At 70.7% G+C, this 115343-nt stretch carries 97 protein-coding genes, 2 tRNA genes, 1 other RNA gene and 2 pseudogenes (2 of these 102 only partly in view); 55 read left to right on the forward strand and 47 right to left on the reverse strand.

From position 1 onward, the window contains the following. Positions 1-943, reverse strand: the 5' portion of a protein-coding gene (locus tag IPI43_22710) for a M23 family metallopeptidase (protein ID MBK7776908.1). 287 nt of this gene lie to the left of the window's left edge; the window shows 943 of its 1230 coding nt (coding positions 1-943); the start codon lies at positions 941-943; its stop codon lies off the left edge, out of view. A 44-nt stretch (positions 944-987) separates the two neighbouring features. Then, positions 988-1221: a hypothetical protein gene (locus IPI43_22715; GenBank protein ID MBK7776909.1), complete on the reverse strand. Its 234-nt coding sequence runs from the start codon at positions 1219-1221 to the stop codon at positions 988-990. 110 nt (positions 1222-1331) lie between these two features. Between IPI43_22715 and IPI43_22720 the strand changes: the two genes are divergently transcribed. From IPI43_22720 to IPI43_22745, 6 genes and pseudogenes are all read left to right on the forward strand, one after another. Beyond that, positions 1332-1403 (forward strand) — tRNA-Val (locus IPI43_22720). Between the two features lie 227 nt (positions 1404-1630). Further along, a complete protein-coding gene (locus IPI43_22725) occupies positions 1631-3685 on the forward strand; it encodes a S1 RNA-binding domain-containing protein (GenBank protein MBK7776910.1) in 2055 nt (684 codons plus the stop codon). A gap of 58 nt (positions 3686-3743) precedes the next feature. Beyond that, a tRNA-Val gene (locus tag IPI43_22730) sits at positions 3744-3818 on the forward strand. Between the two features lie 93 nt (positions 3819-3911). After that, positions 3912-4976 carry a methylmalonyl Co-A mutase-associated GTPase MeaB gene (gene meaB / locus IPI43_22735; protein MBK7776911.1) on the forward strand — a complete coding sequence of 355 codons (1065 nt, stop codon included), beginning with the start codon at positions 3912-3914 and terminating at the stop codon, positions 4974-4976. Beyond that, positions 4973-6793: a hypothetical protein gene (locus IPI43_22740; GenBank protein ID MBK7776912.1), complete on the forward strand. Its 1821-nt coding sequence runs from the start codon at positions 4973-4975 to the stop codon at positions 6791-6793. The genes meaB and IPI43_22740 overlap by 4 nt, the downstream gene beginning before the upstream one ends. A gap of 75 nt (positions 6794-6868) precedes the next feature. Further along, a pseudogene (locus tag IPI43_22745) lies at positions 6869-7650 on the forward strand (enoyl-CoA hydratase/isomerase family protein). Between the two features lie 18 nt (positions 7651-7668). Here the strand turns inward: IPI43_22745 and IPI43_22750 are convergent. Together IPI43_22750 and xth are read right to left on the reverse strand one after the other, a co-directional pair. After that, entirely contained in the window at positions 7669-8490 is an 822-nt protein-coding gene (locus tag IPI43_22750) for a hypothetical protein (GenBank protein ID MBK7776913.1), read from the reverse strand. Between the two features lie 10 nt (positions 8491-8500). After that, positions 8501-9286 carry an exodeoxyribonuclease III gene (gene xth / locus IPI43_22755; GenBank protein ID MBK7776914.1) on the reverse strand — a complete coding sequence of 262 codons (786 nt, stop codon included), beginning with the start codon at positions 9284-9286 and terminating at the stop codon, positions 8501-8503. Between the two features lie 24 nt (positions 9287-9310). On the opposite strand from xth, the gene IPI43_22760 reads away from it, so the two are divergent. The 3 genes from IPI43_22760 to nhaA all read left to right on the forward strand — a co-directional run bounded on the left by IPI43_22760 (position 9311) and on the right by nhaA (position 11875). Continuing rightward, on the forward strand, positions 9311-9700 hold the full coding sequence (locus tag IPI43_22760; GenBank protein MBK7776915.1) for a hypothetical protein: 390 nt from the start codon (positions 9311-9313) through the stop codon (positions 9698-9700). A gap of 97 nt (positions 9701-9797) precedes the next feature. After that, complete coding sequence (locus tag IPI43_22765; protein MBK7776916.1) at positions 9798-10286, forward strand: hypothetical protein; 489 nt, start codon at positions 9798-9800, stop codon at positions 10284-10286. A gap of 167 nt (positions 10287-10453) precedes the next feature. Then, a complete protein-coding gene (nhaA, locus tag IPI43_22770; GenBank protein MBK7776917.1) occupies positions 10454-11875 on the forward strand; it encodes a Na+/H+ antiporter NhaA in 1422 nt (473 codons plus the stop codon). Between the two features lie 46 nt (positions 11876-11921). On the opposite strand, the gene IPI43_22775 is transcribed toward nhaA, so the two are convergent. Continuing rightward, positions 11922-14378: a hypothetical protein gene (locus tag IPI43_22775; protein MBK7776918.1), complete on the reverse strand. Its 2457-nt coding sequence runs from the start codon at positions 14376-14378 to the stop codon at positions 11922-11924. Between the two features lie 205 nt (positions 14379-14583). Between IPI43_22775 and IPI43_22780 the strand changes: the two genes are divergently transcribed. The 4 genes from IPI43_22780 to IPI43_22795 all read left to right on the forward strand — a co-directional run bounded on the left by IPI43_22780 (position 14584) and on the right by IPI43_22795 (position 20063). After that, complete coding sequence (locus tag IPI43_22780) at positions 14584-15519, forward strand: alpha/beta hydrolase (GenBank protein ID MBK7776919.1); 936 nt, start codon at positions 14584-14586, stop codon at positions 15517-15519. Between the two features lie 219 nt (positions 15520-15738). Next, a complete protein-coding gene (locus tag IPI43_22785) occupies positions 15739-16278 on the forward strand; it encodes a hypothetical protein (protein MBK7776920.1) in 540 nt (179 codons plus the stop codon). A gap of 69 nt (positions 16279-16347) precedes the next feature. Next, on the forward strand, positions 16348-19260 hold the full coding sequence (locus tag IPI43_22790) for a protein kinase (GenBank protein MBK7776921.1): 2913 nt from the start codon (positions 16348-16350) through the stop codon (positions 19258-19260). Positions 19261-19280: 20 nt separating this feature from the next. Then, a complete protein-coding gene (locus IPI43_22795; protein ID MBK7776922.1) occupies positions 19281-20063 on the forward strand; it encodes a hypothetical protein in 783 nt (260 codons plus the stop codon). A 56-nt stretch (positions 20064-20119) separates the two neighbouring features. Here the strand turns inward: IPI43_22795 and IPI43_22800 are convergent, their stop codons facing one another. The 3 genes from IPI43_22800 to IPI43_22810 form a co-directional block, all read right to left on the reverse strand. Continuing rightward, positions 20120-20734 carry a hypothetical protein gene (locus IPI43_22800; protein MBK7776923.1) on the reverse strand — a complete coding sequence of 205 codons (615 nt, stop codon included), beginning with the start codon at positions 20732-20734 and terminating at the stop codon, positions 20120-20122. Between the two features lie 70 nt (positions 20735-20804). Then, a complete protein-coding gene (locus IPI43_22805) occupies positions 20805-21338 on the reverse strand; it encodes a hypothetical protein (GenBank protein MBK7776924.1) in 534 nt (177 codons plus the stop codon). Between the two features lie 30 nt (positions 21339-21368). After that, positions 21369-22073, reverse strand: coding sequence for a hemolysin III family protein (locus IPI43_22810; protein ID MBK7776925.1), 705 nt, complete (start codon positions 22071-22073; stop codon positions 21369-21371). 94 nt (positions 22074-22167) lie between these two features. Here IPI43_22810 and IPI43_22815 point away from each other — a divergent pair, with 94 nt between their 5' ends. From IPI43_22815 to IPI43_22840, 6 genes are all read left to right on the forward strand, one after another. Next, positions 22168-23199 (forward strand): metallophosphoesterase, encoded by a 1032-nt coding sequence (locus tag IPI43_22815; protein ID MBK7776926.1) that lies wholly within the window; start codon positions 22168-22170, stop codon positions 23197-23199. A 69-nt stretch (positions 23200-23268) separates the two neighbouring features. Continuing rightward, a complete protein-coding gene (locus IPI43_22820; protein MBK7776927.1) occupies positions 23269-25311 on the forward strand; it encodes a hypothetical protein in 2043 nt (680 codons plus the stop codon). A gap of 83 nt (positions 25312-25394) precedes the next feature. Then, the gene (locus IPI43_22825; GenBank protein ID MBK7776928.1) at positions 25395-26216 is read left to right on the forward strand and encodes a helix-turn-helix domain-containing protein; all 822 of its coding nucleotides are present in this window, start codon (positions 25395-25397) and stop codon (positions 26214-26216) included. Between the two features lie 17 nt (positions 26217-26233). After that, positions 26234-27784, forward strand: a complete 1551-nt coding sequence (locus tag IPI43_22830) for an NAD(P)H-binding protein (protein MBK7776929.1) — start codon at positions 26234-26236, stop codon at positions 27782-27784. Between the two features lie 190 nt (positions 27785-27974). After that, positions 27975-28418 carry an SRPBCC family protein gene (locus IPI43_22835; protein MBK7776930.1) on the forward strand — a complete coding sequence of 148 codons (444 nt, stop codon included), beginning with the start codon at positions 27975-27977 and terminating at the stop codon, positions 28416-28418. Further along, the gene (locus tag IPI43_22840) at positions 28415-29401 is read left to right on the forward strand and encodes an SDR family NAD(P)-dependent oxidoreductase (protein ID MBK7776931.1); all 987 of its coding nucleotides are present in this window, start codon (positions 28415-28417) and stop codon (positions 29399-29401) included. Before IPI43_22835 ends, IPI43_22840 begins: the two co-directional genes overlap by 4 nt. Before the next feature lie 12 nt (positions 29402-29413). On the opposite strand, the gene IPI43_22845 is transcribed toward IPI43_22840, so the two are convergent. Together IPI43_22845 and IPI43_22850 are read right to left on the reverse strand one after the other, a co-directional pair. After that, positions 29414-30946, reverse strand: coding sequence for a GMC family oxidoreductase (locus IPI43_22845; protein MBK7776932.1), 1533 nt, complete (start codon positions 30944-30946; stop codon positions 29414-29416). Beyond that, complete coding sequence (locus IPI43_22850; protein MBK7776933.1) at positions 30943-31389, reverse strand: hypothetical protein; 447 nt, start codon at positions 31387-31389, stop codon at positions 30943-30945. The genes IPI43_22845 and IPI43_22850 overlap by 4 nt, the downstream gene beginning before the upstream one ends. Before the next feature lie 113 nt (positions 31390-31502). On the opposite strand from IPI43_22850, the gene IPI43_22855 reads away from it, so the two are divergent. Continuing rightward, on the forward strand, positions 31503-31745 hold the full coding sequence (locus IPI43_22855; GenBank protein MBK7776934.1) for a hypothetical protein: 243 nt from the start codon (positions 31503-31505) through the stop codon (positions 31743-31745). Between the two features lie 436 nt (positions 31746-32181). Next, positions 32182-34041, forward strand: a complete 1860-nt coding sequence (locus IPI43_22860; protein ID MBK7776935.1) for a hypothetical protein — start codon at positions 32182-32184, stop codon at positions 34039-34041. A 53-nt stretch (positions 34042-34094) separates the two neighbouring features. Here IPI43_22860 and IPI43_22865 read toward each other — a convergent pair whose 3' ends face one another. Next, a complete protein-coding gene (locus tag IPI43_22865; GenBank protein ID MBK7776936.1) occupies positions 34095-34931 on the reverse strand; it encodes an OmpA family protein in 837 nt (278 codons plus the stop codon). 75 nt (positions 34932-35006) lie between these two features. On the opposite strand from IPI43_22865, the gene IPI43_22870 reads away from it, so the two are divergent. Next, entirely contained in the window at positions 35007-35525 is a 519-nt protein-coding gene (locus IPI43_22870) for a hypothetical protein (protein MBK7776937.1), read from the forward strand. Positions 35526-35631: 106 nt separating this feature from the next. Further along, on the forward strand, positions 35632-36216 hold the full coding sequence (locus tag IPI43_22875; GenBank protein ID MBK7776938.1) for a hypothetical protein: 585 nt from the start codon (positions 35632-35634) through the stop codon (positions 36214-36216). Between the two features lie 14 nt (positions 36217-36230). Here the strand turns inward: IPI43_22875 and IPI43_22880 are convergent, their stop codons facing one another. Both IPI43_22880 and IPI43_22885 read right to left on the reverse strand, forming a co-directional pair. Next, complete coding sequence (locus IPI43_22880) at positions 36231-37658, reverse strand: wax ester/triacylglycerol synthase family O-acyltransferase (protein MBK7776939.1); 1428 nt, start codon at positions 37656-37658, stop codon at positions 36231-36233. A 15-nt stretch (positions 37659-37673) separates the two neighbouring features. Beyond that, positions 37674-38555, reverse strand: coding sequence for a tetratricopeptide repeat protein (locus tag IPI43_22885; protein ID MBK7776940.1), 882 nt, complete (start codon positions 38553-38555; stop codon positions 37674-37676). 137 nt (positions 38556-38692) lie between these two features. On the opposite strand from IPI43_22885, the gene IPI43_22890 reads away from it, so the two are divergent. From IPI43_22890 to IPI43_22900, 3 genes are read left to right on the forward strand one after another with little or no spacing between them, the layout of a single operon-like run. Then, complete coding sequence (locus tag IPI43_22890) at positions 38693-40516, forward strand: acyl-CoA dehydrogenase (protein ID MBK7776941.1); 1824 nt, start codon at positions 38693-38695, stop codon at positions 40514-40516. Then, positions 40513-41379: a hypothetical protein gene (locus IPI43_22895; protein ID MBK7776942.1), complete on the forward strand. Its 867-nt coding sequence runs from the start codon at positions 40513-40515 to the stop codon at positions 41377-41379. The genes IPI43_22890 and IPI43_22895 overlap by 4 nt, the downstream gene beginning before the upstream one ends. Positions 41380-41381: 2 nt before the next feature. Beyond that, complete coding sequence (locus tag IPI43_22900) at positions 41382-42080, forward strand: HAD hydrolase-like protein (protein MBK7776943.1); 699 nt, start codon at positions 41382-41384, stop codon at positions 42078-42080. Between the two features lie 19 nt (positions 42081-42099). On the opposite strand, the gene IPI43_22905 is transcribed toward IPI43_22900, so the two are convergent. Continuing rightward, positions 42100-43206, reverse strand: coding sequence for a metallophosphoesterase (locus IPI43_22905; protein MBK7776944.1), 1107 nt, complete (start codon positions 43204-43206; stop codon positions 42100-42102). A 50-nt stretch (positions 43207-43256) separates the two neighbouring features. Between IPI43_22905 and IPI43_22910 the strand changes: the two genes are divergently transcribed. The 5 genes from IPI43_22910 (at position 43257) to queG (ending at position 51520) form a co-directional block, all read left to right on the forward strand. Beyond that, positions 43257-45407, forward strand: coding sequence for an IPT/TIG domain-containing protein (locus IPI43_22910; protein ID MBK7776945.1), 2151 nt, complete (start codon positions 43257-43259; stop codon positions 45405-45407). Further along, positions 45404-47488 (forward strand): IgGFc-binding protein, encoded by a 2085-nt coding sequence (locus IPI43_22915; GenBank protein ID MBK7776946.1) that lies wholly within the window; start codon positions 45404-45406, stop codon positions 47486-47488. The genes IPI43_22910 and IPI43_22915 overlap by 4 nt, the downstream gene beginning before the upstream one ends. After that, positions 47488-48354: a hypothetical protein gene (locus IPI43_22920; GenBank protein ID MBK7776947.1), complete on the forward strand. Its 867-nt coding sequence runs from the start codon at positions 47488-47490 to the stop codon at positions 48352-48354. Before IPI43_22915 ends, IPI43_22920 begins: the two co-directional genes overlap by 1 nt. Before the next feature lie 110 nt (positions 48355-48464). Next, positions 48465-50411 (forward strand): TonB family protein, encoded by a 1947-nt coding sequence (locus tag IPI43_22925; GenBank protein MBK7776948.1) that lies wholly within the window; start codon positions 48465-48467, stop codon positions 50409-50411. Further along, complete coding sequence (queG, locus tag IPI43_22930) at positions 50408-51520, forward strand: tRNA epoxyqueuosine(34) reductase QueG (protein ID MBK7776949.1); 1113 nt, start codon at positions 50408-50410, stop codon at positions 51518-51520. The genes IPI43_22925 and queG overlap by 4 nt, the downstream gene beginning before the upstream one ends. Here queG and obgE read toward each other — a convergent pair. Both obgE and IPI43_22940 read right to left on the reverse strand, forming a co-directional pair. Beyond that, complete coding sequence (obgE, locus tag IPI43_22935; GenBank protein MBK7776950.1) at positions 51490-52593, reverse strand: GTPase ObgE; 1104 nt, start codon at positions 52591-52593, stop codon at positions 51490-51492. The genes queG and obgE overlap by 31 nt on opposite strands. A 52-nt stretch (positions 52594-52645) precedes the next feature. Continuing rightward, positions 52646-54952, reverse strand: a complete 2307-nt coding sequence (locus IPI43_22940; GenBank protein MBK7776951.1) for a heavy metal translocating P-type ATPase — start codon at positions 54950-54952, stop codon at positions 52646-52648. A 70-nt stretch (positions 54953-55022) separates the two neighbouring features. Here IPI43_22940 and IPI43_22945 point away from each other — a divergent pair, with 70 nt between their 5' ends. The 3 genes from IPI43_22945 (at position 55023) to IPI43_22955 (ending at position 57390) form a co-directional block, all read left to right on the forward strand. Then, positions 55023-55898 (forward strand): alpha/beta fold hydrolase, encoded by an 876-nt coding sequence (locus tag IPI43_22945; GenBank protein MBK7776952.1) that lies wholly within the window; start codon positions 55023-55025, stop codon positions 55896-55898. Positions 55899-55922: 24 nt separating this feature from the next. Beyond that, complete coding sequence (locus IPI43_22950) at positions 55923-56669, forward strand: NADAR family protein (GenBank protein ID MBK7776953.1); 747 nt, start codon at positions 55923-55925, stop codon at positions 56667-56669. A gap of 325 nt (positions 56670-56994) precedes the next feature. Beyond that, a complete protein-coding gene (locus tag IPI43_22955) occupies positions 56995-57390 on the forward strand; it encodes a hypothetical protein (protein MBK7776954.1) in 396 nt (131 codons plus the stop codon). Positions 57391-57450: 60 nt separating this feature from the next. Here the strand turns inward: IPI43_22955 and IPI43_22960 are convergent, their stop codons facing one another. After that, positions 57451-58314, reverse strand: a complete 864-nt coding sequence (locus tag IPI43_22960; GenBank protein ID MBK7776955.1) for a hypothetical protein — start codon at positions 58312-58314, stop codon at positions 57451-57453. A 215-nt stretch (positions 58315-58529) separates the two neighbouring features. Here IPI43_22960 and rpsB point away from each other — a divergent pair, with 215 nt between their 5' ends. After that, a complete protein-coding gene (gene rpsB / locus IPI43_22965; protein MBK7776956.1) occupies positions 58530-59402 on the forward strand; it encodes a 30S ribosomal protein S2 in 873 nt (290 codons plus the stop codon). Positions 59403-59443: 41 nt separating this feature from the next. After that, the gene (tsf, locus tag IPI43_22970) at positions 59444-60121 is read left to right on the forward strand and encodes a translation elongation factor Ts (GenBank protein ID MBK7776957.1); all 678 of its coding nucleotides are present in this window, start codon (positions 59444-59446) and stop codon (positions 60119-60121) included. 106 nt (positions 60122-60227) lie between these two features. On the opposite strand, the gene frr is transcribed toward tsf, so the two are convergent. The 3 genes from frr to IPI43_22985 are packed head-to-tail and all read right to left on the reverse strand — an operon-like array spanning position 60228 to position 64505. Then, complete coding sequence (gene frr, locus IPI43_22975) at positions 60228-60785, reverse strand: ribosome recycling factor (protein ID MBK7776958.1); 558 nt, start codon at positions 60783-60785, stop codon at positions 60228-60230. Between the two features lie 27 nt (positions 60786-60812). Beyond that, the gene (locus tag IPI43_22980) at positions 60813-61541 is read right to left on the reverse strand and encodes a UMP kinase (GenBank protein ID MBK7776959.1); all 729 of its coding nucleotides are present in this window, start codon (positions 61539-61541) and stop codon (positions 60813-60815) included. A 57-nt stretch (positions 61542-61598) separates the two neighbouring features. Further along, positions 61599-64505, reverse strand: a complete 2907-nt coding sequence (locus IPI43_22985) for a PD40 domain-containing protein (GenBank protein ID MBK7776960.1) — start codon at positions 64503-64505, stop codon at positions 61599-61601. A 150-nt stretch (positions 64506-64655) separates the two neighbouring features. Between IPI43_22985 and IPI43_22990 the strand changes: the two genes are divergently transcribed. After that, positions 64656-65594: a DUF4388 domain-containing protein gene (locus IPI43_22990; GenBank protein ID MBK7776961.1), complete on the forward strand. Its 939-nt coding sequence runs from the start codon at positions 64656-64658 to the stop codon at positions 65592-65594. A gap of 1592 nt (positions 65595-67186) precedes the next feature. Here IPI43_22990 and IPI43_22995 read toward each other — a convergent pair. Together IPI43_22995 and IPI43_23000 are read right to left on the reverse strand one after the other, a co-directional pair. Continuing rightward, a complete protein-coding gene (locus IPI43_22995; protein MBK7776962.1) occupies positions 67187-68257 on the reverse strand; it encodes a tetratricopeptide repeat protein in 1071 nt (356 codons plus the stop codon). Next, on the reverse strand, positions 68254-68733 hold the full coding sequence (locus IPI43_23000; protein ID MBK7776963.1) for a hypothetical protein: 480 nt from the start codon (positions 68731-68733) through the stop codon (positions 68254-68256). The genes IPI43_22995 and IPI43_23000 overlap by 4 nt, the downstream gene beginning before the upstream one ends. A gap of 91 nt (positions 68734-68824) precedes the next feature. On the opposite strand from IPI43_23000, the gene IPI43_23005 reads away from it, so the two are divergent. Continuing rightward, positions 68825-69472 (forward strand): metallophosphoesterase family protein, encoded by a 648-nt coding sequence (locus tag IPI43_23005; protein MBK7776964.1) that lies wholly within the window; start codon positions 68825-68827, stop codon positions 69470-69472. A 468-nt stretch (positions 69473-69940) separates the two neighbouring features. Continuing rightward, entirely contained in the window at positions 69941-70510 is a 570-nt protein-coding gene (locus IPI43_23010; protein MBK7776965.1) for a hypothetical protein, read from the forward strand. Positions 70511-70526: 16 nt separating this feature from the next. On the opposite strand, the gene IPI43_23015 is transcribed toward IPI43_23010, so the two are convergent. Further along, complete coding sequence (locus tag IPI43_23015; protein MBK7776966.1) at positions 70527-71438, reverse strand: alpha/beta hydrolase; 912 nt, start codon at positions 71436-71438, stop codon at positions 70527-70529. A gap of 75 nt (positions 71439-71513) precedes the next feature. Here IPI43_23015 and IPI43_23020 point away from each other — a divergent pair, with 75 nt between their 5' ends. Both IPI43_23020 and IPI43_23025 read left to right on the forward strand, forming a co-directional pair. After that, positions 71514-72458, forward strand: a complete 945-nt coding sequence (locus IPI43_23020; protein MBK7776967.1) for a universal stress protein — start codon at positions 71514-71516, stop codon at positions 72456-72458. A 49-nt stretch (positions 72459-72507) separates the two neighbouring features. Next, positions 72508-73866 carry a M20/M25/M40 family metallo-hydrolase gene (locus IPI43_23025; GenBank protein ID MBK7776968.1) on the forward strand — a complete coding sequence of 453 codons (1359 nt, stop codon included), beginning with the start codon at positions 72508-72510 and terminating at the stop codon, positions 73864-73866. 22 nt (positions 73867-73888) lie between these two features. Here IPI43_23025 and IPI43_23030 read toward each other — a convergent pair whose 3' ends face one another. After that, positions 73889-74362: a hypothetical protein gene (locus IPI43_23030; protein ID MBK7776969.1), complete on the reverse strand. Its 474-nt coding sequence runs from the start codon at positions 74360-74362 to the stop codon at positions 73889-73891. A 51-nt stretch (positions 74363-74413) separates the two neighbouring features. Next, a complete protein-coding gene (locus IPI43_23035; protein MBK7776970.1) occupies positions 74414-75889 on the reverse strand; it encodes a cytochrome P450 in 1476 nt (491 codons plus the stop codon). Positions 75890-75968: 79 nt separating this feature from the next. On the opposite strand from IPI43_23035, the gene IPI43_23040 reads away from it, so the two are divergent. After that, a complete protein-coding gene (locus tag IPI43_23040; GenBank protein MBK7776971.1) occupies positions 75969-76784 on the forward strand; it encodes a phosphatase PAP2 family protein in 816 nt (271 codons plus the stop codon). A gap of 36 nt (positions 76785-76820) precedes the next feature. Here the strand turns inward: IPI43_23040 and IPI43_23045 are convergent, their stop codons facing one another. Then, positions 76821-77276 (reverse strand): hypothetical protein, encoded by a 456-nt coding sequence (locus tag IPI43_23045; protein MBK7776972.1) that lies wholly within the window; start codon positions 77274-77276, stop codon positions 76821-76823. A 77-nt stretch (positions 77277-77353) separates the two neighbouring features. Beyond that, entirely contained in the window at positions 77354-77959 is a 606-nt protein-coding gene (locus tag IPI43_23050) for a TetR family transcriptional regulator (GenBank protein ID MBK7776973.1), read from the reverse strand. Positions 77960-77996: 37 nt separating this feature from the next. Between IPI43_23050 and IPI43_23055 the strand changes: the two genes are divergently transcribed. Beyond that, positions 77997-79550, forward strand: a complete 1554-nt coding sequence (locus IPI43_23055) for a 2OG-Fe(II) oxygenase (protein MBK7776974.1) — start codon at positions 77997-77999, stop codon at positions 79548-79550. On the opposite strand, the gene IPI43_23060 is transcribed toward IPI43_23055, so the two are convergent. The 12 genes and pseudogenes from IPI43_23060 to IPI43_23115 all read right to left on the reverse strand — a co-directional run bounded on the left by IPI43_23060 (position 79489) and on the right by IPI43_23115 (position 93696). Beyond that, entirely contained in the window at positions 79489-81432 is a 1944-nt protein-coding gene (locus tag IPI43_23060; protein ID MBK7776975.1) for a WG repeat-containing protein, read from the reverse strand. The two genes, IPI43_23055 and IPI43_23060, sit on opposite strands and share 62 nt — an antisense overlap. 31 nt (positions 81433-81463) lie before the next feature. Continuing rightward, positions 81464-81805, reverse strand: a complete 342-nt coding sequence (locus IPI43_23065; protein ID MBK7776976.1) for a type II toxin-antitoxin system RelE/ParE family toxin — start codon at positions 81803-81805, stop codon at positions 81464-81466. Then, positions 81805-82080, reverse strand: coding sequence for a type II toxin-antitoxin system Phd/YefM family antitoxin (locus IPI43_23070; GenBank protein MBK7776977.1), 276 nt, complete (start codon positions 82078-82080; stop codon positions 81805-81807). The genes IPI43_23065 and IPI43_23070 overlap by 1 nt, the downstream gene beginning before the upstream one ends. A gap of 67 nt (positions 82081-82147) precedes the next feature. After that, positions 82148-83947: an outer membrane protein transport protein gene (locus IPI43_23075; GenBank protein ID MBK7776978.1), complete on the reverse strand. Its 1800-nt coding sequence runs from the start codon at positions 83945-83947 to the stop codon at positions 82148-82150. Between the two features lie 16 nt (positions 83948-83963). Then, positions 83964-87014 (reverse strand): hypothetical protein, encoded by a 3051-nt coding sequence (locus IPI43_23080; GenBank protein ID MBK7776979.1) that lies wholly within the window; start codon positions 87012-87014, stop codon positions 83964-83966. A 93-nt stretch (positions 87015-87107) separates the two neighbouring features. After that, on the reverse strand, positions 87108-89168 hold the full coding sequence (locus tag IPI43_23085; GenBank protein ID MBK7776980.1) for a hypothetical protein: 2061 nt from the start codon (positions 89166-89168) through the stop codon (positions 87108-87110). Next, a complete protein-coding gene (locus IPI43_23090; protein MBK7776981.1) occupies positions 89131-89415 on the reverse strand; it encodes a hypothetical protein in 285 nt (94 codons plus the stop codon). The genes IPI43_23085 and IPI43_23090 overlap by 38 nt, the downstream gene beginning before the upstream one ends. Continuing rightward, positions 89415-89999 carry a tetratricopeptide repeat protein gene (locus IPI43_23095; protein ID MBK7776982.1) on the reverse strand — a complete coding sequence of 195 codons (585 nt, stop codon included), beginning with the start codon at positions 89997-89999 and terminating at the stop codon, positions 89415-89417. Before IPI43_23095 ends, IPI43_23090 begins: the two co-directional genes overlap by 1 nt. A 90-nt stretch (positions 90000-90089) precedes the next feature. Beyond that, the gene (locus IPI43_23100) at positions 90090-91088 is read right to left on the reverse strand and encodes an ABC transporter permease (GenBank protein ID MBK7776983.1); all 999 of its coding nucleotides are present in this window, start codon (positions 91086-91088) and stop codon (positions 90090-90092) included. Then, positions 91085-91855, reverse strand: coding sequence for an ABC transporter substrate-binding protein (locus tag IPI43_23105; GenBank protein MBK7776984.1), 771 nt, complete (start codon positions 91853-91855; stop codon positions 91085-91087). Before IPI43_23105 ends, IPI43_23100 begins: the two co-directional genes overlap by 4 nt. A 58-nt stretch (positions 91856-91913) precedes the next feature. Beyond that, positions 91914-92849, reverse strand: a pseudogene (locus IPI43_23110) (ABC transporter substrate-binding protein). Continuing rightward, complete coding sequence (locus IPI43_23115) at positions 92827-93696, reverse strand: ABC transporter permease (GenBank protein ID MBK7776985.1); 870 nt, start codon at positions 93694-93696, stop codon at positions 92827-92829. The pseudogene IPI43_23110 and the gene IPI43_23115 overlap by 23 nt, the downstream one beginning before the upstream one ends. Positions 93697-94028: 332 nt before the next feature. Here IPI43_23115 and IPI43_23120 point away from each other — a divergent pair, with 332 nt between their 5' ends. From IPI43_23120 to glpD, 4 genes are all read left to right on the forward strand, one after another. Further along, on the forward strand, positions 94029-94601 hold the full coding sequence (locus IPI43_23120; GenBank protein ID MBK7776986.1) for a MerR family transcriptional regulator: 573 nt from the start codon (positions 94029-94031) through the stop codon (positions 94599-94601). Positions 94602-94643: 42 nt separating this feature from the next. Continuing rightward, positions 94644-95264 carry a DNA-binding protein gene (locus tag IPI43_23125; GenBank protein ID MBK7776987.1) on the forward strand — a complete coding sequence of 207 codons (621 nt, stop codon included), beginning with the start codon at positions 94644-94646 and terminating at the stop codon, positions 95262-95264. A gap of 26 nt (positions 95265-95290) precedes the next feature. Next, positions 95291-96868, forward strand: a complete 1578-nt coding sequence (gene lnt, locus IPI43_23130; GenBank protein ID MBK7776988.1) for an apolipoprotein N-acyltransferase — start codon at positions 95291-95293, stop codon at positions 96866-96868. A 72-nt stretch (positions 96869-96940) separates the two neighbouring features. Next, positions 96941-98632 (forward strand): glycerol-3-phosphate dehydrogenase, encoded by a 1692-nt coding sequence (gene glpD / locus IPI43_23135; protein ID MBK7776989.1) that lies wholly within the window; start codon positions 96941-96943, stop codon positions 98630-98632. A 9-nt stretch (positions 98633-98641) separates the two neighbouring features. On the opposite strand, the gene IPI43_23140 is transcribed toward glpD, so the two are convergent. The 5 genes from IPI43_23140 to IPI43_23160 form a co-directional block, all read right to left on the reverse strand. Further along, entirely contained in the window at positions 98642-99370 is a 729-nt protein-coding gene (locus tag IPI43_23140) for a hypothetical protein (GenBank protein ID MBK7776990.1), read from the reverse strand. 593 nt (positions 99371-99963) lie between these two features. After that, positions 99964-101064: an ABC transporter permease gene (locus IPI43_23145; protein MBK7776991.1), complete on the reverse strand. Its 1101-nt coding sequence runs from the start codon at positions 101062-101064 to the stop codon at positions 99964-99966. After that, positions 101061-102053, reverse strand: a complete 993-nt coding sequence (locus IPI43_23150; protein MBK7776992.1) for an ABC transporter ATP-binding protein — start codon at positions 102051-102053, stop codon at positions 101061-101063. The genes IPI43_23145 and IPI43_23150 overlap by 4 nt, the downstream gene beginning before the upstream one ends. Continuing rightward, the gene (locus IPI43_23155) at positions 102050-103027 is read right to left on the reverse strand and encodes an HlyD family efflux transporter periplasmic adaptor subunit (GenBank protein MBK7776993.1); all 978 of its coding nucleotides are present in this window, start codon (positions 103025-103027) and stop codon (positions 102050-102052) included. The genes IPI43_23150 and IPI43_23155 overlap by 4 nt, the downstream gene beginning before the upstream one ends. After that, positions 103024-103671, reverse strand: coding sequence for a helix-turn-helix transcriptional regulator (locus IPI43_23160; protein MBK7776994.1), 648 nt, complete (start codon positions 103669-103671; stop codon positions 103024-103026). The genes IPI43_23155 and IPI43_23160 overlap by 4 nt, the downstream gene beginning before the upstream one ends. Before the next feature lie 103 nt (positions 103672-103774). Here IPI43_23160 and rnpB point away from each other — a divergent pair. Continuing rightward, positions 103775-104173: RNase P RNA component class A (gene rnpB, locus IPI43_23165), an RNA gene on the forward strand. Positions 104174-104222: 49 nt separating this feature from the next. Here the strand turns inward: rnpB and IPI43_23170 are convergent. The 3 genes from IPI43_23170 to IPI43_23180 form a co-directional block, all read right to left on the reverse strand. Then, entirely contained in the window at positions 104223-105431 is a 1209-nt protein-coding gene (locus IPI43_23170) for a hypothetical protein (protein ID MBK7776995.1), read from the reverse strand. 206 nt (positions 105432-105637) lie between these two features. Further along, on the reverse strand, positions 105638-107038 hold the full coding sequence (locus IPI43_23175) for a DUF1501 domain-containing protein (GenBank protein MBK7776996.1): 1401 nt from the start codon (positions 107036-107038) through the stop codon (positions 105638-105640). Positions 107039-107045: 7 nt separating this feature from the next. Next, complete coding sequence (locus IPI43_23180; protein ID MBK7776997.1) at positions 107046-108809, reverse strand: hypothetical protein; 1764 nt, start codon at positions 108807-108809, stop codon at positions 107046-107048. Positions 108810-109204: 395 nt separating this feature from the next. Here IPI43_23180 and IPI43_23185 point away from each other — a divergent pair, with 395 nt between their 5' ends. The 7 genes from IPI43_23185 to IPI43_23215 form a co-directional block, all read left to right on the forward strand. After that, positions 109205-109786, forward strand: coding sequence for a hypothetical protein (locus IPI43_23185; GenBank protein ID MBK7776998.1), 582 nt, complete (start codon positions 109205-109207; stop codon positions 109784-109786). A gap of 35 nt (positions 109787-109821) precedes the next feature. Beyond that, on the forward strand, positions 109822-110781 hold the full coding sequence (locus IPI43_23190; GenBank protein MBK7776999.1) for a hypothetical protein: 960 nt from the start codon (positions 109822-109824) through the stop codon (positions 110779-110781). 201 nt (positions 110782-110982) lie between these two features. Further along, on the forward strand, positions 110983-112407 hold the full coding sequence (locus IPI43_23195; GenBank protein ID MBK7777000.1) for a circularly permuted type 2 ATP-grasp protein: 1425 nt from the start codon (positions 110983-110985) through the stop codon (positions 112405-112407). 5 nt (positions 112408-112412) lie between these two features. Beyond that, positions 112413-113354 carry an alpha-E domain-containing protein gene (locus IPI43_23200; protein MBK7777001.1) on the forward strand — a complete coding sequence of 314 codons (942 nt, stop codon included), beginning with the start codon at positions 112413-112415 and terminating at the stop codon, positions 113352-113354. Between the two features lie 20 nt (positions 113355-113374). Next, entirely contained in the window at positions 113375-114178 is an 804-nt protein-coding gene (locus tag IPI43_23205; protein ID MBK7777002.1) for a transglutaminase family protein, read from the forward strand. Between the two features lie 26 nt (positions 114179-114204). Then, a complete protein-coding gene (locus IPI43_23210) occupies positions 114205-114975 on the forward strand; it encodes a proteasome-type protease (protein ID MBK7777003.1) in 771 nt (256 codons plus the stop codon). 3 nt (positions 114976-114978) lie between these two features. Continuing rightward, positions 114979-115343: the 5' portion of a YbjN domain-containing protein gene (locus IPI43_23215; protein ID MBK7777004.1), read on the forward strand. The gene runs 136 nt beyond the window's last position; only the first 365 of its 501 coding nucleotides appear in the window; its start codon is at positions 114979-114981; its stop codon lies beyond the right edge, outside the window.

Below are 115343 nucleotides of genomic sequence, written 5' to 3' on the forward strand. Positions count from 1 at the left end.
CGACGCCCACCGCGATGCCGCGCTGGATGCGGTGCATGTGCGCGTAGTGCGACTCGTAGCCGTTGGCGTGCCGGATGGAGACCAGGTTGCCGTTGGCGCCCTTGGGCCCCGCCCAGCTGATCTCACCGTCGGCGGCCGCCCACAGCGTGGTGCCCGTGGCCGCGGCGAAGTCCACCCCGTTGTGCGGCACGATGCGCCGCAAGATGGGGTGCATGCGCTGCGGGTTGAACAACGAGGAAATGCGCTCGTACTGGAGCGGCGTGCGCAGCCAGCCCCCGCGGAAGCCACGCCCGGCTTCGTCATACCAGTCGCCGCGCCCGTCGCGCCCCTCGTAGTAGAACGCGCGCAGCCGCCCCGCGCGGGCGCTCACGTACTCGATGGCCACGGGCGTGGCGTAGCGCAGGAACACTCCGTCGATGCGCTCCTCGTCCACGATGACCCGCAGCGCGTCACCCTCGCGAGCGCCGCTCGAGAAGTTCATCTTGCCGTCGAACACCTCGACGAACACGCCCACCAGCGACGCCGCGAGCCCGATGCGCGTGAGCGCCTCGCCGAGGCTCGTGCGCACCAGCCCGCCCACTTCGTGCCGGCGGCGCTCGATCTCGCGCTGCTGCAGCCGCCCGCTCCAGGTGCCGTCTTCGGCGCGGGTGGCCACCACGAATTCGATTGGGTTCTGGTGGTACTCGAAGCGCACCAGCTTCCCCTGACCGTCGCGCTCGAAGAACAGCCGGTCGTCGGCCCGGCAGCGCCGGAAGTCCAGCACCTCGCGCACGGCGTCCTCGATGGGCACGAAGTCGTCGGCCCCGAGCCCTGCCATCTCGAGCGCCTGGCGGAATGCCCGTGCGGTCCCGAAGCGGGCCTCGCTGCGCACCGTGGCGGCGGCGTGCAGCGGCGCGTCTCCGGTGGCCTGCGCGGTGGAAGGAGGGGCGTCCGGGACCACCACCTCGGCGGGGTCCGGCTCGGGGATGGTCCCATCCGGGTTCCAGTTCAGGCTCTCGGGCGGGATGTAGTGAGGCGCGGCCGCAGCGCTGGCGGGGGCGCGGCCTCGGGGGTGGGTGGCCGCAGCACCACGAACGCCACGATGCCCGCCACGACGGCCGTGATGGACACGCTCACGATCACGCGGCGCTTGCGCTCGGCGGCCTCGACGTCTGCGCGCAGCAGGGGCGTCGAGACGCTGGGGAGCGGTCGCAGCGGAGCGTCTTCGCGTTTCTCGGACATTGGCGTGCGCCTCACCTACCAGGCTCGCGCGGTGCGTGCAAAACGCCGCGCCGCGGAGGCGAACCGCGCTTGACACACCCGCACGCCAGGGCTAGATAGCGCGCTCCCTCAGGCACGTAGCTCAGTGGGAGAGCACTACCTTGACACGGTAGGGGTCGGCGGTTCAATCCCGCCCGTGCCTACAAGCAGACCCGGGCCCCCCCGCTGAGGACGCGCACTGCGAACTCCCGGGGGGGTTTCTCGTTCTCGGGTCTGTCGACATGCGCAATTGCGGTGACTTCATCCTAGGGCTAGAGTCCCGCCCACTTTTGACCCGGAGCCTCGTGCTCCACTTCCCCGTACGGAGCCTGGCTCCGCCCGACACGAGACCACCCGGTGCTGCACAGGCAGCCCGCTGAGAGGTTCCGCCATGAGCGACATCAACTCCAACGACTCCGCCCCGACCACCGATGCTGACGTGGTCCAGGACCCCAGCAGCGCCGCGCCTGCCCCGAGCCCCGAGCCGAGCTCGGTCGACGCGCCTGCGCCGCAGGAGGCCGCCGCCGGCAGCGACGACGCAGGTGAGCACGGCGACGCCGACGAGCACGGCGACGACGAGCACGGCGACGACGACCACGATGACGGGTCCGAGTCTGGTGAGGCCGCGGAGGGTGGCGAAGGAACCGAGGGCGGTGGGAAGCGCAAGCGCCGCCGTCGCAAGAAGAAGAAGCCCGAGGTGGACAACTCGCAGAAGTCGGCGCACGTGCCCTTCCTGCGCTACTTCGATGGCCGCGGGACCAAGACCCACGCGTTCGCCGCGGGCGAGGTCGTGGCCGGTCGCGTCGCCAAGCTGACCAACACCACCATCTTCGTGGACCTGTTCGGCAAGGGCCTCGCCGTGGTGGACGTGTACGAGCCGCGTGAGGTCCCCGCGCTGCCCGAGCCCGTGGTGGCCCCCGAGGCTTCCGCCGCGGCCGAGGCCGGCGAGGCTGCTGCCGCCGAAGGCACGGAGGGCGAGGCTCCCGTGGCGGCAGAGGCCAGCGAAGCGGGCGAGCACGCCGACGAGCATCACGAAGAGCACGAGCACGACGAGCACCACGACGAGCACGAGCACGACGAGCACGACGACGAGGACCACGAAGGTCACACCTCCGCTGGCTTCCTCGAGGCCATGGAGGCGGCTGGCCCGCCGCCCGAGCTCCCGGCCATGGGTGGCATCGTGCGCGGGCGCATCAGCTCCGTGTCCGAGAGCGGCCACATCGTCCTGGTGAACCGCATCATCGATCGCGGCGCCACCAAGGCGCGCATCGCGGCGGCGCGTGACGCCAAGCTGCGCGTGCGCGGCATGGTCTACGGCTTCAACCGCGGCGGCTTCGACGTGCTGGTGGACGGCGTGCGCGCGTTCTGCCCGGCGCGCGCCATGTCGCTCACCGAGATCACGGACCCCGAGTCGTACGTCGGCCAGAAGCTCGACTTCTCGCTGCCGCCCCTCAAGGGTGGCGGGCGCAGCATCATCGTGTCGCGCCGCGGCATCCTCGAGCGCGAGTCGCGCAAGGCGGCCCGCGAGCGCATGAAGCAGCTCAAGGTGGGCGAGCGCCTGCCGGGCACCGTGCTCCACGTGCGTGACTTCGGCGTGATCGTGGACCTGGGCGGCGGGCTCGACGGCCTGGTGCACCAGAGCGAGGTCAGCTGGGTGCGCGGCGCGCGCATGTCCGACTGCGTGAAGCCGGGCGACGAGGTGAAGGTGGAGGTGCTGCGCGTGCAGCCCGCCAGCCGCAAGGACCGCTACGGCAAGATCAGCCTGTCCATTCGGGCGGCGCTGCCGGACCCGTGGGACCAGGCCAAGGACATCCTCAAGGAGGGCCACTTCCAGTCGGCCCGCGTGGTCCGCACCACGGACTTCGGCGCCTTCGTGGAGCTGCGCCCCGGCATCGAGGGCCTGCTGCACATCACCGAGCTGGGCAAGGACCTCAAGCACGCCAACCAGGTCCTCAAGGAGGACGAGATCATCGACGTCATCGTCGAGCGCGTGGACAAGAAGGCGCGTCGCGTCGGCCTGTCGCGCCTCAGCGCCTCCGACAAGGCGGCCATGGAGTCGGGCGACTACGATCCGGCGCTGGTCCGCAACCTTCGCATGGGCAACCACGTGAAGGTGGTGGTGGAGCGCATCGAGCACCACGGCATGTTCGTGCAGGTCAAGGGCGTGGTCGGCAAGCGCGGCCGCGGCTACCTGAGCAACCGCGACATGCCCGAGCGCGTGGAGGGCACCGCCTACAAGAAGATGGCGGTGGGCATGGAGATCGAGGTCAAGATCACGGGCACCGACCGCGACGGGCAGCTGCGCTGCTCGGTGAAGCACCGCGAGTTCGACGACGAGCGGAAGGCCGTGCAGGAGTACCGCAAGGAGGCCGGGCGTCAGGGCCTCGGCACCTTCGCAGACCTGCTGCGCGCGAAGCTCGACGGGTCGGGCGGCGACAAGAGCTGAGAGGGCAACAATTGCTTGCGCCGGTCCGCCGGCGCGGCTATACACGCCACCTCACTCCGGGCGATTAACTCAGGGGTAGAGTGCCTTCTTCACACGGAGGAAGTCGCTGGTTCAAATCCAGCATCGCCCACCAAAACGCCGCTCTCGAGCGGCGTTTTTCTTTCCGTCACGGGGCCCTCCGGTGGGGCGTGCGCGTCCGGCCGACCAGTGTACACTCCCCGCTCCGATGCCCCCGACCCCCGTCGAGCGGCTCGCGAGCGTCGTCGAGGACGTCCGAGCTGGAAGAGAGCGCGCCATCGCGAGAGCGATGCGGGTCATCGACGAGCGTGGTCCACTGCACCGTGAGCTCCTGCGGGCGCTGCTGCCCTTCACGGGGCGGGCTCGGGTCATCGGCATCACCGGGACGCCGGGCGCCGGTAAGAGCACGCTGGTGGACCAGTTGGTGACCAGCGCGCGCGCCGCCGGGCAGCGCGTGGGGGTGGTGGCCGTGGACCCCACCAGCCCGTACACGGGTGGCGCCATCCTGGGGGACCGCATCCGCATGCAGCGGCACTTCCTGGACACGGGCGTGTTCATCCGCTCGCTGGCCACGCGCGGCCACATGGGTGGGCTCTCGCGCTCGGCGGCGGACGTCATCAGCGTGCTGGACGCGGCGGGCTACGACCTGATCATCGTGGAGACCGTGGGCGTGGGCCAGGACGAGCTCGAGATCGCCCAGCTGGCCGAGACCACGGTGGTGGTGGTCACGCCGGGCCTCGGCGACGACATCCAGGCCATCAAGGCGGGCATCCTCGAGATCGCGGACGTGTTCGCCGTGAACAAAGCGGACCGCGACGGTGCGGACAGCACCGTGGCGGACCTGCAGCAGATGATCGCGCTCGGCGGTGCCCTGGCGCACGCGGGCTCGCGCCCTGCGGGCCATGGCCACGGCCACGGCGGGGTGGGGGCCATCATGCGCCCCGAGACGGGCGGGCAGACCGCGCGGGGCTGGGAGCCGCTCATCATCAAGACCATCGCGTCGCGCGGCGCGGGCATTGCCGAGCTGCTGGACGCCTGCGCGGCCCACGCCGCCTCCCTGCGCGAGACGGGCGAGGGCGAGCGGCGTGCGCACAAGCGGCGTGAGCAGCGCTTTGCGGCGCTCCTGCGCGACCTGCTGTTCGAGGAGGTCACCACGCAGCACGCGGCGGCCTACCGCGAGGCCCTGCGAGCCACTGCCGCAGGGGAAGCCGATGCGTACACGGCCGCCATGGGGCTGCTGAGCGTGGCCCTGGCCCCCGGGGAGGCAGCATGACCGCAGGTCGCACGCAGCCCACGCCGGGCGTCCGTGAGTTCACCGCGCTGTCCGAGTCCGACGCGCTGGCCCTCGGGCAGGAGGCGCAGGGCCTCTTCGAGCTGGCCCAGCAGGGGCTGCCCGTGGCCGCTGGGCGCGTGGTGCGGCTGGCCGGCGATCACCCCGACCAACGCTTGCTGGACGCGCTCCGGCGCGCGCTCGAAGAGCGGCCCTTCGTGCGGCTGCGCACGCTGTTCCCCACCGAGCACGCGGCGCTGCGCTTCGACCGCCGCGCGGGCTTCCCCTCGGACGTCACGCGGGACACGGCGCTGCCCGAGGTGGTGGCGGCGCTGATCGACTCGCTGCGCTCGCCGGAGCTGGCGGCCGCGCTGGGCGGCAGCCTGATGGGGCTGCACGTGCGCGTGCTGGGCTTCGACGTGCGCGACGCGGGCGAGCTCATCTCGGCGGACGCGCAGTCCGGTGACCCGGACCGCTTGCTGGTCAGCTGCGTGGGCGCCGGCGCGGCCCCGTTCCAGATCGACCGCCGCTCCATGCACACCACGGCCGCGGGCGAGGGACTGAGCGGCGACGAAGCCGAGCGCCTGGCGGACCTGGCCGACCGCGCACAGCTGGCCCTCGGGCGCCCGCTGCGGCTCGAGTGGGGCCGCGACCAGGGCCGCGACGTCATCACCAGCCTGCGCACGCTGACGTTCCGCGTGCCGCCGCACTCGCCGTGGCGGCGCGTGGCATTGATGGCCGCCGACGAGGGCGCCGTGTCGCCGCTCACCGTGGATGCCCTCGACCGCGCGCTCGGCACCGGCGAGCCGGGGCCCCACGTGGAGCGCGCCGTGAAGCGTGTGTTCGCGCGGCCGTATCGCCGGCTGGAGTCCGGTGGGGCGCTCGGCGCGGCGCGCACCTCGGTGCCTCGTGCCGCGGCCCAGGCGGCGCGCGCGGCCAAGGAGGCAGCCTTCTACGTGGCGGACGCGAAGCGCTACGAGCGGGCCCATCCCGCGCGGCTCATCGAGGTGGACGCGCTCGACCTCGCGCACGTGAGCGACGAGGGCCTGCTGGACGCCATGCGGCGCCGGCAGCGGCTGACCGCCGAGTGCCTGCTGCTGCTGGACCGCGGGCGCGTCACCACCCTGACCGTGCTCGAGGCGCTCGAGATGACGCTCGGGCCCCTGCCGCGCGAGTGCTACGGCGCGCTGGCCACCCCGCGGCGCACCCGCGAGCGCGAGCGCACGCTGGTCACGCTGGCGCGCTTCGGCAACCGCGTGATCTCGGAGCTGGGCCGCCTCCCCGAGCGAGAGGCGCTGCCGTCGTCGCTCGGCCGGGAGTGGGACCGCGTGCGGGCCTCCGTCGCCGGCGTGCGCCCGCTGGGCATCGACGTGCGCCCCGGGGCGTTCGGCGACACCGACGCGGGTTTCCGCACGGAGCTGCAGCGCGTGGCGGCCCTCGACATCGACGCCAACGAGCGCGCCCGCAAGGACGCCATGCGGCGGCTGTCGGCCACGGCGCGCGGGCGCGACATGGGCCGCTCGCGCGAGGGGTTGGTCAGCTCGCTGGGCGGCCTCGCGGAGCGCGTGGCGGTGGTCAAGGGCGTGGTGGCCGAGCAGCTGGCCGCGTCGCTGCTGCGTCTGCGTGCCGGCGCGCTGGCGGTGGGCGCGCGCCTCGTGGAGCGCACCGTGCTGGACCACCCGAGCGACGCGCTGTACCTCACGCTGGCCGAGCTGGAAGAGGCTCTCATGGGAGAGCCCGGCGCCTACGCGAGCCGTGTGCGCCTGCGCCGCGAAGACGACGCCCGCTGGGCGAATTTCGAGGCCCCCCGGCGGGTCTGAGAGCGCTATTCTCCGGCGGCCGCGGCGCGCGACCACGCGGTGTTCCACTTCCTGGGTCGCACCACAGAGCCCGCCATGCGCGACGACGCCTTTGTCCTGCTTGCCCACGAGGGGCCCCTCAGCCTCGTGACCATGAACCGCCCCGACAAGCTGAACGCGCTCAGCCAAGAGGTGCTCGCGGATCTCAAGGCGGCCATCGCCGAGATCAAGGCGCGCCCGGCCACCCGCGTGGTCATCCTCACGGGCGAGGGCAAGGCCTTCGTGGCCGGCGCGGACATCGCAGGCATGCGCGGCCTGAACCCCATCGAGGCACGCTCCTTCGCGGCCTATGGGCACCAGGTCTTCGCGTCGCTCGAGCAGCTCGCCTGCCCGGTCATCGCGGCGGTCAACGGCTTCGCCCTGGGTGGTGGCTGCGAGCTGGCGCTGGCGTGCGACTTCATCTACGCGTCGGAGCGCGCCAAGTTCGGGCAGCCCGAGGTGGGCCTGGGCGTGACCCCGGCTTCGGCGGCACCCAGCGTCTGGCGCGCCGCGTGGGCCTCGGCCTCGCGCGCGAGCTGGTCTACACGGGCCGCATCATCGACGCCGCCGAGGCGCTGCGCATTGGGCTGGTGAACGCCACCTTCGCGCCCGACGCGCTCTTGGACGAGGCGCGCAAGACCGCCGCGCTGATCGCCGCGCAAGGCCCCCTGGCCGTGAGCCTCTGCAAAGAGGTCATGAACGCCGGGGAAGGGCGCCCCCTGCCGGACGGCAACGCCCTCGAGGTGGACGCCTTCGGCCGCGCGTTCGAGTCCCCGGAGCGGAGCGAGGGCATGAGCGCCTTCCTCGAGAAGCGGAAGGCCACGTTCAGCGACCGCTGAGCGCTCCCGGCGACGGGCTCACTCGCCGTCGTAGAAGTGCTGCTCGTGGCAATCGAAGAGGTAGCGCGAGGGGCCCTCGTCGTCGTCTTCGAGCGCGGGCAGCACCTCGAGCTCGTGGCCGAAGTGGGTGGCCATGGCGTCTGCCGTGCGGGCCTGCTGCCATGCATCGAACGCGATGCGCGCGTCGTCGCAGCGCCCCATGGCGGCCAGCGTGTCGGCCTCGAGCGCCCGCAGCGGCGCGGCCCCGGCACCCACGCGGCGGGCGATGGCCAGGTCGCTGAGCGCGCGCTCGTGGTGACCGTTCTGGACCGAGTGCCAGGCGCGGGCCAGGTAGAGCTCCGGGTCCCACGGGTCCACCTGGGCACGGCGCTCCACCGCGAGCAGCTGCAGCGCCTGCGCGTCATCGTCATAGGCGGGCGGGCGCACGTCTTCGACCCCTAGGTCGGTCTTGCGCCACAGCAGCACCGCGCCCACCAGCATGAGGGCACTGATGATGACCCCGGTGGCCGCGCCGATGGGGGGCCACGCGCGCGCCACCGGCATGGGCAGCGAGGCCACGGCCTGGAACGCCGACAGGCCCGCGAGGACGCCCAGCGTGACCCCCAGCAGCAGCCCGAGCGGCGCGCCGGGGCGGTCCACCGCCATGGGTCCCACCCAGCGCACGCCCCAGAAGGCCAGCAGGCCCACGCACGTGAGGCATGGGCCGATGGCGGCCGCGCGCACGTCCACTTCGGCCTCCACGCGCTCGAACAGCAGCGCGATGCCGCGCGCGAAGAGCTGCGGCAGCGCGGCGGCGAGCACCACGCCGAGCGCGGGCATGAGGAACACGTCGGGCGTCATGCGGGGCAGCTCACGCGTCGAACTCCACCATGACCGGGGCGTGGTCGGAGGGCCCGCTCTTCGTGGCGTCGGCGGCGCGCTCCACGCGGTCCACCATGGCGCCGATGCACGCGCTCGCCAGCCGGGGTGTGCAGTACACGTGGTCGATGCGTAGCCCGTTGCCGCGCTCGAAGCCGAGGCCGCGATAGTCCCACCAGGTGTGCACGCCGCCCGTAGGGTGAAAGGGACGCACCACGTCCACGAGGCCAAAGTCCGCGATGTGACGCAGCGCGCTGCGCACCTCGGGGTTGGCCAATACACCCGCGTGCCACTCCTCGGGGCGCGCCATGTCGTCGTCGTGGAGCGCCACGTTGAAGTCGCCGCACAGGACCACCGCGTCGGTCTCCGCGCTGTAGCGCTGGTCCAGCACCTCTCGCAAGCGCTTCATCCACGCCAGCTTGAACGGGTATTTGTCGGAGTCGAGCGAGCCGCCGTTGGGGAAGTAGGCGCACACCACGGTGACCCCGCGCACGCGGGCCGATATGAGCCTGGCCTGCTCGTCGAAGGCCGGGTCGCCCAGCCCCAGCTGCACGTCCGTGAGCGGATCCAACGACAGGATGGCCACCCCGTTGTAGGTCTTCTGCGCGTTGAGGGCGATGTGGTAGCCGAGCGCCGCCACCTCCACGCTGGGGAAGGTGTCCTCGAGGCCCTTGAGCTCCTGCAGGCACAGCACGTCGGGCCGGTGCTCGGTCAGCCACGCCACCAGCCGGTCGCCGCGGGCCTTCACGGAGTTGATGTTCCACGTGACGAGCTTCATCGGCCGCTGGTGTAGCATGCCGTCATGACGCTCGAAGCCATCTCCACCGCGGGCGCCCCCGCTGCCATCGGCCCCTACTCGCAGGCCATCGCCGCGGGGGGGTTCGTGTTCTGCTCCGGCCAGCTGCCCATGGACCCGGCCACCGGCCAGCTCATCCCGGGGGGCGACATCGCCGCCGACACCCGGCGCGTCATGGACAACATCGTGGCCATCCTGACCGCGGCCGGCACCGACCTCGCGCGCGCCGTGAAGGCCACCGTCTACTGCACCGACCTCGCGGACTACGCCGCCATCAACGCCGTCTACGCCACCTACTTCGAGGGCCTGGTGCCCCCCGCCCGCGCTGCGGTCCAGGTCGCCGCTCTCCCGAAGGGAGCTAAAGTCGAGATCGAGCTGGTCGCGCTTCTGCGATGACATCTCGACTGCATGCCTCAGCCCCTCCCGCCCAAGCAAGCGAGAACATGCGAGAACCCCAATGCCCCTGCGACCCTCGACACCCACCAGGCCACGCGTGTGGGCTCGCGCGTCGCGCGGGGTCATGGCGCTCGCGCTGGGGCTAGGCATCTTCGGCTGTTCGGCCCGGGCCCCGAGCGCGGCCACCAGCCCGGCTGCGGCCAGCACAGGAGGGGAACGCGAGACGGCCAGCGAGGTGGTCTACAGCGAGGAGGCCCCCGGCGCCGGGTACAGCGCCGACGGAGTGTCCGGCGAGGCCGAGCCCTCGGTGGCCCCCGACGACGCGGAGAGCATGGACGCCGCCGATGCCTACGAGGCGCTCCGCAGCGTTTCGGCCGACTACGACGCGCTGATGGACCGCAGCTCGGCCGACTGCCCCGAGGCCGAGCGCCTGGTGCAGCGCATCTGCTACTTGGCGGAGCGCGTGTGTGGCCTCGAAGGCGTGGACCGGCCCGACCCCAACGACACCGATGGGCCAGCCCGCTGCGACGAGGCCCGCGCGCGTTGTGCGTCCTCCGAGGCCCGCCTCGAGCGAGCCTGCTCGTAGGCAGCGGCGACCCCGCGGAAAAGGTCACCCCTCGCTCGACGAGCCCCGAGCCCCGTGCCACGGTCTTGGCTCTCCAGTACACGAAGGGTGCGGTGCCGCGTTGGCCCCGCAGGTCTGTGGATGGTCGGGCCGCCATCCCCGTTGGACAACACCAACAGGGATAGTGCATGTCGACCTCCATCACCCCGGGGCCTGGCCCTCTTTCGTCTCCTCCGCCCGAAGCCTGGGAGCCACTCGTGCGCGTGGCTCGTCTGGCGGGTCGCCCGCTCGAGCGCTTCCTGCGCATCGAGGCCGCGAGCGGCATCCTCTTGCTCCTCTCCGCGGCCGCGGCGCTGGCCTGGGCGAACTCGCCATGGGCCAGCAGCTATGACTACGTGTGGCACACGCCGGTGGGCGTCCGTCTGGGCGGCTTCTCCTTCGAGCGCTCGCTCGAGTGGTACGTCAACGACGCCTTGATGGTGATCTTCTTCTTCGTGGTGGGCCTCGAGATCCGCCGCGAGATGCACCACGGCGAGCTGTCCGAGTGGCGGCGCGCCGCGATCCCTGCGGCCGCTGCGCTGGGTGGCATGCTGGCCCCGGCAGGCCTCTACCTCGCGTTCGCCGGTGAGCCGGCCACCCGCTCCGGCTGGGGTGTCCCCATGGCCACGGACATCGCGTTCGCGGTGGGCATCCTCACGCTGCTCGGCAAGCGCGCGCCCGCGGCCCTGCGAGTGCTGCTGCTCGCCGTAGCGGTGATCGACGACCTCGGGGCCATCGTGGTCATCGCGCTGTTCTACTCGTCGGGCGTGTCGCTCGTGGGGCTGCTGGTGGCCGCCCTCGGCGTGCTGGGCGTGTTCGCCATGCAGCGGCTCGGCGTGCGCTCGAAGCTGGCCTACATCGCCCCCGCCTTCGTGGCCTGGGCGGGCATCTACGCTGCGGGCATCCACCCCACCATCGCAGGCGTCATCGTGGGGCTCATCACGCCGGTGCGCGCGTGGCTGGGGCCCGAGGGCTTCGTGGCCGGCGTTCGTCCGCAGCTCGAGCGCCTCTCACAGGCGGCGCCGGGCTCGCTCGACCCCCACGAGCTCGCCGAGACGCTGCGGGTCGTCGACGCGGCGCGCCGTGAGGCCATGTCGCCCGCCGAGAGTCTCATCGAGAAGCTGCACCCCTTCGTGGCCTTCGGCATCATGCCCATCTTCGCGCTGGCCAACGCGGGTGTGACCGTGTCCGGAGGCGCGCTGGACGCGGACTCGTGGCGCGTGGCCACGGCGGTGACGGTGGGGCTCGTGGTGGGCAAGCCGCTGGGGGTGCTGCTGGCCATGTGCCTGGCGCTGCGCTTCCGCCTGGGGACGCTGCCCGTGGGCCTCACCATGCGGCACCTGCTGGTGCTCGGCGTGGTCGCCGGCGTGGGCTTCACCATGGCGCTCTTCATCGCGGCGCTCGCGTTCACCGACGCGCACCTGCTGGCTGCCGCCAAGCTGGGTGTGCTGGCGGCGAGCGGCGCAGCGGGTGTCCTCGCGCTGGTGCTGGGTCGAGTCCTGCTCACGCCCGTCGGCGTGGCCGGCGCCGCCGAGACCGCCGACGAAGCCGAGAGCTCCACCGCGCTCTGAGCGGGCGACTCCGTGGCGCGCCCGCAGCCTCGGAGGCCGAAGGCCGTCAGTACACGAACACCGCGCCGCTGTCGGGCGCGGCGTTGCTCGCGTCGTCGCCGTTGATGAGACGGGAGCTCGAGTCCTCTAGGTAGGCGCCCACCGCGAGGCGCGAGCCGTCCGCCGAGCACGACACCGACCAGCCGAATTGATCGCCCATCTGCGTGTTGGTGGCCTTCACGTAGGCACGCGGCGTCCACGCCGTTCCGACGCGCCCGTATTGGTACACGGCGCCGCTGTCGGGTGCGCCGCTGCCGACCTGGCTGCCGTCGATTCCGGTGGACGCCGTGGACTCCTGCGGTGCGCCGACGGCCAACGAGGCACCGTCGGGGGAGAGCGCCACCGAGAATCCGAAGAGGTCCAGCTCGCTGGTGTTCGTGGCCTTGATGTAGGCCTCTTGCGCCCATGTCCCGGACCAGGCGAAGAGGTAGACCGCGCCCGCGTCGTCGGCGTCGTCGTTTTCCTGGTCGCCGTCGACCGAGGTGGCGCCCGACGCCTCGTGGAAGGCTCCGACGGCCAGGCGGGTGCCGTCATGGGAGAGCGAGAGAGACCGGCCGAAGCCGTCGAAGGCGCTGGCGTTCGAGGCCTTGAGATACGCGTCTTGGTACCAGACCATGTCCCTGCTGAAGACGTACACGGCGCCGCTCTCCTGGGCGGACTCGTTCGCCTGCACGCCGTCCACGCCCAGAGCGCCAGAGTCTTCCCAGCGCGCGGCCACGGCCAGCCGGCGCCCGTCTCCCGAGAGCGACACCGACTCACCGAAGAAGTCCTCCTGGCCCGTGTTGGAGGCCTTGAGGTAGGCCTCTTGCGCCCACGTCGCGACAGGGCGCGCGAACACGTAGACCGCGCCGGCCTGCAGCAACGAGTTGTTTCCCTGCGGGCCATCCACGCCCACACTGTTGGACGCCTCCTCCGGCGCTCCCACTGCCAGTCGGCGGCCATCGGCCGAGAGCGACACGGCGCTGCCGAAGCGGTCGAGGTCGTCGGTGTTCGAAGCCTTCACGAACGCCTGTTGAGTCCAGATCGCGCCGACGCGTGCGAACACGTACACGGCTCCGCTCCCGGGGGCGCCCTCGTTCTGGCCGTTGTCGACGCCCGTGGTGCTGGAGCCCTCGTGCGGGGCGCCCACCGCGAGGCGCGTGCCGTCGGCGGAGAGGGAGACGGCGCTGCCGAAGAGGTCTTCTGCGCCTGCGTTCGACGCCTTGATGTACGCCTCCTGGGTCCAGGCCGTACCCGTCCAGGCGAAGAGGTACACCGCGCCGCTGTCGGGCGCGAGGTCGTTGGTCTGGCTGCCTCCGATGCCGGTCGCGTTCGAGTCCTCGAATGGGGCCCCGACGGCCAAGCGGGTCCCATCGGCCGAGAGGGAGACCGAGTACCCGAACTGGTCGTCGTCGAACGAGTTCGAGGCCTTGAAGTAGGCTGCCCCGGGCACTACCTCGCACAGCTCGTCGGTCATTCCGTCGCAGTCGTTGTCGCGGCCGTCGCACACGTCGGCGGCGCCGGGCCGCGTCGACGCCGACTTGTCGTCGCAGTCCATGGTGACCGCGCCGCAGAGCGCATCGGGGGCCCCGTCGCCGTCGTCGTCTTCCCAGTCGTTCACGCCGAGGATGAAGTCCGCCTCGCCGTTGCAGTCGTCGTCCACGGCGTTGCAGAGCTCGGCGGCCAGCGGATGGATGGCGCCGCTGGTGTCATTGCAGTCGCCTGCGGAGAGTGAGTAGCCCAGCACGTTGGTGCTGGAGCTGATGGTGTCCGTGCCAACGCCGAAGCCATCACCGTCGGCGTCGCGGTACCAGGTCTGGGCGCCGCCGCTGACGGGGTCGTCACTGGGGCCGTTGCAGTTGTTGTCGATCATGTCCCCCGGGACCTCCTGAAAGGCCGGTGACGCCCGCCCCGCGTTGGGCGTGGTGTCGTCGCAGTCCAGGTTGCTCACGGAGAGCCCCGTGCCCGGGCAGGCCATGATCTCGGGCCCCGCTCCGTACAGGTCGCGGTCGTGGTCGGCGTACCCCGTGACCGTCAGCTCCTCGTCCACCACGCCGTTGCAGTCATCGTCGCGGCGGTTGCAGACCTCTGCGAGGCCCGGGTGCGCGCCACCCCGCGTGTCGTCGCAGTCTCGCGCGCAGGCGTCTCCGTTGCAGCAACGCGAGTCCACGTATCCGTCCTCGTCGTCGTCCTTGCTGCCGAACGTCGTGTCGTCGCAGTCCTCGTCGTGCCCCGTGTAGTCGCACACCTCGACCGCACCGGTGAAGCGGGTGGAGTCCGTGTCGTCGCAGTCGTCGCCGCACGGCGCCGCGCCATGACCGTCGCCGTCCGTGTCCACGCAGCCGCCCAGATCGGGGCCCACGTCCGGTCCCGCGTCCACGGGACCGATGTCGGTGCCCCCGCTGTCCGGTGGACCGTCCGTTCCACCACAGCCAGCCACCAGCACCAAGAGAAGGAGCCCGCGCACACCCACACCACGAGTCATCGACGCCCCCAAGGCAAGAGAACCAACTGGACCTTACTACGCCGTGTGGCGCAGGGCTTTGCTTTACTCTTCCAGCAGGATCGCTATCCTGACGGCCGTGACGAGTTCCTTTCCCCCCCCGAAGGAACGCGTTCCGCAGCCGCATACCAATAAGGCTCGGGATCCGTTCGAACGCCACCCTGCATGGGGCGTGCGAACGACCGCCATGGTCCGCACCCTCAAGCGCGCTGCCCGCACGGTGACCGACCACCGCTCGCCGGTGCAGACGCGCGTCGCGCTCGAGAACCTCTCACGCCTGGCGCCCCCGGTGCGCGGCGTCAGCCAGCGGGCGGGTTCGCTCGGCGGAGTGCCCGCGCGCTGGTTCACGCCGCACGGGGCACATGCCCAGGGGCCCGTCCTCATGCACATCCACGGCGGCGGCTTCGCGCTGTGCTCGTCGCACGTGCACGCCACGTTCATCTCGGAGCTGGCGCGCGCCATCAACTGCCGCGCGGTGGGCATCGATTATCGCCTGGCTCCCGAGCACCCGTTCCCGCTGCCCATCGAGGACTGCTACTCCGCCTACCTCGGGCTCCTGGACTCGGGCGTGGACGCCTCCCGCATCGTTCTCTCGGGCGACTCGGCCGGCGGCAACCTGGCGCTGGCCATGCTCCAGCGCGTGCGTGCCTCGGGCAAGCCGCTGCCGCGCCTGGTGCTGCTGCTCTCGCCCTGGGTGGACCTCGAGTGCCGCGGCGACAGCGTGCAGTTCAACGACCCGTACGACTACCTCTCGCGCGACCTGCTGGAACTCTTCGCGGCCTACTACCTGCAGGGCGCCGACCCGCGCGACCCGCAGGCGTCGCCCGTGCACGCGGACCTCTCGGGCTTCCCGCCCATGCTGCTCCAGGCAGGCGGTGGCGAGACGCTGCTCTCCGAGATCCGCACCCTGGCGCGGCGTGCGGAGCGGCAGGGCGTGCGCGTGACGCTGCAAGAGTGGGAGGGCATGTGCCACGCCTTCCACGGGTTCAGCATGTTCATCCCCGAGGCGGCGCGCGCGTTCCACGAGATTGGCGCCTGGGTCAACGCGCAGCAGCAGTGGCCGCGGGCTGGGCTGCTGCAGCGCAGCGTGCCGCGCCTGCACCGGCTCTTCGCGCCGGCCTGAGAGGACGTCCGGCGGTCCCCACGGCGCTTGGGGGCGGCCGCTGTCGCGCCGTTTTTCACACGCGTGAACGATCGTGGGCACGAGCGCCGCCGCCGTGCTCTCGGCCGGGCGTTCGCCTCGCCTTTTGCCGAGAATTGTCCGCTTGGCACGGGGCCTGCTCAAGGGTGCTGGCGTATGCGCCCAGCGAGAACTCCCGTTTCCAGGTCCCGTCCACTCCCCATGGCAGCGCTCGGGTTCACGCTGCTGATCGCGGGCATGGCCCTCCAGCCTGCTCGAGCCTGCGCCGACCTCGGCACGCTGGAGGTGCACTCCGGGGTGCTACGCCTGGAGCGCGCCGGAGAAGCCGTCTGGCGGCCCGTGGTGCGCGGCGGCTTCGCGGCCGAGCTGATTGGCCCGCTGCACATGGGCGCCTACGTGCAGCTCACCGGCTATGACCTGCCTCTGCGCTCGCCGCAGCCGGGCGGTGGCGTGTACTTCTCGGTGCGCCCGCGTCTCCCGGAGCTGCGCCTGCGGCCCGCGGTGGACGCTTCGTTCGGGCGCTTGCGTCTGCCGCTCGAGGGGTTGGACGGGCAGCCTCGTGGTCAGTACGAGCGCACGTTCGTGGTGAGCGTCGCCGGCAGCGTGGGCATCTCCGTGAGCCCTGCGGTCACGCTCGAGGCGCGCGTGGAGTACAGCCACTACTTCGCCACCGAGGCGGGCAGCCAGCTCGACAGCGGCGCCATCGCCATGCTGGCCGGGATGACCATTCACATCCCATGACGGGAATGCGCGGCGCGCGCTCCGTGGTAGCGTCGCTCGCATGGTGGTCCCAGAAGAGAGAGTGCGCGCATGAGCCCTTCCATGTCACAGCGCGCCATCGGCGACATGCTCGGGGACCGCTACCGCATCGTGTCGCTGCTCGGCGAGGGCGGCTTTGGCAGCGTCTACGCGGCGGATGACGTGGAGTCCGGGCAGCGGGTGGCCGTGAAGTGCCTGCACCCGCACCTGGCCCTGGACCACGACGTGGTGGTGCGCTTTCGGCGCGAGGCGCGCGCCGCCACCGAGATTGGTCACCCGGGCATCGTGCAGGTGCTGGACTTCGGTGCGCTGAGCGACGGCACCATCGTGATGGCCATGGAGCTGCTCACGGGCGAGGACCTGGCCAGCAAACTGGCGCGTGACGGCGCGCTGCGCGTGGGCGAGGCCTGCCGGCTCGTGTCGCACGTGTGCGCCGCGCTCGGGGCCGCGCACGACAAGGGCATCGTTCACCGCGACCTGAAGCCGGACAACATCTTCCTGCCTGCGGGCCCGGACGCGCAGCCCATCAAGCTGCTGGACTTCGGCATCAGCAAGTTCCAGACGCCCGCCGAGGGCGCCAGCATGATGACCAAGACGGGCACGGCCATGGGCACCCCGTTCTACATGTCGCCCGAGCAAGCGCAGGGAAAGCGCAGCGTGGACGCGCGCGCGGACATCTACTCGCTGGGCGTCATCTTGTTTCGGCTGCTCACCAACCAGCACCCGTTCGAAGACGACTCGTATCCCATGCTGGTGCTCAAGATCTGCACCGAGCCGCCGCCGCCCGTGCGTCAGTACCGCATGGACGTGCCCGTGGCGCTGGACGCGCTCATCACGCGCACGCTCAGCAAGAACCCCACGGAGCGGCCCGCCACGTGCGCGGAGCTGATGGCCGCGCTCCAGCCCTTCGTGGAGCACGACGTGGCCCCCGTGGTCACACCCGGCGCGGCAACGCGTGGCATGACACCGTCGGCGCTCTCACGGGTGCACAGCCCCATGGCCATGGCCAACACCGCCATGGCGTCTAGCCCCCGCGCGCGGGAAGAAGACCTCGACCTGGACGCGGACGAGCAGAGCGCGCTCGGAGGCGGCGGCAAGGCGTGGATGGGGGTGGCCGCGCTGATCGCGCTGGTGGGTGTGGGCATCGGCGCGTGGTTCCTCTTCGCCCGCGAGCCCGAGCCCGGGCCAGACCCAGCGGACGCACCGGTCGCGCTGCCGGTGCCCACGGAGCCCGACATCGCGCCGCTGACCACGCCGCCGCCCACCACGCTGGGCTGGCGCTTCGTTCACCCGCGCCCGCGCGCCATGCCCTCGTGGCGGGCCGTGGCCGTGGGCGGAGCGGGGCTCGTGGGCGTGGTGGGCAACCGTGGCCAGGCCGGGCGCTTCACCGAGGGGCGCCTGGTGCGCTGGCCCACGGCCACCACGGAAGACCTGCACGCCATCGTGTGGGGCAGCGCCGATGCAGCGTGGGTGGTGGGCGACCGCGGCGTGCTGCGCCGCCTGGACGGCTCGCAGGCGCACGTGGTTCCGTCGGGCACCGAGGCCGCGCTGCGCGACGTGGTGGTGGTGTCGCCCACCGAGCTGGTGGTGGTGGGCGACGCCGGCACGTACCTGCGCGTCATCGGCCAGCGCGTCACGCCCGTGGCCACGGGCATCGACCAGACGCTGTTCGGCGCGCACGCCCGCGACGGCGCCGTGTATGCGGTGGGTCAGGGTGGCCTCATCGTGCGCGTCACCGGCGACCGCGTGGTCACCGAGCGCCCGCCCGGCAGCAGCACGCTGCGCGCCGTGGGCGGCTGCCCGCGCGGGGACCTCTACGCCGTGGGCGACGACGGCCACGTCATGCTGCGCGACCCCGCGGGCGTGTGGCGCCGGCTCAACGGCACGGGCCGTGAGGGCTTCACCGGCATCACCTGCGACGAGGGCCGCGCGGCCGCCTCGGGCACCGGCGGCGGCGTGCTGCTGCTGGCGGGCGAGCGCTCCGTGCGGCTCGACTCGGGCACCGATCAGCCCTTCCGCGACATCGCTGGCATGGACGGCGCGGCCACCTGGGTGGTGGGCGACGCGGGCCGCCTGGCGCTGATGGCCAGCGACCACCTCATCCTGCTGACCGAGGGCACGTCGCACACGCTGCGCGCGGCCGCGTCGCTGGCTGGGCGCCTGGTGGTGGTGGGCGAGTGGGGCACCCTGCTGCGTGAGGGCGACGACAAGTTCACCGAGGGCGAGAGCGGCACCGACGCCGCGCTCGCGGGCATCGCCGCATACCAAGACGACCTGCTGGTGGCCGTGGGCGACCAAGGCGTGATGCTGGGCATCGGCTGGAGCAGCGTGCGCGAGATCGAGAGCCCCACCGAGCAGCCGCTGCGCGCCATCATCGCCAGCGAGGGCTGGCTCACGGCAGTGGGCGCGGGCGGCACCGTGGTGCGCGGTCCGCTCGAGGGGCTGCGCACGGAGATCCTCGAGGGCACGCCCACGCTGTGGGGCATCTCGGGCACGGCCGACGACGCGCTGGCGGTGGGTGACGACGGCGCCGTGGTGCGCCTCACGCGCCTGACCACGGCGCGCTTGCCCTGCGCTGCAGCCACCGGGCTGCGGCTGCGCGCGGTCCACAAGGGCGAGCGCGCGTCGTTCGCGGTGGGCGTGGGCGGCGCCATCGTGCGCATCGAGGGCGACGAGTGCGTGCTGGAGCAGGCGCCCGTGACCGAGCGCGGCGCGCTCTTCGCGGTGGGCCTCGACGACGAGGGGCGCGTGTTCGCAGCCGGCGAGGGCGGGATCGCCTTCGTGCGCGCCAACGACGGCACCTGGAGCGAGCTGGACCTGAGCGTGGACGTGGGGGTGTATGGGCTGCTGCGCACCGACCGCGACGTGTGGTTGCTGGGGGCCAGCGGGGCCATCTTGCGGCACCCGCGGACCGACACGGGCGGGCAGGCGCCGGGGGGCGTCACCGGCGGCGTCAGCGGCTGACGAGGCCCTCCCAGAACGTCATGCCTGCTCGAGTCCCTTTCACGCTTCACGACCTGCTGGCCGAGTGCACGTCCGAGGTGGGGGTGTATCGGCTCGATGACGGGGGCGAGCGCGCGCTCGGCCTACGTGTGCACGTGCCCCCAGCGCTCATGCGGCGTGCACCCTACACCAGCACGGCGTATGCGTTCCTGCAGCAGCTGCGCGGGGCCATCCACGTGCACGGGCTCATCGAGTTCCCGGCGCTGCCGGTGAACCCCACCAACCACACGCTCGCGCAGCGGGCGCCGTGGGAGCACGCCTACAGCCAGAACCCGTATCTGACGGGCTTCCGTCAGCTGCTGCATCAGGACACGCCGCCGTATCCCACCGCGTTCTGGCTGGGGGCGGAGCGGCGCTTCTTCGCCACCTGGGTCACGTCACGAGAGGGCCCGCGGCGGCTCGACCAAGCGCAGCGGGAGGCTCCGCGAGCTACCGTGGACGCGCTGCACGAGCAGCTGGTGCCCGCGTCCCTGCGCGAGCGCTGGGGGACCCTCGTGAACCACCGCCCTGGGCTCCTGCTGCTGGACAACAGCGAGGCCTGCGGGCTCTACCACGGGCGCACGTGCCTGCCGGGCGCTGCTGCCGCCGCGCGCGCGGGTGCAGCCGATGCGCCGTCCTTCGCGTTCAACGAAGTGGGCCTGCTCGAGTACATCGACACCCTGGACGAGTGGCGCGGCGCGGAGCACCGCTGCGTCGAAGACCGTGCGGCGGTGGTGGCGTTCCTGCGCTCGGAAGGCCGGTCTACCCGCGCCACGTCACTCTGACGTTCGTGCCGAACGTTGACGACGATCGAGTCCCTCGAGGCGACGGTCACTGGGCCTCACGAGAAAGGCCACCACCCCTTCTTCTTCGCCTTGGAGGCGGAGGTCTGCGGAGGCTGCTCGGCGGGTGGACGTGGAGCCTTCGAGTGCGGATCCCGCGCGGCGAGCTCGGCCAAGAGCTTTGCCGTCAGCTTGCGGTGTAGGTGCGCTGGGCCGTGTTGGTTCGCCGTCAGGAATGGGAGGTTGAGGTCGTAGTCGTCACGCGTGCGCAACTCGTCGAGCGCGAGGAGGTAGGCCTGCGCGATGCGGGAGAAGACCAGCGCGTCGCGCATCACCGAGACGCCCGCCTCTTGCTCGAAGTCGTGCGCGAGCGCTATCGCGATCCGGGCGACCGTCTCTCCGCGACCAGCGACGCCGAGGTGAGCGGCCGAACAGAGACGGAGCGCTTCGAATGGCGGGCGCCCTTCCTCCAACGCCACCACCAGCGCCTCCGTGAACTTGGCGATCGCGTGCTTGCGGACCTCCCAGGGCACCACCTCGAGCGCCGCTCGAGTGGCCTCGGGCGTGGCGGAATTGACCGTGCCACAGTACAGACAGTCGATCAGCGCCGGCAGTGTGTCCGGGTTTTCGAGTGGCCCGCCGCAGTGGCAGCAGGCGAGTGCGCGCACCTTCATGGCCGCCGAGAGTACCAGCTCGCGCCCGACCTTGTCGCCAGTCCATCAGACGCGAGTCGTGCGCAACCGACTACCCATCGGCCTCGATCTTTTGGGCGCGGGCATCGTCGACCCCGAGGGCCCGCGCGATGAGCGCGACCAGCGCGTCAGGGTCGGTCGCGACCCCTCCGCGATAGCCGCCGCCACCCTGCCGGGGAAGCCCACCCTCGGGGAGGCGCGCCATCCGTGCAGCGAGGGCGAAGGCCTGCTCGCGCTCATCGCCCGTCAAGGTCGCGACCGCGGACTCGAGCCGCTCGGCGAGGGTCTCGTTGGACAGCGCTAGGGCGACCGGCCGCCAACGGAGGAGGGGATGACTCTGGACGTTGACTTCGTAGCTCGCCACTTCCTCCTGGACCAGCGTGAGCTCCTCCTCCGACAGCCGGCCATCGGCCAGCGCGGTCAGCAGAAGGACGTCGAGGATGGCGTACCGCTGCTCCAGCTGTTCCATCGGTTCATCCGCGCCACGCCGGAAGAGCAGCTTGGTGATGTCGATGAAGTGCCCGATGCCGCCGGGTAGCGCGGCGGCTGCAACACCGATGAGCAGATTCTGGACAATCGGATCCATGCACCTCGTTCAGCTTCCAGTCGCCGTAGCCTACACCACCGCGCGGCTCAGCTCAGGGAGGTGCACCTCGCGGGCCAGCCGGTGGATGCCGAAGGCGTGGAGCGCGGCGCCGGCCATCACGGCCACGTGGAACAGCTCGTGCGGGCCTACGATGCCGGGGACCAGATGTGCGGGGGCGGCGAAGTCGATGATGGCGCCGAGGGTGTAGACCAGGCCGCCCAGCAGGATGGGCTTGGCCAGGTCGAAGCCCTGCAGCTTCACCAGGCGCCAGAAGCTGATGGACCCGAGCCAACCGAGGCCCAGGTAGAGCGCGAGGCCCGCCCCCTCGGAGAACTGGTGGAAGTAGACCGTCTTGAGCACCAGGCCCGTGATGGCCGCCGCCCAGGTGACGCCGGTCATGGCCCAGCGCCAGACGCCCGTGACCGACGTCATCTGCAACGCCGTGATGGTGCCCGCGATCATCACCCAGATGGCGGCGTGATCGAGGCGCAGGAGCACGGCGCGCGCCACGGTCTGCATGGGCAGCAGGTGGTACGTGCCGCTCATGGCGAAGAGGAAGACCGACCCCAGCGAGAAGACGCCGATGCCCACGCGCGCGGCGGGCGTGCGGCCCGCGCGGATGAGCGGGTACGTCAGCAGCAGCGCCACCAGCGCCGCGGCCAGGTGTGAGCACGACGCGAGCGGCTCCGCGAAGCCGGCGATGGCGTGGATGGGCGCGACGAAGGACTTGGCCATGGCTTCAGGCTACTGCTCGTGGGCCAGCGCTGTGTCTGCGCGAGGTGAAAGCATGTCTCCATCGTGTCACGCCCACATGCGTTAGAGTGTCTGCGTGCGGACCATCGCCATTGGTGACCCCCAGGCTCCCTTCGTCACGTTCCTGGGCGTCCTGCAGCACCATCGGCTGCTCGGTGCGGATGGCCGGCTGCGGGCGGACGTGCACCTGGTGTCGATGGGCGACCACTTCGACTTCGGCAAGCCGGACGTGCGCGAGCAAGCCACCGCCGACGGGGAGGCCATCCTGCGCTGGCTGGCCGACCACTCGCCCGAACAGGTGACCATCCTGCTGGGCAACCACGACCTGGCGCGCGTGTGCGAGCTGCGTGGCTACAGCGACGAGGCGTTCGGGCTGGCTCACACCGAGGCGCGCGCGCTGTACGAAGCCAAGGCGGACGAGGCCGAGTTCCTGACGCGTCACCCCTCCGTGCCGGACAGCGAGGCGCTGGCGCGGGACTACTCGTGCTTCAGCGTCTCCCAGCGCGAGCTGGTGACCGAGCTGTTGCGTAGCGGCCGCTTTCGGCTCTCGGCGCACCACGCGGGGATGTTGCTCGTGCACGCGGGGGTCACTCGCGAAGACCTCGCTGCGGTGGGCATCGAGGCCACCCACGCAGTGGCCGTGTCGGATGCGCTCAACGCGTTGTTGGATGCGCGTGTGGCGGCGTGGACGACTGGCCCGCTGGACCTCTGGCCGCTGCACCAGCCTGGCTCGGCGGCGCGTGGGGAAGGGCGCGGCGTGCTGTATCAGCGCCCGTGCGACCCCGCGGTGGAGGACCCGCGCAAGCTCGACGGGCCACCGCGCCGGCGCTTCGACCCACGCCAGCTGCCCGACGCCTTCGCGCAGGTCATTGGGCACATTCGCGACGGGAAGTGCCGCGAGCTCATGCCGGCTTGGTGCGAGCCCGGTCCGGCCCTTGACGCCACGCTGCGCTCACTCACGGTGAGCGGCGACGGCGTGCGCTACGAGCCGCGCTGCAACCCGGACGCGCGGCTGTATTTCACCGACGCGGGCATGCTGCACGTGCCCCCGGAGAGCTACCCATTGCTCGACCTCGACACGCGGCAGCCGCTAGAGCCCATGCGCTGACCACGCTGCCCGTTGGGTCACCCGCTGGGGTAGGAAACCCGTGCTCAGTGGAGTAACCTCCGCCACGTTGTGAACAAGGATTCCGTCACGGTCGGTGACCTCGCCAGGGAGCGCCGCCGCCACACGCTGATTGAGCGGCCGGAAGCCCAGGCCCAGTTCCTGCGGTGCCTCGACTCGGACGCGAGCGGGCCGTGCGTGCTGTTCTTGAGCGCGCCGGGTGGCACCGGGAAGACCATGTCGCTGCGGCTCTTCGAGACGCTGGCCCGAGAGCGTGGGGTGGCCACCACGTGGGTGGACGCGCGCGACGTTCCCGCCGACGCGCGCGCCGCCGAGCTGCGCTTTGCAGAGGCGCTGGCCGACCTGGCCGACGCGCGCCGGGGCGTGGTGTTCGTGGACACCTTCGAGGCGCACCAGAGCCTCGAGCGCATCTACCGCGATCGCATCCTGCCAATGGCGCCGAAGACGGTGCGTGTCGTGCTGGCCAGCCGACACAGCCCCGACCTTCGCTTCCGCAGCGACCCCGCCTGGGACCGGCTGCTGCTCGTCTACCGCCTGCCGCTGCTGTCGCCCACCGAAGCCGAGGCGTTGCTGCGCGCGCGCGAGGTCCCGGAGGCCGAGCGCCCGGAGCTGATCCAGCTGGCCCGCGGCCACGCCCTCACGCTGGCCTGCCTGGCCACCGAGAGCCCCGAGGCGCGCCGCCGCTATCGCGCGGGGCCCCACGTGCTGGCCGAGCTGAGTGACCCCATGGACGCCGATGAGCGCCGCGCGGTGTTCGTGCTGTGCTTGGTGGGCTGGATCGACGAGCGCGACCTCACTCATGCGGCAGGCACCGCTGGCTTCCTCCCACGCCTCGAGCGGCACGGGTTCGTGGAGCGCGTGGGGCGGCGCTGGCGCATCCACGATCTGTACCGCGCGGGCTTCCTGGCGCGTTTCGTGGTGGAGCTTGGCGACGACCTGGTCGCCCTGGTGCGGCGCGCCGCCTGGGTGATCCTGGGCCGCTATCGGGACGAGCCCGACTACGAGCGGCGCCGGCAATACGTGAACGAGGTGAGCCACATCCTGCGCACGCTGCCGCCGGGCGAGGCCCTCTTCGAGTTCGTGGAACAGCCAGTCTACTACCGCGATGCCATGCGGCCGGCGGACGTGCCGGCCATCGTGGCCGCCATCCGGCGCTTCGAGGGCCACACCAGTGCCACCCTCGCAGCCGAGCACCTGGCGCGCTTCCCGGAGCTCTGCGAGGTGCAGCGCAGCGTGGAGGGCGAGCCCGTGGGCGTGATGGTCTGGATGGACGCTTCACTTCTCCGCGACATGGACGTGGTGAGGGACCCCGCCGCACGCCGGCTGCGAGCCTTGGCGCAACCGGGCCGCGGGCCGCGGATGCTGCGCTGGTGGCTGAGCCTCGAGACCTATCAAGAGCCCACGCCCGCCTTCTTCCAGCTGACGTTGGACGCGGCCGCTGCGGGGCTGGCGCGCACGGACCTGCTCCTGCACGCCCACGCGGTGCGGGTGCTCACCCCGGCGTCCGGCTCCATCTGGCACGACCTGGGGCTGCTGGACCGCTTCACGGAGCTCGAGTTCGATGTGGAGGGGCATGCCTACACCGTGCTCGGCTACGACTTCCGGCGCGAGACTCCGCTCGAGCGCATGTTCCGCAACATCGACTGCATGGCGGCGTTGGCCACCCCCCCCGGCGCCGCCCAGCCGGCTTCTGCGCCACCTCCAGCGCGCAGCAGCCTAGCGCCCGCCGCGCCCCTTTCAGACCTCGAGGGCGCTGTGTCGGAGGCGCTGCGCTGGTACCGCCACGATGACCGTCTGAGTCGTGTGCGCCTTGCCAGCGCCATGCCGGAGGAGACGCCACTGGCCCGCGCTGCGCGGGTGCGCACGCTGCTCGAGACGGCGCACGCCCGCATGCGCCCGACGGGGCGGTACCCGGAGCCGGCCACGCTCATCACGCGTGCCTACTTCGACCGGACCGAGAAGCAGCTGGCCATCGCATCCGAGTTCGGCGTCCCGCACGGCACCTTCCGGCGCAAGCTGCGCGAAGCGGTGGAGCTGCTGAGCGCATGCGTGCTGAGCGTGTGGGCGGAGGTCGACGAAGCGCGCACAGGCTGAGCCCTGGGCGTCCAGTCTACGATTTGGTCGATTTGGTCGATTCTTTTTGTTGCTATTGGCCTAAATCGCACTACGCTGACAGAATGCGAGCTGGGGCCATGCTCACCACCACCGAAGCTGCCGCGCTCGCCGCCGTGGCCCCCTCGACCATCAAGCGCTGGGCGGACCAGGGGCTGCTGGCGTACTCGCGCACGGTGGGAGGTCACCGACGTTTCGAGCGCGCCGCCGTGGAGCGCCTCCTGCGCGAGAGCATGCCCAGCGCCGTGGTGGGCGCCGGAGACGACCTGCCCGAAGACGGCTGGGTGCGCTGCTTGATCGACGGACCGCGCTACGAGCTCGACGGACGCCTGCTGGAGGCGCGCGCACGGCTGGGGCGCTGGTGCGACGTGGCCGACGAGGTGGCCCTCGCGCTGCACCAGCTGGGCAAGGCCTGGGAACGTGGCCTCATCAGCATCGCGGACGAGCACGTGGCGTCGGACAACCTGACGCGGGCCCTCGCGCGGGTGGGCGACACGCTGCCCTCGCGGTTGCACGGGCCACGCTGCCTGCTGGCCTGCGCGGGAGACGACGAGCACACGCTCGGGCTGTCGTTGGCGGAGCTGTGCCTGCGCGAGGTGGGCTGGGTGCCCATCTGGCTGGGGCGCCGCACTCCGCTCGGCGAGGTGGCGCGCTTGGTGGTGGAAGGCGACGTGGACCTGGTGTCGCTGTGCGCGTCCGAAGTGAGCCGTGATGCGCGCGCCCTGGCCGCCCTCGAGACCGAGCTGGGCGCGGTGTGCCGCGAGCACGAGGTGGGGCTGGTGTTGGGTGGCGCGGGCAGCTGGCCCACCGCGCCCGTGCAGGGCGTGCGCGTCCAGTCGTTCGCAGCGTTTCGTGAGCTGCTGGTCGGCCGCGAGGTCGTCACCTGAGCCTCGCGCCACGCACCGTGCTGCTGACGGGCGCCACCGGCTTCGTGGGTGGCGCCGTGCGGCCGGCGCTCGAGGCCGCCGGGTGGAAGGTGCGCTGCCTGACGCGCGACGTGGCGCGGGCCAGCGCGCGCGAGCCAGAGGTGGCGTGGGTGCAGGGCGACCTCGGCGACGCGGACTCTTGCGCCCGGGCGCTCGCGGGCTGCGACGCGGCGCTCTACCTGGTGCACGGCATGGGCGAGGGCGCGGACTACCACGAGCGCGAGGTGCAGGCCGCCAAGGGCTTCGCGCGCGCGGCGGCCGAGGCGGGGGTTCAGCGCATCGTCTACTTGGGTGGCGTGGCGCCCAGCGGTGACGGCGGCTCCGAGCACCTGCGCAGCCGGCGCGACGTGGGCGAGGCGCTGCGCGGGGGCAGCGTCACCACCGTGGAGCTGCGCGCCAGCATGATCGTGGGGCGCGGTAGCTTGAGCTGGCTGATGGTGCGCGACCTGGCCGCGCGCTTGCCGTTCATGGTGCTGCCGCGCTGGCTCGCGTCGCGCACCGAGCCCGTGGCCATTCACGACGTGGTGCTGGCGCTGGTGAACGCGCTCGAGCTGCCGCTCGCCGAGAGCGCGTGGTTCGACATCCCGGGCCCGGAGGTGTTGTCGGGCAAGGAGATCCTGGACCGCAGCGCCGAGGCCATTGGAGTGGGCCGGCCGCTCACGCTGGCGGTGCCCTTGCTGTCACCGCGCCTGTCGTCGCACTGGGTGCGCTTCGTGACGCGCGCCGAGTGGGCGGTGGCCCGCGAGATCGTGGTGGGGCTCACCGAGGACCTGCTGGCGCACGACCAGCGCTTCTGGGAGCTGACGCAACACCCCCCGCGCGCCACCTTCACGCAGGCGGCAGAGCGCGCGCTCGAAGCCGAACAAGCGGATGGACGCCTGCCCGGCTTCTGGGGCGCCGTGGAGCGCGCGCGGCGGCGCGACCCGCTCGAGAAGCTGGCGTGGCTGTTCGTTGCGCTGTGGCTGGTGGCGGCGTGCAGCACGCACGCGGTGGGCATCTGGTGGGGCTTCGGTGTGGCGGCGGTGGTGCTGGGCGGAACGGCGCTGCGGCTCGATCCGCAGGCGCGCGCGAGCCTTCTGCCCACGGTGACGCAGCTGCTGCTGGGCACGGCCGCGGGCGGCGTCATGGTTGCGGCCACCTATGTGGTGTATCCGCTCTTCACGCGGGTGGCGCCCTTCCTCGCACAGGACACGGCCGCGCTCTACGCCGCCTTCCGGGCCGCGCCGCCGGTGATCGCCACGCTGGTGCTGCTGCCCGCGATCCTGGGCGAGGAGCTGGTCTGGCGTGGGGTGGTGCAGCGCTCGCTCGAGCAGCGCCTCGGCATGTGGCGTGGCTGCGGCGCGACGGCGGTGCTGTATGCGTTCGCGCTCGTGCCGCTCGGCTTGCCCGTGCTGGCGCTGGCGGCGCTGCTCTGCGGCCTCGTATGGGGTGGCTTGCGCGCGGCGTCGGGCAGCCTGGTCGCGCCGCTGGTGGCCCACGTGCTCTGGGATCTCTTCGTCCTGCTCTTCCTGCCGCTGGACGCACCATGAGGGTCCGTGAACGGGGAAGTCGACCGACCTCGCGGCCGATGCATCCCGGCTGGCTGCGTTGCTCCTCGGTCACATACCTCGCGGTATGCTCCCTCGTCGCGCCTTGCCAGCCGGGCGCCTCGCCCGCGATCTCTGGTCAACTTCCGCGTTCGCGGACCCTAACGGCCCGCGCGCGGGCCCCGAGGAACACATGGCTCACTACATCACGTCCGTCTCCACGCCGCTCTCACCCGAAGAGGCCTTCGCCTACATGGCCGACGTCCGAAACTTCGCGGCGTGGGACCCGGGCGTCACGCGTGCCGTGCGGGTGAAGGGCGACGGCCAGAGCGTGGGCTCGGCCTACGACCTCACCGTGAAGGCCGGCGGCACCACCGTGATGCGCTACGTGGTGAAGGCCTACGAGGCCCCGCGGCGCGTGTTCCTGGTGTCGCGCACCACGTTCTTCGTGTCCGAAGACGAGATCCGGGTGGAGCCCTCCGGCACCGGCTCGGTGGTGACCTACGACGCCATCCTCACGCTGCGCGGGCCGCTCGGGCTGTTCGACCCGCTGCTGCGCCTGGCCTTCGGGCGCATCGGGGACCGCGCCGCCGCGGGCATGCGCAAGGCCCTGCGCGGCACCGAGGTGGTGGCATGAGCAGCGCGGGCCGCGTGGCCGACGGCGTGGACGCGGCGCTCGAGTGGAGCATCGGCGGCAGCTTCACGCGCGTGGGCTCGGCCGTGCGCCGGCGGCTCGACCACTGGGAGTCGCTCGAGGGCACGGACCTCACGGGCCGCGTCATCGTGATCACGGGCGCCACGTCTGGCCTGGGGCTCGAGGCCGCCCGCAGCTTCGCGCGCATGGGGGCCACGCTCACGCTCATCGGGCGCAACCCCAGCAAGCTGGCCCGCACCTGCGCCGAGCTGCGCGCCAGCACTGGCAACACGCACATCCACGAGCTCGTGGCCGACACGGGGGACCTCGCGGCGCTGCAGCGCGCCGCCACGCAGCTGCGCGTGCTCTACCCGCAGATCCACGTGCTCATCCACAACGCCGGCGCGCTCGACGACGTGCGCAACGAGAGCCCCGAGGGCACCGAGCTCACGGTGGCGAGCCAGGTGGTGGGGCCCGTGCTGCTCACCGAGCTGCTGCTGCCCGCGCTGCGTGCGGCGAAGGGCGCGCGCGTGCTGTGGGTGTCCTCGGGCGGCATGTACAGCGAGCCGCTCTCCGTGGCCAAGCTGGAGATGACGCCCGCCGACTACGACGGCGTGAAGGCCTACGCGCGGGCCAAGCGCGCGCAGGTGACGCTCACGGAGATGTACGCCGAGCGCCTGCGCGCCGACGGCATCGTGGTGCACGCCATGCACCCGGGCTGGGCCGACACGCCGGGGGTGGCGCGCTCGCTGCCCATGTTCCGGCGCGTGGTGGGGCCGCTGCTGCGCACACCGGCCGAGGGCGCCGACACGCTCGTGTGGCTGGCCGTGAACGATAGCGAGGTGCTCGCCGAGAGCGGCCTGTTCTGGCTCGACCGCCGGCCACGCCCGATTCACCGCTTTGCCCACACGCGCCGCTCCGATACGCCGGAGGAGCGTGCGAAGCTGCTGGCGTGGGTGCGCGGCAAGGCCGGGCTCACGGGCTGAGACCGGCAGCGCTCAGAGCGGGCGCAGCGGGCGGTCGCGCATGCGCCACGCCAGGCGCGTGGCGATGGACATGATGGAGAGCTGCGGGTTCACGCCGAGGCTCGTGGGCAGCACCGAGCCGTCCACCACGTAGAGCTCCTCCATGTCGAAGGCGCGCCCGTCGGCGTCCACCACCGCGTTGACCGGGTCCTTGCCCATGCGCGCGGTGCCGAGCGGGTGCTGCGACGATGTCTCGAAGCGGCTCATGGGGATGGCGTCGAGGTCCAGCTTGCGGAACGCGTCCGCGCTGAGCCCACCGGGCAAGCCCAGCAGCGGCGGGAACACCTCCTTGGCGCCCGCGGCGAGGTACGTCTCACCGAGCGCCCGCACGGTGGCCGAGACCTTGGGCCGGTCTTCGCGCGCCATGCGGTACGTCACGATGGGCTCGCGCCCGAAGCCGCGCCGCACGGTGCCGCCGCCCTCGTCGTGGATCATGCCGCCGAACATGGCGATGTTGGGCAGCTGCTGGGCGCGCTCGTGATGTGCGGGCCCGATGCCGGGCATGGTGGCGGCGATCACGCTCGGCGGGATGAACACGCTCACCAGCGTGGCGCCCGCTTCCTCGAAGGCGTCGCTGAAGGCCGACTGCATGGCGCCGTGCCAGCCGCGCACGTCTTCGTCGAAGCGCGCCATCATGCGGAAGCCGGGATGCAGCGTCATGCGCTTGCCCAGCACCTTGCTCTGCTTGCCCACGCCGCTGCGCTCGAGGATCAGCGGCGTGTACCAAGCGCTGCAGGCCAGCACCACGCGCCGCGCGTGCACGGTGAGCTCGCTGCCCAGGGTCCCGTTGGGGCCGTTCAAGATGCGGCCCGTCACGCCCACGGCGCGGCCACCACGGCTCAGTACCTTGTTCACCACGCAGTGCGAGTAGACCGTGGCGCCGGCCTTCACGCCGCGCGGCAGGTAGCTCAGGTCCACGCTCAGCTTCGCGCCTTCGGGGCAGCCGAAGTTGCAGCGCCCGCAGCCCTTGCAGTCCTTCGTGTTGCGGCGCAGCGGCTTCAGCTCGAAGCCCCGCTTGCGCGCGCCCTCGTCGAACAGCGTGGTGGCGCGCGAGCGCATGGCGGTGGGCACCGTCTCGATGTGGCAGTGCCGCTCCACGGCCTGCGTGGCCTCCTCCATGGACTCCTCGGTGTACTCGGGCAGCCCGTGGTGCCTCTGCCACTCGTGCAGGATGCGCCCCGGCAGGCGGAAGCAGACCCCGCCCGTGAGCACGGAAGAGCCACCCACCACCTTGCCCATGGTTACGTTGATGGCCGGCGAGTCGCCGAGCGGGATGGCGATGGTCATGCCGCCGTCGCGCCAGATGTGCCGCAAGGACTCGCTCACGCGCATCTTCCCGTACTCGGCGTGGGGCACGTGCGCGCCCTCCTCCAGCACGATCACGCGCTGCCCCGACTCCGCCAGCTCGGTGGCCACCACGGCGCCGCTCGCGCCGGAGCCCACCACCACCACATCGCAGTCCAAGATCAACGAGCCGCGATGGTCGCGTGCGCTCAGGTAGCTCATGACTTGGCCTCCACCATGCAGCCGGCGTCCACGCCCACGCTGCGCCGCACCTCGGGGTGCTCGTACCAGAGGAAGCAGAGCATGGTCTTCGCGGCCAGCACCGAGAGCCCGGCGGGCGACTGCTCCACCTTCTCGATGGCGTGCACGCGGTCCGTCACCGACAGGCGCGTGAGCGGGGGAAGCTTGCCGATGGCCAGCGGCGCGAGGGTCAGGAGGCCCGTGACGCCCGACTGGAACACCAGCTGCGCCCGCGAGCCCGAGCGCGCCAGGTAGTCGTCCAGCTCCTCCATCAGCCAGTCCAGGCGCTCCGCGGGCGGCGGGCCGTCGTGGGTGGAGAAGAGCGCCTCGGCGAACGCGCGCGCGGCCGGGCGCAAGGGGCGAGGCAAGGTCCAGCTGCGGTACGGGGCGTCGGCCACGCGCACACGGGTGGGGTTGGCGGTCATGGCACTGAGTGTCGGCTTTTCGCGGGGTGGCTGGCAAGGGCGGTCTGCGTCACGCTCGCGCCCGCGGTGGCGAGGTTGTCCGCCCGCGTTTCACCAAGTCGAGGAGGTTCCCCATGAAGAAGCTACTGGTCCCGGTGGTGTGTGCTCTCGTTGGATGTGCGGCTGGCGTGGCGATGCCCGCCATCACGGCGCAGACGTTTCCGACTCCCGTCAATGTGCAGCCGGTGCAGGCGTTCTGTGAGTCGTACCAACGTCAGGGGCAGAGGTACGAGGCGGTGCAGCGTTATGGCGCCGAAGGGTTTCACCTGACGGCACTGGATGGTCCCCAGGTCTGCTTCGAGCGCCCCGCCCAGTAGCGGGCGCGCCCGCGGCGACCGGCATGAGGGGACACGACGTCTACGCCAACGGTCGGCGCATGCGGAGTGACATCGAGGCGCCATCCTCGAACGGCTTGCCGTCGCGGCGAAAGCCCGCGCGCTCGCAGAAGCGAACGCCTCGCGCGTTCCCAGCGAGGACGCGGAGCACGGCCGTTGCGTAACCACTGGCCGTCGAGCGCGCGCGTCAGGGCGTTGTGACCCTCACGCCCGTGGTCGAGCGCTGCCGAGGCGCTCGGCCGGGAGTCCGCCTGACCAGCGCGGAGGGGCCATCGAAGCGCGGCCACGTTCTGTGGCACTCTCGCCGTGTATGACGATCAGCCTGCGTCTCCTGGCTTCGCAGCGTCTCGCGTGGGCGTTGCCGCTCGTGCTCCACGGATGCGGTTCGGCGGCGGTTCCGGCGGTGACGGAGCCCACGGTGTCGTCTGCCGCATGCCCGCCGTCCGAGGCCGGTACGGACCCGCGTGTCATCACACTGCTCGGCAACGCCTCGACGAGCCTCGCGCGCGGTGACCACAGCGCGGCGGTGGCGTTGCTGCGCGCCGCGGCGTCCCTCGGTCCGTCGCCCCTCGACGACCCGGCAACGCGGAACGCCCTCAGCGCCATGCCGCTGCCCATCGCCGTGACGCCCTCGACCACCGCCTACGACCGGTCGGCAGATGGCGCGGTGGTGGCGTTCATCGCGCAGCCGAGCGCGCTGCAGGCCGACTCCGACGTAGCCACCCTCTGCGACGGCTCACCGCTCGAGTGGGCGAACCTGGCGACCCGCACGCGAGGCTCGCTGCCCCTCGCCGCCCTCGCGGTGGAAGACCGGCTGGCGCCGCTGCTCGCGCTGGACGCCGAGGCCGCGGCGCAACACCGCATGGTGCAAGTGCTGCATACCGAGCGTGGCTGTGTACCGACGGCGGATGCGTGCGGGATCGAGCCGCAGGAACCGCGGCAATTCGACATCGAAGGTGGCTACGCCACGTCCGTGCTGCTCCCACGACGCGATCTCTGCGGGCGGCTGGAAGCCGTCTCGCCCCATGGTGCCTTCGCTGTGGTGGCGCTGCCCGACGTGCAGGTGGGTCGCATGGGTACCGGCATCTGCACGCTGCCCAGTCGCCTCGCCTTCCCCTCCGAGTCCCAGCAGCTGGTGTGCGTCGGCACGCGCTATCAGGTGGTCGCGCTGGCCGACGGGCGCATCGCGCTCGATGCGGCTCACGACACGGAAGCCATCCGCATCGCAGAGGACGAGCGCCATGCCTACGTGCGCACCCGCGACAGCGCGCGCGTGGTTCCGCTGGTGTCGGGCCTCGCGGAGGCCGCGCTCGCCGCCGACTGTCGCGGGCCCGCCGCCTTCTCGAACGACGGCGGAAGCCTCGTGAGCGTGTGCGGCACCCGCATCGATGTCGTCACCCTCGGGGCGAACGTGAGCACGCGCTCCCTGCCGCTGGACGCGCGCGGCCTCGGGCCGCTGCACGAGCAGCCCATCCTGGCCATCGCCACCAACGACGCGGTGGATCGCATCGCCCTGGTGTTCGCGCCCTCGGCAGTCCGCTACGTCGGCTATCAGCGCTGGGCGCTGCTGGATGCGCGTGGCCGAGTGGCCTACCGGGTGGACGCAGCGGACCCCAGCCCCCGGGCAGAGGCCACCGCCGTCTCCCCGCTGTACGAGCCGCGCAGGGCCACGCTGCCGGTCGTGCGCAGCGGTTCCGACGGCATCTACTGCGGGCGCAATGACCGCGAGCACCGCGGGCAGACGTTGATGTTGGACGCCAGTGTGGGCGCGCGCTTCGCGAACGCGAGCGTGGTGCTCTACGCGCGCAGCTACGAGTTCGTTCCCACCGAGTTCTGGCAGCTACGTAGTGGCCCTCAGCAGCGAGGCGGCCAGACCCGCATGCGCCTGCTGCAGGTGCACCGCATGTTCGGCGCTGGCGAGTGGCTGACCACCGAGCCGGCGACGGAGGAGTCGCGTCTGCGGCTGGTGTTCGAGTACGCATCCACCGACGAGCGGGGAGACGCCCTCGATGAAGCGAGACCGGACGCCCCTATCGGACCGTCACGCTGGGATACCCCTGCCGACGAGGATGCCTCTGCCGTCACAGCGGACCTCGCTGCCTTCCTCGCAGCCTCGGGGGCACGTACCAATCTGCGGGTCTGTCCGGACGACTTGCGGGTGGTGGCTGTCCTCCCCATGCCGGCTGCCGAGTCGGTGTGGGCAGACGTCAGGACCTGCGTCCAGCCGCCGCCCAGCTCCCCGAGCGAGGACGGGTTGTGCGGCGGCGGTCGGATCTGACGGGGCGCTCCACCAGGCGAAGCTCGAGAGCGCGTGCCCATCCACCGTGACGATCACCCCCCAGGCCCCACCTCCGGGCAGCCCGGCACAGGCCCGGGCAGCGGTGCCTGCCGCCGTTCGGCATTCGGCCCCTGGGGAGGCTCGAGGATCACGAATTCCACGCGCCGGTTCTGCTCGTTGGCCTCGCGGCTGCGGCCGGGCACCAGGGGCTGCGCGCTGCCGTGCCCCCGCGCCACAAGTCGCGCGGCGTCCACGCCTGCGACCACGAGCGCGTCGCGCACCGCCACCGCGCGGGCCTCGCTGAGCGCCTGCGCGCCGGGCTCGTCGCGGGATGCGTGGCCGGCCACCTCCACCAGCGTGAGCTGCGGGTTGTGGAGCAGCGTGGCGGCCACGGCCTCGATGATGGGTGTGCTGCGCGTGTCCGGCACGGCGCTGCGGCGGGCGAAGAAGACCTTGTCGAGGATGAAGAGCCGCTCATCGATCAGTAGGATGTTGCCGCGGTCGGGGCAGCCGTCCTCGTCTTCGTAGCCGTTGAAAACCTCGGGGATGCACGGGCACTGGTCGCTGACATCCACGATGCGGTCTTGGTCGTTGTCCGGGTCGGGGCAGCCGTCGGCATCCTGGTAGGCGTCCATGTCTTCCGGGTCGTTGGGACAGAGGTCGGACTCGTCGAGCAGGCCGTCATGATCGTTGTCGGGGTCCGGGCAGCCATCGGCGTCGTCGGTGTCGTCTTCGTCTTCCGGTTCCGCAGGGCACGCGTCGGACGCATCCGCGATGCGGTCCTCGTCGCGGTCGGCCGGCGGCGGGATCGGGTCCGGGGCAGGCGCCACGGCGGCACCGCAGCCAGCCACCAGCAAGACAGAGCAAAGGACGCACGCTGCGCGAAGCATGCCCGCAGGGTAGCGCTCATGAGGCGCGAGCGGGCACTTGCTGGCGCGTGCGTGGCACCGCTACGCTCGCGCGCCATGGCTGTCTCCCCTCGCTTGCTGGCGGTGCCGGCGTCCGTGCTGCTGGTGCGCGCGGCGCTGCTGGTGTTCGCGGCGGCCGTGGTGGCGCCCGGCCTGCTCCTGGCGCTCGACCTCGCGGCGCTGCTGGTGGCGGCGCTGGCCGTGGTCTTCGGCCGCGTCATCGGCGGCGGCTTCGGCAGCACGGTGCTCACGTTCGTCGGCCTCGGGCTGCCCATCGCGGGGCTCGGCGCGCTGACAGACGTGGTGGTGAGCCGCGAGGCCTCGAACCTATCCGGCATGCTGGCGCTGCTCGGCGTGGGGGTGGGCTTCTGCCTCGCCGGCCCCGCGCGCGACGAGCGCTTCAGCCAGGGCCTGGTGCTGCTGCTGGGCCTCGGCGCTCTCGCGCTGGGCGTACGGCTCCTGAACGAGTCCGGTGGGCTGCGCATGGGCGGCATGGTGAGCGCGCCCTACCTGGTGGCGGCCACGCTGGCGCTCGTGCTGCGCCCGCTGGCTGCCGCGCCCCGGCGTCCTGCCTGACGGCGGCCCTCAGCGCTCGCTGATGATGAACTCGAAGCTCTGGTCGCGCGCGAAGAAGAAGCGGTCCGTGTGGGCACGTCGGTGATCGATGGGCTAGTCATCACGAATGACGAACTCCCTCTGCCGCTCGTTCGGGGCCGTCTCACCACTCGGGGTCGCCCTGGTCGCGGCCTCGCTCGCGCTCGTCGCCACGCTCGCTTCGCCGGCGTCCACCCAGTCGAATGGCGCGGTCGTCCTCCAGCGCTTCGCGGGAACGTATCGGAGCCGGCTGCCCGACGGCGGTGGAGCCCTCATCCGGGCCGCGATCGAGGGGGTGGTGGTGGACATGGCCCCGGCACGCGAGAGCATCGCGCGACGTCGGCTCCTGGCGAGCGATCCGCCGATTCCCAGCGTCACGATCACGCCGCGCGGCGATGGGCTGGTCATCGACTACACGGGCGGCCGACGCAACGAGACGCCGAGCCTCGGCACGTTCGCGCCGAACCCCACGGCCGACGGCGGAACGGTCGACGTGAAGCACGACGTCGTCGGCAACCGGATTCGCGAGACGTATCGCGAGCGACGAGGCGGCGCGGTCCACCTCTTCTCGCTGTCGGGAGACGGCCGGGAGCTGACGCTCGAAGCCACCATCAGCAGCCCGCACCTGCCAGCATCCATCACGTACACGCTCGCGTTCGAGCGCACACGCTGACGGCGCTCCACGGCTCAGCCTGTCGGTGCGTTGGTGCGTCGTGCGGCTGCGAGCAGGCTGGCCACTTCGTCCACGAAGCCCAGCGCGATGTCGTCCACGTGGGAGACGCGCTCCCCGCACGCGAGCACGCCGAGGCCGAGCTGCTCACCCGTGCTCATCACGGTGAGGTTGAGCCCGGAGCCGTGCTGCACCGGCCCGAGGGGATAGATGCATGCGAGACGAGCCCCATGGCAATAGAGCGGTGCACGCGGACCGGGCACGTTCGAGATGACCACGTTCCAGAGCGCGGGGTGTAGGTCCGCCACGCGATGACGCGCGTAGAACGCCACGGCCGCGCTGAGAGCCCGCGGCACGGTGAGCGCGAGCACCAGATCCGCGAGCCGGAGATACGGGTTCGGGCCCGTCTTCCGATGCTTGCGCTTACCGCGGCTGGTCTCCGCCTGGATGCGGCGGAGGCGGCCCACGGGATCGAGCTCGTCCATGGGCAGATGGACCCGCAGCATCGAGACGTGGTTGCCGGCGTGGTCGCCGGACTCGTCGCGTAACGCCACCGGGACGTTCGCGATGAGCGCGCTCGAAGGCAGCGTGCCGCGCGCGACCAACCAGCGGCGCAACGTGCTGGCTGCGGCGGCGAGCACCACGTCGTTCACGGTCGCGTCGAACGCAGCGCCAATCGCACGCACGTCGTTGAGGCTCACGTGAGCGAGCGCCACCACGCGCTGGCGGGAGAGCGCGCCGCCCCATGGCGTGGGCGGGACGCGGAAGCTCGCGACGTCGCTGGGCATGCCCGAGCCGGATGCCGCGCCCCTCCTGCGCATCAGGGCGGAGGCTACGTCCACCGCCGCGTGTGTGACTCGGCCCGGCTTCGCGGCGAGCGAGCGCGCGCCCGTCAGCGCGAGCCGGACGACTCCCGGGTCGCGTGACCCATGCTGCACCTGCGGCGCTGGGGGCAAGGCTGTTTCACTCGGGCTGTGGTCGAAGAGGTCACCGAGCAGCGCCGCCAGCTTCGAGCCGTCCATCGTGGCGTGGTGAATCTTGGCCACTGCGACGAGCTCGCCCGAGGCCAGCCCCTCGACGAGCGCCACCTCCCACAGCGGCTTGTCACGGGGGAGCAAGCGCGCCGCGTAGTCGCCGACGAACGCGCGGAGCTCCGCCTCCCCGCCCGGGCTCGGCAGCCGCGTCCGGAAGAGGTGGCGACCCAGGTCCACCTCGGCGTCCTCGACCCACTGCAGGTCACCCAGACGGAGCGGCCCCTGCACCAGCTTGTGTCGGAACGCGGGCACGCGGTGGAGCCGGGCGCCGATCATCGCGCGCATCGACTCGAACGCCGACTGAGCGGGTTCGGGCGGCGGCTCGAACCGCAGCACCCCCAGGTTGTGGAGCGGCATCTCGGCCGTCTCCGCGATCAGCATCGCAGCGTCGAGCGTGGCGACCGGGGTCATGGTTTAGCGTGAGGACTACCGGCTGACGCGGCCCAGCGCCGTGGTGGCGCGCTGCGCGTTCGCAGGCTCCCGCGTGCCGATGGCCGTGATGTAGCGCTGGTACCACTCGGCGGCCTCGGTGTTCCTTCCGAGCTGCTCGTAGCAGGCGGCCAGGTCGAACATGGCGTCGTGGTACGCCGGGTTCAGCTCGATGGCGCGGCGGTACTGCGGGATGGCATCGTCGAAGCGCTCCAGCGAGCGCAGCGCCACGGCCAGGTTCAGGATCATGGCGTGGTCGTTGGGCTGGGTGATCAGCGCGCGCCGGAACAGGTCGGCCGCCTCCTGGTAGCGCCCCGTGTTGCGCAGGATGACGCCCAGGTTGTTGAGCAGGCTCGGGTCGTTGGGGACCTGCGCGAGGCCGCTCTGGTAGGCCGCGATGGCCTCGTCGTTGCGGTTGAGCCGGCGCAGGGCCACGCCCAGGTTGCCCCAGCTGTTGGTGTCGTCGGGGCGCAGCTCTACCGCGCGGCGCAGCGGGGCGACCGCCTCCTCGAAGCGTTGCAGGCGCACCAGCGTGGCGCCCACCATGGCGTGCCCGTCCGCGTGGGAGGGCTGCAGCTCGGCCACCCGGCGGTACGCGGCCAGGGCCTCATCCAGCCGGTTCAGCTCGCGCAGCACCGCCCCGCGCGTGAGGTGCGCCGCCGCCAGCGTGGGCTCGAGCGCCAGGGCCGCGTCCACCTCGGTGAGCGCCTCGGCCCAGCGGCCAGCCCGCTTGTGCGCCACCGCCGCCCGGTAGTGAGCCTGCGCCGGGCTCACCTGCTGAGCCACAGCAGAGGGCGTGCCCGTCAGCGTGGCGGGCACCACGCCGAAAGCGAGCGAGAGGAGCAGGCGGGGGACTCGGGCCGAACGGAATGCGGGCATCCGCCCACTATACCGGGCCCTGAGCGCTTCTGGGAGTCTTGGCGTCTGGGTACCTGGAGCAACCGTGGCAAGCAGGGCGAGCGGCGTCCGGGCAGGACAGGTTGCGTGTACCCGGTGTGGTCTGCGACCTTCCGCGGATGTCCGCCTCGAGCTCCGCGCCCTCGTCCACCAACCCGCTCGTCGATGACGCCTTCATCGACCTCCTGCTGTACGAGCACCTCGATGCCGTGGCGCTGACCGAGCTCCCCGCCTTCGCCGACCACTCGCGCGAGACCTTCGACCTCTACCTGGCCGCCGTGCGCCGCTTTGCGCGCGAGGAGCTGTTCCCCACGTACCGGCCCATGGACCAAGAGCCGCCCGTGCTGCGTGACGGCACGGTGGTCACGCACCCGAGCCTGCCGCACCTGTTCCGCAGCATGGTGGACCTGGGCGTCATGACGGCCACGCGCCCCGAGAGCGTGGGCGGGCAGCAGCTGCCGCAGCTGGTGGCCACGCTGGCCACGTCGTACCTCATGGCGGGCAACCTGAGCGCTTACGGCTACGTGGGGCTCACACACGGGGCGGCGCACCTGATCGAGGCCTACGGCACCGAGGCCCTCAAGGACGCGTACATGAAGCCCATGTACGCGGGCGAGTGGAACGGCACCATGGCCCTCACGGAGCCGCATGCGGGCAGCAGCCTGGGCGATGTGACCACGCGCGCCACGCCGACCGCGGCGGGCCACCACCTGATCCGCGGCAGCAAGATCTTCATCTCGGGCGCGGACAACACCATGGTGGACAACGTGGTGCACCTGACGCTGGCGCGCATCGAGGGGGCGCCGCCCGGCAGCGCGGGCATCTCGCTGTTTGCCGTGCCCAAGAAGCGCCTCGAGGGCGGGCGGCTGGTGCCCAACGACGTGCGCGTGTCGCAGGTCATCCACAAGATCGGCTGGAAGGGCCTGCCCAGCACCGCGCTCGAGTACGGCGACGAGGGCGACTGCCATGGCTATCTGGTGGGCGAGGAGCACCGCGGCCTGCGCTACATGTTCCAGATGATGAACGAGGCGCGCCTGATGGTGGGCATGAACGGCGCGGCCACGGCCTCGGTGGCCTATCACGAGGCGCGGCTGTATGCGCTCTCGCGGCCACAGGGGCGTGGGCTCGGTCAGCTGCCCTCGTCGCCGGTGGTGCCCATCGTCCAGCACGCGGACGTGCGGCGCATGCTGCTGCGCCAGAAGGCCATCGTGGAGGGCAGCCTGGCGCTGCTGGCCACCACCGCGCGCTTCGCCGACGTGGCCCAGCACGGTGCCGACGAGGCCACGCGCGAGCGGGCTCAGGCGCTGCTGGACCTGCTCACGCCCATCGCCAAGACCTTTCCGGCCGAGCGCGGCTTCGACGCCAACGCGCTGGCCGTGCAGGTGCTGGGCGGGTACGGCTACACCAGCGAGTACCTGCCGGAGAGCTACCTGCGCGACCAGCGCCTGAACAGCATCCACGAAGGCACCACGGGCATCCAGTCGCTGGACCTGCTGGGCCGCAAGCTGGGCGCGCGCGGCGGGGCAGGGCTGTTCGCGCTGGCCCAAGAGGTGCGCGGAACGCTGCAGGCCGCCGTGAGCCACGACGTGCCGAGCGAGCTGGTGACTGCCGTGGGCGACGCCGCGCAGGTGCTGGAGAAGCTGGTGGGCGAGCTGCTGGCCCGCGGTCAGCGCGGCGACACGGAGGGCATGCTGGCGCACAGCGCCGACTTCCTGGACCTGATGGGCACCTTCGTGGTGGCGTGGCAGTGGCTGGCGCTCTACGTGGTGGCGCAGCGCTCCACGCAGGCCGGGGCCACGCAGCACGCGGTGCGTGATGACGCCCTGCGCTGCACGGCGCAGTACTTCATCAACACCGAGCTGCCGCGCGTGCAGCTCTTGGCCGCGCTCTGCCGCAACGCCGAGGACTCGTATGTGAAGATGCGCCCGGAGTGGTTCGCGTGAGCCGACCCCCGGGTGTGCTGTTGCCCATCTTGCAGGAGGCCGACTGGAGCGGGCAGACGTTGGCCGTGGTGCGGCCGCTCGTACCCTTCGAGGCGCCGCGCGTGCCGTGGGTGTCCTTTGCCTATGCCGACTCGCAGCGGCGCTACACGGTGACGCCCTCGGCGCTCGAAGAAGAGGGCCGCTCGAAGGAGGCGCTCGAGTGGGAGGCCCTGGCCCAGCTCAGCCGGCGCGCCACCGAGTGGGAAGTGCGCGCGCGCCGTGCCGACGGCTGGCCGCTGGCGCTCACCGTGGTGGACGAGTTCGCGTCGGCCTTCGTGCTGGACGCCGGCCGCCTGCGCGAGGGGCACAAGCGCCTGGCCGCAGAGCGGGCTTGGGTGGCCATCCCCACGCAGGGCGTGCTGGTCATGCGGGCGCGCGAGGCGGACGACGCGGAGGCGCTGCTGGGCGCGCGTGAGCTCGAGGCCTGGGCGCGCGACGCCTTCTCGCGCGCGCTCGACACGCGGGTGACGCCCACGGTGTTCGCGGTGGAGGCCGGCGTGTTGGTGGCGGCCCTCGAGCCTGCGCCCGAGGGGGAGGCCGCCGAGCCCACGCTCCTGGTGCCTGTGCCGTATGACGCGGAGGAGCGCCGCATGGGCTTCTTCTACCGGGCCGGCTCTCGCCCGCTGCAGGTGGCCGACCTGACGCTCGCCGTGGAGATCGAGCGGCGCGGCCGTGTGGCGCCGGGGCAGCCGGTGGACGAGGTGTTCATCGCGTTCGACGGTGACGCCGACGCGCAGACGTTCGGGCCGCTGGTGCTGGAGCTGGGCCTGGTCGCGCTGGTCTCGCGGGGTGCCGCCCTCGAAGAGTGGGAGCCCGCCTCGTGAGCATGCACACCACGCGGCCCACGGTGCTGCTGTTCGACATCGACGGCACGCTGCTGAAGACCGGCGGGGCAGGGCGGCGCAGCATGCGCCAGGCCTTCGCGGACGTCTGTGGGCGCCCCGACGCGCTAGACGGCATGGACTTTCGCGGCATGACCGACCCGCTGATCTTCGAGGGCGGACTGCTCGCCGCTCAGATGGAGCCCACCGAGGCTCTCGTGTCCGCGCTGGCCGACGCCTACCTGCGCGCGCTCGCGCACGAGGTGCCCGCTTCGCCCGAGTACGAGGTGCTGCCCGGGGTGCGCGAGCTGCTGGCCAGCTTGTCGGGCCGCGACTGGCTGGCCATGGGCCTGGGCACCGGCAACTGCGAGGCCGGCGCGCGCACCAAGCTCACGCGCGGCGAGCTCTGGCACCACTTCGGCTTCGGCGGCTTCGGTGACGACCACCGCGACCGCGTGGAGCTGATTCGGGCGGGCGCCACGCGGGGTGCGAGCGCGCTGCGAGCCCCGCTGCAGGCCTGCCGCGTGGTCGTCATCGGTGACACGCCGAAGGACGCGCTCGCCGCGCGGGGCATCGACGCCGCGTGCCTGGGTGTGCTCACGGGCGGCCACACGGAGGCCGAGCTGCGCGACGCCGGGGCCGAGTGGGTGGTGCCCGACCTGTGCCACCCGAGCGTGATCCCCACGCTGCTGGACGAGCCGTAGGGCTGCCCGCAACCACCCTTCATTCGCTGTACGGCACCGGCTCGCAGGGCAGCTGCCGGCCAATCCAGCGCATGAGCGAGGTGCGCGGCCGCCCCGTGTCTTCGTACTCGATCACCGCATACGTCAACCCCGTGGCCTGCCCCAGGTGCTTCAGGTCCAGGTTGATCATCTTCACCCACGTCCCCGTGTTCACCAGCAGCTTGCCGTCGGCGAAGGGCTTGTAGCGCGGCTGGTGGCTGTGCCCGACGATCAGCGTGTGCACCCCGCGCACCTTGCGCAGCGCGCGCTCGGCGTGGGCGTTGTAGCCGCCGCCCAGCTCCAGCAGGTCTTCGCGCACCATGCTGGGGAGCTTGCGGATGCGGTCGGTCCACGCGGCCAGGGCGAACACGCGGTGCCGCAGGAAGTACACCGTGGAGCGCCAGAAGAACGTGAGCGCGATGCGCGGGTCGAACACCAGCGAGCCCCAGATGAAGCGCGACAGCGGCTGGATGCGGTCGATGTGGCTGCGCAGCTCCTTCAGCGGGTTGAGCACCTCGAGGATCCACAGCGTGCCCCACGGCAGGAACAGGATCTCGGTCCCGTCGCGGCGCTTGCGGGTCATCTCCTGGTAGTCCACGCGGTGGATGCGCTCGAACTGGTGGCCGTGGCGCACCTGGATGCCCTCGGGCAGGTAGTAGGTGTCGGAGCCCGTGATGAAGCGCACGCGCTCGGCGGCGCTGCCGGGGGCCACGTAGCGGCAGAACAGCTCCTGCGCGCCCGGGAACCACATCTCGAGGTCGTGGTTGCCCGGCAGGTAGGTGATGCGGTTCTCGGGGTTGTCCATGAAGCGCTTGAGCGCATGCACGAAGCGCGGGTGTCCTTCGAGGCAGGGCCGCAGCTTCTCGATGGCCACGTGCTCGGTGATCTCGAGCGGCCACACCCCGTCGATCTTGATCTTCAGCAGGTCGAAGATGTCGCCGTTCAGGATCAGCTCCACGCCGCCCGTCTGCCCGTGCTCGCGGTCGTAGTGCTCCAGCAGCTCGGTGAAGCGCTCGTCGTGGAAGAAGTCCTCCATCGGGTTGGGCTCGCCCAGCTTCTGGCCGTTGGCCAGGTGCAGGTCGCTGATGACGAGTCGCGTGAGCTTCATGGGTCTCGACGTTGAAGTGGGCCTGCCGGCACGTCACACTGAGCCCGAGCATGCGCGCGCCCAGCACCATAGCCCACGTCGCCGCGCGGGCCCAAGCCTCCGTCACCCTGCGCGCGGTGTGTGCGCTCGCGCCTTGGCTGCTGGTGTTGGGGCTCACGGGCACGGGTTGCCGCGTCATCACGCTGGACCAGCCGCCGCCGCTGGGGAACCCCACCCCCCGTGACGCCGGCCCGCAAGACTTGGGCGGCTTTCCCGATGCCGGCCCGATGGGCCTGCTGCTGGACCGTGTAGAGCCGCCCCACGGGCCCTTCTCGGGCGACCAAGAGGTCACCCTGCGCGGTGTGGGCTTCACGCCCAACAGCGTGGTCACCTTCGCGGGCGTGACCCTGCCGGCCAACGACACGCGCTACGTGGACGGCAACCGCATCCGCGTGCTCACGCCCGCCTCGGCGCCGGGCCCCGCAGAGGTGTCCGTGCGCAGCGGCGAGCGGGTGTCCACGCTGGCCGCGGGCTACGTCTACGACTCCTTGGCGCTCGACCCCACGCGCGGCAGCGTGGCGGGCGGCACGCGCATCGAGATCACGGGCCTCGGCGCCTCGTTCTCGGACACCGACGAGGTGCGCCTCGGCGGCGTGCCCTGCAGCGCCATCGAGGTGCCGTCGCCCAGCCGCCTGGTGTGCCTGGCTCCCGCCGCGCCCCCGGGCACCGTGGACGTCAGCTACCGCGCGGCGGGCAGCGAGCCCATCGTGCTCACGGCGGCGTTCACCTACTTCGACGCGTCGGACCCCATCGCGGGCGGCCTCGGCGGCGGCGTCATCCAGGGCAGCGTCAACGTCACCGTCATCAGCCGCTTCACGGGCGGCGCGCTGCCCGAGGCGTTCGTCATGCTGGGCACGCAGCTGCCCGCGCAGGTGTCGGGGCGCACGGACATCCGCGGGCAGGTCACGCTCAGCGCGGTGGGCCTCGCTGGGCCCCAGACCCTCACGGTGGCGGCCTACTGCCACGAGAAGACCACCATCGTGGACTTCGATGCCGCCAGCGTCACCGTCTTCCTCGAGCCCTGGCTGGACGTGGGCTGCGTGGAGATCGTGCTCGGCGAGATGATGATGGGCTTCCCGCGCGTGGGCATCGCCCGCAACGGGGCCTTCATCGAGGGCGAGCTGCGCTTCCCGGGCCCCAACGAGCACGCCCCCAACGGCTGGGACAGCCTGCCCACCCCTCGCGCCGGAGAGGTGCGCGTGGCCTACGTGCAGACCACCACCGCCTGCGCCACGTGTCGCAACATCGCGCCCGGCGGCCCGGCGGGCACCAGCGACCGCATCACCGAAGACATGCAGGGCGTGCGTGGCAACCCGTTCCGCATCGCGTCGCGCGCCTCGGCGCTGGCGGTCTTCGCCATCGCGGGCATCGAGAACACGCAGACCGGGCAGTTCGCTCCCTATGTCATGGGCATGCGGCGAGGCGTGCTGCTGGGGCCCGAGCAGACGCTCAGCAACGTCGAGCTGCAGATGAACATCCCGCTGGACCAGCCGCTGGACATCGAGCTCTCCGGCTTGCCCGCGCCCAGCTCGCGCGGGCCGGACCGCTTCGTGGTGCGCGCCACGCTCGACTTGGGCGGCGAAGGCTTCCTGCGGCCCTTCGCGCGCCTGAACGCGCTCGACGAAGTGGTTCGGCTGAGCAGCGAGGGCATCATCCGGCTGGTGGCGCAGCCGCCGCTCACCGGGCCCCTGTTCGATGGGCGCTACTTCGTGGACGCCGCCTGGGTCACCGGGGCCACGCTGGACAACCCCTCCACGCACGTGGTGCGCAGCGGCGTGCGCCCGCTCGGTGGCTCGGTCAGCCTGGCGGGCTTCGTGGGCTTGCCCGAGGTCACTGCACCCACCTACGGGCAGCTGTTGCCCGCAGACCGCATCTTGCGCTGGGACGTCACGGGCCCCGAGCCCGACGTCTGGATGATCTACGTGGAGGGCAGCGACGGCAACGCGCAGTGGCGCCACTTCGTGCGGGGCGACGCGCGTCAGGCCCCGTTGCCGGACCTCTCCGCCGAAGACGAAATCGCGGACGTCAGCCCCGGGCCGCTGCGCATCACCATCTACGGCATCAACGTGGCCGACTTCGACTTCGACTCCTTCACCTACTCGTCCCTCTCCTCGCAGCGCTGGTCCGCGTGGTCGGTGGACACCATCGTGGCGCAACGATGACCCTCCGCACCGTCCTCGCCTTGCTGACGTTGGCCGCCGGCCTGCCCGCCTGTGGAGCCCCAGCCCCCAGCCAACCGGACACGGGCCCGGTCACCGGCTTCGTGTGCGAGCGGGCGGGGCAGACCGGCTGCGACCAGGGAGCCTTCGTCACCTGTGTGGGATCGGGGGCTTTCCTGCGCGCCGAGCGCGACGAGTGCGGCGACCGCGGTCAGGTCTGCGTGGCCTCGCTGGGCTGCCGCGTGTGCGACCCGCAGGTCCCTCTGTGCCAGGGCAACCAGCCGGGCGTCTGCCGCGCGGACGGCTCGGCTGTGGACTTGATGCCGGCCTGTCCCCCGGAGCGCGTGTGCAACGACGGCGCGTGCGTGAACGCGTGCAGCCTGGCCGACCTCCAGCAGAGCTACGTGGGCTGCGAGTTCTTCGCCATCGACCTCGACAATGCTGCGCTCGGAGGCGGCCGCGACGCCTCGTCGCAGCAGTTCGCGGTGGTGGTGTCCAACCCCGGGGCCGCGTCGTCCGCCGTGGTCGTGGAGGTCAACGACGCGTTGCCTGGCCAGCCTCCGGTCCTGCGCGAGGTGGCCAGTTCGCTGGTGCTGCCCGGTGACCTCGAGGTCTTCGAGCTTCCGCGCCGTGAGGTGGACGGCAGCAGCAGCAACGCCCCCTGCGACGTCACCGCGCGCGAGTGCCGCGGCGCCGAGGTGTGCGTCTGCTCGGCGGACGACACCATCGCCCCGTGCTTCTGCCGCGTGGACGCCGAGTCCGGCGGACAGAACGACGGCACGCACACGGCCATCACGTCGCACGCGTACCGCATCACCAGCGACCAGCCCATCGTCGCCTACCAGTTCAACCCGCTCGACAACGTGTCCGTGTTCAGCAACGACGCGTCGCTGTTGCTGCCCGCGCGCGCGCTCACGGCGTCGTACACGGTGGTCTCGTGGCCGCAGACCATCGCAGACTCGGACTGTCCGCCCGAGATGCCGTGCCCGGACATCGACTTCGACACGTCGTCTCGTGATGAGGGTCTGCGCGCCTTCCTGACCATCGTGGCCCCCGAGGCCAACACGCAGGTCACCATCACGCTCGGTCCGGACATCGTGCGCGTGCTGCCGGGTAGCGGCGTGCCCATGGGCCTGGCAGGCGACACGCTGGTGGCCACGCTGGGCGCCTTCGACGTGCTCAACCTGGAGACCGCCGGGTTCATGGCCGACTTCACCGGGTCCTACGTGAGCGCCAGCAAGCCGGTGGGCGTGTTCGTGGGGAGCGAGGCATCGGACGCGCCCATGTTCGAGACCTACGCCAACCGTCAGTGCTGCGCCGACCACTTGGAAGAGCAGCTCTTCGGGGACGGAACGCTCGGCACGCAGTACGTCATCGCGCGCATGCCCGGGCGGGCCGCCGCGCTGAACGTGGCCTTCGTGGACCCCACTCTGGACAGCGTGGCCGTGGGCAACGAGGTGGAGTACGTGCGCGTCATCGCGGTGCAGGACGACACCGAGATCACCACCACGCTCCCGCCTCCGGACGACCGCTTCGTGCTGGACGCGCGCGAGTCCCGCCTGCTGGACGCCACGCGCGACTTCGAGCTGTTCAGCACCACGGGGCGGCCCGTGTCCGTGCTGCAGGCCCTCCCCAGCCAGCAGGCGGTGGGCATCCCCAGCTCGCCCGTCCGCTATCCGGGCGGTGACCCATCCATCATCATGGTGCCGCCCATCGAGCAGTACCGCAGCGAGTACGTGTTCCTCACGCCGGACCGCTACGCCTTCGACTTCGTGGTCATCGTGGCGCCCAGCGCCGCCGAGGTGCGCCTCGACGGTGAAGAGCTGCGCGCGCGCGGGTGCAGCGTGTCCTCGGCCGATGGCCTGATGCGCGGGCCCTCGGACCCCCCTTCCACGCGCCTGATCTACCGCTGCCAGCTGAGCTTCCCCGAGGTGGAGCGCGACGTGGTGCGCGCCGGCATGCAGGACGACGGCGTTCATCGCCTGGAAGCCAATGCTCCCGTGGGCCTCGTGGTCTATGGCTTCGACGCGTTCGTGAGCTACGCGTACGCGGGCGGCCTGAACCTCCAGCCCATCTTCGAGTGATGAACGAGATGTCCATGCAGACACGACGGACGCAGGTGCTGGTGACCACCTGCGTGGTAACGTTAATGGCCAGCGTGGGGCTCGGGCAGCCGGCGCAGGGTGCGGTGTCACTCGGGGCGCTCTCCGTGCGCGGTCCGCTGGGGCGGCCCGCCATCCAACAGGTGCTGGAGAACTCGCTCGGGTCCTACCAGGCCTGCGTCGCGCAGCGCGCCGGGGAGCGGCTGTCCGGCGAGCTGTCCGTGCGCGTCCACATCGAAGCCAACGGCGTCCCCATCGCGGCCAGCGTGGACCGCTCCAACGTGGGTGACCGGGCGCTCGAGCGCTGCGTGGCGGCGGCCACGGAGGCCTGGCGCCTCGCGGAGCGTAACGCGGCCACCCTGGTGACCTTCACCCTGCGGGTGGGCCGCGGCGAGCCCAGCGGCCAGCAGCGCGACGTGGGGCAGGTCATCTCGCTGGGCGACAGCGACGACGGCCACCTGCCCGAGTCCGCCCGCAACAGCCAGCCCGGCGGTGGGCGCCCCTTGGTGTTGCGGCGCACCTGGGCTCCTGTTCCGGGTGGCATGCACGTGGTGGGCGCTCTCAGCGAGGCGCGCGTGGCCCAGGCGCTGCGGGGGCGCACCAACCTGCTGCGGCGCTGCGTCTCGGTGGCGCACGTGGGCACGGGTGAGGCTGCGCCCTGGGAGGTGCTGGTGTCCCTCCGCCTCGGGCCCAGCGGCCAGGTCAACCAAGAGCCCGTGGTCCAGGTGAGCGGTGCGCCTCCCAGCGTGACCGCTTGCGTGGCCGCCGTGCTGCGCGAGACCCGTTTCCCGCAGGCCACCGCCGAGACCCAGGTGGTGGCACGCTACCGGGCTGTCCCGCGCTCGTAACGCCGCGGCATGCTTGACGATACGTCGGTGCGGGGGCGTGTGAGAACAATCGTTCACCCCCGTGCGTTTCCCCCGGGCGTCTAGAACCGCCATACTCCCTGTGTCCCTCCGTGCGCCTGCCCTCCCTCGATACCACGTCGCTCATCCTGGCGTTGACGCTCTTCGCGTCCGTGGTCGCCCATGCGGGCGTGCACTACAGCCTGGGCGTGCTGGCCAAGGCACAGGCCCTCGAGGCGCTGCTGCGTGAGCGTGAGGCGGCTTCCCGGCGCGGCGATGGACGCGCGGTGCTGGAGTTCGAGCTGAGCGATGACCAGCGGCCCGCGCCCGAGGTGCGCCCCAGCACCAGCGTGGATCCGAGCGCTCAGCCACCCAGCGACGCCGAGGCTCCCGACGTGGAGCAGGCCGAGACCGAGGAGGCCCGCCGCGCACGTCTCCGGGCCGAGCGCCTCGCGCGCGCACGCCAACAGCGGGAGCAAGCCAGCGCGGAGGCGGTGGCCACCGCCCAGCCCGAAGAGCGGCAGCCCGAGCCCGAGCCGGAACCCGAGCTCCAGCTCACGCCGCCGGCGCCCACGCCGCCTACACCCCCGCCGCCACCGCCGCAGCAGGAAGAAGAGCGCATCGCGGTCCGGCAGCACTCCGAGAACCCCGACGATCCGCCGCCCGACACGGTCTACATCGCGGACGAGAACAACACCGTGGAAGAGGAGACCGTGGCGGAGATCACCAACCTCGACCGCGACGACGTGGAGACCAGCGTGGGCGCCGAGCTGGAGCAGCCCACCGACCCGCTCGAAGAAGAGGGCAACGCGGACGACGAGACGCTGGCCGAGTCCGAGGACGTGGACGGCAGCGAGGAACGCCGACCCACGCCGGAGGAGGTCACGCGGCGGCCGCGGGAGCGGCCCAACACCGAGACACGCGCCGAGGGGCGCACCACGGCCGACGCGCCAGCCGACTCGCGCGCGGAGCGCACACCGGGGGGCGATGGAGCGACCGGCGCAGCGGCTCAGCGGCAGGCCGGGGTGCGCGGGCGCGCGGGCGGAGGAGACCCGAACGCCGGCGGCGCGGCGGCCTTGCTGGCAGCCGCCCAGGGCGACTGGACGCTGCGCACGCCGGGCTCACTGGGCGCGGGCGGCGGCGATGGCGCAGGCGGCGTGCCCATCCCCCAGCGCGAGGCCCGTGAGGGCGTCCCGCGCGGCTCCACGCGTGGGCAGGCCGACCGCGGGCGGCGGCCGGGAGAGCGCACGGGGCGCCCTGGGCCAGACCTCACGCTGCGCTACAGCCAGCTGGTGGACATCGTGGGCGAGGAGCGCCTGGCCGAGGAGCGGGAGGCTCACTTCGCCGAGCAGCGCTCGCGCATCCGCGGCAGCTCGAGCGGCGCCAACTGGCAGCAGTTCCGCGCGGCGCTCGAGAACTACATGCCCAGCGTGCGGCCAGGCGCGCAGACGGCGCTCAACGCAGCGCGCTCACCCTTTGCCACCTACGTGGCGCGCATCCACGACCGGCTGCACCAGACCTACCACGACTTCGTGCAGAACCTGCCGCTCGAGGCCAGCGGGCCCTTCGGCGACCCCAACCTGCGCACGCTGTTGGAGATCGTGCTCAACCGCGACGGCAGCGTGCACCGCGTGGGCGTGGTGCGCTCATCGGGGCTCTCCATGTTCGACTACGGGGCCTACAACGCCGTGATGCGCGGCCAGCCATATCCGGTGGCGCCCGACGAGATCCTGAGCGGCGACGGGCGCATCTACATGCACTGGGACTTCCATCGCCAGCAGCCCTACTGCCACCAGAGCCACGCGCGCCCCTACATCCTGCCCAACATCGGCGGAGCGCGAGAAGACGAGCTCCCCGTGCAGCAGCTGCAAGACAGCACGCTGGTGCCGTCCGACGCGCGCGTGAACTACGGCGTGGGGGGCCAGAGTGCCGACGACGAGGCGCTGGACGACGAAGAGCTGGACGACGAAGAGCTCGAGGAGGACGAGGAGGGCCACGACCACGAGGCCGAAGCCGACCCCGAGCCCCCCGCACCGCGCAGCCGCGGGCCGCGCCTTTGAGCGAGCCCAGCGGGCCTGACGCCGGCGCCGAGCTCCGCCGAGCGCTCACGCAGCGCGCTCACGAGCTGGGCTTCGCGCGCGTGGGGGTGGCCCGCGCCAGCGCCCTCGACGAAGAGGGTGAGCGTCTGCGCGCGTGGCTTCAGGCGGGCCACCACGACGGCATGAGCTGGATGGCCGACACGGCCGACGTGCGCACGGACCCGCGGCACCCGCGCATGCTGGAAGAGGCGGTGAGCGTGGTGGTGCTCGCCACGCCGTTCTTGTCGCGGCAAGAGCAGCCCATCGGCATCGGGGAAGGGCGCGTGGCGCGCTACGCCTTCGGGCGCGACTACCACAACGTGCTCGGCCGGCGCCTGCGCAAGCTGGAGCGCTTCCTGCGCGACCAAGGCCACCGCGTGCGCCACTCGGTGGACTCACGCCCCGTGTTCGAGCGCGCCTGGGCGGTGCGCGCGGGGCTCGGCTTCGTGGGCAAGAACTGCTGCTTGATCATCCCGGGCCTCGGCTCGCACGTGTTCTTGAGCACGCTGGTGACCAGCGCGTTCTTGCCCACTGACGAGCCCGTGCGCGAGGGCTGCGGGCGCTGCACGGCGTGCCTCACCGCGTGCCCCACCGAGGCGTTCGTCGCGCCGCGCGAGCTGGACGCGCGCCTGTGCATCAGCAACCTGACCATCGAGCGCGAGGACAACGCGGCCTTGGCGCTGCGCCCGCGCATCGGGGACTGGCTGTTCGGCTGCGACGCCTGCCAGGACGTGTGCCCCTACAACCGCACCACACCCGAGCCGCTCGACGCGGCGTTCGAGCCGCACCCGCGCCTGCGCGAGGTGGACCTGCCCGGCCTCCTGCGCATGGAAGAAGAGGCGTTCCTGCTGTGGTCCGAGGGCTCTCCCATGCGCCGCTCGGGCATCGCGCGCCTGGCCCGCAACGCTGCCGTGGTGCTGGGCAACGTGGGCACGCGCGTGCACCTGCCGGTCTTGCAGGAGGCCAGCCTCAGCCACCCGAGCGACACCGTCCGTGAGGCGGCCCGCTGGGCGTTGGGTGAGATCGAGGGCCGCGAGGGGCACCCCGGCGGAGGGGGCTCTCAGCCGGCTTCGTCGTCGTCGTCCGACTGAGCCTGCGTGCGGCTGCCGCTGCCGGCGGTGTCGTGCAGGTCTTGCGGGCGCGCTCCCAGCACCAGGTTGTCGCTGGTCACGCGCGCCGGGTCGGTCTTCCTCAGGATGGCCTCGAGGGCCAGCAAGATGGCGTCGAGGCCCTCGCGCGTGGCGGCGCTGAACGGCATGACCTTGATGCCCAGCTCCGCAAAGCCCTCACGCGAAGCCTCGAGCGCCTCCTGCGCCTCGAGCAAGTCCATCTTGCTGAACGCCACGATGGCGGGGCGCTCCAGCAGCGACGCATCGAACGTGGCCATCTCGTTGAGCAGCGTCTTGTAGTCGGCCACCGGGTCGCGGCTCGGATCCGGGTCGTAGGTGATGACGTGCAGCAACACGCGGTTGCGCTCCACGTGGCGCAGGAAGCGCAGCCCGAGGCCCGCGCCCTCGGAGGCGCCCTCGATGATGCCGGGGATGTCGGCCACCACGAAGTTGCGGTCCGGGCCCAGCGACGCCACGCCCAGGTTGGGCACCAGCGTGGTGAACGGGTAGTCCGCGATCTTCGGCGTGGCGCGCGACACGGCGGCGATGAACGTGGACTTGCCCACGTTGGGGAAGCCCACCACGCCCACGTCGGCCATGAGCTTCAGCTCCAGCTTCAGGTTGCGGTGCTCGCCCTCTTCGCCCGGATCGGCGCGCCGCGGCGCGCGGTCGAACGGCGTGGCGAAGCGCATGTTGCCGCGTCCCCCCTTGCCCCCGCGGGCCACCACGAACGTCTGCCCCGGCTCGGCCAGGTCCACCAGCAGCTCGCCGGTGTCCGCGTCGTACACCTGCGTGCCCACGGGCACCTGCACCACCTCATCGCGCCCAGCGTGGCCGAACTGGTCCTTGCCACGGCCATGCTCGCCAGGAGGCGCGGTCAGATGGCGCCGGTAGTGCAGGTCCATCAGCGTGGACATGCGCTCGTGCGCCTCGAAGACGATGTCGCCGCCGGAAGGACCGCCGAGGGGAACGTACTTCTCACGGCGAAAGGCCACCGCACCATTGCCACCGTTGCCGGCCTGGACTTCGATTTCAACTAGATCGACGAAACGCACGGGGCGCAAGGTGCGTGCGCCGGCCGTTGCCTGCAACCCGGCCGCACGTTCGTCAGGCTTCCACCAGCCGCACGCCCCGCAGGCGGAGCGCGTTGGTGATGACCGAGGCGGAGCTAAGGCTCATGGCCAGCGCGGCGATCATGGGGGACAGCAGCCACTCGGTGAGCGGGTAGATGACCCCGGCCGCGATGGAGATGCCGACCGCGTTGTAGACGAAGGCGAACCCGAGGTTCTGCTTCATGTTGGCCACGGTGGCCTCGGACAGCGCGCGCGCCGTCACGATGCCGCGCAGGTCGCCCTTCACCAGCGTGAGCTGCGCGCTGCTCATGGCCACGTCGGTGCCGGTGCCCATGGCAATCCCCACGTCGGCGCGGGCCAGCGCGGGCGCGTCGTTGATGCCGTCCCCCGCCATGGCCACCACGTGGCCCTCCGCCTGCAGCTTCTCCACCAGGGCCAGCTTCTCGGCCGGCGTCACCTGGCCGTGCACCTCGCGGATGCCCAGCCGCTCCGCCACGGCACGCGCCGTGGTGAGGGCGTCGCCGGTGGCCATCACCACGCGCACGTTCGCCCGCTGCAGCTTCGCGAGCGCGTCCGGCGTGGTCGCCTTCACGGGGTCCGACACCACCAGCAGGCCGGCCAGCGTGCCGTCCACCGCTAGCAGCATCACGCTCGCGCCTTCGCTGCGGGCCACCTCCACCTGCTGGCTGACCGCGCTCACATCCAGGCCCGCCTGGGCCATCAGCGCCTCGTTGCCCAGCGCAACGGCCTTGCCCGCCACCTGGCCGCGCACACCCATGCCGGACGCCGAGTCGAAGCCCACCGGCGCCTCCAGCATCAGGCTCCGCGCGCGCGCCTCGGTCACGATGGCCATGGCCAGCGGGTGCTCGCTCCCCTGGTCCAGGCTCGCGGCCAGGCGCAGCGCTTCGTCGGCGTCGAAGCCACCCACGCCCACAATGCGCTCGAAGCTGGGCTTGCCCTCGGTCAGCGTGCCGGTCTTGTCCACGATGAGCGTGTCCACGCGGCGCAGCGTCTCGATGGCCGCCGCGTCACGGAACAGCACGCCGTGCGTGGCGCCGCGCCCGGTGGCCACCATGATGGACATGGGCGTGGCCAGCCCCAGCGCGCACGGGCAGGCGATGATGAGCACCGACACCGCGTTGACCAGTGCGTAGACCCAGCTGGGCTCCGGACCGAACAGGCCCCAGCCCAGGAAGGTGAGCAGCGCCGTGGTGACCACGCCGTACACAAAGTAGCCGGCCACCGAGTCGGCCATCTGCTGCATGGGCGCGCGCGAGCGCTGGGCCTGCGCCACCAGCTGCACGATCTGCGACAGCACCGTGGCCGAGCCCACGCGCCCGGCCTCCATCACCAGCGCGCCGCTGGTGTTGAGCGTGGCCCCGATGAGCGCATCGCCCTCTCGCTTGCTCACCGGCAGCGGCTCGCCCGTGAGCATGGACTCGTCCACCGCGCTGCTGCCCTCGAGCACCACGCCGTCCACGGGCACCTTCTCGCCGGGCCGCACGCGCAGGCGGTCCCCCACGTGCACGTGCGTGAGCGGGATGTCCTCCTCCGTGCCGTCCGCCGCGATGCGCCGCGCCGTCTTGGGCGCGAGCCCCAGCAGCGACTTGATGGCCGCGGACGTCTGGGCGCGCGCGCGCAGCTCCAACAGCTGGCCCAGCAGCGTGAGCGAGATGATCACCACCGAGGCCTCGAAGTACACGGCCACGCGGCCCATGGACACGAACGAGTCCGGGAACAGCTGCGGCGCCGCGGTGGCCACCACGCTGTACACGAACGCGGCGCCCGTCCCGAGGCTGATCAGCGTCCACATGTTGGGGCTTCGGTTGAGCACCGAGCGCGCGCCGCGCACGAAGAAGGGCGCGCCCGCCCACAGCACCACGGGCAGCGACAGGCCCAGCTCCAGCCAGCTCTGCGCGGCCATGTCCATGACGCCGAGCGCGTGGCCGAACATGGCCAGCGTGGTCACCGCGATGGTCAGCGGCAGGGTCCACGTGAAGCGCCGCTGGAAGTCCACCAGCTCGGGGTTCGCTTCGTCATCCAGGCTCGGCAGCTCGGGCTCGAGCGCCATGCCGCACTTGGGGCAGGTGCCGGGGTGGTCCTGCCGAACCTCCGGGTCCATCGGGCAGGTGTACCAGGTGCCCGCCGGGGCAGAGGGCGGCGGGGTAACGGGCTCGGTCGCAGCGGGCGGCGTGAGGTACTTGTGGGGGTCCGCCAGGAACTTGATGCGGCACTTCGGGTTGCAGAAGTAGAAGGCCTGGCCCTCGTGCTCGGCGTGGTGCGGCGAGTCTGCGGTCACCGTCATGCCGCAGACCACGTCTTTGAGGTTGTGCATCGTCATGGAGCCTACTCCTTCCCGCGCCACTGGCACCGCAACGCGCTGCGGAGTGGCGTGATAGGTTCATGACGTCGTGCCCACGCGCACCTTACTTCCCACGCCCGATGGCCACACGCTCGTGGCCGACCTGCACCTGCCTGACGGAAGCCCCAAGGGCCTCGCGCTGCTGGGGCACGCCATGATGGTGGACCGCCGCACCATGGACCGGCCCAAGGGGCATGGGCTCGCCAGCGTGCTGGTGTCGCGGGGCTTTGCGGTGCTGAACGTGGACTTCCGCGGCCACGGCGAGAGCGTGCTCCACACGCGGCGCTCGTTCTCGTTCGACGACATCGTGCGCAACGACGTGCCCGCGCTGGTGTTCGCGCTGCGCGACCGCTTCCCGGACCTGCCCCGATTCCTGGTGGGCCACAGCCTGGGCGTCAACGCGGGGCTGCCGGGGCTCGCGCTGCTGCGGGATCACGGCGTGCGAGCGGTGGTGGCCATCGCGCCCAACCTGTGGGCGCCCAAGTTCGAGCCCAGCCTGGTGCGCCGCCTGAAGAAGCGCGCCATGGTCACCGCGTTCGAGCTGGCGGCACGTCCCACCGGGTTCTTCGACCCGGCCCCCTTCGGCATGGGCCGCTCGCGCATCCCGCGGCCCTATGTGGAGCAGTTCGGCAAGTTCTACCGGGACGACCGGCTCGTGTCGCTCGACGGCGCCGACGACTACGAGCAGGGCCTCGCCTCGCTCGCGCTGCCCATCCTGGCGTGGAGCGGCGGGAACGACACGCTCATGGCGCACCCCGATGCCGTGGCCCAGTACCTGCGCCTGTTCTCGCGGGCCGCTGTGGACCACCGGCGCTTCGTGGGCGCGGGCGGCTTCGAGCCCGACCACATGCAGCTGGTCATCGACGAGCGCTCGCTGCCGCTGTTCGAGCAGTCGGCGGAGTTTCTCCTCCAACACGTGGGCTGAACCCGCGCCGCGCAACGGAGCTCCATGAACCACCACATCAATGCACTCGTCCGGCGGATGGCGGATGGCGAAGCGCTGAAGTTCAAGCCTTTCTGGGGACACTCGGGGAGCGGGCTGGGCCCCTGGATTCTCAGCCAGTGGTACCCAGCCCCGTTCTCCGCGGACGGGAACACGTACCAGACCGCAGAGCACTGGATGATGGCGCAGAAGGCGCTGCTGTTCGCCGACGCTGCGAGTGCTCGCGAGATCATCGCCGCCAACAGTCCAGGTGCAGCCAAGGCACTGGGCCGAGGCGTCCAAGACTTCGACGAGGAGACTTGGGAGCAAGCCCGCTACGCCATCGTCGTGACCGGTAACGTGCTCAAGTTCCGCCAGAACCCTCCGCTGGCCAAGTGGCTCGACGAGACGGGGGACGTTGTCCTGGTGGAGGCGAGCCCGCAGGACCGCATCTGGGGTATCGGCATGTCGGCGACGGACCCTGGTGCGAAGAACCCGGCTGCTTGGAAGGGCCAGAACCTCCTTGGGTTCGCGCTGGGCGAGGCGCGCGACCGCCTGAGGAGGTTCCCCCGGCCGGCGATGCCCGACGGCGCCCTGACTCCTCCGTGGGTCGAGTTCCCTGATCACCATCGGTACTCCGCGTTCTGGCGCATGGGCGCTGGAGAGGCGTACGTGACCGCGCTGCGGGAGAGCTGGGAGTCCCTGACCGCCGATCAGCGCATCGAGATCGAGCTGGTCTACCCTGCAACTGGCGCGTGGTCGGGCTGGTACTGAGGCGGCCAGCCCGGGCTGGTGCGACAACGCCAACCCGTGATACCCACTTGGTGTGGCGCGCTCGCGTTCATCACTCACGAGGGGAGGCTGGCTCGGCGCCTGCACGCTGCTGCTCGTCGCGTGGCTCCTGTTGCCCGCCGCAGCGGCTGCCCAAGCTCCGTCCAGCGACACCGAGGTTCCTCCTGGCGTCGCGCTCCGGCAGTCGAGCTTTGAAGCGAGCGAGGCGGAACGCAGAGCCCTTCGCCCTCACCGCTGGCAGCGTGGCGCACGTCGCGTCGTCCTGCTCGGGGCAGCCTTGACGCTCGGGGCCGTCGTCGTCGGCTCGATGTCCGCGCCTGCCGATGGCGCCGAGGAGCGCCTGGTTCGGATTGGGTCCTCCGTGGCCAGCGTTGGCATGGTCATGAGCCTCAGCGCGTGGGTGGTGCGACTTCGGCAACGCGAGCCGGGACCCTCCATCACCGGCGAGGGCCGCACGCGCAGGCTGCGCACGGGCTACACGTTTCTCGGCCTCGGCGCGCTGGTGTTGGTGGCTGGCGTGGCCGCTAGCGCCGGGAGCCCTGCGCCGTGGTTGGGCCAGATTGTGGGAGGCTCAGTCGGCGCGTTCTTCATGCTCGGCGTGGGTGTGCCCTTCCTCTTTGCGGGCTATGCGAGACGCGTCACGCCGACACAGGTCACGCTCCACGTCGGCCCTGGTCACCTCCAGCTGGTGGGTCACTTCTAGCGCTGCCGGCACGCCAGCAGGCGCGGGGAGACCCATGTTTTTCTGCGTGGGGAGGGGGCGTCAGTCGTTGCCGGGGCGCCTGCCGAACGCGACGCCCTCCACGCGCCCCTTCGTGCGCAGCTCGGAGACGAGGGTCTCCATCGCGTACGGCGTCTGCGCGTAGATGGGCTTGTCGATCGGGTCCGCGAACGGAGGACAGCCCGGGTAGCCATCAATCTCGACCTCGCCCGTCGGCGCCCAGGCCACGAGCGATCCGTCGTCCAACCGGTAGATCCAGCGCTCGTCGGCGTCTGCCAGGCGGATGGCCACGCGCGCGGCGAGCACACCGGCCAGCAACGTCTCGGGGTCGAGCGCCGCGCGGACGCTCGAGCGCAGTGGCTCGGCTTCTTCCCAGAGAGCCACTGCCCCCGCCACCGTGGCCTCCCAGCTGGAACTCGCGGCGCGGGCCCGCTCCATCGCGTCGATGGTCACCAGCGCGTCGCCCTCGTGCTTCACCCTCCAGATCTGCTCGTCGATGCAGACGACCCGTCCGCGGCTGTGCCCCAAGTGGAGCGCGGCCTGCCCGCCCAGCAGCGCCGCGAAGCCATCGCGCGCGAGCTGGTCCCACGCCAGCAGCTGCGAGGCGAACGGCTCGGGGATCGGCGCCACCGAGAGATCCGGCGACTCACGCGCCCGCACCCGCAGGTAGCCGTCAGGCTCGAAGACCCGAAACACGTGGGGCTCCATGCCGAGCTCGAACGATCCGTCTTCGGACTCCTCGTAGAGCTCCCACTCGCCGAGAACCCCCGCGCGCAGGTACATGCACTTCGCGCGTCGCGTCTGGAACTTGCCAAGCGGGAGCCAGTGGCGGGGTGAGGCAGTGAGCTCGGCCAAGAGCCTCTCGCAGCGCGCTTCCACGGCAGGGTCGGGTGGGCGTCTGAGCACCCCCGGAGTGTACAGGCCTCGGCTCGCACGGGATCACTGGTCTCTCGGCACCCCCCGTGCTACATCACGCCCGCTCTCGGCCCCGCCGGAGCCGGACGCTTGATACCAAGTGCCCGAAATCACACATGTCTCCCGGCTCAAACGTGCGGCCTGGTGCTCCCTTCGGGGGGTCGCCGCGCGAGGGTGACAGAAGCACAACCAGAAAAGGACGAGCCATGACCACTGAAAATCAAGACACCGCCCGCCCCGACGTCTCCAGCGGCGACCTGCCCATCGGCCTTCGCGCCCTCATCGACGCCGGCGTCCACTTCGGTCACCAGACCAAGCGCTGGAACCCGAAGATGCGCCCGTTCATCTACGGCGCGCGCAACGGCATCCACATCGTGGACCTCGACCAGACGGCGGTGCTCTTCCGTCGCGCGTTCGACTTCGTGACCGAGGCCGTGGGCCGCGGTGGCCACGTGCTCTTCGTGGGCACCAAGCGCCAGGCCAGCGACGTGGTCCTCGAGGAGGCCGTCCGCTCCAACCAGTTCTACGTCACGGGCCGCTGGCTCGGTGGCACGCTCACCAACTTCACCACCGTGAAGAAGGGCATCGACCGCCTGCGCGAGCTCGACCGTCAAGACGCCGACGGCACGCTCGACCTGCTCACCAAGAAGGAGGCCCTCGGCCTTCGTCGCGAGCGCGAGCGCCTCGAGAAGTACCTCGGCGGCATCAAGCACATGGACGGGCTGCCCTCGGCGCTGTTCGTCATCGACCCCAACAACGAGCACATCGCCGTCAAGGAAGGTCGCAAGCTGAACATCCCGATCATCGCCCTCACGGACACCAACTGTAACCCCGACCTGGTGGACTTCGTGATCCCCGGCAACGACGACGCCATCCGCTCCATCAAGCTGGTGGCCTCGCGCATCGCCGACGCCTGCATCGAAGGTCAGCAGTCGCGTCGTGACCATGTGGTGGCCGGCGACCGCGGCGACCGCAACGGCGGCGGTCACGTCGGTGGCGCCGTGGGCGACGGTCCCGCGGTGGAGCAGGCGCGCAAGCGTCGTGGCCCGGGCGGTCCCGGTGGCGCCCCGCGTCGCTGAACCACGCCCCCACACAGACTCAGAGAAGACAGGAACCGAACATGGCGAACATTTCAGCCGCACAGGTTAAGGCGCTCCGTGATCGCACGGGCGCGGGCATGATGGACTGCAAGAAGGCCCTCCAAGACGCCGATGGCGACGAAGAGAAGGCCATGGAGGACATCCAGAAGAAGGGCCTCGCCAAGGTCGCGAAGAAGGCCGGTGCCATCGCCGCCGAAGGCATGGTCCACGCCTACATCCACGCGGGCAGCCGCGTGGGCGTGCTCCTCGAGGTCAACTGCCAGACCGACTTCGTGGCCCGCAACGAGGACTTCAAGTCGTTCGTGTCGGACGTCGCCATGCAGATCGCGTCCATGACGCCGCTCTACGTGCGCGAGAGCGAGATCCCCGAGGCCGACGTCGCCGCGCAGAGCGCCATCTTCGCCGGTCAGATGGAGGAAGAGGCGCGCGAGACGGGTAAGTCGAAGCCCGCCGAGGCCACCGCCAAGATCCTCGAGGGCAAGATCGCCAAGTGGAAGAAGGAGAACTGCCTCCTCGAGCAGGTCTCCATCATGGTCGAAGACAAGAAGACCATCGGCGACATCTGCGACGAGCTCTCGGCCCGTATCGGCGAGAAGATCTCGGTGCGCCGCTTCGTGCGCTACGAGCTCGGCGAGGGCATCGAGAAGAAGAAAGAGGACCTCGCGGCCGCCGTGGCCGAGACCCTCGCCGCCGGCTGAACCCAGCGATCAGCTGCACCTGCAGAGAAGCCCAGCCACGAGAGTGCGCTGGGCTTCTTTGCGTGGTGCGCCGGGGCACCCACCACGAAGGCCGAGGCAGCGCGCCTCAGACCTTCATGATGTCTTCTTCCTTCTTGGCCACCATATCGTCCACCTTGGTGACGCCGTCCTTCACGATGGCTTCCAAGTCCTTGAGCGCGCGCGCCGCGTCGTCCTTGCCCACGTCACCCGACTTCTCGAGCTCGTCCAGCATGTCCTTGGCATCATGCCGCGCCTTGCGGATGGCGATCTTGCACTCCTCGCCTTCCTTGCGGGCGGTCTTGGCCAGGTCGCGGCGGCGCTCCTCGGTGAGCGGCGGGATGGGGATGCGAATCAGCTCGCCGTCGCTGCTGGGGTTGAGGCCCAGCTGCGCGTTGCGGATGGCCGACTCGATCAGGTTGATGGAGCTGCGCTCGAACGGCTTGAGCGTGATCATGCGCGCCTCGGGCACGTTGATGCCCGCCATCTGCTTCAGCGGCGTGGGCGTGCCGTAGTAGTCCACGCGCACCCCGTCGAGGATGCCCGGGTTGGCTCGCCCGGTGCGGATCTTGGCGAGGTCGCGGCGCAGCGCTTCGTGCGCCTTTTCGATGCTCTCTCTCAGGTCTTGCAGTGTTTCATCGAGCATGAGCGTTCTCCATGGGCCTTGGCCCGATCACTCGCCCGTCTCGGAGACGAGCGTGCCGACGTCCTCGCCCATGACCACGCGCTTGATGTTGCCGCGTTGGTGGAGCGCGAAGACTCGAATCGGGAGCTTGTTGTCGCGGCAGAGGGTCACCGCGGTGCTGTCCATGACACCCACGCGGTCTGCCAGGAAGCGATCGTAGCTCAAGCGGCGGTACATCTGGGCATCTGGATTCTTCGCCGGGTCCGAGTCGTACACGCCCTCGACCTTGGTGGCCTTCATGAGCGCGTCCGCGTGGATCTCCATGGCGCGCAGCGCGGCGGCCGTGTCCGTGGAGAAGTAGGGGTTGCCCGTGCCGGCCACGAAGATGCAGATGCGGCGCTTCTCGAGGTGGCGGATGGCGCGGCGGCGGATGTACGGCTCGGTCACGGCGCTGATGGCCATGGCGCTCATCACGCGGGTGGGCACGCCCTTCTTCTCGATGGCGTCTTGCAGGGCCAGTCCGTTGATGACGGTGGCCAGCATGCCCATGTGGTCGGCCGAGGTGCGGTCCATGCCGCTGGCGCTGCCCTTGAGGCCGCGGAAGATGTTGCCACCCCCGATGACGATGCCGAGTTCGGCGCCCGCGTGGTGCACCTCCACGATCTCGGCAGCGATGTCGCTGAGTGTGGCGGGGTTGAGCCCGAACCCCCCAACCTCACCGCAGAGAGCCTCGCCCGAGAGCTTGAGCAAGACGCGCTTATGCTTGAGTTCCACCATGGGCACGGGTCTAACCCCCGCCGCCGTGACGCGCAACCGCGCTCGCTCCGCCCGCCTTCAGAAGGGGCGCCCCAAGTGGAAGTACACGCGCGGGCCGCCCCGCTCGTGGGCCCCGTAGGCAAAGCCCAGGCGCAGCGTGAAGGGCAGGACGTACCCCACGGTGAAGTCCAGCAGCACCTCGGCTCCCACCCCCACCCGAAAGGTGCTGAGGTCGATGCGCGTGCTGTACGCATCGCCGTAATCGGCGAAGACCAGCGCGTGCACGCGGTTCAGGTAGAACGGCAGTGTCTCGAGCCCGCGCTGAATGCGCACGATGGGGAAGCGATACTCGAGCTGCACCAGCTGGAAGCGCAGCCCGCGGCGGTCTCCGGGGGCATAGCCGCGCAGCGCCTGGCCGCCATACACGGGGTGCTCCAGCAGCAGCTCCTGCAGGTCGGGCGTGGGGAAGCCGCCAATGCTGTAGAGCGAGCGGCGCCCCTCGTCGCCCGCGGACAGCCCGCCCGCATACCGCAGGGCGAAGATGTGGTGGTGGATGAGCGGGTTCTCCCAGAAGCGCGAGAACGCCCAGCTCAACGCCGCGGCGCGGTAGCGGTTGCCAATCAGCCGGTCGGCGGCGCTCAGGTTCACGCTCAGCGTGCGGCCCACCGAGGTGGTCATGTCGTAGATCTGCGCGCGCGCGTCCGAGTACGTGAAGCCCACGCGTGCCCGCGTGAACACGCCGCGCTGCGGGATGAAGGGCACCGGGAAGTTGGGGTCGAGCTCCCCCACGAAGGGGTCCACGCTCTGCACGTGGGTGACCGCGTAGCCCGCCGAGATGCCGGTGGTGTGGAACGAGCGGGGGAAGCTGCGCGACACCGACACGTCGCCGCCGTGCGCGCGCTCGGTCCAGGGCTGCCGGCGCCCCTCCACCACGAGGTCGTTACGGGCCTGGTGCCGGCGGAAGAAGCGGAACGCCACGGGCGAGGCCCCGCGCCCGTAGTGAAGGCCCACGTCCAGGTCCAGCTGCCGGGCGGGCAGGGTGACGCCCACGCGCGCGTCCCACGTGAAGAAGCCCACGGCGTCCTCGCCCACCACCTTGAGCGAGAGCTCGTTGCCTCCCATGAGCGCGCTGGTGCCGAAGCCCGGCATGTAGCTGCGTGGGTACATGGTCTCGATGGGCCGGTAGCGGTGGCTCGAGCCGCCCAGGTAGCCCGTGTCGCTCGGCTCGGGGCGGGTGTCCTCATAGGCGCTGGCGGGCCGCCCCCAGGTGTCTGGCGGGCCCGAGACCGGCAGGCTGTACAGGTCGAAGCCGCGGCTGCCGTAGCCCACGTACACCACGCGGTCGCCGGCCGGCGACACCACCGGGCAGAACGCCCCGCCCAGCACGTTGGTGAGCTGCCGCGTCGCCCCTGTGGCCAGCGCAAACACGTACAGGTTGGCGATGCCGCTGCGGTCCGACGAGAACACCACGTGCTGCCCGTCGGACGTGAACGTGGGGCCAATGTCCTGGGCGCGGTCGTGCGTGAGCTCGCGCACCTGCCCGCTGGCGAGATCCAGCAGGTGCACGTCGCGGTAGCCCCCCGCGCGCCACACCGAGAACACCACGCGCTGGCCATCGGGCGAGAACCGCGGCGTGTAGATCTGCTCGAACGGCCGGCTGGTGACCAAGCGCTCGCGCGTGCCCGCCACGTCCGACAGGCTGGCGATCTCGAGGTGCGAGGTGCCCGCGTCGTTCACCGAGAAGACCACCCGTGTGCCGTCCGGCGAGGCGTCCGGCGCGCGCGCTCGCAGCCCCGTGGTCAGGCGCTCCACCCGGCGCCGCCCCGGGTGCTTCCGAAACAGGTCGAAGCGGGCGTAGATGCCCCGGTCGAAGTCCACCGAGTCGAACACCAGGCCCCCATCGGCCAGCGGAGACGCCACCGAGGTGCCCGCCACGCGTGTGATCTTCTGGGGCTCACCGCCGTCCACCGGCAGGCGCCGCAGCTGGGGGTCACTGCGCCCGTCGTTCACCGTGTAGACCAGGCTCCCGTCGGCCAGGAAGCGCGGATACAGCGCCGTCTCGCCGTGCTGGGTGAGCCGCTCGCCCTCCACCCGCCCGGCGGTCTCCACCTCGGCGGCCACTTCGGCATAGTGCGCCCGCGTCTCGGTCTGCCAGGCCTCGTACAGCTCGGGCCAGGTGAACCCGGTGGCCCGCTGCGTGGCCCGGCTCAGGCCATACGGGATGGGGTTGCGCCCATAAGTGTCCGCGATCTCCGCGATGGCGTGGTCGCCGTGCCGCCGTGCCACGAACGCCATCAGGCGCGAGCCGTACAGGTACCAGTTGTTCCCGCGCGGCCACTGGTCCACGTCGTTCACCAGCTGGTCCAGCGTGACCACGCGGTCCTCCAGGAACGCCATGCGCAGGTACATGTCGAACTGGGTGGAGCGCATGCGCCCGCCGGACGTCTCGCGCGACTCCATGTAGGTGGCGATGCCCTCCACGATGAAGCGCGGCTGCGTCTGGTTGGGCGCCAGCAGCCGCCCGAACACCTTGTTGATGATGGCCGGCAGCCCCGAGATGTTGGACAGGTGCAGGATGTGCGTGTGCTCGTGGGTGATGAGCGTGGTCAGCCAGTCGTCGAAGTCCGCGAGCGGGCTGATGTCCTCCGGGGCGGTCACGAACAGCCGGATGGCGTCGTAGGGCAGGGCGGTGGCCAGGCCGTTGGCCGACTCCGAGTCGTCGGCCAGGGTCACCTGCACCCGGCCGCTCATCTCGTTCTCCATCACGGGGGCCACCCGGGCGTGGGCCCGCTCGAGCGCATAGCCCGCCCGGCGGGCCACCTGGGCCAGGTGCGCGGGGTAGTGGATGGCAAAGTGCTCGGTGTCCACGGTGCGCCAGCGCACCTGCCGATCGCGCAGCTGGGCCGACGCGCGCAGGGGCCCGCTCGCCAGCGCAAGGCACGCGGCGAGGAGCATCAGGGGCCCGACGCGGCGCGGGGCAAACATCCGCTTCCCTATAACATGACCACCGCACGTGGCTCCGAACGTCGCTTCTCCTCACCTCGTCCTTGACCCGGTGCCCCTTGCCCTTCTAGCCTTGCGCTCTGCGGGTGGTGACCCGCACCGATACAGCACGTGGAGACGCCTATCCCGAACATGACGCCGCCGCCGCCCTCGCGGCCCGCCCGTGCCTTTGCACTCCGCTTCATCTCCGGGAAGTATCAAGGTGGCGAATTCCCGTTGCCTGAGAACGGTGAGGTCGTGGTCGGTCGCTCCGGTGAGCTGGACATGGTCCTGGTGGAGGACATGGTCTCGCGCCGCCACGCCAAGATCACCGTCACCAACGGGCAGATCTTCATCCAGGACCTGGGGTCCACCAACGGCAGCTTCGTGAACGGCGAGCGCATCAAGCGCTCGAAGCTCTCCGAGGGCGACCGGGTGCTCATCGGCACCAGCATCATCAAGGTGGTGGCCACCGAGGGTGCAGCCACCATGCGCGAGGCCAAGGCCGCGCTCGAAGACGTGGCCGCCGGCAAGCGCACCTCGCAGGTGCGCACCATGACCGGCTCCATCGCCGAGGTGCCGCTCCCGGACCTGCTGCAGCTGTTCGCGGCCAGCAAGAAGAGCGGCACGCTGGTGGTGCGCACCGAGACCGACGTGGGCAAGCTGCACCTCGACAAGGGGCGCGTGCACTTCGCGGCGGTCAACGACCACTACGACGTCCCGCCCGAGAAGAGCTTCTACCGCATCCTCACCTGGGAGGACGGCACCTTCGACATGGAGCAGCCCGAGGAGCGCGAGTTCCCGAGCCAGATCGAGATGAGCACCGAAGGGCTGCTCATGGAGGCCATGCGCCAGCTGGACGAGGTGAAGCGCCTGGGCCCCGAGCTCCCGCCGCACAGCGCCCAGCTCGAGATGTGCTCACCGCTCATTCCGCCGCTGCGTGAACTGACGCCCGACCAGCTGGATATCCTGCAGATCGCGCACAACTACTCGCGCGTGGAGACGGTGCTCAACAAGAGCCTGGCGGGGGACGTGCGGACCAGCGAGCTGATCGTGAAGCTGATCAAGACGGGGTACCTGAAGGTCATCTGAGCGGGGCACGTACACGTCGGCCGCGCGACGGACGGTGCTCTTCTCGTGCTCGACGTGGCCGGCTGCAGGAGGCTTTGTCCTGGGCTGTCGTCGTAGGGGTGGTGCGACCCGTCGACGACGCAAACGCCTGTCCACGTGGTACGTAGCTGTCGTGGACCGACCTCTCGAACGACGAACGGGTGAGCGAACCGACACGGTGGTCGACCTCGCGCGGGTCGCGACATCGGCGCGTCCGCTGCCGATCGTCCTCGAGCAGCTCTGCTCCCGCATCGCCGACGCCGCTCCGGCCCCCGTGGTCAGCGTGTACCTGCTCGAGAGGGAGCAAGACGCCGACGCGCTGGTCATGCGGGCGAACGTCGGCCTCCGGGAGGGGAGCGTCGGCAACGTGCGGCTCGCGATCGGCGAGGGTGTGACCGGCTTCGCGGCCGCGTGCCTGCAGCCCGTCTCGACCTCCACCAGCGCGGCCGAGTCCCTGTACAAGGCCGTGAGCGGCATCGGTGAAGAGGCGTTCCCCGACTACCTGGCCGTGCCGCTCCCGGTCGCGGGCAGGGCCATCGGCGTGGTCGTGCTCCAGCGTGAGCCCAACGTGGGCTTCACGGACGACGACGTGGTGCTGGTCACCTCGCTCGCGGCGTCAGTTACGCTCGCGCTCGTGTGCGCGAACGCCCGCCACACCCAGGCCGAGGCGAGCAGCAGCACCGACGGACGCACGGTCCGTGTCCGCGGCACGAGCATCGCGCCGGGGTCGGTGCTCGCCCAGCTCGAGGCGCTGCCGACGCTCGACTCGGTCATCGCGGGCACCCAGCCGGCGTCTCTCCCGATGACGCTCGACGGGATCCGCGAGGACGCCGACCAGTTCATCGCCCGCATCGGACCCCGGCTCTCCCCCAGTGCGTTCGCAAACCTGACCGCCACCCGCCTCCTGCTCGACGACGCGCGCTTCCGCGAGGAGCTGCTCGACCGCTGCGAGCGGCTCGGCATGTTGCACGGCATCCGCGCGACCATCCGCGAGTACGCGCTCGCCGCGCGTCGCTCGCCCGCGGCACGGATGCAGGGCGACTGGGTCCAGAACCGCGCGGCCGACGTCGCCGGGCTGTGCATGGTCGCGGTGGTGCGCGCCGCCGGGACCACCATCGGCCGGCCCGGCCAGGCGCTGCTCATCCCCGAGGTTCCGAACCTGTTCCTCGCGATGCACGCCATCCATCGGCGGTCGGCGGCCCTGCTGGTCGCCGCCGAGCTCGACCCGGCCTCGACGGTCGCCGAGGTGCTGCGCGTCTGCGAGATGCCGACCATCGCGTCCATCGAGAGCCTGAGCGACTGGGCAAGGCCTGGGGACACCTTGATCGTGGACGCGACTCGCGGCAGCGTCGTGGTGCGGCCGAACGCGGAAGAACTCGCGAGCGTCCGCGCGAAGCGTCAGCGAGGGCCACGCCGCGGGGGCTCGAGGCCACGCCGCCTCACCCCCGGCGCCAGGCGCAGAAATCAGTATGGTGCACTTCCGCCCCTTCCCGGGCCCCGAGGCCCCCTCACCTCCTGCAGAGCACCAGCCCCCCTCGCGCTGGTCAGATTCCCGTCTGAGACCCCCCTGCACTTCACCCCCCCCCCACCACCGTTGACCCACCCTGACCAAAAAGAAAGACCCCGAGAGGAACACAACACACCCCCCCCCCAGCGCCACCCGCGATCGACGCCCAGCTCCCCGCGGGCTCCAGCGCCAAGTACGTCTCCCAGTGCGGCTTCGCATCCCGCGCGCGCCCCAGCTCCTCGTACGCCATGGCCAAGTTGAAGTGCGCGTCCGCGAACGACGGGTCCGAAGCCAGCGCGCGCTCGAACGACAGCACCGCGTTCGTTGGGTCCCCCGCGTCCAGCGCCAGGAACCCCAGGTTGTAGTGCGCCTCGGGCTGCTCGCCATCGATGCGCAGCGCGTTCGTGTAGTGCCGGCGCGCGTCCTCCACGCGGCCGCGCCGGTAACACAAGTTCCCGAGGTTCGTGTGTGCGTTTCCGAGCGAAGCGTCCAACCGCAGCGCCGCCAAGTAAGCAGCCTCGGCGCGCTCGAAGGTGGCCTCGTCTTCGTCCAGGCGACAGCCTTCCAAGTAGTGCTCGTACGCGCTGCGGCGGGCCTCGGCGGTGGGCCCGGTGCGCAGCACGCGCACCACGTCGTCTCGCACGGCCGAGACGTCGAAGTCGATGACTTGCTGCCCCGTGGTGGGCACGAACGCACCGAGGCGGTCGCGCATGACCACCGAGCCGCCCTCTTCGGTGACGCGCAGCTCGGCCAGCGGGCGGGTGACCTTGGGGAGGGTGCGGCGGATGGCGTCCACCGAGTCCTTCACGCGCTTCTGCGGGACGCCGCGCTCCAGCAGGGCCTTGGCGGCGCGCACGCTGACCAGGTCCTGGAAGGTGTAGAGCTGCTTCTTGCCCACCGTGGCCGAGGGCGTGATGAAGCCCGACTTGGCCCAGCTGCGCAGGCGGCTCTCCCTCAGGTCGAAGAGCTTCGCCACGTCGGCCGTGGAGTACAGGTCGGCCAGCGGATCGTCCGACGGCTTCTGGGGCTTCGGTGCCTCACTCGGGCTGGGGGCCAGCGGGGCGGGCGCAGCGATGCGCGTTCCGACGCCATCTCGGCCGAAAGCGACGTGGATGACGTTGTCGCGCTCTTCGCTCAAGGGATGCTCCGCTCCGACAGTACTTCAATAGGTACTTCGAGATCGATGTCGATGTGTAGCTGGTTCTCGTCCAGGCGCACTCGCGTCTCGATGTGCGCCGTGCCCAAGAGGTGGCTTGGTACACGACGCGCGGCCTCGGCGCGAGCCCAGCGCATCAGCCGCAGGCGCACGCGCATGGAGCCGTCCACGGCCTCACGCAGCTCGGCGAAGGCCTTGGGCGTGCGGGGGGCACACAGCTCACGCGCCACAGCGTCGAGGTCCACGCTGAACATGGACGTGCCGAAGTAGCGCGGGTGCCCGTCGCGGCTGGGCCGCAGCGCCTGGCTGCCCTCGGACAGCAGCTCCCCGAAGCGGAACAGCGCCTCCTCGGCTTCGCGCGTGAGGGTGATGCGCTCCTCGCGGCGCACGAGGCGGCCACGGGTGGCGCGCGCGATGGACGGACGGCTGGGGGGGATGCGGGGGGCCGGGCTCAGCATGAGCGTGAGCGTACATTTGCCTACATCAGACTACCAACAACCTGACAGCCGGCTGCCCGCGCACGGCGTTCGGCTGCTATAGCCAGGCACCATGCCGCCTGCCGCCAAACCGATGGCCTTCCTGTCCGACATCCACGGGGCGCTCGCGCCGCTCGAGGCCGTGCTCGAAGAGCTGGCCCGCCGCGAGGTGAGCGACATCTACGTGGCGGGCGACCTGCTCCTGGGCGGCGACCAGCCCCTCGAGGTCTGGCGCAAGCTGCAGTCGGTGAACGCGCGCTGCACGCGAGGCGCCAGCGACACGGCGCTGTGCATGGTGGACCCGGCCACGCTCAGCCCCACCGATGAGCACCAGCGGCGGCGCATGGAGCGCTTCCTGAACACACGCCGCGACCTGGGCGAGCTGGTGTTGGCGTCCATCCGGCGCCTGCCGGAGCGCCTGCGCATCCCCATGATCGACGGCCGCGAGATCCTGATGACGCACGAGTCGCCCATCGGCACCGGTGCCGAGCTCAGCCACGACCTGGACGACGACGAGCTCATCGACCTCTTGGACAGCGACCCGGCGGACATCTTCGTGGTGGGGTCCACGCACGTGCCCTTCCAGCGCGCGCTCACCGGCGCCCACGTCATCAACGTGGGCTCCGTGGGCCAGGCGCCAGGGGGCGAGGTGGCGCACTTCACGATCTTGAATCCCCGCCTCGACGGCACCGAGATCCTGCAGGACTTCGTCACGTTCTAGGCGTTGGGCGGGACAGGAGGCCGTCGCCCGTGAAGGGCGGCGAGAGGTGGGGGGGTGAATAAGGCGCGGCGGCGGTACCACCTCATTGGGCATGGGTGCGCACGAAGCGCCTGATCAACACCGTGGGCGGTTCACGTGCTGATGCACCTCCGGATCCGCTGCAAGGCGGTGACCCTCTGCGACGTGGACAGCCGCATGCATCTTGATCGGCGGACTCCGGCACATCCTGTTCGTGGCGTCCAAGCTCACGAGCGGCCCGCTCGACGGAGGGCTGCGCTACCTGGTGGAGCGCTTCCCAGGAGTGCCAGCGTGGCAGGTGGCCCTGCGAGGCGACCGCGACGCGAAGACCCAGCCCGAGGGCATTCGGCTTGCACCCGCGCGTGTTTTCTCCCGCGGGCATAAGGACGGAGCGCCGAGTGACGGCGCGCGAGGCCTTGAGGACTCCGTCCGGCGCGGTAGGCCTCCGGCATGAGTTCTCCCGTTCTTCCCTCGACGCGCTCCGCGCTGTTCCTTGCGCTCTCGCTCTTCGTGCTGGCTGTCAGCGGCCACCCCCTCTCGGCGCAGGACATCCCCGTGCCGGCCGGCAACCGCCGCAACCTGACCGAGGCCCCGCCGCGGCCCGGCATGGGCGACGTGGAGGAGCGAGCGCGCGTGTTGCTGGCGGCCATCGTGGCCGACGACCCGGCGCGTGCCATGGACTTCTTCATGCCCCGCGAGATCTTCGCGGCCATCAAGGGCATCTCGGACCCGGACGGCCTGCACGCGCGCATCGTGCGCATGTACGAGAACGACATCCACACCCTGCACGGCACGGTGCCCGCCGACGCGGAGTTCGTGCGCTTCGAGTTCTCGGGGCGCCGCAGCTGGGTGGTGCTGCGCGAGGAGACCAACCGGCTGCCTTACTGGGCGCAGCGCCACAACCACATCGTGTACCGCAGCGGCGGGCAGGAGCACCGCATCTTGGTGCGCACCATGATCGCCTGGGACGAGCGCTGGTACATCACGCACCTGTCGGACTTCACTCGCGTCGGCCCGTGATTGGCTGACGGCTGGCTCACGCCGGCGCCTGCGAGAGGAACCGCGCGAACTCGCGCACGAACTTGCGCGGCTCGTCCAGCAGCGGCGCGTGGCCCGAGCGGTGGAAGCGCACCACCCGGCCGCGCTTGGCCTGCGTGGCCACCAGCTCCTGCCCGGCAGGGGCGTAGAGCGGGGAGTTCATGCCCACCATGAGCGTCACGGGCACGTCTCCGTGAGCGAGCGCGGGCCGGTAGTCGTGGCCGCCGCCCGAGTACGCCGTGAGGTAGGCGCGCATGTCGTCGAGGCGCAGCAGCGGCACGCGGCGCGCGATGGCCGCTGGCAGCCTGGGCAGCGCCCGCCGGATGAAGCGTTCGCGGGCTGGAGCGGCGCCCAGCACCCCAATCAGCGATGACAGCGTGAACGCCAGCGAGACGCGCACGCTTTGCGGCAGCTCGTCGAAGAACTCGGCGTCCGGGTGGTGTGCCAGCACGCGCAGCGCGGCCTGCATGTGGCGGAACAGCTCGTCCTGACGTTCTCCGGCGAGCCCGTGCTGCCAGTCCGGTCCGTTCAGCACGTTGGGCGACTGGTCGATGTGCAGGTAGCCGCGCACGCCCTCGAACCCGGTCTCGCGCCGAACGTGCAGCGCCGTGGTGGCGCCCAGCGAGATGCCTGCCAGCAGGTAGTCGGTGAGCCCGAAGTGGGCCACCACGTCCTTCACGTCCTGCGCGTGGCTCTCGAACACGTCGGGCTGCGTGAGGCGCAGGTGCCGCGAGGGGCCGTGCCCGCGGAAGTCCGGCATGTAGAAGCGGAAGCGGTGCGCGTGGGGCAGCACGAACGGCAGCCAGTGCGCGCTGGCCATCCCGAGGCCGGGGAGCATGAGCACGGGCGGCCCGCTGCCCACCACCCGCACGTGGAGCCGTGAGCCATCTCGCATGGGGACGAAGGGCATGATGCCGGGCAGTCTACACGAGCGCGGCACACCCCGGCGCGGGGTGGTAGGCTCCGCCGCAAAGGAAGCACGAGCATGACTGGCACGACCGAACGCGTATTGGTGGCGACCGACCTGACCGAGGCCAGCCACGAGGCCGTCCACTTCGCGGCGATGCTCGCGAAGACGGTCCCCGCCACCCTCGAGCTGCTGCACGTGGTGGACATGGTCAACGTGGAGGACCTGCCCGAGCACACGGACCCCGCCGTGACCGACTACGTGGACGCCATCCGCACACGGCTCGAGCGGCGTCTCGCGTCGCAGGGCATCAAGCTGGACGTGGAGCGCACCCGCTGCGAGGCCCTCGGCGCGCGCTGCGAGACGGGCATCGCGGACGGCCGCGTGTGGGAGGTGCTGCTGCAGCGCAGCCAGGAGACCAAGGCGAGCTTCATCGTGGTGGGTCCGCACGCCAAGGGCCCCGGCGAGCGCGCGCTGGGCGCCATCGGCGAGTTCCTGTTGGGCTCCACGGCCGACCGCGTGGTGCGTCACTCGCGCGCGCCCGTTTGGGTGGTGCCCAGCCAAGAGACCGCTCCCGCCGAGGCACCGTTTCGGGCGCTGATGGTGGCCGTGGACTTCTCGTCCGTGACCGCGCGGGCCCTCGACATCGCGGCCGACCTCGCGCGCAAGGCGGGCGGCGAGCTGCACCTGGTCCACATCCTGCCCGTGAAGTACCGCGGGGACTCGAACTCCCCGTGCCCCGACAACCTCGAGGGCGCACCCTCCACCGTGGTGTGCAACGACGGCAAGGCCCGGCTCCACCGCTTGGCCAGCGCCATCCAAGGGCTCACGGTGCACGAGCACGTGCGCGTGGCCCAGCACAGCATCCACGAAGAGCTCATCGACGCCGCGCGCGACGCGGGCGCCTCGGGCATGGTCATGGGCTCGCACAACCGCTCCATGCTGGACCACATGGTGCTGGGCAGCACGGCCGAGCGCTGCGCCAAGCGCACCACGTTGCCGTTGCTCATCGTGCGCGGCTGACCGCGAGGTCGGTCGCCACGGAGGGGCCGACTTCGAATACATTCCCGGCATGCCTCCGTCTTCCCCCTTCCGCGCCGACGCGGCGCTCGCCCAGCACTCGGTCGACCTCTGCCAGGCGCTGCTCCGCATCGACACCACCAACCCCCCGGGCAACGAGCGCGAGGCCGCGGACCTGTGTGCCACCGAGCTGCGCGCGGGCGGGCTCGAGCCGGTGATCCTCGAGAGCGCTCCCGGACGGGCCAACGTGGTGGCGCGCTTGAAGGCGACGCACGACGTGGGGAAGCCGCCGCTGCTGCTCACGGCGCACCTCGACGTGGTGGGCGTGGACCCGGAGCACTGGGACCACCCGCCCTTCGCGGGCGTCATCGCGGACGGCTGCCTGTGGGGGCGCGGCGCCATCGACATGAAGAACATGGCTGCCATGTCGGTGGCCGTCATCAAGCGCTTGGCGCAGGAGCGCGTGCCGCTCGACCGCGACCTCATCTTCGCGGGCGTGGCGGACGAAGAAGCCGGCTGCAAGCACGGCTCGTTCTGGCTGGCCGACCACCACCCCGAGCTGGTGCGCGCGGAGTTCGCGCTGGGCGAGGGCGGCGGCTTCAACATGCACCTCGGCAACAAGAACTTCTTCGTGGTGCAGGTGGCCGAGAAGGGCGTTTGCTGGGTGAAGGCGCGCGTGCGTGGTGAGCCCGGGCACGGCTCGCTGCCGAGGCCGGACTCGTCGGTGCACAAGCTGGCGGCGGGCATCGAGCGGCTGCGCAAGAAGGGGCTCTCGCGGCGCGTCACGCCCGTCATGCGCGACTTCGTGCTGGCGCTGGCCGAGGGGCAGCCGGCGGCGTTGAAGGCGCTGCTGCCGCGCTTGCTGGAGCCGGGCATCGCGCCGCACCTGCTGCGCCTCCTGCCGGACCAGAGCGTGGCGCGCGCGCTCGGGGCCATGCTGGGCAACACGGCCTCACCCACCGTGCTGCGCGCGGGCAGCAAGACCAACGTCATCCCGTCGCTGGCCGAGGTGGACATCGACGGGCGCGTGCTGCCGGGCACCACCACCGAGGAGTTCCTGGCCGAGCTGCAGGCGGTGCTGGGTCCCGAGTTCGAGCTCGAGGTCACCAACGCCTGGAACCCCATGGTCACGTCGCCGCGCGAGTCCAGCTTCCTCGACTGCATCCACGCCGTCATGGCGGACCGCGAGCCCGACGCGCCGCTGGTGCCCTACCTGATGCCGGGCTTCACCGACGCCACCGCCTTCACCAGCATCGGCGCGCGGTGGTACGGCTTCGCCCCCGTGAAGCTGCCCAAGGGCATGAAGTTCGCCGACATGTTCCACGGCCACAACGAGCGCATCCCGGTGGACGGCCTGCGCTGGGGCACCGAGACGCTCACCGATTTGCTGGTGCGCTTCGCGGGCGTGTGAGCAGCCCCGCTGTGCCCCAGCGTCAGTACGCGCAGTGGGCCACTTCGAACGTGCCCGTGAAGCTGAACTCGCGGTCCTCGTTGTCGGTGTAGTTGAAGCTCACCTCGCCCACGATGGACTCGTCCGTCACCGAGGAGATGGTGACCGAGCCCGAGTTCTGCCCCGCGCCATCGAACCGGCCCACGTTGTTGTACATCTGCACGAAGACGTTGCCGTAGCTGCCAACGGCCAGCGCGGGGAGGTTGAGTGCCGTGGTGTGTCCCGGGGGCGGGGTGTTGTTGTCTTCGGTCCCACACGCCACGGCCGCATCACTGAGCACGATGATCGCATTGCCTTGGTAGACGGTTGCGAAGCCGTTCACCGGGATGAACTCCTCGCCCGCGTAGGAGCCCACCAGCGTGGTGGCGAGCAGTGGCTCGGGCGTGGTCCCCCCACCGCACGACGCGGCGACGAGGGAGCAGGCCAGCATGACCAGGCGAGTGGTGCGGGTGCGCATGGCGAACAGCCTACCCAACTGGAGCACATCTGCGAAGGGCCGCGCGGTGCCCTAGGCGGTGGCTTCCGACCGACCCGCGCGCGCTTTGCCCGCCGAGCCGACGTCGGGGCGCACGGCGAGAATCTCCACCGGCACCGGGCCCACCGGGGCGATCATGGGGCCCAGCATGCCCTCGCGCAGCACGTAGCCAGCGGGCACGCGGAAGTCCACGCGGCGCACGAACTCGGCCAGCAGGATCTTCATTTCGTAGGTGGCGAAGGCGGCGCCTGCGCAGCGCCGGAAGCCCACGCCGAAGGGCGCGAACTCGTGCGGCTTCACGCGCTTGCCCATGAACTGCTCGGGGTAGAAGTCATCGGGCTGCTCCCACGAGGCCTTGTCGCGCTGGCGCGGGTAGACGTAGCCCGTGACCAGCGTGCCGGCGGGCAGGTCGTAGCCGCCGAAGTTCATGGGGCGCAGCAGCCGGCGTGTGGCGCCGCGGGCCAGGGCGTCCAGGCGCAGGCACTCGTTCACCACGGCGTCCAGGTAGGGCAGGGCCTCGATGCGCGCCGGGTCGATGGGCTGGTCGGGGAACTCGGCGTCCAGCTCGCCGCGCATGACCTCCACCACGCGCGGCGCCGTGGACAGGCGGTAGAGCGCGCGCGACAGCGTGATGGCCGTGGTGTCGTGCCCCGCCAGCAGCAGCGTCAGGCTCTCGTCGAACGCAGCGGCGTCGTCGTAGGCGTGTCCTTCGTCGCGCGCGGTGCGCAGGATGTGCGAGAGGCCGTCGTCACTGGCGCGGTCGAGCGTGCGGCGGCGCTCCTGCACCAACTGCAGCAGCAGCTCCGTGAGCACGCGGCCGGAGCGGATGGCGGACGTCTTGCCCAGCGCGCGCCCCAGCGGGGACATGGGACGCTTGGCCATGGTCGCCGGGTCGCGGTCGCCCAGGATAAGCCCGCGCATGGTGGACGCCGGCAGCCAGTAGGACAGCAGGCTGGCCACGGGGCTGTGGCCCCCTTCCATGAAACCCCGGATGGCGGCGTCCAGCTGGTCGTATTCGGGCCCCGGCTCCATGCCGAACAGCGCGATCAGGATGATCTCGAGCGCCATGGTGGTGCCCGCGTCCATGGCCGAGATGGTCTGGTTGGGGCCGAGGCCGTCAATGTAGCGGTCTGCCGCGCGCTTCATGACCTCGCCGTAGCGCTTCATGCGGTCGCCCGCGAAGGCGGAGAGCGTGCGCCGCCGTGCGTGCTTGTGTGCGTCGCCGTCCAGCAAGAAGATGGAGCTCTGACCCACGAAGAACGCCACGATGTCGTTGGCGTGGGTGAACTCCTCGGGGCGCGCGGCCGTGATGCGCTTCACGGACTCTTCGTCCGAGAACACCACCAGCGGGCCGTAGCCGATGATGTCGAGGCTGAAGGCGTCGCCCATGTCCCGCACGCCTTCGTCGAAGAAGGCGCCGAGATCCGTGACGAAGCGCTGGGTCTGCCGCACGCGGGACATGCGGAGGGTGGGCGGGAGGTGAGGGTGGCGGTCGTGGAAGGAGAACATGGGGGGACGCCGAGAATATCAGCAGCGCGCGAGGTGTGCCCGCGAAGCCTGGGCGCGCCGGCTGTGCCACGCTTCCCCGGTGCGCCGCCGTGCTGCCTCCCTCTTCGTCGCCGTGTGCGGGCTCACCCTCGCGCTGGGTGGCCCCGTCCATGCCCAGCAGGCCCCGCGCGAGGTCCAGCTTTCCATGCCGCACTTCGCCTACGACCTCGGCTACGTGGCGACCGGAGGGGTGCTCTACCTCACCTCCCACTTTGCCGTGACCCCGCGCGACCGCGACACCGCACCGCTGGGCCGTGGCGGCGAGCATGCTCATCAAGACGGCGCGGACCTCGCGTCGGACATCACGGTGGGGCTGGTGCTCTCGCTCGGCCCCATCGTCGGGTTCGTGCTCGATGGGAGCCGCGAGGGCGAGTACGCGCGGGCGCTGCGTGTGCCCATCGTGCTCTTCGAGTCGTTCGTCATGACCTCGGGCATCACGGGCACGCTCAAGAACCTGGGCGTCTGCCGCCCCTACGCGTGGCAAGGCAGCGAGGGGGTGTGTGACGCGGAGGCCGGCATCCCCAGCGATGAGCGCGACCACCGCCGGTCGTTCCCCTCCGGGCACGCTGCCAGCTCGGCCTCCATCGCCGGTGGGCTCTTGGGCATGTGGCTGCTCCCCACGGGGCGTGACGACCGGCTAGCGCCGCTCGCGCTCGGCGTGACGTTGCTGTCGGTCACCACGGCGGCGCTGCGTGTCCGAGCGGGCGCCCACTCGCTGGTGGACGTGGGCGTGGGTTTCGGCATCGGCCTCGGCGTGGGGCTCGGCACGGCGGCGCTCCACGTGCGGTCCAACGAAGCGCGGCGCGTCTCCGTGTCGCCCATGGGGCGCGGGCTCATGTTGCACGGCTCATTCTGAGCGCCGGGCCCCCTGACGCGCGCCGCCCGGCCTGGCTCAGCGTGGGGTGAGGCCCACCGCCGCGAAGCACCCGTCGAGGGCCTGCATGGCTTCCTCCACGTCGAAGCTGGCGCGCTCCGCGAGCCACACCAACGCACGCCGCCGGTCGGCGATGGCGAACGCGTCCGAGTCGGAGCGCGTCACCCACGAGTACGCCGTGAGGGCCCCGCGCATCAGCCCCGAGTCCGTGAGGAGCGCGGTCCGCGCGAGCGCGGGGAGCCCGTGCTGCTCCATCTCTTCGAAGATGATCTTGCGCTGCGCAGCGTTGGGCACCTGATGGGCAAAGCAGGACAGCGACACGCGCGCGAAGTCGCCGCGCGCGGCCCGGATGGTGGACTGCATGTACTCGCGCACCTCCTTGTCCGTGAGGGTCCTCGAGTTGTTGACGTTCAGGGACAGGGGCCCCACGCGAGCGTGGGCGTCGTTGTTCACCCGGATGGCGACTCGCAACATACGGGGCTGAGCGTACCCGAACTCGGCACTCTTCGGCACCAAGGCTGGAAAATGACGCCTTGGGTGCCTCGTGGGCGTCAGCTCTCGCCGTCCAAGAGGCCCAGCGCCATGCGCTCCACCACGCGTGCTCCGCGCCCTCGCGGCATGGCGCTCGGGGCGGCGGCGGCGAGCTGATAGGCGCCTTCGATGGCGGCCATGATCCCGGCCGCCGCTTCCTTGGCCCCGCGCGCGTGGCCAGCTCGTGCACGCAGCACGTCCGAGGCCAGCCCCTCGAGCGTGGTGAGGCGAGCCGCCACCACCTGCCGGTACACCTCACCCACGGCCGGCTGCCGGAGCGCTTCCGCGCCCACCACCACCCAGGCTGCCACGGCGCGCGGCTCAGCGTCGTCGCCCAGCGCCAGGTGCGCGTCGATGAACGCACGCAGGCGGGCCACGGGGTCATCTCCGGCGGGAGCCAGGCGCCGCTGATAGCGTGCCTCGATGAGTTCGCCGATGCGCTCGATGAGCGCCAGCAGGATCGCTTGCTTGGAGCTGAAGTGATAGTGGACCAGGCCGCTGCCGAGGCCCGCCGCCTTGGCAATGGACGCGATGGTGGCGCCCTCGTACCCGTCTGCGGCGATGACATCGAGCAGGCCCTCGATGATCTGGGCGCGGCGCTCCGTGGTGTTGCTGGGACGAGGCATCTTGCGCGGCACGCTAGCACGGTGCTATTGTTTGGTCATGCAACCAAATAACGAGGTCGTGCTGATCGAGGATGCGCTCACCCCGGACGAGCTCGCGAGCCTCCTGGCGGAGCTTTCGTTGCGGGGCTTTCGTGCCACTGGCGGGCGCTATCCCGCAGGCTATCGCGACAACGACCGCTTGGTGTTCGACGACCCCGCGCTGGCCGAGCGGCTGTTGGCCATGCTCGCGCCGCACCTCCCGCGCGAGGTGACCACCGCCGATGCCGGGCGCGCGCAGCTGGTGGGGCTGAACCCTCGCTTCCGAGCGTGCCGGTACCGGGACGGCCAGTCGTTCCAGCGCCACCGCGACGGGGCTTTCTCCCCCTCGGAGGAGGTCCGCAGCGAGCGCACGCTCATGCTGTACCTGACCGACGGCGCGGCGCACCACGGAGGGCGCACGCGCTTCTACGAGAGCGCGGACCCGAGCGCGCTACCCACGCTCAGCATCACGCCGCGGGCGGGCCTGGCCACGGTCTTCCCGCATGACGCCTGGCACGACGGGGAAGCGGTCACCGGAGGCACCAAGGTGGTGCTGCGCAGCGACCTGCTGTACCGCCGCGTGGCGCCCGAGTTGCCGCGTCCCAGCGGGCATCGGGGCTATGTGTGGGACGTGGTGTCCGCTGGACCCGGGAGCTTCCGGAGCGTGGGCCGCGACGGAACGCTGCGAGCGTGGCGTGGCGGTGCGCGCGGCCTGCTCGAGACGTCGGTGCACACGCTGCGGCTCGGGTCGCCCATCGCGCTCGCTCGTGGCTCGAGCGGCGGCATGCTGGTGGGCAGCCGTCACGGCGCCGTGGCGAGCGTGCGCGTGGACGCGAGCGGTGTGCACACCGAGGGGCCGGAGCAGCGTGTCCATCGCGGTGCGGTGCTGCACCTGATGGGCCGTGGGGACGGATTCGTGAGCGCCGGGGCCGATGGCGTGGTGCAGGCGCTCGACGCCGATGGCGCTCCGCTCGCGCGACACGCGCTGCGTGGGGGCGGGTTCCTGTGGGGGCTGGCGGCGCTCCCGCCACACTCGGCAGCTGCCGAACCACGCCTGGGAATGTCCCAGCCGGACGCGCACGAGTGGCTGGTGGGCGGGGAGGGCGGTCGCGTCCATCGCCTGGTGTTCGATGGCGAGCGCTTCCACGAGCTGGGGCGCGTGCCCGCTGGCGCCGGCGTGCGCAGCTTGGCCGCCCACCCGACGGACGGCGCGTGGGTGGGTCGGAGCGATGGGCGTGTGGTGGCGCTCGCAGGCGGCCTCGCGATGCAGGCGCACGCGGGCCCGGTCACCGCGCTGGCGTTGCTCGGAGACGGCCGCCTGGCCAGCGGCGGGGAGGACGGCCGCGTGCTGCTCTGGGACCTGGCGGAGCTGCGACCCGGCAGCTCCGCACCGCCAAGGGTGCTCGCGCACCGCCACGACTTCATCACGCGGCTCTTGCCCACGCTCGGCGGCCATGTGCTGGCGGCCGGCTACGACGGCCAGGTCGTGCTCTTGCCCACCGCTTCGCCCGTCAGCCGTTCGCGGCGTACTTCACCCACACCAAGTCGGTGTTCAGCCCATACACCTGGCTGAGGTGGTAGGGGATCACCACGTCCCCGTCTTCGCGCACCAGCGCGGTCTTGGACCAGCGCGTCACCATGGCGAGGCCACTCGTCCCGAACGCCGAGGCGTAGCTGATGCCCCTCTCGAGCCCCGGCCGCGCCAGCACCTCGCCAGACAGCCCGATGATGGCGAGCCCCGTGTCGTCCTCCACTACGGCGCGCTCCCGCCCGAAGGGGAAGGCAAGCCCGTACCTCGGCTCGATCACCCACTCGCCCTGCATGTCCACGTAGCCCCAGGGCCCTCCGGCCTCGGGCCGCACCGCGATGCGGCCGCCACCTTGCTCACCGTTCTCGGCCACCCGCAGGTTCCCGAGGCGTGCTCCGTCGCGCGTGTAGAGCTCCCGCGTTCCGTCCGCGTGCATGGCCTCGAACAGCGGCCCACGCGCCTCCATGCGCCGGAACGAGGGCGCGATGATGGTGTCGCCAGTGGGCGCGAAGACGCCCCAGCCCTCGGCGGTGCGCGTGACCACGCGGCCGTCCTGCACGAACGGCGCGTCCACGTAGCGGGGCGTGACCACCACGCGGCCGGTCGGGTCGATGGACCCCCACAGCTTCGTCTCGTCTTGGAAGGGAGCGAGTCCGCCCATGAACGCGCCGGCGCTCACGAGCGTGGGCTCGATCACGAACGCGCCGCTCGGGTCGATGAAGCCCCACCGCCCGCCCGCGTAGCGGTCGCCCACGCACACCAGCGCCAGCCCCTCGGAGAACGAGGTGCCGAAGTCGTGGGTGGCAGGGATGACGAGCGCGCCGCTGCGGTCCAGGTAGCCGTACTTGCCGTCGAGCGTGACCATCGCGCGGTCGCCCGCGAAGTCCTCCACGGCGTCGTGCACGGGCGGGATCACGAAGGTGCCGCTTGGGTCGATGAAGCCGTGCTTCCACGTCATGCGCGCGGAGGTCTCGCTGAGCACCACCCGCTCGGTCTCGAAGCGCACGCGCGCGAGGCCCCCGCGGAAGTCGTGCGCTTGGAAGAACTTCGCCGGGATGGCGACGGCGCCCTGTTCGTCGAGGTAGCCCCATTGGAGAGAACGGTCCCGGAACCACGCGCGGCCTTCGGTGAGGGTGCCTAGCGCGCCGTAGCGTGGCTCCACGAGGAACGTGCCATCCGGCCGCATGAACCCCGCGTTCCCAGCGCGCTCCATGAGCAGCTTCTTCTCCACGTGCGTGTCTAGCCAGGCGTTGTGCGCGGCGCGGATGGCAGGGGGATCCACCGCGTGGTCCTCTAGCAGCGCTGTGTAGAGGGCCTCGGTGAGGTTCTGCGGCTCGTCGAAGCGTGTGCCCGCTAGGTTGCCCTTCACGCCGCGGATGCCGCGGTACACGGCGTACTCCAGCATGCCCGTGTCACCCACGAACCCGAGCGTGGCCGCAGCCCCCACGGAGGTCGCGGTGGCGAGGGCCAACGAGAACGCCTCCTCGGCGTTGGCATACGCGTCGAAGCCGTCGAAGTAGGCACGGACCGCCACGCGCTTGGCGCCGTCCTCGACGCCGTAGAACGTGTCGCCCGCCTTGGCGTGCTTCTTCAGCCACGCGAGCCACGCCTTCGCGTCGGTCTTCTCCGAGAATTCGCCCTTGGTCTTGATGGCGATCGCGGGCGCGCCCGCGTCCTCCACCTTGGCCCACGTGGCCACATCGCGCTTCTCCACCTCGAGACCCATGCCAGCGAGCGTCGCCAGCGCGTCCTTCAGCGACTTCGCCTTCACGGTGTATTCGTTGCCGAACAGCTCCGAGTCTTCGACGTCGATGCCCGCACCCGCGAGCGCAGCGCGCCCCTGCTCGAGCGGCAACGCCAGCCACTCCTTCTTCTGCGCGGCGGACTCGAAGGCTACCGTCAGGGACCCAAACACTCCGTCGTGCACGTGCAGCTCCTCGCCAGTGGAACTGCGGAGGCTACCCCCCGAGGAGACGTCGCGACAAGACGGCCTGCATGTCCCGCCGACCATCGGCCACCACGTAGATGATGACCTGCTTGCCCAACACCCGATAGATCACGCGGTACGGCGCAACCGTCACCTGGCGGTACTCCTTGATGCCCAGCGCCACCAGCTCTCTTGGGTAGCTCCCGCGCTCGGGGAACCGCGCGAGGTTCGCGACGACGTCCGTGAGCTGGTCCAGGAGGTGGTCGGCGTTGGCCCGGCAGTCGTGTTCGGCGATGTAGTCGTGGAGGGACTCGAGGTCTTGCTCCGCTCCCACCGTGAGCAGAACGTCGAACTTCACGCGCGCGCCCGCCATCACGCACCGGAGCGCTTGGCGCGGAGTCGGGCGATGACCTCTGCGGCCGGCTCGAGCTTGCCCTCGGCCACCTGCTGATTGCCGAGCGCCAACACCTTGAGCAAGGCCAGGGTGGCCTCATTCTCCTCGAACGAAGCCACGTCTTGGAGCACCGCCTTCGCTTCACCGTTCTGGGTGATGATCATGGGCTCGCGCCGCTCCGCGAGCGTAGCCAAGACTTCGGCGGCATTCGCCTTGAGGTAGCTGATGGGTTTCACTTGGGACGAGTAGCGCATGCACACCTCCAGAGACTCGAAGTCGGACTTAATTTAGTCCTTATGAAGTCCTGCGGCAAGCCACGCTTCAGTACCACCCCAGCGTGAAGGTCACGCCGATGTCCAGCACGGCTCCACCGTAGCGGTAGGCCTGCCAGTACTCGATGCCGTCGGCCACGTCCTCGGGGCTGCGCGTCACGCGACGGTCCTTCATCATGTTGGCCCGGAAGAACACGTCCACCGAAGCATTCGCCCCCACCGACCGGTGCGGGTCGTACGTGCGCTCGTTCTCGGCATCGAGCGCCACGCGCCCACCCGGATCGGCCGGCAGCCCATCCCCAGGCCGAGCCACCGCCCCGCCCGCTGCTGTCGGAGTGGGGCTCGGTGCCGCCGCTGGAACTCCCGGCGTCGCCGCACCCCGCTGGCCCGCAGGAGCCCCCCGCGACCCCGCCGTCGCCCAAGCAGGCTGCCCGCCGGCCCGCGACCCGGCCACGGCCTCGGCCTCGGACTCGGACTCGGCCTCGGACTCGGACTCGGACTCGGACTCGGACTCGGACTCGGACTCGGACTCGGACTCGGACTCGGACTCGGACTCGGACTCGGACTCCGCCTCCCCGTCCGCCAACGGGTTCCGCATGTGGTCCGGCGGGTCCCCGAACCGGTATCCCATGCCCAACGCGATGCTGTGCGTGTCCGCGTCCAGCACGTTCGCCCGACACGGGTCGTTCATCGCGGTTCGCTGCGCGCACCCCGCAGTCGCGCCAGGGCGCCCCACCGAAGCCGGCCGGAACCCGTATCCCGCGCGGAACGCGAGCGCCTGGTCCAGCACGCGCACCTCGGCGCCCAGCCGCGTGACCACCACGTTGCGCTGGCCGTGGTCTTCACGGACGGGGAAGCCCACCGCGGCCGCCGTGAGCGCGTTGTCCGGCGTGGCCACCAAGAACGGCCCCGGGTGCGCTGCGTAGTTGTACCAGGTGAGGTCCATGGCCACCGTCAGCATGTCCAGCGGCTCGGCGCTCACGCCGATGCCCACCTGGCGCGGTGTGTACCAAGCGGCCGACTCCACGAACAGCTGGATGGGGATGGACAGACCCAGCGCGCCCGCGTCGATGTTCACCGGCGTGCGCAGGTCGTGGTAGAGCGCGCCGCGGTACGCGATGCCCAGGTGCAGCCAGCTCGTGGGGTTGGCGTTGACCCCCACGTAGATGGCCGCGGTGGGCTGCAGGTTCCACTGGAAGATGACCTCGGACGGGTCGTCGGAGAGCACCTCGATCTCGGTGTTGATGCTCAGCGTGGAGTGAATGAGGATGCTGGCCCCGAAGCCGAAGCTGAGCTCCGGGATGGGGCTGTAGGCGATGCCCAGCGCGATGCTCAGCGCCTCCAGCTGCTCGCCATAGAGCAGCCAGTGGGGCTGCTGGTTGAGCGTGCTCTGGTCCAGCGTCATGGGGTTCTGCAGGCCGATGCCGAACACCATGCCGAACGACAGGTTGAAGGGCAGGTGGTTGCAGAAGCCCATGGTCACGCGCGTCTGGTCGCGCAGCGGCTTGGGCTCGGGGTAGTCGTCGTCGGTGGTGGGGTCCGCGTCCGGGTCGCCGGCCAGGGCAGGGCTCGCGTCCTCCGCCTCCAGGTTGTAGAGCGTGTGGCGGATGTCCACGCCCAGCTGGCTGTTCTCGCAGCGCGAGAGGTTGGCCGGGTTGTAGTAGGTGGCCGAGAAGTCCACCGCCGACGCCGTGCCCGCGCCGCCCATGGCGTTGGTGCGCGCGCCCACGCCCTGCACGTCTTCCGGGGCGTTGGCCCGCGCGGCAGGGCTCCCCGCCAGCAGCACGAACAACAGCGCATACGCGGCGCCCAGCGCGGTGCAGGCCCCGCGCATCTCGAGGTTTCGCATGGTCAATCTACCCAGCTCAGTTCTGTACGGACGAGAGCTCACCCACCAGGCGGTATACCGCGCCCAGGCCGCCCGTGTCGTCGTTCATGAAGCCCACCACGCCGTCGAGCACGCCCTCCACGTCGGTGGCCGTGAACTCCACTTCGTCGCTGGCCATGCACATGGGCTCGTCGGTCACGGTGGCCACGTCGGTGAACACGTCGCCGAAGGTGCACACGGGCAGCTCGCGGCTGGGCAGCGGGCCCTCGGAGATGGCGTCACGCACGATGCGCAGGATGACCCCCGTGCTGTCGCCGGCCAGCAGCTCGTCCAGCGTCTCCACGAAGCCACGGCCGCTGGTGCGCAGCTGCCCACTGACGGCGCCCAGGTAGCGGAAGAGCGCGCTCATGTCGCTGTCGGGCAGCTCGCTGGTCAGCAGCGCCGCCAAGATCTGCATCAGCGGCCCGTAGGTCTCCGTGTCCGGAGACGACAAGCTGGGCGTCAGCAGCCCGGTCACCCACGTCTCGAGGCGCGGGCCCTCGTCCGTGGTCTCGAGCGAGTTGGCCAGCCGCACCACCGTGGCGAAGTCGCGGTCCAACAGGAAGTCCACTGCCCCGTCCTGCGCCTCGTTCACGTAGCAGAGGTACTGCGCCTGCGGCAGGTCGGCCGCGTCGCGCACCACCTCGAGGCCCACCTGCATGAGCGGCAGCAGGTTGGGGTTGTTGAGCCGCCGCCGGCCACCCTCGCTGCGCGTCACCGTGATGCCGCTCATCGCATAGTCCAGCATGTGGTCCAGCTCGGGCTTCGCGCCGCGCTGGTTGATGCGGTTCACCATCACGCGCAGCGGCAGGAGCGTCTCGCGCAGCATGGAGGTGTTGGGGCGCTGGCCGGTGCGGGTCGTGACGGTGCGCGTCTCGGTCACGCGCTCGAGCGAGTCCACCACCACGTCGGCCATCGTCTGGCTCGCGTTGTCGCTGGCCGGCACGGTGACCATCAGCTCGAGGGTGTCCAGCAGCTTGTCGGCGCCGCCGCTGTGGATGAACTCGCTGATGACGGGCAGCAGCTCGCGGATGACGCTCTGCGTGTTGGGGTTGCCGTCCTCGTCGAGCAGGGCCTCCTCGTGCAGGAACTTCAGCAGGTTCACCAGCAGCCGCAGCTGCCCGCGGTCGTTGAACAGCTTCGCGAGCGGCAGCAGCGCGTCCAGGGAGCCGCTCTCGGCGAGGCCCTGCAGCGACTCCAGCTCGTTGAGCACCGCCTGTCCGTTGTTGCAGCCAATCGCGCTGAGCGCGCCGTTGGCCACCGCGTTGGCCACGCACTGGATCCACGACACGGGGTTCCACCACTGGAACTCGCACGAGTTGGCGAACACGTCGTCCACCACCCCCAGCACGTTGATGACCTGGCAGACGGTGCCGGGCTCGAGGTCCACCAGCAGGTCCAGGATCTGGTAGGCCACGGTGCCGCCGAAGAGGTTGCCGCAGTCCGCCGTGTACAGCAGCTCCACCACCTGCTCGAGCACGCTGCGGTTGTCGGTGCCCGTGTTCACCGGGCCAATCCAGCGCGGCTGGTCGTAGTTCACCCGCGTGCTGGCGGCCAGGTTGGGGTCGCTCGCGCTGCACGTGTTGGCCTTGTTCAGGTCCACGTAGTCGATCATCCACGCCAGCCGCTCGAGGAAGTCGGGCTGCTCCTGGCGCACCTCCACCAGCACGTCCAGCAGCACGCGCGCCGTGCTCTGCCCGCTGGTGTTGCTCGAGTCCAGCACGTCCTCGATGAGCGGCACCAGCTCGATGCCCAGATCGATCAGGTTCGGGTCCGTGATGCTGATGTCGGTCTGCGTGTCCGTCAGGCGAATCAGGTCGCCCACCGAGACGAGCAGGTCCTCGGCCAGCACAGGGTTGTCCGTGACCAGCACGGCCAGCGTGTCCAAGAACGCCTTCGGGCGGTCCACCTGCGCGATGTCCGTGACCATGAAGGCGATGTCCGCCAGCGGGTTGTCTGCCGAGGGGTACGCGCGGCACGTCTCGGTGCCGTCGTCGCAGGGCACCTGCCCACCCAGCACGGCCGCCGCCACGCCGTTCAGGTCGTGGTGCAGGTCGGCCTCCAGCAGCCCGCGGACAATCTGAACCGCCGCCGCCAGGCCCGTGCGTTTCGCGTCGTAGTACTCGTAGATGAGCTCGCCGTCGGCGTCGGTGGCCCGGCCGTAGGCGTCCCGCCCGGCAGCGTCGGCGGTGCCCAGGGCCGGCAGGTCGATCTCGGCGCCGCCCGCGTCCACCGGCACCCCGTCGGCGTTCACGTCGGCGGCGCCGTCGTTGTCGGTGTCCACGAAGGGCCCCAGCAGCGCGCCGCCCAGCTCGCGCACGCGCGGGTTGCCATGCACGTCCACGCGCGGCACCCAGGCCGCCTCGCCCGTGCCGGGGCCGAACACGAAGCCGCTCTGCGTGAGCAGCGTCTCCTCGAGGCTGCCGATGGTCAGACCGCTGCACATGCTCTCTTCGTCGCTTGCGTCGCCCAGGTTGCGCTCGGCCATGTAGAGCAGCGAGTCCAGCGTGTAGTCGATGCCGTCGTCGTGCGCCGCGAACAGCGCCAGGTCGTGCACGCGGTCGGTGAGCTGCGGGTCCGACAGCAGCCGGCTCACTAGCGTGATAGCCATGGACCCCTCGAGCACGGTGCGCGTGTCCTGCAGCGCCATGACCGACTGGATGGTCAGCCGCTCCGGGTCGAACTCGTCGCTGATCAGGAGCGCCAGCGCGCGGGCCACCGCCTCGGTCAGGCGCGGCAGGTCGCCATTGTCGATGACCGGCGCCAGCACCTCGCCCAGGATGGCGGGGATTTCCTCACGGACCTCGCCGTCCACCAAGTAGTCGAAGGTGGTGACGAAGCTCTCGTGGTGCTGCGTCAGCTGGGCGACGTACGTGTCGGGGCACGTCTCCGACTCGCGCAGGTTGGACAGCAGGATCTGATAGACCAGCTCACCCAGGCTCTTGGGCGTGGACGTCCGCGGATCCCGGAAGTCCGGAGAGGCGGGCGAGCAGCTTGGCAAGAGCGCGACGAGCAGCGCAGCGACGACGAACGAGCGAATCCGCAGCATGAGTACCCAAGGGGATCAAAGATGACCCGCAGGGTAACGAATCCCTGCGGGTGCGACCACCCGGTCAGCGTTCAAGAGCGGATTTTTTCGGGCTCAACAGCCGTCGGCGAGGATGACCTCGATGTCGTCCACCATGTGGAAGATGGGAGTCACCCCGGTGCGGGAGAAAGTGAGGCGGATGGGGATGACCTGCCCGCCCACGTTACGATTCAGACAGGACTGCACCGTGGTGGGGGTCAGGGTTCCCGCATGCCCGGCGTCGTCCGGGGACGGATTGAACGTGACGCGTCCGCCCTGCGTGGCGTTGTTGACCAGGTAGCGCATGCGGATGGCGGGACCCTGCACACCGGTCTCGTCCACGGGAATCTGCGCCACCACCGTGGCTGAGATGGACGAGTTCCCGTTGTCGTTGAGCCCCCACGCGAGCGAGTCGAAGAACATGCCCACCGACGCCGTGTAGCGCGTTACACCCGGGGTGAGCCCCTGAGGCGTGAGGATGAGGCGGCTGTTGGCGTTCCCATCTTCGAAGTCCGCTACGAGGCTCCCGACGCGGTTCGCGCAGTCGGGCTCCGACACGAACATCATGTTGTCCACCCCGTGGGCTTGGACGTGGTCGACGGCGCATGTGCCCGACGCATTGTCTACGTGCAGACGCAGGATGGAGGTGGTCCCTTGGAGCCACGGCGGGATGCAGATCGTCGCCGTCTCGAGCCCGCCCGTGCCGATGGCCTGTGCCAACGTCAGCGGGCGGAAGGCCTCCCCGAACTGCACCTGGAGTGTCTCGTTGAGGGTGCCTGTCACCGAGAAGCGCAGCGCGGGGTTGGGCAGATCCACGCCTGCCGGGAAGGTCACGGTCTGGGTAGCGTGCGCCTCCTGGCACACCTTCGTGAGGCTGGCCAAATACGCCCCTCCGACGATGCCCCCCGTGCCCGTCTGACCGTTGGCGTCCAGAAAGAACGTCCAGTCGGTGTTCGCCGCGAAGGTGCCGTTCGGCAGGGCGCCCGGTGTCGGGCACTCGTTCGGCAGCGCGGTCCGGATGCGAATCGAGTCGATGGCAAAGGGCTCGCAGTTCGGCGTGTCGCCGAGGGAACACGAGCCGCCTTGGTCCTGGGGGTCTTGCACCAAGACCACCGGCACGTTCGGGCCGTAGCCCGTCACGGGCAGGCACGCGGTCCCGATCTGGTCGGGCGGCTGAGCTCCGGACGCCACGAAGCTGAGGCGCTGGTAGGTCTCGCCCACGATCAGCATCGGGCGGGACTTGCACTCGAACTCAGGGCCGCGTTCGTCGATGCCGACTTCCACCACGAACGGCTCGGCGCTGGAGTAGGGCGGCATCTGGATGACCTGGGCGATCCCGGAGGTGCCGCACGCGCCCGCGAGCTCGGGCTCGGCCACGCCGTTGCCTGCCCCGTGCTCATTCTCATCGATGGTGACCTGGTTGGTGAACCAGGCCGTTGGATCGGCGATTTCGCCATCCAGGAAGCCACCGCCGTTGAAGCCGCCTCCCACCCACGCGCAGTCGCTGCCGAGCAGGTCGTAGCCCACCTCGCAGTCACACACTGGGATGGTCAGCTCTTCGTTGCAGCGCTCGTGGAGACCGCACGTCCCCGTGCATACGCCCTCGCACACACTCTCGCCGTTGAGCTGCCAGCCCTCGGCGCAGCCGTCGCAGGCAGCCCCCTCGTACGGGAAGACGCAGTCGCAGAACGCAGCGCCACCGTCGTCCACGGCGCATGCCCCGTTGGCTCCGCACTCGGGTGCTCCCACCTGTCCGCAGACATCGATGCACTCGACCAAGGGGTCGCCGCCGAAACCGTCGGGGCAGGCACAGGTGCCCACGCCGAAGAACGGCACGCAGACAGCGGCCGTGCCGCAAGTGACGCCCTCACAGGGGTTCGGGGACTCGCCGTCACCGGGGGTGGTCGGGAGGTCCGAGCCCTCGGTGAACACGGCCGTGATGCACGCTCCGCCATCGACACAGAACTGATCGGGCGCGCACGCCTCGATCATGGCGCCGCTGCACGGCGTGACGTCCAGGTACATGTAGTAGAAGCGGGTGCTGCCGCCGACGAAGCTCGTCCACGCGACCCCCTCGGCCACGATGCCGTTGCCGGCATCAAGCGCGTACACATGAGCCACGAACTCGTCGGCCACGTCGCGGCACCAGCGCGAACGTGAACGGCCACTCGGTCATGGACACGAGGGTGGTCTCGATGGGCTCCGTGCCGCCTGGCTCGAAGAACTCCACGCGCATGGTGGCTGTGGCGGCTTGCACGGCGTCACTGCCGTCCACGTAGAGCGTGACCTGCGTGCGCGCATCGCTGCAGCCGGTCCCGAAGAGAGCGAGCGCCAGCGAGAGCGTGGCGCCACGGAGAAGAGAAGTAGAGAAGCGGGTCATCATCAGAGCTCCACCGTCACGGTGTTGGCGTCGAAGGCGAGGGGGCCCTGGGTGCCACCCGAGGCGCCCACGCCGATGCCCACGGCCGCGCCGACCACGACCACGCCGATGATGGTCCAGAACCACCACTTGCGGGTCACGGGCTGACGCTCGGAAGGCGTGGGAGGAGGCGCGTCACCCTCGCCCGAAGCGGCGGCCACGGCTTCGGGCGTCAGGTCCGGCCGCGCGTTCTCGCGCAGGATGCGCACGCGCTCTTGCACCTCGGGGGCAAGGTCACTCTCGGGATCGAGCTCGAGGAACCGCTCGAAGGCCTCGATGGCCTCTTGGTCACGGCGCAGGCGGTCGAACGTGGTGCCGATGTTGTACAGCAGCGCGGGGCGCTGGCTGAGCTCGTAGGCCTCCTGGAACGACGCCAACGCCGACTCGTAGCGCCCGCGCGAGAAGGCGACACGGCCCGCCTCGAAGTGCACGCGGGCCTCTTCGTCAGCGCTCGACTGTGCGGCGGCAGGGGTGGCGTCGAGCGACACTCCGGCAAGGACGGTGGCCGCCAGCAACACGCCGCGCAGCATCCAACGATTGGCACCCATGATCATGCGACCATCCCTTTGGCTAAGTACAACGCCGAACGTAACAGCTAGAGCTGCGGCGTGCACCCGGAGCGGCCATATCGGCCACCTTCAGCCGCGCTCGCCCATGCGGATGCGCGGGTCGAGGGTGGCCACGGCCACGTCGGCCAGCAAGTTTCCCAGCTGCACCAGCACGCCGAACATCAGCACGGTGGCCATGATGATGGGCACATCCAGCTTGTTGATGGCCTCGATCGTCAGCATGCCCAGTCCAGGCCAGTTGAAAATTTTCTCGGTGATGATGGCGCCGCTCACGAGCCCCGGCAGGCTCAGTCCCAAGAGCGTGACGATCGGGATCAACGCGTTGCGCAGCGCGTGGCGCACCACCACCGGGAACGGGCCGAGGCCCTTGGCCTTGGCAGTGCGCACGTAGTCCATGCGCAGCGTCTCCACCAGCTCGCCGCGCAGGATGCGCGCGTAGGTGGCCGCGCCGCCAACCGCCAGGATCATGGAGGGGAGCAGGCCGTGGTACACGTGGTCCCAGAAGCCCACGCCGTAGCCCCCCATCGGAAACCAGCCCAGCAGGAACGCCACCACGAAGAGCGCGATGGGCCCCGTCACGAACGTGGGCACGCTGATGCCGGCGAACGTGATCACCATGATGCCCGTGTCGGTCCACGTGTTGCGCCGCAGCGCCGCGAGGATGCCCGCGCCGATGCCGAAGATGAGCTCGAAGACCATGGCCATGACGCCCAGCAGCAGCGTGCGCGGCATGCGATGGCCAATGACGGCCGCCACGTCCTCGCGGTGCGTGTAGCTGGTTCCCAGCGAGCCCTGCAGCAGCCCGCAGTAGCCCTCTCCGTCATGGTAGTCCGGCGAGTCGAGGCGCACGCACGGCGACACCCCCAGGTAGCTGCCGAACTGGGCGCCCGTGGGCTGGTCGAGGCCCTTCTGACGCTTGAAGTCGGCGATGGCGTCTGCCGTGGCGCGGGGCCCGAGCGCCACCGTGGCCGGGTCGCCCGCCACGTGCACCAGGAAGAACACCGCGGTGACCACGGTGGCCAGCACGAATAGCGCCCATAGCGTCCGCTTCACCAAGTAGCGCGTCATCGTGCACCTCCCGTGACGTAGGTGCTGTCGGCCACGCGCCGCCGCGGCAGGTCTAGCCACACGTCGCGGTAGTTCTGCGACCACACCGGGTGCGGGTGATAGTTCATGACGTACGGCTGCCACAGCTCGGCGCCGAGATCGTTGCTCAGGAACGCCCACGGCGCGTCGCGTGAGACGATGTCGTTGGCCTGGCGATACAGCGCGAGGCGCCGCTCGCGGTCGGGCTCACCGCGCGCCTGGTCCAGCAGCGCGTCGAGCTCCGGGTTCCGATAGAACGAGCGGTTCTCGCTGGCCGTGGGCCGGATGTTCTGGCTGTGCAGCAGGATCTCGAGGAAGTTGCTCGGGTCCGGGAAGTCCATGTTCCAGGCCGAGGGGAACAGCTGCGCCTGCCCCGGCTTGCCCGTCTCTTCGAGGTACACCGAGAAAGCCACCTGGCGGTACTCCACGCGGATGCCGATGCGCTCGAGGTCGCGGCCCCACTGCTGCGCGGCCACGAGCGAGCCCTGGCTCTCGCCAATCCACGCGGTCACCGGCTCCGGCAAGCCGTTGGGATAGCCCGCCAGGCGCATCTCTTCGCGGGCGCGCTCGAGGTCGAAGCGCTGCAGTGAGGGCAGGTGCTCGTCGTAGCCCGGGATCATGGGGGGCAGTATCTGGCCCGCTGGGAGCGCGCGGCCCTGGGCCATCTGCCGCATGAAGTCGCGGTCGATGGCGGCGGCCACGGCGCGGCGCACGTGCACGTTGTCGAACGGGGCCATCTCGGTGTTCATGCACAACCCGCGGATGGTGGCCTCCCGGCTCCTCGGCCATGTAGGGCGCCCACGCCTCGGCTTGCTTGAAGAACAGGTAGTGCACGGCGGGCAGGCTGGTGAGCACGTCCAGGTCGCCGTTGCTGAAGCGCCCCACGGCGGTCTCCCCCGAGAGCTGCTCGATCATCACCATGCGGTCGGGGTTGGGGCGGTTCGGCTGCCAGTAGCGCCGGTTGCGCGTGAAGGTCATCTGCACGCCGCGCTCCCACTCCTCGAAGGCGAAGGGCCCCGTGCCCACGGGGTTGCGCTCCACCTCGCCCGGGTCGCCGAGGGCCGCGTAGTGCTCGTAGTTCTCGCGCGCCACCGGGTAGGCAAACACCATGGCCATGGCGTTGAGGAAGGTCTGGTCGGGCTGGTCCAGCGTGAAGGCGATTTCGTAGCGCCCGCGCACGGCGATGCCCTCCACGTGCTGCGCGCGTCCCTCGCGGTAGGCCTCGAAGCCGCGCAGGCGCGCGAAGAAGCTGACCCCGGGTGAGCCCGTGTCGGGGTGCAGCAGGCGCTCGATGCTCCAGCGCACGTCCTCGGCAACGAGCTCGCGCGGTCCGTCGAAGATGGGGCTGTCGTGGAAGTACACGCCCTCGCGCAGCTGGAACGTGAAGGTGCGCCCGTCTTCGCTCACCGTGGGCATGGCGGTGGCCAGGCTGGGCACCATCTGCCCCTCTTGGTCGTAGTCCAGCAGCCCGTCGTAGACCAAGCGCAGCGCCATGTACGAGTTCGCGTCGTAGGCGATGTGCGGATCGAGCGAGTGCACGTCCGACGCGGCCCCGAACACGAAGGTGCCGCCCGAGCGCGGTGTGGCGTTGCCTGCGCCCACGTAGCGCGGGCCCTGCGGACGCGAGGGCACGTGGGTCACCGCGTAGGCCACGCAGCTCACCAGCGCGAGGCTGATGACCAGGCCGGGGAGGGCGCGCCGCACCCCGCTCGCCTTGGAGTCATTCCTTCGGGTCGAAGGCATCGCGCAGCCCCTCCCCGAACAGGTTGAAGCCGAACACGGCGGTGGCGATGAGCGTGGCCGGCAGCAGCAGCAGGTGCGGCGCCGCGATCTTGAGGCTCTCGCTCTCGCTCAGCATGGAGCCCCAGCTGGCCGTGGGCGGACGCACCCCCAAGCCCAAGAAGCTGAGCGCGCTCTCGGCGATGATCATGCGCGCCACCATGAGCGTGGCCAGCGCGATGATGGGCCCCGCGATGTTGGGCAGGATGTGCCGCACCAGGATGCGCGCGTGCGACACGCCCAGCGCGCGCGCGGCCTGCACGTACTCCTGGCTGCTGGCCTCCATGGTCTTGGCGCGGGTCACGCGCGCGAGCGTGGTCCACGAGAGGCCGCCCAGGATGACGCACAGCACCATCAGCGGCGCGACCGTGCCCTCCACCACCCAGACCTTCTGCAGCACGATGGCGATGAGCAGGAAGGGCATGGACAGCACCAAGTCCACGAAGCGCATGGTGCTCAGGTCCAGCCAGCCCTTGAAGTAGCCGCTCAGCAGGCCGATGCCGACACCGATCAGGAGCGCCAGGCCCGTGGCCAGGTAGGCCACCGCCATGGAGACGGTGGCGCCGTGCAGCAAGCGGCTGAGCTCGTCGCGGCCCAGTGGCCCGTCGCCACCCAAGGGGTGACCCGCGACCGTGCCCGGGCGCTCGGGCAAGCCGTTGTCGTCCACCAGCGTCTCGCGGAACTGCTCGGCGGGGTCATGCGGCGCCAGCAGCGGGCCCAGCACGCCCGTCAGCGTGATGACCGCCACGAGTGCGGCGCCGACCAGGGCGCCTTTATTCCGTCTGAATCGTCGCCACGCGCGGGGGTCCATCGGCAGACCGACGAGTATCCCGGACCCGCTCGGGGGTCAACGCCGACGTGCACCCAAAGGAGGGGGGCATACCGACATGTGGGGCACGTCGTCACACGCACCGATCCGGGGGGCAGATGTGGGATCGACCGATCGCCCAAGACGTCCACGATCTCTAAGTCTCCCCCCAGATCGATAAATTTATCGCCGTCGAGGCGGGGCCTCCGCCGGCCCTGTGTCGAAAAGTCAATAATTTCATCCAGATCTAGGTCGACTCGGGAACGTCAAGAAATCTGATAAAAATAGTTGACCACATTCTCTTGAAAGGAATACCTTCAAGCGCCTTCAACGAGATGACTACCCTGATTCGATATGAGAGAGCCCGCCGAGGCCAAGCACCCGCAAACGCGGACGCCAGCTTCACCGAGGCCGAGCTGGACGACGTCGAGCAAAGTCACCCAACGGGGATGAACGTGCAGCAGATCGTGGACGTGTTCGCGACGCAGGGTCGTGGGCTCACGGAGGCCACCTTCCGCAAGTACGTCCAGCTGGGGCTCCTGCCCCGCAGCGTGCGCGTGGGTCGCGAGGGCAAGGCGCGCGGTTCGCAGGGGCTCTACCCCGCCACGGCGGTGCGCCAGATCGACCACATCCGGCGGTTGATGCGGCAGGGCTACACCATCGACGAGATCCAGAAGGAGTTTCTCTTCGTGCGCGGCGACATCGAGGCGCTCACCCGCCAGATGACCCGTGTCTACGACGCCATGGAGCGCGCGCTGGGTGAGCGTGCGGCCGCAGGCGAGGACCACGCGAGCTCACGCGATGCGCTGAGCCGTGCCACCCGGCTGGGCGCCGAGTGGGTGTCGGAGCTCGAGGCCATCGAGGCGCGCCTGACCATGCGCGCGCGGATGGCGAGAGCAGCAGTTTGACCCGTCGCGGGGCGACGCAGCGGGTTTGAAGGAGCAACGAACATGAGCGAAGCAGCAATCAAGCAAGTCGAGGTGTTGGCGGCCCTCGTGAAGGAGACGGAGGGCGACAAGCCGTCTCTCTCGGGCGCCGTGCGGCAGCTCGCACTGAGCTCCGCGGTGGCCCCCGGGTTCGGCGACGCCGACCTCGATGAGGACGCGGTCGACGACATCGACGGCGACGAAGAGGACGACGCAGAGCGTCCCGGTCGTCGGCGCCGGCGCAACCGCACGCGCGCGCGCACCATCAGCATTCGGCGGCTGAGCAAAGCGGAGCTCAACCGCGGCCGCATGCTCTACCCCGAGGAAGAGTACTGGCGCCCCAAGACACGCACCGAGTGCGTGGACATGGAGCGGCCGTGCCCCTTCGTGTCGTGCAAGTACCACCTCTACATCGACGTCCACCCGGTGCGCGGCAGCATCAAGCTCAACTTCCCGGACGTGGACGTCTGGGAGATGACCGAGACGTGCTCGCTGGACATCGCGGACCGCGGCGGCATCACGCTCGAAGAGGTGGGCGAGATCATGAACCTCACGCGTGAGCGCGTGCGCCAGGTCGAGACCACCGGGCTCGGCAAGCTCGAGGCCGTGAAGGACATCGAGCGCCTCAAGGACTACGTCTTCTGAGCACCACGCGGGAGCCCCGCGCGCACGTGCCGCCTGGACGCTCCGCTTCGTTCGTTCGCTCGCTGCTCCTCTCGGGGCTCACGGGTGGCCTCTTGGCCCTCGCGGGCCCACCGCTCTCGTCCCACTGGGCGGCGGCGCTCCTCGCGTTCCTCTTTGCGCCACTGCTGGCGCTGCTCATCCGCAGCCAAACGCCCGCTCGCTCGGGGCTGCTGGGGCTGGCTGCGGGGCTCGGCTTCGGCGTCATCTCGCTGCGCTTCGCGTTCGACGTGCTGCTGCGCTTCGCGGGCCTCGGGACGCTCGCCGCGCTGCCCGTCTTCCTGCTCTTGGTCGTGCTGCAGTCCGCTCCGCTGGTGCTCGCGCTGTTCGTCGCGCGCCTTTCGGACACGAGTGAGTCCACCCGCCTGCCCCTGACGCTGCCGCTCGCCATCGCGGCTTCGTTCGGGCTGGTGCCCGTGCTGTTCCCCTGGCACGTGGGGCACTTCACGCTTCCGTGGCTGGCGTGGGCACAGCTGGCCGAGCTGGGCGGGCTGCCGCTGGTGGACCTGCTGACCGCGCAGGTGGGCTGCCTCGTGCTGGGTGCCTGGGAGCTTCGCGCCCACGGGCAAGCGAAGCGGGCCGGTGCGTTCGCGCTGGGGGCGCTGCTCCTGCTGGGCCTGCCGCTCGCCTTCGGCAGCATGCGCTTGGTGGACGTGGCCGCAGCCCGTGAGCAGGCGGCCGTGCTGCGCGTGGGCGTGGTGCAGCCGGACGTCTCCATTCGTGCTCTCCGTGAGGGGATGACGACCAGCGCGCGCCTCGCGCGGCTCGAGACCCTGAGTCGCGACGCCGCAGAGCAGGGGGCGCAGGTGGTGCTGTGGCCCGAGGCGGCCTACCCGGTGCTGGTCTCCCGCGCCGCGCTCCTGGACCGCGAGGCGGGGACGCTGCGCTTCGACGGCCCCGACCTGCCGCACATCGTGGGCGCCATGAGCGCAGACCTCACGGACGCGAGTGGCTGCCGGCGCTGGAACACGCTCGTGGCCACCGACACGAGCGGGCGGCCCAGCGGGCACGTGGACAAGCGCCAGCGCTTCCCCTTTGCGGAGTTCATCCCGTTCTGGTCGTGGTCTTCGTGGCTGCAGGCCCGCTTTGAGTGCCCCGGCGAGCAAGTGGGCGAGGGCGACGCGCTGCTCTCGGTGGCTGGTGCGCCGCTCGGGCTGCTGAACTGCTACGAGGACGTGGGCCCCGGGCCCGCGCGCGCCGCCACGCTCGCGGGCGCCGACGTGCTGCTCAACGTCTCGAACGACGCGTGGTTCGGGCGCTCCGTCCAGCCCGAGCTGCACCGCATCGTGGCGCGCTTCCGGGCCATCGAGACGCGACGGGATCTGGTGCGCGCCGTGAACACGGGGAGAAGTGGCCACATCAGCGCCACCGGCGAGGAGCTGGTGGTGTTGCCGCGGCACGAGCGCGGGCTCTTCGTGGCCAGCGCGCGCCGGCTCACGGGCACCAGCCTGTCGGTGCGGCTGGGCAACTGGGTGCCGCCCCTCGCGCTCGCGCTGTTGTTGCTGCTGGCCCTCTTGCCTCTGGCGCGGCGACAGTCAGCGCGGCAAAGTCTCGAATCACGGGCTTGAACCTCCACCGCAGGCGGCCCTATGAGCGACGCGCGGCGCGGAAACGGCGCCGAGAAACGGACGACTGCGACCATGGCCAAGCGTGAAGAGATGTGGGATCGACTGGACCAGCCGGTGGACGTGCTGGTCATCGGCGGTGGCATCACGGGCGCGGGCATCGCACGCGACGCCGCCCGGCGCGGGCTCAAGGTGGCCGTGGTGGAGCAGCGCGACCTGGCCTACGGCACCAGCTCCCGCTCCAGCAAGCTGGTGCACGGCGGCCTGCGCTACCTCGAGAGCTACGAGTTCAGCCTGGTGTTCGAGTCCGTCAGCGAGCGCCGCATCCTCATGGACCTGGCGCCGCACTTGGTGAACCCGCTGGGCTTCCTGTTCCCGGTCTACAAGGGCGCGCGCCAGAGCCTCTTCGTCATCAACGCCGGCATGTGGCTGTACGACGGCCTGTCGCTGTTCCGCTCGCCCAAGATCCACAAGAAGCTCAAGCCCAAGGAGGTGGCCGAGCTCGAGCCGGCCGTGAAGCAAGAGGGCCTCAAGGGGGCGCCGCTCTACTACGACTGCTCCACCGACGACGCGCGCCTCACCATCGAGACCGCGCTCGACGCCGTGCAGCACGGCGCGGTGGTGGCCACGTATGCCCGGGTGGAGTCGTTCCTCAAGGACGAGAACGGCCGCATCCAGGGCGCCGTGGTGAAGTGCCAGACCACGGGCCAGCTCAAGGAGGTGCGCGCCAGCGTGGTGGTGAACGCCACCGGCCCGTGGACGGACAAGACCATGGCCATGAGCGGCACGCGCAAGGGGAACCTGCTGCGGCCCACCAAGGGCGTCCACATCGTGGTGGAGTACGACAAGCTGCCCATCTCGCACGCGGTGGTGTGCTTTCACCCCACGGACGAGCGCGTGCTCTTCGCGCTGCCCTGGGGCGACCGCACGTACATCGGCACCACGGACACGGACTACGAGGGCGACGCGGCCGACGTGTCGGCGACCCTCGAGGACGTGGACTACCTCATCGCCGCCAGCAACTCGTACTTCCCCGACCACCCCGTGGGGCGCACCGACGTCATCGCCACGTGGGCGGGCCTGCGCCCGCTGATTGCGCCGCCCTCGGCGGAGACCGACGGTGAAGAGGGCAGCGAGGTGAGCGAGTCCAAGGTCAGCCGCGAGCACCAGATCGTGGTGGGCCAGGACGGCCTCATCACCATCGCAGGCGGCAAGCTCACCACCTATCGCAAGATGTCGGGTGAGCTGGTGGACACCGCGGTGGACCTGCTGCGCCTGATGGGCAAGCTGCCCGCCAAGCTGAGCGCTGCCGAGACCGACAAGCACCCGCTGCCGGGCGGGGTGGGCTGGCCGGCCGACGACGACCACGCCAAGGTCACCGCGCTTGTGGTGCAGGCGGGGCGCGCCACGCTCAGCGCGGACACCGCGCGCTTTCTGGCAGACACCTATGGCATGCGCGCGCTGGAGCTGGCCAAGCGCTGTGCCGCCGACGCGTCGCTCGCTGCGCCGCTCTTGCCGGGGCGCTCCGAGATCGTGGCGCAGGTGGACTGGGCGCTCGACCAGGAGCTGGCGCACTCGCTGAGCGACGTGCTCACGCGGCGCACGCAGCTCTTCTACAAGGACACCAACCAGGGGCTCGACTGTGCCGAGGCGATTGCGCAGCGCATGGCCAAGCGCCTGGGCTGGGACGACGCGCGCGTGGCCACGGAGCTGGCCACCTACCGCGAAGACGTCGCCCGCTCGCGTGCCTGGCAGCAGGAGATCTGAGCCGCGCCGCTACCGTTGGGCGATGGTCACGCGACCCTCGCGCATCATGATCACGCCGCCCTCGCCCGTGCAATCCCAGCAGGTGCTCCACTTGAGCGCGTTGGGCGTGCCCGGGCTGTAGGCCACGATCAGCGGCGGCGTCTCGCCCTCGAACACGAAGCTGGCGCCGTGCACCAGCGTGCCGTCGGGCATGGGGTGCGCCACCACGATGAGCGAGGCGCCCACGGCCGCGCTGGACCCGGAGAACACCCACACGTGCTCGCCTTCGGTGGGGCTCCAGCGCATGACGCCGGTGAAGGGGCGCCAGCCGGCGAGGTCTTCTTCGGTCTTCTCCGCCCGCTCGAGCACGCTGGCTGCCGCGGTGGCGGTGGTGCCCACGAAGCCCTCGGCGAAGCGAGCCACCTCGGGCATCTGGCGCAGGTAGCCAGCCAGCGTGGCGTCGTCGGCCTCCACCAGCTCGTGCAGCTCGGTGCGTGCGTGCGCCGGATAGCTCAGCTCCGGTGCCGGGCCGCTGCAGCAGCGGAAGCCCACGCGCAGGCTGGGCGCGCTCGGGTCCATCACGTGACGCGCACCGCAGCGATGGTCGGCTGCTTCGGACTCGGCGCTCCCGCCCCGCGCCATCCACGTGGCGGCTTCTGCGCGCAGCGCGCGTGGCGCACCGCTGGCGGTCCACTCGGTCACGCTCACGCCCAGCGCCGGACACGCCCACGGGTGAGGTGCATTGGGCGTAGTCGTCACGGCAGGCGGTCGCATCGAAGCGCTCGCCCGTCACGTAGTCGAGCACGCTGTCCCCCTTGCAGGCACGCTCCCACTCGAGCTCGTCGCACAGCCGCTGCTGGCGTTCGGCGCACAGCGCCTCGGCCTGCGGTCGCGTCACCTGTGTTCGTGGAGGCTGCGCCGGGTCGTTGGGGTAGGGCAGGCGGTCCATGCGGAACGCCGGCACCTGCAGCGCCACCAGGTCGGCCTCGCGCAGCGGGCTCCGCGAGCGCAGCCCCGGCCGGCTACCCACATGCAGCGTCCCGGCGGGCACGTCCACCTGCTCGCCGGCACGCGGGCCAGGAAGCGCAGCGCAGCCCTGGGGCCGGCTCTCGGCAGGGGTCGGCGGTTGCTCGGCTCGGCGCGGCCTCCGGCTCGCAGCGGGAGGGGCGCCTCGGGCTGCGAGCTGCTGGCGGGCGCCGGCGCGGCGGCGTCCGACCCGCAGCCCGCTCCCAGCAGCGACGTGCTCAGGAGGGCGGAGAGCAGGTAGAACCAGCGGGCGCGCAGCATGCTCGGGAGACTATCGGCCCGCCACCGCACGTCCACTTTCCCGCGCGCAGGGAGGCTGCGCTCGGCTACACCAGCTTCTTACGGAAGCGCACCGAGGCGAGCGTCACGAAGCCCACCAGGATGACGCTCATCCAGAACAGCTCACCGGACACGTCGTCGAACTCCGCGCCCTTGAGGGTGATGCCACGCACGATGCGCAGGTAGTGCGTGAGCGGGAGCACCTCGCTGAGAAGCTGCGCGGGGCGCGGCATGCCCTCCCACGGAAACGCGAAGCCGGAGAGCAGGATGTTGGGTAGCAGGAAGAAGAAGCTCATCTGCATCGCTTGCTGCTGCGTGGCGGCCAGCGTGCTGAACACCAGACCGAGCGCCAGGTTGGCCGCGATGAACACGAAGCTCAGGGCATACAGCAGCGGCAACGAGCCTCGGAAGGGCACCTCGAACACCACGTGACCGGCCGCGAGGATGAGCGTCACCTGCACGTAGCCCACGGCCACGTAGGGCAGCAGCTTCCCGATCATGAGTTCGTAGCCGCGCACGGGGGACACGATCAGCGCCTCGAGGGTGCCGCGCTCTCGCTCGCGTGCGATGGCCATGGAGGTGAGCATCACCATGGTCATGGTCAGGATCACGCCGATGATGCCAGGGACCACGAAGACCGCCGTGCGCAGCTCGGGGTTGTACCAAACCGTGGGCTCGGTCGCGACGAGCGGGGCAGCCCGCACCACGCTGAGACGCGCGCTGGTGTCGGCGGCGAGGCTAGCGGCGGTGCTGGTCGCCGACGCGACCGTTTGGGGATCGGACCCGTCGACGATCACCTGGACCGTGCCGCCGCGGCGTGCGGCCACGGCCGCGCCGTAGCCATCGGGGAACACCACGGCCACCTTGGCGCGGCCAGCGCGGAAGGCGCGCTCGACCTCTTCGTAGCTCCGCACGTGGCCCACGATGTCGTAGTAGCCCGTCACCTCCATGGAGCGCACGAAGTCGCGCGAGCGGCTGCTGTGGTCGTGGTCCAGCACCACCGTGGGCATGTGTCGCACGTCGTTGTTGATGGCGTACCCGAAGAGCAGCAGCTGCATGACGGGCATGACCACCATCATCGCGAGCGTCAGCGGGTCACGCCGCACCTGACGCAGCTCCTTGTCCGCGATCGCGAGGAGGCGGCTCATGCGGCGGCCTCACTCGCGCGCTCGTCGGCGCGCTGGTCGTCGTGCACCAAGGCCACGAACGCGTCTTCCACCGTGGCGCGCTGCTCGCCGTGGTCGGTGTACACGAACCCCAGCGGGTCCAGCACCGTGGTCACCACCTCGCGCGGGTCGCGGTCGCGCACGGCCACGCGCAGCCGCGTCCCGAAGGGCGCCACCTCCTCCACGCGGGGGTCTTCGCGCAGCGCGTCGGCCGCGCGACGAGCGTGCGTGGGCACGTCCAGCTCGAGGATGCGCAGCTTGCGACGCGCCACGACTTCGAGCGGCGTGCCGGCCTCGAGCACCGTGCCGCGAAAGATGAAGGAGAGCCGGTGACAGCGCTCGGCTTCGTCCATGTAGTGCGTGGTCACCACCACGGTGGTGCCCTCGTCCGCGATGGTGTGGATCTGATCCCAGAACGAGCGCCGGCTGAGCGGGTCCACGCCGGCGGTGGGCTCGTCCAGGAAGAGGAGCGGCGGCTCGTGGATGGTGGAGCAAGCCAGCGCCAGGCGTTGTTTCCAGCCCCCGGAGAGCGTGCCGGCCAGCTGGCGCTGTCGGTCCCCGAGACCGATGCGCTCGATCACGCCGGCCACCCGGGTGCCCCGCGAGCGCCATGGCACGCCGTAGATGCCCGCGTAGAAGCGCAGGTTCTCGAGCACGGTGAGGTCTTCATACAGGCTGAAGCGCTGCGTCATGTAGCCGATGCGCGCCTTGACCTCTTCGGGGTACTTCGCCACGTCGAAGCCCACCACGGTGGCGCTGCCCGAGCTGGGGTCCAGCAGGCCGCACAGCATGCGCAGGGTGGTGGACTTGCCCGCCCCATTGGCCCCGAGGACGCCGTAGATCTCGCCACGCTGCACGGAGAGGGACACGTCGCGCACGGCCACGAAGTCGCCAAAGCGCCGCGACAGGTGACGCGCGTCGATGACGGGCTCTGCTGCGTCGGGCTCCACCGATGCATCGGGGGTGGTCATGGGCGCGCCTCGCCACGCCAGCGCACGAACGCCGGCACACCGGCGCGAAGCTGGTGCTCGGGGTCCTGGACACGAACGCGCACGCGTACCACCAGGTTGGGCCGCTCCCGCTCGCTGAAGAGAAACCGCGGCGTGAACTCCGTGCGCTGTCCAATGCGCTCGACCGAGCCCTCGAGCGGCTGCGAGAGCGAGTCCACGCGCACCTCCGCCGTTCTCCCCAGCTGCACTTCCCCCATGCGCGCTTGCGGCACGAACACGTCCACGTACGGCCGGTCCAGCTCGGCCAGCTCCACCACGGGGGTGCCCGCGCCAACCACTTCACCAGGCTCGAGCAGGCGGTCCACCACCGTGCCCGCTACCGGCGCCGAGAGCTGGGTGTGAGCGACCCGTACCTGCGCGGCAAGCAGCGCTGCTTCGGATGCCGCCACGCGCGCCTCGGCCGCCAGCAGCTCTTCGTCCCGCGCGCCACTCCGCTGCGCTCGGCTGGCCTGCTCCAGTGTCCGAACGCGCGCGTCTGCGGCCGCCCAGCTGGCCTCCAGCGCTTCGGCGTCGGCCTCGGGCGCAGCGCCCCGCGTGGCCAGGGAGCGGATGCGGTCCCGCTGGCGCTCCACCACGCGCAGCTGCTCGCGCGCTCCGCGCAGCTCGGCCGCGGTCGCTCGCCGGTCCTCCGTGCGCACCCCCGAGCGGAGCAGGGCGAGTTGCGCGCTGACAGCGTCCAGATCCGCCCGACGTGCGGCCACCTCGGCCGCTGCCAGCGCTGGGTCCAGCGAGGCCAGCGGCGCCCCCTGAGCCACCTCGTCGCCTACCTGCGCCGAGACACCGGTCAGGCGTCCAGGGAGCTCGAACCCCAGGCGCCGTGACTCGTGCTCCACCACACCCTGCAGCGGCTCGTCCGCCGGCGCTGCCGGATCGAGGGCGTTGCAAGCGCCGAGCGCTAGCGCGCCCATCGCCATGAGCCGCCAAGATGTCTTCATGACTTCACCTCCGGCTCGGTGACCAGCGTGGCCAGCGTCCTGGCCAGCTGCGCGCGGAACGCATCGTCGAACCGCACACCCAGCGTGGCTTCCATGACGGGGCGCGCCAGCACGGGAAACACCACGGACGAGAACAAGATGATGAACAGCGCCTCGTGCGAGAGGTCGTTGCGCAGCCGTGGACCGGCCAGCTGCCCCGAGGCCAGGAGCGCGCGCAACATGGCCATGTTGATGGGCGCGTTGGCCACAGCGAAGCCGCTGCGCTGCTTGGGAGCTCCCCACATCGACCGCAGCAACAGCACGGGCATCCACGGGCGCGCGTGGGCGGTGTCGAGCAGCTGCCGGAACAGCGACTCGATGGTACGCGGCGTGCCCGGGTCGGGGGGCGCTGCGGCCAGCGCGGCGCGGATGTCGGTCATGCCGGCCTGCATGAGCGCCTGCCACAGTCCCTCCTTGCCCTCGAAGTAGTAGGTGACCATCGCCGGCGTCACCCCCGCGCGGTCGGCCACCTCACGCATGGAGATCTCGACGAGACCGCGCTCGGTCACCAGCTCGGCCGCCGCGCGCAAGAGGATGGGGCCGACCTCGACGTCGCTGGGCCGGGGACCGCGCTTGGGAGCTGCTGGGGTGCGTGTTCGCGCCATGGACCCATATTTATTTAAACGTGTGAATAAATCAAGGGAGCGGCACGAAATAGGTGGACTCGCCGCTTGTGGCGCGCGCCGAGGTGTGCGAAAGGACTCCCGTCGGAGCGGCTCGGGTGCTCGCCGGCGTGGCCAGCGTGTTCTGCACGAGGGTCCCGCGGGAGGAAAGTCCGAGCTCCGCAGGGCAGGATGCCGGGTAACGCCCGGTGAGGGTGACCCCGAGGAAAGTGCCACAGAGAGAAGACCGCCACGACGCCTTCGGGCCTCGGGGTAAGGGTGAAAGGGTGCGGTAAGAGCGCACCGGGCCGGCGGTAACGTCGGTCGCGAGGTAAACCCCATTCGGAGCAAGACCAAATAGGGAAGCGACTGAGGGCGGCCCGCCTGATGCTTCCGGGTAGAGTCGCTCGAGGCGTGCGGTGACGCACGTCCTAGACGAATGACCACCGCCCACGCGCCGGCGACGGACGTGGGAACAAAACTCGGCTTATGAGCTCTCCGACCGGCACCCCCACCTCGTGTGGGGGTGTTGCTTTAAGCCCCGCGAGCCAGGCTCAGTCGTTGGGTGCGCCGGCTTCGATCCAGGCGCGGATGTCGTCCAGCTTGTCCATGTCGAGCGCGCCGCCGCCCGCGATGGGGTTCACCGGCATGCGCTCGCCCTCGATGGAGGGGTCGCCGATGAGCTTCAGCCACAGGTAGCTGTTGGCCAGGTTGCCCGGATCGATGAGTGGCCGTCCCATGGGGTCCTGCGCCGAGACCTGCATCAGGCGCTCGTACAGGCCGCTGCCCTGCAGGATGAGGTCTTCCTCGGGGTCCAGGGGTTCGTGGCAGCCCGAGCAGTTGGCCTCCAGCAGCGGGCGGATGCGGGTGGCGAAGCCCGTGCCCGAGCCCTCCACCGCGAGGCCGTCCAACAGCGCCGGGTTCTGGGCATAGGAGCAGCCGTTGTAGTCGATGGGGTCGAACAGGTTGGTCGTGCTCACTGCGGGGTCGAGGCCCTCCACGAAGCAGAACAAGGCCAGCATCTCGGCCACGGAGAACGGCTCGTTCGCCAGCGGCATGCGCGTGCCGGGGACAGGCGTGCCTTCCATGTGGCCACGAAGCCGCCCGATGATGTAGCTGGTCTCCGGGTCGCCGGCGGTGATGAGCGAGATGGGACCGCTGCGCACGCCCATCACGTTGGGCCGCGCGCCGTACGTCCCGTTGCGGTTGAGGTCACCCTGCTCGATGCCCGACGCCATGAAGCTCTGCACCGCATTGGCCAGGTAGCCCGGTACCTCGGCCACCACGTGGCGGCCCTCGTCGAAGATGCGGAAGCGCTGCTCGTAGCGGAAGTAGGTGAGGTCCTCGATGGTGTTGCCGGCCTGCACGAACGTGCGCACGAAGCGGCCCACCGTGTAGCGGCCGTCGTACTCGGTGCTCACCGGGTCGGTGAAGTGCATGTGCAGGCCGGGCATGTCGGGACCCACCACGATCTCACCTTCGCTGGGCGGGGCGATGTACTCCACCCAGCCGATCTCCACTTCTTGGTCGTTGTCGAAGGTGAAGCGGTCGCCAGTGCGCTCGCAGCGGTCGAAGACGCCCTCGGGGGTGCCCGACTGCACGTTGCACGGCGCGCCGATGGTGGACGCGAAGTTCGCCGGCGTGTGCAGGTCCGGGTACTCCTTCTCGTTGTGGCAGACGCCGTTGATGGGCCCACAGCTGCGGATGACCACCTCGGCCTGCAGCTCGATGCCGGTGGGCAGGTTGGTCTGTGCCTCCAGCACGGCGGCCTCACTGCCGGTGTAGGGCGTGACGGTGCGCGTGGGTCCGAAGAAGGGGGCCCCGCTGTCGGGGGTCCACTCGAGCCCGGGCGGTGCTTCGCCGGGGTTGGCGTGACGGAACCCATCGGCCTGGCAGGCACCCACGGTGGCGATGGCGGCGGAGAGCAACAAGAGCGAAACGAAGCGGCGCTGGTTCATGGGGGCTCCGTTCATCCGAAGAGGTCGGGGACGACGACGTCTGCCGGGAAGAAGACCTCGGGGTCACAGCCGAGGCCGTCCATCAAGGTGTTGAGCAGGCCGCGGTACGAGTAGACGGTGCCCTCGGCGCGCAGGTCGTCACGAGCCGTGGTGGCACCCACCACGCGGCCGCCAGATACGGGCCCGCCGAAGAACGGCATGGACATCCAGCGCGTGGAGTTGTCGCCGTTGTGGTCCGAGCCGCGCGCCGAGTTGAAGCGGTCGCCACGGGCCGTGCGCGAGAACTCGCTGCCCAGCACCACCAGCGTGTGGTCCCAGTAGGTGCCGCCGTCGGGGTGCGTCATGCGCGGCAGCACGTGGATGAGCGCCGAGATGAGGTGGTTGAGCGCTTCCATGGAGCCGGGCAGGCGGTCCTGCTCGCCCGAGTGGTAGTCGTAGCCGCCCTGGTCCAGGTAGACGGCCGGGCAGCCGAAGCGGAACAGGCGCAACGCGAGGCGGATCTCACGCGCCGACGAGCTGGTGCCGAACAGCATCTGCAGCTCGGTGTTGGAGATGCCGTCCACCACGTCCATGGTGGGGCGGTCGGTGGCCAACAGCGGGTCGGCGAAGATCGCCGAGTAGGCGGCCGTGGCGGCGCGCGACTGCACGTAGGCGTCCACGCGGGCGCGCTGCATGCGGTGCTGACGGTCGCGCATGCGCGCGTCGGTGGCGGTCACCATGGGCGCGCCCCAATCCGGGATGGCACCCGAGGCCGAGGCGGCGAAGCGGTCGAACGACCCTCCGCTGAGCACGGGCGGGCGGTGAGGAGCGAACTCACCCAAGCCGCGCGCCATGGCCGCGCTTCCCATGACGAAGGGCGGCAGGATGACGTTGCCCTCGGCCAGCGCCGCGGCGTAGCGGTCCGCCAGACCCAAGTTGATGCGCGTGAAGAACCCGGCGGAGCCGTTCACGTAGCCGGTGAGGTAGCGCTCGAGCCCGGTGGTGTGGTTTCCGTCGGCGTAGCCGGCGAGCGGCTCGTGGTCCACGGTGGGCATGACCGTGATGCGGTCCGCTAGCTGGTGCACGGGCAGCATGCCCGCCGCCGTGCGGTTCGCGTCCAGGAAGCCCGCGCGCATGAGCAGGTTGCTGACGCCCCACTCCACGCCGGCGGGCACGCCGGAGGCGGTGCCGAACGGGTTGTACGCGCCCGACACGTCGGCGTTGAACGCCGTGGGGAAGCGGAAGCCGCCAGCGAGGCGAATGTAGAGCAGGTGCTTGATGGTGCCCTGCCCGCCGGTCTGAGCGACCGCGCGGTTGGGGATGAAGAGGTGCGGCGCGGTGCTGGCGGCGAGGCCGGCGGCGCTCGCCTTGAGGAAGCCGCGGCGGCTCAGTCCGAAGGTGCTCTTGGGCGATGTTGGCTTGCGGTTCGTCATGACAACCTCAGTAGAAGAGCATCTCGCTGCTGGAGAGGAGGGCGTAACAGAGGACTCGCGCGAAGGTCTCCGCGTCGCAGGGCTGCGGCACGCACGCCGCTCCGCCCACGCGGGCCATGTCGCGCTCCTCGGTGGTGGCGGCGCGACCGAAGTACGTGCGCACCTGGTACTCGACGACCTCCTCGGCGACGGTGTCGTCCAGCGCGCGGTTCGCCGCGATGGTCTCCGGGAGGATGCGCGCGGCGTCCACGGCGGCCTCGGAGGCGCCACCCGGGTTGCACATCTCCGCCACGAACGACTCCTGCGTGGCGGTGTTGAGGATGCTGACGGCCTGGAACCGGGTGGTCACCTGGTTGTCCGGGCAGCCGCCCAGCGTACGCGCCACGTCACGGTAGCGGTCGTCCACGCGGCCTTCGTCATTGAAGGTCCACTCCGAGTTGGCCAGCACGTCCACCCCGTTGACGCCTGCCTGCATGAGGTCGCCGGTGTTGGGGATGCGCCGGTCGCAGGCGCCGATGTCGCTGCTGCCGAAGCGCGCCAGGGTGTCCAGCCAGATCTGGGAGTCCACCTGCTTGAGCGGCCCGTAGGTCCACTCCGGTGGGTTCAGGTCATCGCCGCACACGTCGTCGCCACACTCGGACGACTGACGATAGAGCTGCGAGGTGACCACCAAGTAGTGGATGCTGCGGATGTCGCCGCCGTGCGCGAACAGGTACTCCACGAGGGGCTGCAGCACCGAGGGCGTGTAGAACGCCAGGTTGTAGCCGAGGTACTGGTGGAGGACGTCGGCCACGGCGTGCTCCCACGCCTCGCTCTGCACCGACAAGATGCGCCCCGGCGTCTGAAGCAGGCGCCACTCCTCTTCGGTGAGGTTCTCGGACCACGTGCGCCCATTGGTGGCGCGGAAGTCCGGCTGCAGGATGACCTGGTTGAAGCCCCACAGGAGGCTGGTGCACTGGCCGGCCGTGTTCGGGTCCACGTTGCCCTGTTCGTCCACGCACGCGTGTGACACGAAGGCGTCCGGGAAGCGCATCCCTAGCTGCGGGTGGTCGATGTAGTGGTTGTCCCAGAGCCGGTAGAGCTTGGCCATGTCGGCGCGCTCGTTGTCGAACGGCGGGCGGCCCAGGAAGAGCGTGAACAGCGCCTCGGCGCGGTCGGCGGCGCTGTCGAAGCGGCGCGTCAGCACGGGGTGCGCGCTCAGCACTTCCACCAGCTCGTCGTACCGGATGAGGCCGCTGTAGGCCTTGCCCACGGTCTCGTCGGCGTCGTAGATGCGCTCGAAGTTGACGCTGATGTTGTCGTAGCGCAGCCGGTCGGCCCAACGCATCTGGTTGACGCGCACGAACTCGGGAGAGGAGACGAGCCGGAGGGCCACCTCGCTGGCCGGGCGGCCCAAGCAGCTGCGCTCGATCTCGAACAGCGTGGGAAAGAAGCCCGCCAGGTCCACGTACATGCGCCGGCAGGCCTCGGTCTCGTCCACGGGGCGCGTGTCCAGGCCGGCACCCCAGAGGTGCGGGCACATGGCCTCGTCCAGCGGGTTCTCGAACGTCTGCGCGGCGCAGTGCGCCTGGCAAGCAGCCCCGCACGATCGCCAATCGGCAATCTGGCCCACATCGAGAGCCCGGGCGGCGTTGTCCGCGCCGGCGCCACCCGTGAAGGTGTCGTTCAGCGGGTTGTCGCGCCCCACGTACTGACCCGGCCCGCGAGCCGGGGTCTCGGCAGAGAAGCCCCCGTCTCCGGCGCAAGCGCTCAGGGCCAAGGGGAACAACACAGCGGCGACCGCAGTTAGGGCGGAGCGACCAGAGAGGCAGTGATGGCTGCGGGACTGGGAAGGTTCCATACGGTCTCCGTGGGGGGCGGGATGCGATCGCTGAGGCGCGAGGGCCGAGTTACCGCACCACTACACAGACTAGAGAGGTCGGGGTGACTTCGCAATAGGTGTTGCGGCCGGACGATTTGGGTACACTCGCGGCCATGAGTCGCACGCACCCCCTCCGCCTCAGCGCACTTTTCACTACATTACTGGCACTTGCCGGGGCGATCGCCCCCGCCCCGGTGCTGGCCGACGAGCCTGCGGCGGACCCCGCCACAGAGCCCCCGGCACCCCGGCCCCGGCGTTCCAGTGAGGGTGAAGATGCCCCGAACGCGTTCGTCCTCGAGGGGGCCATGCGCATCGATGTGCAGCGCCTCGACCGCTACGATCGCGTCAATCGGCTCGTGGAAGACGAGTCCGACTCGGGACGCGAGCTGGGCGGATCGCTCTACCTGGGCCTCATGTTCGGCATGCGCGACAACCTCCGCGTGGGCGGTGGCTTCGGGTGGGGTGGCTCCCTCGCCGTGGACCCCGAGGGGGGCGACGCGATCGGGATGGGGCAGCTGCTGTTCCTCGACGTTCGCCTCGACGTGCTCCTGCCGGTGAAGCGCGACCTCTTCATCATCCTCACGCCCAGCGTGGGCGCGTCCATCATCGCGCCGGGGGATGAGCTCCGCGAGGTCATCAACATGAGCCGCAACGGCGGCTTCAACACTTGGCGCGGGCCGCGCCTGGGCCTGATGGTAGGCGCCGACGCGGGTGTCCGCTGGGAAGCGGCCAGCTGGTTCGCGCTACGCGGGACCCTCGGGTATCTGTGGTCGTGGTCGCCCCTGCTGCGCTCGTCCGCCGAGTCCAGCTTCGCCACGGCGGAGCGCGAGTGGACGCTCACCGCTCATCGCCTCCGCATCGCCATCGGCGCCGAGGTGACCTTCTGATGCGCGCGTGGGCCCCCCACCTGATCGCTGCGCTGATGTCCACGAGCACGCTGTTCAGCACAGCGTGCACGCCCTCCGTGGGGGTGTGCGACGACCTCGGCGAGCAGCTCGTCGTCGATGGCGAGGGCCGCATCATGTACGCCGGCCAGGCGCTGGTGAACGGCTCGTGCGGTGCCGGGCGCTGCCACAGCGACGCCGCCGAGGGCGAGCAGCGTGAGGGGGTGCCCGCCGGGCTCGACTTCGACTTGCCCGTGGGCACCGTGGACTCCCTGGGCCGTCCGGACGAAGACTTCATCGCCCGCCTGGGCGAGAACTACGCCACCGTCAGCGGGCACCGCTCGGCCATGTGGCGCGAGGTGCACCGCGGCACCATGCCGCCGCTGGACGAAGACCTCTCCGGCACGGCGCCCGGCGGCTACCGCTACGTGGAGTTCGAGCTCGGCCGGTGCACCTTCGGCGAGCCCCTCGAGGCCGTCAACACCGCTGCCGGGCGGCGCGCTCTGCGCTCCTGGATTGCCTGTGGCGCGCCCGTGACAGAGGCCTCCGACCCGGCGTTGGCGCGCATCAACGAGGGCGAGCTCGGCCTGCGAACGCCCGTCTGTGAGGACGACGGGAACGCCACGGGCGACCTCTTCACGCGCGTGCACGAGGACGTGCTGGCCGTGGGCTGCGTCATCGGCTGCCACACCCCCGGCGGGACCAACGAGGAGTTCGACCTGACCACTCCCGCGCTGGCTTACATGGCGCTCACCAACCCGAACCACGACACCGGCATCGCCGTGGACGACTGCAACACGGACATCGCGGACCAGCTGGTGGACACCGCCAACCCCGACCAGAGCTACCTGCTGCACAAGCTGGCCGACGCGACCATCCCCGAGAGCGCTCGGCCCGTCTGTGGGCGCGTGATGCCCAGCGGTCAGCCGCGGCTCACGCGCGGCACCGCCCTGGTGCGTGCTTGGATCGAAGCCGGGGCCCCGCCGCCGGCGCCGTGATCGCGATCAAGTCATTCGCCATTCCCGAGCGAAACTGGGTTGAAATAATCACGAAACACGTCGGTCAGCGGCGTGTCATCGTGGCGTCGCGGAGCCACCCTCGAGGGCGGCTTCGCGCTTGAATTCAAGGGGCCTCCGGAGATGCTGCCGCGCGTGCGAAGAAAGCTTGCGCGGGCACACGGGTGAATCTAGCCTGCAACCATGGATTCGGCGCGCTGCTTCGACGAGATGCTCGGTCAGGGTGACACGACGCGAGGGCCCTACGCGGACTACAAGGCCTGGTTCGACGAGGAGGAGACGGCCCGCCTGCTGCAGCGTTCGGCGGACGCAGAAGCCTTCTTCCGGCGCACGGGAATCACGTTTAACGTGTACGGCGACGAGGACGCCGCCGAGCGTTTGATTCCGTTCGATATCATCCCGCGGATCATCTCCGACAGGGAGTGGACGCGGCTGTCCAAGGGCATCGAGCAGCGCGTCCGCGCCATCAACGCGTTCTTGCACGACATCTACCACCGCCAGGAGATCCTGCGCGCCGGCCGCATCCCGGCGCGCCTCATCGAGCAGAACGAGGCGTTCCTGCCCGAGATGGTGGGGGCCACGCCGCCCGCCAACGTCTACACGCACATCGTGGGCGTGGACATCGTGCGCACCGCCGAAGACGAGTTCTTCGTGCTGGAAGACAACGCGCGCACGCCCTCGGGTGTCTCGTACATGCTCGAGAACCGCGAGACCATGCTGCAGATGTTCCCGGAGCTCTTCGCGCGCCAGAAGGTGCGGCCGGTGGGGGACTACCCCAAGCACTTGCGCCGCTCCCTGGCGGCCTGTGCGCCGGCGGGCTGCGAAGGCCGCCCCGTGGTGGCGGTGCTCACGCCCGGCATCCACAACTCGGCATACTTCGAGCACTCCTTCCTGGCGGACCAGATGGGCGCCGAGCTGGTGGAGGGCCACGATCTGCGGGTGGTGGACGGCCGTGTGGCCATGCGCACCACGCGCGGTTACAAGCCCATCGACGTGCTCTACCGGCGTGTAGACGATGCCTTCCTGGACCCGCTCACCTTCCGGCCGGACTCGGTCATCGGGGTCTCGGGCATCATGGACGTCTACCGCGCGGGCCGCGTCACCATCGCCAACGCGCCCGGCACCGGCATCGCCGACGACAAGGCCATCTACTCCTACATGCCCGAGATCGTGCAGTTCTACACGGGCGAGCAGGCCATCTTGAAGAACGTGCCCACGTGGCGCTGCTCGGAGCCCGAGTCGCTGACCTACGTCATCGAGCACCTGGCCGAGCTCGTGGTGAAAGAGGTCCACGGGTCGGGCGGCTACGGCATGCTGGTGGGGCCCGCCGCCAGCCGGAAGGAGCTGCAAGCCTTCCAGTCCAAGCTCAAGTCCAACCCGGGCAACTACATCGCGCAGCCCACGCTCTCGCTGTCCACGGTGCCCATCCTCACGCGCGCGGGCCTGGCGCCGCGCCACGTGGACCTGCGCCCGTTCGTGCTGGTGTCCCCGAACAAGATCTACATCACGCCTGGCGGGCTCACGCGGGTCGCCCTCAAGAAGGGCTCCCTGGTGGTCAATTCGAGCCAAGGCGGCGGCACCAAAGACACTTGGGTGCTGGAGGAATAGCGCGGATGCTTGGAAAGACGGCTGGTGGCCTGTTCTGGATGTTTCGCTACCTCGAGCGCGCCGAAAACACGGCTCGCCTCGTGGATGCGGGCCTGCGCATCGCGCTCACGCGCTCCTCGTCGGAAGAAGACGAGTGGGCGTCCATCGTGGCCACGTCGGGCGTGCGCGACGCCTATTTGGACCGCCACAAGGCCTTCGACGCCGAGCGCGTGGTGGACTTCCTGCTGCGCGAGCAGGAGAACCCGTCCAGCGTGCTGTCGGCCATGGAGGGCGCGCGCACCAACGCGCGGCTCGTCCGCACGGCGCTCACCCGGGAGGTGTGGGAGGCCACCAACGAAGGCTGGATGACCATCCGCGACCGGCTGGCCGAGCCGGCCGAGAGTCGTGACCTGCCGCGCATCCTGGACACCATCCGCCAGCAGACGGCGCTGGTGCGCGGGACCATGCACGGCACCATGCTGCGCAACGACATCTACGACTTCGCGCGCATCGGCACCTACTTGGAGCGCGCCGACAACACCGCCCGCATCCTGGACGTGAAGTACTACGTGCTGCTGCCCTCGGCGGCCAGCATCGGGTCCTCGCTCGACAACGTTCAGTGGGAGACCATCCTGCGCTGCGTGTCGGCCCAGCGGGCTTATCACTGGCTCAACCAGGGCGACGTCAACCCACAGAGCATCGCGGACTTCCTCATCCTGGACCGGCGCATGCCGCGCTCACTCGCCTTCTGCTACGACCAGCTGGTGGACAACCTCGCCCGACTGTCCGAGGGCTACGGAGTCGAGTATCCCAGCCTCGGCGTGGCCCAGCGCACCCGCAAAGACCTCAAGGGCCAGCGCATCGAGACCATCTTCGAGGCCGGGCTGCACGAGTTCATCGAGCGCTTCGTCGACCGCAACAACGCCCTCGGCCTCGAGATCGAGCGCGACTTCCGCTTCTACGAGTAGGATCGTCCCCCCCCGCGACCATGCGCCTCACCATCTCCCACACGACCCACTACAAGTACGACGCGCCCGTGCGCTATGGCCTCTCCCGCTTGCGCCTCACCCCGACCAGCGACGCGTGCCAGACCGTCCTGTCCTGGAAGACCGAGATCGTGGGCGGCAAGAAGGAGGTGGGGTACTTCGACCAGTTCCACAACCCGGTAGAGCTGGTCAGCCTGGACCCGGACGCGCAGGAGATTCACGTCCGCTGCGAGGGCGAGGTGGAGACCCGCGACCGCGCGGGGGTGGTGGGGGAGCACGCCGGCTTTGCGCCGCTCTGGCTCTTTCGCCGCACCACCCCGCTCACGGCCCCGGGCCCGCTGCTGACCGAGCTGGTCCGCGAGTTGGGGCCACCCACGGGTGACACGCTCGCCAGCCTGCACGCGCTGTGTGCGCTCATCGCCGAGCGCGTGGTCTACCGTGCGGGCCAGACCAGTTCGGCGTCGTCGGTGGAAGAGGTGCTCACCACGGGGCACGGGGTCTGCCAAGACCACGCCCACGTCTTCCTCAGCGCGGTCCGCGTCCTGGGCCTCCCGGGGCGCTACGCCAGCGGCTATCTGATGATGGACGATCGCGTGGAGCAGGACGCCAGCCACGCCTGGGCCGAGGCCTACGTCAAGGGTCTGGGGTGGGTGGGCTTCGACGTCTCGAACGCAATTTGCCCGGATGATCGCTACGTTCGGGTGGCCACCGGGCTCGACTACCACGACGCGGCGCCCATCTCCGGCATGCGCCTCGGGGCCTCCTCGGAGTCGATGGTGGTCGCGGTGCAGGTCAGCGAGCAGTAAGCTCCAGTCCTCAGGAACGGAGCGTCATGACTTACTGCGTCGGGCTGCGGATGAAGCGGGGTCTCGTGTTCATGTCGGACACGCGCACCAACGCGGGCGTGGACAACATCTCCATGTTCCGGAAGATGTTCACGTGGACCACCGAGGGCGAGCGCGTCATCACGCTGCTCACGGCGGGCAACCTGGCCACCACCCAGGCGCTGGTCAGCCTGCTGGACGAGCGGGCCAAGGCTCCCAAGCGTGAGGGGCGCGAGCCCACCATCCTGGAAGTGCCCACCATGTTCCAGGCAGCCAAGCTGGTGGGCGAGACGCTGCGTGAGATCATCAGCGACAGCAGCGGGGGAGGGCAGCGCGCCGACTCCACCTTCTCGGCCACCGTCATCCTGGGCGGTCAGATCAAGGGCTCCGAGCCGCGCCTTTTCATGGTCTACCCGGAGGGCAACTTCCTCGAGGCCTCGGAGGACACCCCGTTCTTCCAGATCGGCGAGACCAAGTACGGGCGCCCCATCCTCATCCGGGCCTACGACCCGGCCATGAGCTTCGAGGCGGCCATCAAGCTGCTGCTGGTCTCGTTCGACTCCACCATCAAGGCCAACCTGTCGGTGGGCATGCCGCTAGACGTTCAGGTCTACGAGCGGAACGCGCTCACGGTCACCCGCCAGCTGCGCGTGGGCCGGGACGCCCCGTACTACCAGCTCATCTCGCACGGCTGGGGCGAGGCGCTCCGGCAGGCCTTCGAGTCGCTGCCGGAGTTCGAGTTCCCCGAGCCGGCCGGTCCGCCCGACCTCGGCCACTGAGCCATGCCCTCGGACCTCTTCTCGGAAGTCCCCCTCGGCCATGCGGAGCACGCCGTGCAGATCGTGGAGTCGGTGCTCGAGGCGCGCGGTGTCCCTCTGGCGGAGGCCAAGCAGCCCCACGGCCCCGCGCGGGAGCGGCGCTACGCCCTGCAGCGGGGGTCGGCCGTGACCCTCATTCAGGTCACGCCGCCGGGGAGCGTCCTCAGCCTCCATGACGTGGGCCGCGTGCGCATCGTCGCCCCGGTGGTCTCGCTGCCTGCCGACGAGCGGCGAGCCGAGCTCTTTCAGCACCTCCTCGAAGAGAACGCCACGCTGACGGGGGCCGCTTTCGCCATCACGGCCCGCGAGGTCATCCTGCTGGCCGAGCG

The organism is Sandaracinaceae bacterium, from assembly GCA_016706685.1.
Classification (GTDB): Bacteria; Myxococcota_A; Polyangia; order Polyangiales; family Houyiibacteriaceae; genus JADJJE01.

Bases quoted from the DNA above. Each gene is read 5' to 3' on its own strand.
- IPI43_22715 (MBK7776909.1), bottom strand. From the start codon at position 1,221: ATGTCCGAGAAACGCGAAGACGCTCCGCTGCGACCGCTCCCCAGCGTC.
- IPI43_22725 (MBK7776910.1), top strand. From the start codon at position 1,631: ATGAGCGACATCAACTCCAACGACTCCGCCCCGACCACCGATGCTGAC.
- meaB (MBK7776911.1), top strand. From the start codon at position 3,912: ATGCCCCCGACCCCCGTCGAGCGGCTCGCGAGCGTCGTCGAGGACGTC.
- IPI43_22740 (MBK7776912.1), top strand. From the start codon at position 4,973: ATGACCGCAGGTCGCACGCAGCCCACGCCGGGCGTCCGTGAGTTCACC.
- IPI43_22750 (MBK7776913.1), bottom strand. From the start codon at position 8,490: ATGACGCCCGACGTGTTCCTCATGCCCGCGCTCGGCGTGGTGCTCGCC.
- xth (MBK7776914.1), bottom strand. From the start codon at position 9,286: ATGAAGCTCGTCACGTGGAACATCAACTCCGTGAAGGCCCGCGGCGAC.
- IPI43_22760 (MBK7776915.1), top strand. From the start codon at position 9,311: ATGACGCTCGAAGCCATCTCCACCGCGGGCGCCCCCGCTGCCATCGGC.
- nhaA (MBK7776917.1), top strand. From the start codon at position 10,454: ATGTCGACCTCCATCACCCCGGGGCCTGGCCCTCTTTCGTCTCCTCCG.
- IPI43_22775 (MBK7776918.1), bottom strand. From the start codon at position 14,378: ATGACTCGTGGTGTGGGTGTGCGCGGGCTCCTTCTCTTGGTGCTGGTG.
- IPI43_22780 (MBK7776919.1), top strand. From the start codon at position 14,584: ATGGTCCGCACCCTCAAGCGCGCTGCCCGCACGGTGACCGACCACCGC.
- IPI43_22785 (MBK7776920.1), top strand. From the start codon at position 15,739: ATGGCAGCGCTCGGGTTCACGCTGCTGATCGCGGGCATGGCCCTCCAG.
- IPI43_22790 (MBK7776921.1), top strand. From the start codon at position 16,348: ATGAGCCCTTCCATGTCACAGCGCGCCATCGGCGACATGCTCGGGGAC.
- IPI43_22795 (MBK7776922.1), top strand. From the start codon at position 19,281: ATGCCTGCTCGAGTCCCTTTCACGCTTCACGACCTGCTGGCCGAGTGC.
- IPI43_22800 (MBK7776923.1), bottom strand. From the start codon at position 20,734: ATGAAGGTGCGCGCACTCGCCTGCTGCCACTGCGGCGGGCCACTCGAA.
- IPI43_22805 (MBK7776924.1), bottom strand. From the start codon at position 21,338: ATGGATCCGATTGTCCAGAATCTGCTCATCGGTGTTGCAGCCGCCGCG.
- IPI43_22810 (MBK7776925.1), bottom strand. From the start codon at position 22,073: ATGGCCAAGTCCTTCGTCGCGCCCATCCACGCCATCGCCGGCTTCGCG.
- IPI43_22825 (MBK7776928.1), top strand. From the start codon at position 25,395: ATGCGAGCTGGGGCCATGCTCACCACCACCGAAGCTGCCGCGCTCGCC.
- IPI43_22835 (MBK7776930.1), top strand. From the start codon at position 27,975: ATGGCTCACTACATCACGTCCGTCTCCACGCCGCTCTCACCCGAAGAG.
- IPI43_22840 (MBK7776931.1), top strand. From the start codon at position 28,415: ATGAGCAGCGCGGGCCGCGTGGCCGACGGCGTGGACGCGGCGCTCGAG.
- IPI43_22845 (MBK7776932.1), bottom strand. From the start codon at position 30,946: ATGAGCTACCTGAGCGCACGCGACCATCGCGGCTCGTTGATCTTGGAC.
- IPI43_22850 (MBK7776933.1), bottom strand. From the start codon at position 31,389: ATGACCGCCAACCCCACCCGTGTGCGCGTGGCCGACGCCCCGTACCGC.
- IPI43_22855 (MBK7776934.1), top strand. From the start codon at position 31,503: ATGAAGAAGCTACTGGTCCCGGTGGTGTGTGCTCTCGTTGGATGTGCG.
- IPI43_22865 (MBK7776936.1), bottom strand. From the start codon at position 34,931: ATGCTTCGCGCAGCGTGCGTCCTTTGCTCTGTCTTGCTGGTGGCTGGC.
- IPI43_22870 (MBK7776937.1), top strand. From the start codon at position 35,007: ATGGCTGTCTCCCCTCGCTTGCTGGCGGTGCCGGCGTCCGTGCTGCTG.
- IPI43_22875 (MBK7776938.1), top strand. From the start codon at position 35,632: ATGACGAACTCCCTCTGCCGCTCGTTCGGGGCCGTCTCACCACTCGGG.
- IPI43_22880 (MBK7776939.1), bottom strand. From the start codon at position 37,658: ATGACCCCGGTCGCCACGCTCGACGCTGCGATGCTGATCGCGGAGACG.
- IPI43_22885 (MBK7776940.1), bottom strand. From the start codon at position 38,555: ATGCCCGCATTCCGTTCGGCCCGAGTCCCCCGCCTGCTCCTCTCGCTC.
- IPI43_22890 (MBK7776941.1), top strand. From the start codon at position 38,693: ATGTCCGCCTCGAGCTCCGCGCCCTCGTCCACCAACCCGCTCGTCGAT.
- IPI43_22900 (MBK7776943.1), top strand. From the start codon at position 41,382: ATGCACACCACGCGGCCCACGGTGCTGCTGTTCGACATCGACGGCACG.
- IPI43_22905 (MBK7776944.1), bottom strand. From the start codon at position 43,206: ATGAAGCTCACGCGACTCGTCATCAGCGACCTGCACCTGGCCAACGGC.
- IPI43_22910 (MBK7776945.1), top strand. From the start codon at position 43,257: ATGCGCGCGCCCAGCACCATAGCCCACGTCGCCGCGCGGGCCCAAGCC.
- IPI43_22915 (MBK7776946.1), top strand. From the start codon at position 45,404: ATGACCCTCCGCACCGTCCTCGCCTTGCTGACGTTGGCCGCCGGCCTG.
- IPI43_22920 (MBK7776947.1), top strand. From the start codon at position 47,488: ATGAACGAGATGTCCATGCAGACACGACGGACGCAGGTGCTGGTGACC.
- IPI43_22940 (MBK7776951.1), bottom strand. From the start codon at position 54,952: ATGACGATGCACAACCTCAAAGACGTGGTCTGCGGCATGACGGTGACC.
- IPI43_22950 (MBK7776953.1), top strand. From the start codon at position 55,923: ATGAACCACCACATCAATGCACTCGTCCGGCGGATGGCGGATGGCGAA.
- IPI43_22955 (MBK7776954.1), top strand. From the start codon at position 56,995: ATGTCCGCGCCTGCCGATGGCGCCGAGGAGCGCCTGGTTCGGATTGGG.
- rpsB (MBK7776956.1), top strand. From the start codon at position 58,530: ATGACCACTGAAAATCAAGACACCGCCCGCCCCGACGTCTCCAGCGGC.
- tsf (MBK7776957.1), top strand. From the start codon at position 59,444: ATGGCGAACATTTCAGCCGCACAGGTTAAGGCGCTCCGTGATCGCACG.
- frr (MBK7776958.1), bottom strand. From the start codon at position 60,785: ATGCTCGATGAAACACTGCAAGACCTGAGAGAGAGCATCGAAAAGGCG.
- IPI43_22980 (MBK7776959.1), bottom strand. From the start codon at position 61,541: ATGGTGGAACTCAAGCATAAGCGCGTCTTGCTCAAGCTCTCGGGCGAG.
- IPI43_22985 (MBK7776960.1), bottom strand. From the start codon at position 64,505: ATGTTTGCCCCGCGCCGCGTCGGGCCCCTGATGCTCCTCGCCGCGTGC.
- IPI43_22990 (MBK7776961.1), top strand. From the start codon at position 64,656: ATGACGCCGCCGCCGCCCTCGCGGCCCGCCCGTGCCTTTGCACTCCGC.
- IPI43_23000 (MBK7776963.1), bottom strand. From the start codon at position 68,733: ATGCTGAGCCCGGCCCCCCGCATCCCCCCCAGCCGTCCGTCCATCGCG.
- IPI43_23005 (MBK7776964.1), top strand. From the start codon at position 68,825: ATGCCGCCTGCCGCCAAACCGATGGCCTTCCTGTCCGACATCCACGGG.
- IPI43_23010 (MBK7776965.1), top strand. From the start codon at position 69,941: ATGAGTTCTCCCGTTCTTCCCTCGACGCGCTCCGCGCTGTTCCTTGCG.
- IPI43_23015 (MBK7776966.1), bottom strand. From the start codon at position 71,438: ATGCCCTTCGTCCCCATGCGAGATGGCTCACGGCTCCACGTGCGGGTG.
- IPI43_23020 (MBK7776967.1), top strand. From the start codon at position 71,514: ATGACTGGCACGACCGAACGCGTATTGGTGGCGACCGACCTGACCGAG.
- IPI43_23025 (MBK7776968.1), top strand. From the start codon at position 72,508: ATGCCTCCGTCTTCCCCCTTCCGCGCCGACGCGGCGCTCGCCCAGCAC.
- IPI43_23030 (MBK7776969.1), bottom strand. From the start codon at position 74,362: ATGCGCACCCGCACCACTCGCCTGGTCATGCTGGCCTGCTCCCTCGTC.
- IPI43_23035 (MBK7776970.1), bottom strand. From the start codon at position 75,889: ATGTTCTCCTTCCACGACCGCCACCCTCACCTCCCGCCCACCCTCCGC.
- IPI43_23045 (MBK7776972.1), bottom strand. From the start codon at position 77,276: ATGTTGCGAGTCGCCATCCGGGTGAACAACGACGCCCACGCTCGCGTG.
- IPI43_23050 (MBK7776973.1), bottom strand. From the start codon at position 77,959: ATGCCTCGTCCCAGCAACACCACGGAGCGCCGCGCCCAGATCATCGAG.
- IPI43_23055 (MBK7776974.1), top strand. From the start codon at position 77,997: ATGCAACCAAATAACGAGGTCGTGCTGATCGAGGATGCGCTCACCCCG.
- IPI43_23065 (MBK7776976.1), bottom strand. From the start codon at position 81,805: ATGGCGGGCGCGCGCGTGAAGTTCGACGTTCTGCTCACGGTGGGAGCG.
- IPI43_23070 (MBK7776977.1), bottom strand. From the start codon at position 82,080: ATGCGCTACTCGTCCCAAGTGAAACCCATCAGCTACCTCAAGGCGAAT.
- IPI43_23075 (MBK7776978.1), bottom strand. From the start codon at position 83,947: ATGCGAAACCTCGAGATGCGCGGGGCCTGCACCGCGCTGGGCGCCGCG.
- IPI43_23080 (MBK7776979.1), bottom strand. From the start codon at position 87,014: ATGCTGCGGATTCGCTCGTTCGTCGTCGCTGCGCTGCTCGTCGCGCTC.
- IPI43_23090 (MBK7776981.1), bottom strand. From the start codon at position 89,415: ATGATGACCCGCTTCTCTACTTCTCTTCTCCGTGGCGCCACGCTCTCG.
- IPI43_23095 (MBK7776982.1), bottom strand. From the start codon at position 89,999: ATGGGTGCCAATCGTTGGATGCTGCGCGGCGTGTTGCTGGCGGCCACC.
- IPI43_23100 (MBK7776983.1), bottom strand. From the start codon at position 91,088: ATGACGCGCTACTTGGTGAAGCGGACGCTATGGGCGCTATTCGTGCTG.
- IPI43_23105 (MBK7776984.1), bottom strand. From the start codon at position 91,855: ATGAACACCGAGATGGCCCCGTTCGACAACGTGCACGTGCGCCGCGCC.
- IPI43_23115 (MBK7776985.1), bottom strand. From the start codon at position 93,696: ATGGACCCCCGCGCGTGGCGACGATTCAGACGGAATAAAGGCGCCCTG.
- IPI43_23120 (MBK7776986.1), top strand. From the start codon at position 94,029: ATGACTACCCTGATTCGATATGAGAGAGCCCGCCGAGGCCAAGCACCC.
- IPI43_23125 (MBK7776987.1), top strand. From the start codon at position 94,644: ATGAGCGAAGCAGCAATCAAGCAAGTCGAGGTGTTGGCGGCCCTCGTG.
- glpD (MBK7776989.1), top strand. From the start codon at position 96,941: ATGGCCAAGCGTGAAGAGATGTGGGATCGACTGGACCAGCCGGTGGAC.
- IPI43_23145 (MBK7776991.1), bottom strand. From the start codon at position 101,064: ATGAGCCGCCTCCTCGCGATCGCGGACAAGGAGCTGCGTCAGGTGCGG.
- IPI43_23150 (MBK7776992.1), bottom strand. From the start codon at position 102,053: ATGACCACCCCCGATGCATCGGTGGAGCCCGACGCAGCAGAGCCCGTC.
- IPI43_23155 (MBK7776993.1), bottom strand. From the start codon at position 103,027: ATGAAGACATCTTGGCGGCTCATGGCGATGGGCGCGCTAGCGCTCGGC.
- IPI43_23160 (MBK7776994.1), bottom strand. From the start codon at position 103,671: ATGGCGCGAACACGCACCCCAGCAGCTCCCAAGCGCGGTCCCCGGCCC.
- IPI43_23175 (MBK7776996.1), bottom strand. From the start codon at position 107,038: ATGACGAACCGCAAGCCAACATCGCCCAAGAGCACCTTCGGACTGAGC.
- IPI43_23185 (MBK7776998.1), top strand. From the start codon at position 109,205: ATGCGCATCGATGTGCAGCGCCTCGACCGCTACGATCGCGTCAATCGG.
- IPI43_23190 (MBK7776999.1), top strand. From the start codon at position 109,822: ATGTCCACGAGCACGCTGTTCAGCACAGCGTGCACGCCCTCCGTGGGG.
- IPI43_23195 (MBK7777000.1), top strand. From the start codon at position 110,983: ATGGATTCGGCGCGCTGCTTCGACGAGATGCTCGGTCAGGGTGACACG.
- IPI43_23200 (MBK7777001.1), top strand. From the start codon at position 112,413: ATGCTTGGAAAGACGGCTGGTGGCCTGTTCTGGATGTTTCGCTACCTC.
- IPI43_23205 (MBK7777002.1), top strand. From the start codon at position 113,375: ATGCGCCTCACCATCTCCCACACGACCCACTACAAGTACGACGCGCCC.
- IPI43_23210 (MBK7777003.1), top strand. From the start codon at position 114,205: ATGACTTACTGCGTCGGGCTGCGGATGAAGCGGGGTCTCGTGTTCATG.